Origin of the sequence: Bacillus sp. FJAT-42376 (assembly GCF_003816055.1) — a bacterium.
Classification (GTDB): Bacteria; Bacillota; Bacilli; order Bacillales; family Bacillaceae; genus Metabacillus_B.
Window position 1 is genome coordinate 2,349,794 of record NZ_CP033906.1, and the last position, 115,343, is coordinate 2,465,136.

The 115,343-nt window shown below is 44.4% G+C and carries 115 protein-coding genes (2 of these 115 running past the window's edge); 103 read left to right on the top strand and 12 right to left on the bottom strand.

The window, feature by feature from the left end; all coding sequences use genetic code 11:
- From nusA to CEF21_RS12100, 60 genes are all read left to right on the top strand, one after another.
- Window positions 1-663 carry the 3' portion of a transcription termination factor NusA gene (gene nusA, locus CEF21_RS11805; protein WP_123916582.1) on the top strand. The gene continues 450 nt to the left of window position 1, outside the view, so 663 of the gene's 1,113 nt are visible here — the last part of the coding sequence; its start codon lies beyond the left edge, outside the window; the stop codon is at window positions 661-663.
- Window positions 664-675: 12 nt separating this feature from the next.
- Window positions 676-951: an RNase P modulator RnpM gene (gene rnpM, locus CEF21_RS11810; RefSeq protein WP_123916584.1), complete on the top strand. Its 276-nt coding sequence runs from the start codon at window positions 676-678 to the stop codon at window positions 949-951.
- On the top strand, window positions 948-1,250 hold the full coding sequence (locus tag CEF21_RS11815; protein ID WP_123916586.1) for a YlxQ family RNA-binding protein: 303 nt from the start codon (window positions 948-950) through the stop codon (window positions 1,248-1,250). Before rnpM ends, CEF21_RS11815 begins: the two co-directional genes overlap by 4 nt.
- Before the next feature lie 19 nt (window positions 1,251-1,269).
- Window positions 1,270-3,498 carry a translation initiation factor IF-2 gene (gene infB / locus CEF21_RS11820; protein ID WP_123916588.1) on the top strand — a complete coding sequence of 743 codons (2,229 nt, stop codon included), beginning with the start codon at window positions 1,270-1,272 and terminating at the stop codon, window positions 3,496-3,498.
- Entirely contained in the window at window positions 3,495-3,773 is a 279-nt protein-coding gene (locus CEF21_RS11825; protein WP_123916590.1) for a DUF503 domain-containing protein, read from the top strand. The genes infB and CEF21_RS11825 overlap by 4 nt, the downstream gene beginning before the upstream one ends.
- 15 nt (window positions 3,774-3,788) lie before the next feature.
- Window positions 3,789-4,142: a 30S ribosome-binding factor RbfA gene (gene rbfA / locus CEF21_RS11830; RefSeq protein ID WP_123916592.1), complete on the top strand. Its 354-nt coding sequence runs from the start codon at window positions 3,789-3,791 to the stop codon at window positions 4,140-4,142.
- Window positions 4,143-4,275: 133 nt separating this feature from the next.
- Complete coding sequence (truB, locus tag CEF21_RS11835; RefSeq protein ID WP_123916594.1) at window positions 4,276-5,184, top strand: tRNA pseudouridine(55) synthase TruB; 909 nt, start codon at window positions 4,276-4,278, stop codon at window positions 5,182-5,184.
- Window positions 5,185-5,237: 53 nt separating this feature from the next.
- Window positions 5,238-6,182, top strand: coding sequence for a bifunctional riboflavin kinase/FAD synthetase (ribF, locus tag CEF21_RS11840; RefSeq protein ID WP_123916596.1), 945 nt, complete (start codon window positions 5,238-5,240; stop codon window positions 6,180-6,182).
- Between the two features lie 125 nt (window positions 6,183-6,307).
- Window positions 6,308-6,577, top strand: coding sequence for a 30S ribosomal protein S15 (rpsO, locus tag CEF21_RS11845; RefSeq protein ID WP_035411804.1), 270 nt, complete (start codon window positions 6,308-6,310; stop codon window positions 6,575-6,577).
- A gap of 265 nt (window positions 6,578-6,842) precedes the next feature.
- Window positions 6,843-8,954, top strand: a complete 2,112-nt coding sequence (pnp, locus tag CEF21_RS11850; protein WP_123916598.1) for a polyribonucleotide nucleotidyltransferase — start codon at window positions 6,843-6,845, stop codon at window positions 8,952-8,954.
- Between the two features lie 121 nt (window positions 8,955-9,075).
- Window positions 9,076-10,041 carry a polysaccharide deacetylase family protein gene (locus CEF21_RS11855; RefSeq protein ID WP_123916600.1) on the top strand — a complete coding sequence of 322 codons (966 nt, stop codon included), beginning with the start codon at window positions 9,076-9,078 and terminating at the stop codon, window positions 10,039-10,041.
- Window positions 10,042-10,071: 30 nt separating this feature from the next.
- Complete coding sequence (locus CEF21_RS11860) at window positions 10,072-11,313, top strand: M16 family metallopeptidase (RefSeq protein WP_123916602.1); 1,242 nt, start codon at window positions 10,072-10,074, stop codon at window positions 11,311-11,313.
- Window positions 11,314-11,389: 76 nt separating this feature from the next.
- Window positions 11,390-11,656 (top strand): YlmC/YmxH family sporulation protein, encoded by a 267-nt coding sequence (locus CEF21_RS11865; protein WP_123916604.1) that lies wholly within the window; start codon window positions 11,390-11,392, stop codon window positions 11,654-11,656.
- A 348-nt stretch (window positions 11,657-12,004) separates the two neighbouring features.
- Window positions 12,005-12,907, top strand: a complete 903-nt coding sequence (gene dpaA, locus CEF21_RS11870) for a dipicolinic acid synthetase subunit A (protein ID WP_123916606.1) — start codon at window positions 12,005-12,007, stop codon at window positions 12,905-12,907.
- Window positions 12,904-13,503, top strand: a complete 600-nt coding sequence (gene dpaB, locus CEF21_RS11875; protein WP_123916608.1) for a dipicolinate synthase subunit B — start codon at window positions 12,904-12,906, stop codon at window positions 13,501-13,503. The genes dpaA and dpaB overlap by 4 nt, the downstream gene beginning before the upstream one ends.
- Window positions 13,504-13,630: 127 nt before the next feature.
- Entirely contained in the window at window positions 13,631-14,674 is a 1,044-nt protein-coding gene (gene asd, locus CEF21_RS11880; protein WP_123916610.1) for an aspartate-semialdehyde dehydrogenase, read from the top strand.
- Between the two features lie 86 nt (window positions 14,675-14,760).
- Entirely contained in the window at window positions 14,761-15,975 is a 1,215-nt protein-coding gene (dapG, locus tag CEF21_RS11885) for an aspartate kinase (protein WP_123916612.1), read from the top strand.
- Window positions 15,976-16,001: 26 nt separating this feature from the next.
- A complete protein-coding gene (gene dapA / locus CEF21_RS11890; protein ID WP_123916614.1) occupies window positions 16,002-16,883 on the top strand; it encodes a 4-hydroxy-tetrahydrodipicolinate synthase in 882 nt (293 codons plus the stop codon).
- Between the two features lie 339 nt (window positions 16,884-17,222).
- Window positions 17,223-17,630: a DUF4279 domain-containing protein gene (locus tag CEF21_RS11895; protein ID WP_123920189.1), complete on the top strand. Its 408-nt coding sequence runs from the start codon at window positions 17,223-17,225 to the stop codon at window positions 17,628-17,630.
- A 455-nt stretch (window positions 17,631-18,085) separates the two neighbouring features.
- Entirely contained in the window at window positions 18,086-19,753 is a 1,668-nt protein-coding gene (locus tag CEF21_RS11900) for a ribonuclease J (protein WP_123916616.1), read from the top strand.
- Window positions 19,754-20,152: 399 nt separating this feature from the next.
- Window positions 20,153-20,875, top strand: coding sequence for a ClpP family protease (locus CEF21_RS11905; protein WP_123920191.1), 723 nt, complete (start codon window positions 20,153-20,155; stop codon window positions 20,873-20,875).
- A complete protein-coding gene (locus CEF21_RS11910; RefSeq protein WP_123916618.1) occupies window positions 20,872-21,096 on the top strand; it encodes a YlzJ-like family protein in 225 nt (74 codons plus the stop codon). The genes CEF21_RS11905 and CEF21_RS11910 overlap by 4 nt, the downstream gene beginning before the upstream one ends.
- A gap of 134 nt (window positions 21,097-21,230) precedes the next feature.
- Entirely contained in the window at window positions 21,231-23,561 is a 2,331-nt protein-coding gene (locus CEF21_RS11915) for a DNA translocase FtsK (RefSeq protein ID WP_123916620.1), read from the top strand.
- 207 nt (window positions 23,562-23,768) lie between these two features.
- Window positions 23,769-24,494 carry a GntR family transcriptional regulator gene (locus tag CEF21_RS11920; RefSeq protein WP_123916622.1) on the top strand — a complete coding sequence of 242 codons (726 nt, stop codon included), beginning with the start codon at window positions 23,769-23,771 and terminating at the stop codon, window positions 24,492-24,494.
- 99 nt (window positions 24,495-24,593) lie between these two features.
- The gene (locus CEF21_RS11925) at window positions 24,594-25,655 is read left to right on the top strand and encodes a BMP family lipoprotein (RefSeq protein WP_123916624.1); all 1,062 of its coding nucleotides are present in this window, start codon (window positions 24,594-24,596) and stop codon (window positions 25,653-25,655) included.
- 167 nt (window positions 25,656-25,822) lie between these two features.
- A complete protein-coding gene (locus tag CEF21_RS11930) occupies window positions 25,823-27,352 on the top strand; it encodes an ABC transporter ATP-binding protein (RefSeq protein WP_123916626.1) in 1,530 nt (509 codons plus the stop codon).
- Window positions 27,349-28,398, top strand: a complete 1,050-nt coding sequence (locus CEF21_RS11935) for an ABC transporter permease (RefSeq protein WP_123916628.1) — start codon at window positions 27,349-27,351, stop codon at window positions 28,396-28,398. Before CEF21_RS11930 ends, CEF21_RS11935 begins: the two co-directional genes overlap by 4 nt.
- Entirely contained in the window at window positions 28,399-29,358 is a 960-nt protein-coding gene (locus CEF21_RS11940; protein WP_123916630.1) for an ABC transporter permease, read from the top strand.
- A 307-nt stretch (window positions 29,359-29,665) separates the two neighbouring features.
- Window positions 29,666-30,889 (top strand): bacillibactin exporter BcbE, encoded by a 1,224-nt coding sequence (bcbE, locus tag CEF21_RS11945; protein ID WP_123916632.1) that lies wholly within the window; start codon window positions 29,666-29,668, stop codon window positions 30,887-30,889.
- 447 nt (window positions 30,890-31,336) lie between these two features.
- Window positions 31,337-31,795 carry a MarR family winged helix-turn-helix transcriptional regulator gene (locus CEF21_RS11950; RefSeq protein ID WP_123916634.1) on the top strand — a complete coding sequence of 153 codons (459 nt, stop codon included), beginning with the start codon at window positions 31,337-31,339 and terminating at the stop codon, window positions 31,793-31,795.
- On the top strand, window positions 31,795-34,917 hold the full coding sequence (locus CEF21_RS11955) for an MMPL family transporter (protein ID WP_123920193.1): 3,123 nt from the start codon (window positions 31,795-31,797) through the stop codon (window positions 34,915-34,917). The genes CEF21_RS11950 and CEF21_RS11955 overlap by 1 nt, the downstream gene beginning before the upstream one ends.
- A 480-nt stretch (window positions 34,918-35,397) precedes the next feature.
- Window positions 35,398-36,675 (top strand): EF-P 5-aminopentanol modification-associated protein YfmF, encoded by a 1,278-nt coding sequence (gene yfmF, locus CEF21_RS11960; RefSeq protein WP_123916636.1) that lies wholly within the window; start codon window positions 35,398-35,400, stop codon window positions 36,673-36,675.
- A gap of 5 nt (window positions 36,676-36,680) precedes the next feature.
- On the top strand, window positions 36,681-37,979 hold the full coding sequence (gene yfmH, locus CEF21_RS11965; protein ID WP_123916638.1) for an EF-P 5-aminopentanol modification-associated protein YfmH: 1,299 nt from the start codon (window positions 36,681-36,683) through the stop codon (window positions 37,977-37,979).
- Between the two features lie 52 nt (window positions 37,980-38,031).
- Complete coding sequence (gene ymfI / locus CEF21_RS11970; protein WP_123916640.1) at window positions 38,032-38,751, top strand: elongation factor P 5-aminopentanone reductase; 720 nt, start codon at window positions 38,032-38,034, stop codon at window positions 38,749-38,751.
- Window positions 38,752-38,828: 77 nt separating this feature from the next.
- Complete coding sequence (locus CEF21_RS11975; RefSeq protein WP_123916642.1) at window positions 38,829-39,095, top strand: DUF3243 domain-containing protein; 267 nt, start codon at window positions 38,829-38,831, stop codon at window positions 39,093-39,095.
- 200 nt (window positions 39,096-39,295) lie between these two features.
- Window positions 39,296-40,087, top strand: a complete 792-nt coding sequence (locus CEF21_RS11980) for a YmfK family protein (protein WP_123916644.1) — start codon at window positions 39,296-39,298, stop codon at window positions 40,085-40,087.
- 18 nt (window positions 40,088-40,105) lie between these two features.
- Entirely contained in the window at window positions 40,106-41,005 is a 900-nt protein-coding gene (locus tag CEF21_RS11985; protein WP_164462170.1) for a helix-turn-helix domain-containing protein, read from the top strand.
- 77 nt (window positions 41,006-41,082) lie between these two features.
- Window positions 41,083-41,661: a CDP-diacylglycerol--glycerol-3-phosphate 3-phosphatidyltransferase gene (pgsA, locus tag CEF21_RS11990; protein WP_123916648.1), complete on the top strand. Its 579-nt coding sequence runs from the start codon at window positions 41,083-41,085 to the stop codon at window positions 41,659-41,661.
- Between the two features lie 18 nt (window positions 41,662-41,679).
- Window positions 41,680-42,933: a competence/damage-inducible protein A gene (locus tag CEF21_RS11995; protein ID WP_123916650.1), complete on the top strand. Its 1,254-nt coding sequence runs from the start codon at window positions 41,680-41,682 to the stop codon at window positions 42,931-42,933.
- Window positions 42,934-43,194: 261 nt separating this feature from the next.
- On the top strand, window positions 43,195-44,235 hold the full coding sequence (gene recA, locus CEF21_RS12000) for a recombinase RecA (protein WP_123916652.1): 1,041 nt from the start codon (window positions 43,195-43,197) through the stop codon (window positions 44,233-44,235).
- Between the two features lie 358 nt (window positions 44,236-44,593).
- Window positions 44,594-46,153 (top strand): ribonuclease Y, encoded by a 1,560-nt coding sequence (gene rny, locus CEF21_RS12005; RefSeq protein ID WP_123916654.1) that lies wholly within the window; start codon window positions 44,594-44,596, stop codon window positions 46,151-46,153.
- A gap of 232 nt (window positions 46,154-46,385) precedes the next feature.
- Window positions 46,386-47,180, top strand: coding sequence for a TIGR00282 family metallophosphoesterase (locus CEF21_RS12010; protein WP_123916656.1), 795 nt, complete (start codon window positions 46,386-46,388; stop codon window positions 47,178-47,180).
- 180 nt (window positions 47,181-47,360) lie between these two features.
- Window positions 47,361-47,621 (top strand): stage V sporulation protein SpoVS, encoded by a 261-nt coding sequence (gene spoVS / locus CEF21_RS12015; protein WP_010193268.1) that lies wholly within the window; start codon window positions 47,361-47,363, stop codon window positions 47,619-47,621.
- Window positions 47,622-47,740: 119 nt separating this feature from the next.
- Window positions 47,741-48,661, top strand: a complete 921-nt coding sequence (locus CEF21_RS12020) for a dipeptidase (protein ID WP_123916658.1) — start codon at window positions 47,741-47,743, stop codon at window positions 48,659-48,661.
- Between the two features lie 98 nt (window positions 48,662-48,759).
- Window positions 48,760-50,499 (top strand): 2-oxoacid:acceptor oxidoreductase subunit alpha, encoded by a 1,740-nt coding sequence (locus CEF21_RS12025; protein WP_123916660.1) that lies wholly within the window; start codon window positions 48,760-48,762, stop codon window positions 50,497-50,499.
- Entirely contained in the window at window positions 50,499-51,365 is an 867-nt protein-coding gene (locus CEF21_RS12030) for a 2-oxoacid:ferredoxin oxidoreductase subunit beta (RefSeq protein WP_123916662.1), read from the top strand. The genes CEF21_RS12025 and CEF21_RS12030 overlap by 1 nt, the downstream gene beginning before the upstream one ends.
- A 336-nt stretch (window positions 51,366-51,701) precedes the next feature.
- On the top strand, window positions 51,702-52,742 hold the full coding sequence (gene tdh / locus CEF21_RS12035; protein ID WP_123916664.1) for an L-threonine 3-dehydrogenase: 1,041 nt from the start codon (window positions 51,702-51,704) through the stop codon (window positions 52,740-52,742).
- 19 nt (window positions 52,743-52,761) lie between these two features.
- A complete protein-coding gene (locus CEF21_RS12040) occupies window positions 52,762-53,937 on the top strand; it encodes a glycine C-acetyltransferase (RefSeq protein WP_123916666.1) in 1,176 nt (391 codons plus the stop codon).
- A gap of 166 nt (window positions 53,938-54,103) precedes the next feature.
- Window positions 54,104-55,633, top strand: coding sequence for a tRNA (N6-isopentenyl adenosine(37)-C2)-methylthiotransferase MiaB (gene miaB / locus CEF21_RS12045; RefSeq protein ID WP_123916668.1), 1,530 nt, complete (start codon window positions 54,104-54,106; stop codon window positions 55,631-55,633).
- Between the two features lie 2 nt (window positions 55,634-55,635).
- Window positions 55,636-56,064, top strand: coding sequence for a regulatory iron-sulfur-containing complex subunit RicA (gene ricA, locus CEF21_RS12050; protein WP_123916670.1), 429 nt, complete (start codon window positions 55,636-55,638; stop codon window positions 56,062-56,064).
- Between the two features lie 582 nt (window positions 56,065-56,646).
- Entirely contained in the window at window positions 56,647-57,189 is a 543-nt protein-coding gene (cotE, locus tag CEF21_RS12055; protein ID WP_123916672.1) for an outer spore coat protein CotE, read from the top strand.
- A 130-nt stretch (window positions 57,190-57,319) separates the two neighbouring features.
- Window positions 57,320-59,917: a DNA mismatch repair protein MutS gene (mutS, locus tag CEF21_RS12060; protein ID WP_123916674.1), complete on the top strand. Its 2,598-nt coding sequence runs from the start codon at window positions 57,320-57,322 to the stop codon at window positions 59,915-59,917.
- Between the two features lie 17 nt (window positions 59,918-59,934).
- The gene (mutL, locus tag CEF21_RS12065; RefSeq protein WP_123916676.1) at window positions 59,935-61,812 is read left to right on the top strand and encodes a DNA mismatch repair endonuclease MutL; all 1,878 of its coding nucleotides are present in this window, start codon (window positions 59,935-59,937) and stop codon (window positions 61,810-61,812) included.
- 66 nt (window positions 61,813-61,878) lie between these two features.
- Window positions 61,879-62,298: a YmaF family protein gene (locus tag CEF21_RS12070; RefSeq protein WP_123916678.1), complete on the top strand. Its 420-nt coding sequence runs from the start codon at window positions 61,879-61,881 to the stop codon at window positions 62,296-62,298.
- A gap of 75 nt (window positions 62,299-62,373) precedes the next feature.
- Window positions 62,374-63,324, top strand: a complete 951-nt coding sequence (gene miaA, locus CEF21_RS12075; RefSeq protein ID WP_123916680.1) for a tRNA (adenosine(37)-N6)-dimethylallyltransferase MiaA — start codon at window positions 62,374-62,376, stop codon at window positions 63,322-63,324.
- A 31-nt stretch (window positions 63,325-63,355) separates the two neighbouring features.
- Entirely contained in the window at window positions 63,356-63,580 is a 225-nt protein-coding gene (gene hfq / locus CEF21_RS12080; protein WP_123916682.1) for an RNA chaperone Hfq, read from the top strand.
- 186 nt (window positions 63,581-63,766) lie between these two features.
- Window positions 63,767-64,729, top strand: coding sequence for a stage V sporulation protein K (gene spoVK, locus CEF21_RS12085; protein WP_123916684.1), 963 nt, complete (start codon window positions 63,767-63,769; stop codon window positions 64,727-64,729).
- Between the two features lie 185 nt (window positions 64,730-64,914).
- The gene (locus CEF21_RS12090) at window positions 64,915-66,183 is read left to right on the top strand and encodes an ABC transporter substrate-binding protein (RefSeq protein WP_241156665.1); all 1,269 of its coding nucleotides are present in this window, start codon (window positions 64,915-64,917) and stop codon (window positions 66,181-66,183) included.
- Window positions 66,128-67,135: a carbohydrate ABC transporter permease gene (locus tag CEF21_RS12095; protein WP_346773352.1), complete on the top strand. Its 1,008-nt coding sequence runs from the start codon at window positions 66,128-66,130 to the stop codon at window positions 67,133-67,135. Before CEF21_RS12090 ends, CEF21_RS12095 begins: the two co-directional genes overlap by 56 nt.
- Window positions 67,132-67,950, top strand: a complete 819-nt coding sequence (locus tag CEF21_RS12100; protein WP_123916686.1) for a carbohydrate ABC transporter permease — start codon at window positions 67,132-67,134, stop codon at window positions 67,948-67,950. Before CEF21_RS12095 ends, CEF21_RS12100 begins: the two co-directional genes overlap by 4 nt.
- Window positions 67,951-68,323: 373 nt before the next feature.
- Here CEF21_RS12100 and CEF21_RS12105 read toward each other — a convergent pair whose 3' ends face one another.
- Window positions 68,324-68,947: a trimeric intracellular cation channel family protein gene (locus tag CEF21_RS12105; protein ID WP_123916688.1), complete on the bottom strand. Its 624-nt coding sequence runs from the start codon at window positions 68,945-68,947 to the stop codon at window positions 68,324-68,326.
- Between the two features lie 138 nt (window positions 68,948-69,085).
- Here CEF21_RS12105 and hflX point away from each other — a divergent pair, with 138 nt between their 5' ends.
- From hflX to cysI, 10 genes are all read left to right on the top strand, one after another.
- Window positions 69,086-70,360: a GTPase HflX gene (gene hflX, locus CEF21_RS12110; RefSeq protein WP_123916690.1), complete on the top strand. Its 1,275-nt coding sequence runs from the start codon at window positions 69,086-69,088 to the stop codon at window positions 70,358-70,360.
- Window positions 70,360-71,628, top strand: a complete 1,269-nt coding sequence (locus tag CEF21_RS12115) for a methionine gamma-lyase family protein (protein ID WP_123916692.1) — start codon at window positions 70,360-70,362, stop codon at window positions 71,626-71,628. The genes hflX and CEF21_RS12115 overlap by 1 nt, the downstream gene beginning before the upstream one ends.
- Before the next feature lie 161 nt (window positions 71,629-71,789).
- Window positions 71,790-72,191 carry a MerR family transcriptional regulator gene (locus tag CEF21_RS12120; RefSeq protein ID WP_123916694.1) on the top strand — a complete coding sequence of 134 codons (402 nt, stop codon included), beginning with the start codon at window positions 71,790-71,792 and terminating at the stop codon, window positions 72,189-72,191.
- A 59-nt stretch (window positions 72,192-72,250) separates the two neighbouring features.
- The gene (gene glnA / locus CEF21_RS12125) at window positions 72,251-73,585 is read left to right on the top strand and encodes a type I glutamate--ammonia ligase (protein WP_123916696.1); all 1,335 of its coding nucleotides are present in this window, start codon (window positions 72,251-72,253) and stop codon (window positions 73,583-73,585) included.
- A 423-nt stretch (window positions 73,586-74,008) separates the two neighbouring features.
- Window positions 74,009-75,037 carry a Gfo/Idh/MocA family protein gene (locus CEF21_RS12130; RefSeq protein WP_123916698.1) on the top strand — a complete coding sequence of 343 codons (1,029 nt, stop codon included), beginning with the start codon at window positions 74,009-74,011 and terminating at the stop codon, window positions 75,035-75,037.
- A 350-nt stretch (window positions 75,038-75,387) separates the two neighbouring features.
- Window positions 75,388-75,828: a MarR family winged helix-turn-helix transcriptional regulator gene (locus tag CEF21_RS12135; RefSeq protein WP_123916700.1), complete on the top strand. Its 441-nt coding sequence runs from the start codon at window positions 75,388-75,390 to the stop codon at window positions 75,826-75,828.
- 43 nt (window positions 75,829-75,871) lie between these two features.
- Window positions 75,872-76,501, top strand: a complete 630-nt coding sequence (locus CEF21_RS12140) for a nitroreductase family protein (RefSeq protein WP_123916702.1) — start codon at window positions 75,872-75,874, stop codon at window positions 76,499-76,501.
- A gap of 47 nt (window positions 76,502-76,548) precedes the next feature.
- Entirely contained in the window at window positions 76,549-76,845 is a 297-nt protein-coding gene (locus CEF21_RS12145; RefSeq protein ID WP_123916704.1) for a putative quinol monooxygenase, read from the top strand.
- 303 nt (window positions 76,846-77,148) lie between these two features.
- The gene (locus CEF21_RS12150) at window positions 77,149-78,957 is read left to right on the top strand and encodes an assimilatory sulfite reductase (NADPH) flavoprotein subunit (RefSeq protein ID WP_481747673.1); all 1,809 of its coding nucleotides are present in this window, start codon (window positions 77,149-77,151) and stop codon (window positions 78,955-78,957) included.
- Between the two features lie 27 nt (window positions 78,958-78,984).
- Entirely contained in the window at window positions 78,985-80,703 is a 1,719-nt protein-coding gene (cysI, locus tag CEF21_RS12155; protein ID WP_123916708.1) for an assimilatory sulfite reductase (NADPH) hemoprotein subunit, read from the top strand.
- 174 nt (window positions 80,704-80,877) lie between these two features.
- Here the strand turns inward: cysI and CEF21_RS12160 are convergent, their stop codons facing one another.
- The gene (locus CEF21_RS12160) at window positions 80,878-82,314 is read right to left on the bottom strand and encodes a magnesium transporter CorA family protein (RefSeq protein ID WP_123916710.1); all 1,437 of its coding nucleotides are present in this window, start codon (window positions 82,312-82,314) and stop codon (window positions 80,878-80,880) included.
- 122 nt (window positions 82,315-82,436) lie between these two features.
- Window positions 82,437-83,060 (bottom strand): transcriptional repressor LexA, encoded by a 624-nt coding sequence (gene lexA, locus CEF21_RS12165; RefSeq protein ID WP_123916712.1) that lies wholly within the window; start codon window positions 83,058-83,060, stop codon window positions 82,437-82,439.
- A gap of 150 nt (window positions 83,061-83,210) precedes the next feature.
- On the opposite strand from lexA, the gene yneA reads away from it, so the two are divergent.
- From yneA to CEF21_RS12200, 7 genes are all read left to right on the top strand, one after another.
- Window positions 83,211-83,531: a cell division suppressor protein YneA gene (yneA, locus tag CEF21_RS12170; protein ID WP_164462171.1), complete on the top strand. Its 321-nt coding sequence runs from the start codon at window positions 83,211-83,213 to the stop codon at window positions 83,529-83,531.
- 8 nt (window positions 83,532-83,539) lie between these two features.
- Window positions 83,540-84,202: a YneB family resolvase-like protein gene (locus tag CEF21_RS12175; protein WP_123916716.1), complete on the top strand. Its 663-nt coding sequence runs from the start codon at window positions 83,540-83,542 to the stop codon at window positions 84,200-84,202.
- 107 nt (window positions 84,203-84,309) lie between these two features.
- Window positions 84,310-84,540: a DUF896 domain-containing protein gene (locus CEF21_RS12180; RefSeq protein WP_123916718.1), complete on the top strand. Its 231-nt coding sequence runs from the start codon at window positions 84,310-84,312 to the stop codon at window positions 84,538-84,540.
- 106 nt (window positions 84,541-84,646) lie between these two features.
- Entirely contained in the window at window positions 84,647-86,656 is a 2,010-nt protein-coding gene (gene tkt, locus CEF21_RS12185; protein ID WP_123916720.1) for a transketolase, read from the top strand.
- Window positions 86,657-86,809: 153 nt separating this feature from the next.
- The gene (gene sirA / locus CEF21_RS12190) at window positions 86,810-87,256 is read left to right on the top strand and encodes a sporulation inhibitor of replication protein SirA (RefSeq protein WP_123916722.1); all 447 of its coding nucleotides are present in this window, start codon (window positions 86,810-86,812) and stop codon (window positions 87,254-87,256) included.
- A gap of 85 nt (window positions 87,257-87,341) precedes the next feature.
- Entirely contained in the window at window positions 87,342-87,563 is a 222-nt protein-coding gene (locus CEF21_RS12195; RefSeq protein ID WP_035411641.1) for a YneF family protein, read from the top strand.
- Window positions 87,564-87,899: 336 nt separating this feature from the next.
- Window positions 87,900-88,106, top strand: coding sequence for a hypothetical protein (locus CEF21_RS12200; protein ID WP_123916724.1), 207 nt, complete (start codon window positions 87,900-87,902; stop codon window positions 88,104-88,106).
- Window positions 88,107-88,206: 100 nt separating this feature from the next.
- Here the strand turns inward: CEF21_RS12200 and CEF21_RS12205 are convergent, their stop codons facing one another.
- Window positions 88,207-88,389, bottom strand: a complete 183-nt coding sequence (locus CEF21_RS12205) for an aspartyl-phosphate phosphatase Spo0E family protein (RefSeq protein ID WP_123916726.1) — start codon at window positions 88,387-88,389, stop codon at window positions 88,207-88,209.
- 224 nt (window positions 88,390-88,613) lie between these two features.
- On the opposite strand from CEF21_RS12205, the gene CEF21_RS12210 reads away from it, so the two are divergent.
- The 3 genes from CEF21_RS12210 (at window position 88,614) to CEF21_RS12220 (ending at window position 90,405) form a co-directional block, all read left to right on the top strand.
- The gene (locus CEF21_RS12210) at window positions 88,614-89,318 is read left to right on the top strand and encodes a cytochrome c biogenesis CcdA family protein (protein ID WP_123916728.1); all 705 of its coding nucleotides are present in this window, start codon (window positions 88,614-88,616) and stop codon (window positions 89,316-89,318) included.
- A 101-nt stretch (window positions 89,319-89,419) separates the two neighbouring features.
- On the top strand, window positions 89,420-89,779 hold the full coding sequence (locus tag CEF21_RS12215) for a response regulator (protein ID WP_123916730.1): 360 nt from the start codon (window positions 89,420-89,422) through the stop codon (window positions 89,777-89,779).
- A 140-nt stretch (window positions 89,780-89,919) separates the two neighbouring features.
- Entirely contained in the window at window positions 89,920-90,405 is a 486-nt protein-coding gene (locus tag CEF21_RS12220; protein ID WP_123916732.1) for a CcdC family protein, read from the top strand.
- Window positions 90,406-90,443: 38 nt separating this feature from the next.
- Here CEF21_RS12220 and CEF21_RS12225 read toward each other — a convergent pair whose 3' ends face one another.
- The 4 genes from CEF21_RS12225 to CEF21_RS12240 form a co-directional block, all read right to left on the bottom strand.
- Window positions 90,444-90,869, bottom strand: a complete 426-nt coding sequence (locus CEF21_RS12225; protein ID WP_123916734.1) for a DUF2621 domain-containing protein — start codon at window positions 90,867-90,869, stop codon at window positions 90,444-90,446.
- A gap of 209 nt (window positions 90,870-91,078) precedes the next feature.
- Window positions 91,079-91,312, bottom strand: coding sequence for a hypothetical protein (locus CEF21_RS12230; protein ID WP_123916736.1), 234 nt, complete (start codon window positions 91,310-91,312; stop codon window positions 91,079-91,081).
- A gap of 84 nt (window positions 91,313-91,396) precedes the next feature.
- Entirely contained in the window at window positions 91,397-91,792 is a 396-nt protein-coding gene (locus tag CEF21_RS12235; RefSeq protein ID WP_123916738.1) for an Hsp20/alpha crystallin family protein, read from the bottom strand.
- A 92-nt stretch (window positions 91,793-91,884) separates the two neighbouring features.
- Window positions 91,885-92,031 (bottom strand): small acid-soluble spore protein P, encoded by a 147-nt coding sequence (locus CEF21_RS12240; protein WP_066099099.1) that lies wholly within the window; start codon window positions 92,029-92,031, stop codon window positions 91,885-91,887.
- Between the two features lie 110 nt (window positions 92,032-92,141).
- Here CEF21_RS12240 and CEF21_RS12245 point away from each other — a divergent pair, with 110 nt between their 5' ends.
- From CEF21_RS12245 to CEF21_RS12280, 8 genes are all read left to right on the top strand, one after another.
- Complete coding sequence (locus CEF21_RS12245) at window positions 92,142-92,402, top strand: hypothetical protein (protein ID WP_123916740.1); 261 nt, start codon at window positions 92,142-92,144, stop codon at window positions 92,400-92,402.
- 539 nt (window positions 92,403-92,941) lie between these two features.
- Complete coding sequence (gene acnA, locus CEF21_RS12250) at window positions 92,942-95,668, top strand: aconitate hydratase AcnA (protein ID WP_123916742.1); 2,727 nt, start codon at window positions 92,942-92,944, stop codon at window positions 95,666-95,668.
- 122 nt (window positions 95,669-95,790) lie between these two features.
- Window positions 95,791-96,297, top strand: coding sequence for a TlpA family protein disulfide reductase (locus CEF21_RS12255; protein ID WP_164462172.1), 507 nt, complete (start codon window positions 95,791-95,793; stop codon window positions 96,295-96,297).
- Window positions 96,298-96,361: 64 nt separating this feature from the next.
- Entirely contained in the window at window positions 96,362-96,487 is a 126-nt protein-coding gene (locus CEF21_RS12260) for an FbpB family small basic protein (RefSeq protein WP_346773353.1), read from the top strand.
- Between the two features lie 53 nt (window positions 96,488-96,540).
- Window positions 96,541-96,684, top strand: a complete 144-nt coding sequence (locus tag CEF21_RS12265) for an acid-soluble spore protein N (protein WP_123916746.1) — start codon at window positions 96,541-96,543, stop codon at window positions 96,682-96,684.
- Window positions 96,685-96,704: 20 nt separating this feature from the next.
- Window positions 96,705-96,941, top strand: coding sequence for a small acid-soluble spore protein Tlp (gene tlp / locus CEF21_RS12270; protein ID WP_123916748.1), 237 nt, complete (start codon window positions 96,705-96,707; stop codon window positions 96,939-96,941).
- A 269-nt stretch (window positions 96,942-97,210) separates the two neighbouring features.
- The gene (locus CEF21_RS12275) at window positions 97,211-97,636 is read left to right on the top strand and encodes an acyl-CoA thioesterase (RefSeq protein WP_123916750.1); all 426 of its coding nucleotides are present in this window, start codon (window positions 97,211-97,213) and stop codon (window positions 97,634-97,636) included.
- Window positions 97,636-97,938, top strand: coding sequence for a hypothetical protein (locus CEF21_RS12280; RefSeq protein ID WP_123916752.1), 303 nt, complete (start codon window positions 97,636-97,638; stop codon window positions 97,936-97,938). Before CEF21_RS12275 ends, CEF21_RS12280 begins: the two co-directional genes overlap by 1 nt.
- A 12-nt stretch (window positions 97,939-97,950) precedes the next feature.
- Here the strand turns inward: CEF21_RS12280 and CEF21_RS12285 are convergent, their stop codons facing one another.
- Window positions 97,951-98,250 (bottom strand): HesB/YadR/YfhF family protein, encoded by a 300-nt coding sequence (locus CEF21_RS12285; RefSeq protein ID WP_123916754.1) that lies wholly within the window; start codon window positions 98,248-98,250, stop codon window positions 97,951-97,953.
- 331 nt (window positions 98,251-98,581) lie between these two features.
- On the opposite strand from CEF21_RS12285, the gene CEF21_RS12290 reads away from it, so the two are divergent.
- The 7 genes from CEF21_RS12290 to CEF21_RS12320 all read left to right on the top strand — a co-directional run bounded on the left by CEF21_RS12290 (window position 98,582) and on the right by CEF21_RS12320 (window position 103,777).
- A complete protein-coding gene (locus CEF21_RS12290) occupies window positions 98,582-99,385 on the top strand; it encodes a DUF4397 domain-containing protein (RefSeq protein ID WP_241156666.1) in 804 nt (267 codons plus the stop codon).
- Window positions 99,360-99,980 (top strand): class F sortase, encoded by a 621-nt coding sequence (locus tag CEF21_RS12295; RefSeq protein ID WP_123916756.1) that lies wholly within the window; start codon window positions 99,360-99,362, stop codon window positions 99,978-99,980. Before CEF21_RS12290 ends, CEF21_RS12295 begins: the two co-directional genes overlap by 26 nt.
- Window positions 99,981-100,283: 303 nt before the next feature.
- Window positions 100,284-100,634 (top strand): lmo0954 family membrane protein, encoded by a 351-nt coding sequence (locus tag CEF21_RS12300; protein WP_123916758.1) that lies wholly within the window; start codon window positions 100,284-100,286, stop codon window positions 100,632-100,634.
- A gap of 18 nt (window positions 100,635-100,652) precedes the next feature.
- Window positions 100,653-101,300: a PspA/IM30 family protein gene (locus tag CEF21_RS12305; protein ID WP_123916760.1), complete on the top strand. Its 648-nt coding sequence runs from the start codon at window positions 100,653-100,655 to the stop codon at window positions 101,298-101,300.
- A 31-nt stretch (window positions 101,301-101,331) separates the two neighbouring features.
- Entirely contained in the window at window positions 101,332-102,099 is a 768-nt protein-coding gene (gene liaF / locus CEF21_RS12310) for a cell wall-active antibiotics response protein LiaF (protein WP_241156667.1), read from the top strand.
- Window positions 102,096-103,148: a sensor histidine kinase gene (locus tag CEF21_RS12315; protein WP_123916762.1), complete on the top strand. Its 1,053-nt coding sequence runs from the start codon at window positions 102,096-102,098 to the stop codon at window positions 103,146-103,148. The genes liaF and CEF21_RS12315 overlap by 4 nt, the downstream gene beginning before the upstream one ends.
- Window positions 103,145-103,777: a response regulator transcription factor gene (locus CEF21_RS12320; RefSeq protein ID WP_123916764.1), complete on the top strand. Its 633-nt coding sequence runs from the start codon at window positions 103,145-103,147 to the stop codon at window positions 103,775-103,777. The genes CEF21_RS12315 and CEF21_RS12320 overlap by 4 nt, the downstream gene beginning before the upstream one ends.
- Before the next feature lie 23 nt (window positions 103,778-103,800).
- Here CEF21_RS12320 and CEF21_RS12325 read toward each other — a convergent pair whose 3' ends face one another.
- The gene (locus tag CEF21_RS12325; RefSeq protein ID WP_164462173.1) at window positions 103,801-104,916 is read right to left on the bottom strand and encodes a CapA family protein; all 1,116 of its coding nucleotides are present in this window, start codon (window positions 104,914-104,916) and stop codon (window positions 103,801-103,803) included.
- A gap of 102 nt (window positions 104,917-105,018) precedes the next feature.
- Window positions 105,019-105,612: a glycerol-3-phosphate 1-O-acyltransferase PlsY gene (gene plsY, locus CEF21_RS12330; protein ID WP_123916768.1), complete on the bottom strand. Its 594-nt coding sequence runs from the start codon at window positions 105,610-105,612 to the stop codon at window positions 105,019-105,021.
- A 152-nt stretch (window positions 105,613-105,764) separates the two neighbouring features.
- Between plsY and CEF21_RS12335 the strand changes: the two genes are divergently transcribed.
- The 4 genes from CEF21_RS12335 to CEF21_RS12350 all read left to right on the top strand — a co-directional run bounded on the left by CEF21_RS12335 (window position 105,765) and on the right by CEF21_RS12350 (window position 111,425).
- Complete coding sequence (locus CEF21_RS12335; RefSeq protein WP_123916770.1) at window positions 105,765-106,175, top strand: CoA-binding protein; 411 nt, start codon at window positions 105,765-105,767, stop codon at window positions 106,173-106,175.
- A gap of 349 nt (window positions 106,176-106,524) precedes the next feature.
- Complete coding sequence (gene parE / locus CEF21_RS12340) at window positions 106,525-108,489, top strand: DNA topoisomerase IV subunit B (RefSeq protein ID WP_123916772.1); 1,965 nt, start codon at window positions 106,525-106,527, stop codon at window positions 108,487-108,489.
- A 3-nt stretch (window positions 108,490-108,492) separates the two neighbouring features.
- A complete protein-coding gene (gene parC, locus CEF21_RS12345) occupies window positions 108,493-110,925 on the top strand; it encodes a DNA topoisomerase IV subunit A (protein WP_123916774.1) in 2,433 nt (810 codons plus the stop codon).
- A gap of 110 nt (window positions 110,926-111,035) precedes the next feature.
- Window positions 111,036-111,425, top strand: coding sequence for a DUF1499 domain-containing protein (locus CEF21_RS12350; RefSeq protein ID WP_123916776.1), 390 nt, complete (start codon window positions 111,036-111,038; stop codon window positions 111,423-111,425).
- A 149-nt stretch (window positions 111,426-111,574) separates the two neighbouring features.
- Here the strand turns inward: CEF21_RS12350 and CEF21_RS12355 are convergent, their stop codons facing one another.
- Entirely contained in the window at window positions 111,575-111,901 is a 327-nt protein-coding gene (locus CEF21_RS12355) for a hypothetical protein (protein ID WP_123916778.1), read from the bottom strand.
- Window positions 111,902-112,049: 148 nt separating this feature from the next.
- On the opposite strand from CEF21_RS12355, the gene CEF21_RS12360 reads away from it, so the two are divergent.
- From CEF21_RS12360 to trhO, 4 genes are all read left to right on the top strand, one after another.
- On the top strand, window positions 112,050-113,465 hold the full coding sequence (locus tag CEF21_RS12360) for an alanine/glycine:cation symporter family protein (protein WP_123916780.1): 1,416 nt from the start codon (window positions 112,050-112,052) through the stop codon (window positions 113,463-113,465).
- 110 nt (window positions 113,466-113,575) lie between these two features.
- Window positions 113,576-114,208 carry an ABC transporter ATP-binding protein gene (locus CEF21_RS12365; protein WP_123916782.1) on the top strand — a complete coding sequence of 211 codons (633 nt, stop codon included), beginning with the start codon at window positions 113,576-113,578 and terminating at the stop codon, window positions 114,206-114,208.
- Entirely contained in the window at window positions 114,198-114,992 is a 795-nt protein-coding gene (locus tag CEF21_RS12370) for an ABC transporter permease (RefSeq protein WP_123916784.1), read from the top strand. The genes CEF21_RS12365 and CEF21_RS12370 overlap by 11 nt, the downstream gene beginning before the upstream one ends.
- Window positions 114,993-115,119: 127 nt before the next feature.
- Window positions 115,120-115,343, top strand: partial view of an oxygen-dependent tRNA uridine(34) hydroxylase TrhO gene (gene trhO / locus CEF21_RS12375; protein WP_123916786.1) — the 5' portion only. 751 nt of this gene lie beyond the right edge of the window; the window shows 224 of its 975 coding nt (coding positions 1-224); the start codon lies at window positions 115,120-115,122; the stop codon falls past the right edge of the window.

Sequence of the window (115,343 nt, forward strand, 5' to 3'; positions counted from 1 at the left end):
TATGTCAGCCTTGGTAAAATTGAAGCATTGCTTCCTGTCAATGAGCAGATGCCTAATGAGCAGTATAAACCTCACGACCGGATTAAAGTGTTTATCACAAAAGTTGAAAAAACGACAAAAGGGCCGCAGATTTTTGTTTCCCGTACACATCCAGGTCTTTTAAAGCGCCTGTTTGAAATCGAAGTTCCCGAAATCTACGATGGAACGGTTGAAATCAAATCGGTGGCCCGTGAAGCGGGGGACCGTTCTAAAATTTCTGTCCACTCCGATAATCCGGAAGTAGATCCTGTAGGTTCCTGTGTAGGCCCGAAAGGCCAGCGCGTTCAAGCAATCGTAAATGAACTGAAAGGCGAGAAAATTGATATTGTCCGCTGGTCCAATGATCCGGTTGAATTTGTTGCCAACGCACTCAGCCCATCCAAAGTGGTAGAGGTAAAAGTGAACGAGGAAGACAAAGCAACAACGGTTATTGTGCCGGATTACCAGCTTTCACTTGCTATCGGGAAACGCGGTCAGAATGCAAGACTCGCTGCTAAACTTACAAACTGGAAAATCGACATCAAAAGCGAAACGGATGCTTCAAAGCTTGGATTGCTGAGTGAAGCCCAGGGTGAATCAGAAGAGGCTGATTACGAGTCTCCAGAAGATTTTCAAGACGAGTAAGAGGTGAACCGGATGAACTCAGGAAGAAAAATTCCTTTGCGCAAATGCGTCGCTACCGGTGAAATGAAACCGAAAAAGGATATGGTACGTGTCGTCCGTTCTTCCGAAGGGGAAGTGTCGGTAGATCCGACGGGCCGAAAGAACGGCCGCGGCGCCTATATAACGCTGGATAAGGAGTCTATTTTACTGGCCAAGAAAAAGAATATCCTATCCAATCAGCTCAAAACAAAAGTAGAGGATACCGTCTATGATGAATTGATCCAGCTTGCAGAAAGCAGACAATCATGAACCATCAAAAATGGAAGTCCCTGCTTGGACTGGCCAATCGGGCACGCAAAGTCATTTCCGGTGAAGAACTGGTCATTAAAGAGGTTCGTCAAAACCGGGCTAAATTGGTTCTGCTCTCTAAAGATGCATCCGACAATACAAAGAAAAAAGTAACGGACAAGTGCCGTTCATACAACACTCCAGTCGTGCATGTTGAAAGCCGTTATGAGCTCGGGCATGCAATCGGCAAGGATGCAAGAGTAGTCGCAGCTGTCACTGAACAGGGTTTTGCTGCGAAACTGAAAGACTTGCTCGATTAAATTTCATGGGGGTGAACAAATGTCAAAAGTGAGAGTATATGAATATGCAAAGCAGCACAATGTATCAAGCAAAGATGTCATTTCAGCGTTGAAAGACATCAATGTAGAAGTTTCCAACCACATGGCGATGATCGAAGATGCACATGTAGGGAAACTTAATCAGAAATTTGCTTCAAACAGCAAGCCAAAAACTCAAGGATCGGCACCTAAATCAGCCGGGAAGGGGAATGAAGCCATTAATTCTCAATCAAACGGCGATCAGTCTGCCTCAGCGAAAAAAACATCAACCAATAATCAAAGCCGTCCTTCTTCCGATCAACGGAAAAACACCCAGCAGCGCCCAGGGGATAAAAAGGGACCGCAGAGCGGAAGGAATAACAGCATGAACCAAAACAATAACAGAAGAAATAACAGCAGCAGCCAGAAAAAAGGCCAAAACCGAAACAATAATCAGCGTCCGCACACACCTCAGGCAGAAAAACCTAAAAAAGAGCTGCCGAGCAAAATTACATTTACAGGTTCTTTGACTGTCGGAGAGCTTGCTCAAAAGCTTCATAAGGAACCTTCTGAAATCATTAAAAAACTTCTTATGCTTGGCGTAATGGCTACCATTAACCAGGATCTGGATAAAGATACAATTGAACTTATTGCAGGGGAATACGGAGTAGAAGTGGAAGAGGAAATCCTTTTTGATGTGACGGAATTTGAAGGCTACGATCAGGCTGATAATGAAGAAGATCATCAAGTCCGCCCGCCGGTTGTAACAATTATGGGCCACGTCGACCACGGGAAAACGACATTGCTTGATTCCATCCGCAATACGAAAGTGACAGAAGGCGAAGCCGGAGGGATTACCCAACATATCGGTGCCTACCAAATTGAGTCAAACGGGAAGAAAATTACGTTCCTTGATACTCCTGGACACGCAGCGTTTACGACAATGCGTGCGCGCGGAGCTCAAGTCACAGATATTACGATCCTTGTTGTTGCAGCTGATGACGGTGTAATGCCGCAGACGGTTGAAGCAATCAACCACGCTAAAGCAGCAGATGTGCCGATCATTGTAGCTGTGAACAAAATGGATAAGCCAAGTGCAAATCCTGACCGTGTGATGCAGGAACTAACGGAGCATGCTCTTGTTCCTGAAGCATGGGGCGGCGAAACCATTTTCGTTCCTGTATCCGCTCTTAAAGGGGAAGGAATCGATGAGCTGCTTGAAATGATTCTCCTTGTCAGTGAAGTAGAAGAACTGAAAGCGAACCCTAAACTGCGCGCAACCGGAACCGTAATCGAAGCGCAGCTCGATAAAGGCCGCGGTTCAGTCGCTACTCTTCTTGTTCAAAATGGATCTTTGAAAGTTGGAGACCCTATCGTTGTGGGGAACACATATGGACGTGTCCGTGCAATGGTCAACGACGTTGGCCGCCGTGTGAAAGAAGTCGGCCCGTCCGCTCCTGTTGAAATTACCGGTTTGAACGAAGTACCGCAAGCGGGAGATCAGTTTATGGTGTTCGCCGATGAGAAAAAAGCCCGTCAGGTTGGGGAAGCGCGTTCTCAAAAGCAGCAGGTTGAACAGCGCAGCGAGAAGTCCAAACTGAGCCTTGATGATTTGTTTGAACAAATTAAGCAAGGTGATGTAAAGGATATTAACCTAATCGTAAAAGCCGATGTTCAAGGTTCTGTTGAAGCTCTTGCTTCCGCCCTTCAGAAAATAGAAGTAGAAGGCGTAAAAGTGAAAATCATCCATACCGGAGTTGGAGCGATTACCGAATATGACATTATGCTTGCTTCCGCTTCAAACGGTATCGTGATCGGTTTCAATGTCCGTCCGGATACAAATGCTAAGAGAGCGGCTGATGCGGAGAAAGTTGATATCCGTCTTCACCGCATCATCTATAAAGTTATTGAAGAAATTGAGTCAGCGATGAAAGGAATGCTTGATCCTGAATTCGAAGAAAAAATCATCGGACAGGTTGAAGTGCGCCAGACATTTAAAGTTTCCAAAATCGGCACCATTGCCGGCGGCTACGTAACAGACGGAAAAATCACCCGTGAGAGCGGCATGCGTCTGATCCGTGAAGGTATCGTCATTTTTGAAGGCGAAGTCGATGTTCTGAAACGCTTCAAGGATGATGTGAAAGAAGTGGCTCAAGGATATGAGTGCGGTATTACAATAAAAGGATACAATGATATTAAAGAAGGCGACGTTATCGAAGCCTACGTTATGCAGGAAATCGAGCGCAAGTGATCGGGTATGTCCACTGCGAATGGATCATCTATGACTCCTTCTCCCTTAAGGACAAACGATCGGTAATGAAAAGAATTTTGACCCGGGTTAAGCAGCAGTACAACGCAGCTGTTTCCGAACTGGATTATCAGGATTCATGGCAAAGAGCCAAGATTGGCATTGTGTCCATTTCTTCTGATAAAACCCATACGGAAAAAGAGCTGAACCGGGTCCTTGCGTTTATCGACTCCTTTCCGGAAATAGAAAGAACTGTAACCGTTTTTGAATGGTTATAAGGATGGAGTGATTGGATGAGCATTAGATCAACACGTGTCGGTGAGCAGATGAAAAAAGAATTAAGCGACATCATCGGCCGCAAAATTAAAGACCCAAGAATTGGGTTTGTTACCGTAACAGATGTCCGGGTTTCCGGGGATCTGCAGATTGCAACGGTTTATATTTCGGTGCTTGGAGATCAGGAACAGCGCGAAAACACGCTGAAAGGCCTTGCGAAAGCAAAAGGCTTTATCCGCTCTGAAATCGGACAGCGTATCCGTCTGAGAAAAACGCCTGAAATTCAGTTTGAATTTGATGAATCCATTGATTATGGGAATCGAATTGAAACATTAATCCACGAAATCAATTCTTCCGATAAAGAAGATTGACCGGAAAAGGATGGCCTGTGCGGAATTTTTTCTTCTCTTTACGGATAGAGGCATTTAATGTGCTTCTGTCCCCAGAAAAGGAATTCCGCTTCAAGGCTGTCCTTTTTTTATGATCATGAAAGAAGGTGCAAATATGGATGGCGTATTGCTCGTCAACAAACCGGCAGGAATGACATCGCATGACTGCGTGTTTAAAGTAAGAAAACTTTTTAAAACAAGAAAGGTTGGCCATACCGGCACCCTTGACCCGGATGTAACGGGTGTTCTGCCGATCTGCCTTGGCAGGGCAACGAAAATCGTTGAATATTTAACGGCGTCGAGCAAGACGTACGAGGCAGAAGTTACGCTTGGATTTTCCACTACGACAGAAGACGCATCAGGGGAAGTGGTCGAAAAAGCCAAGGTTATCAGCAAACCCGAAGAAAAAACTATAGATGAAATTCTTGCTTCATTCGAAGGAGTCATCGAACAGACCCCTCCTATGTATTCGGCTGTTAAAATCAACGGGAAAAAGCTTTACGAATATGCCAGAAAAGGGATTGAAATCGAACGTCCTTCTAGAGAAATTAAGATTCACTCGATGGAGAGGATTTCTGAAATTGAGATGCGGGGAGAAGAGGCTGCATTTAAGTTCAGAGTCAACTGTTCCAAAGGAACCTATGTAAGGACGCTTGCTGTGATGATCGGGGAAAAGCTTGGAATCCCTGCCCATATGTCCCATCTTGTGCGAACTTCATCGGGCAGCTTTTCACTTGAAAATTGTCTATCCTTTGAAGAGATTGAACAGAAGCTTGCGGAGGACTCCCTTCAATTGATTACGATTGCAGAGGCGCTCAATCATTTGCCGAAATGGGAGATAAATGATACATTAGCAGAGAAAGTGAAAAACGGTGCGGTTCTGCCCGTTCCGGAGGAATTCCAGGAGCTGGGCCTGGACGCAAGAGTTGCTGTTTACAATGAACAGGGTGAATGTTTGGCTATTTATCAAAAGCATCCGGCCAAACCATCGTTTAAGCCATCAAAAGTTCTTTCTATGGACTAATTCATTTGCAAGCCGGAATCTTTTCCGGCTTAGAAGAAAAGGTGAAGGATTTCGTGCAAACGTTCAAGATCTCGCATCCCCATCAATTAAACCAGACACAGTTCAATGAAATGGTTGTTGCTCTTGGCTATTTCGACGGAGTACATAAAGGGCATCAGGCAGTGATTGAAACTGCCCGCGAACAGGCACAGGAGAAAGAGCTGAAGTGGGGAGTCATGACCTTCCATCCCCATCCTTCCGTGGTTCTCAGGAAACAGCAGGTTCCCGAGGCAATTACACCTTTGGATGATAAGGTGGACATGATTTCAAGTCTTGGTGCAGATTACTTGTTTATTATAGAGTTCTCAGAAGCATTTTCTGCCCTCGAGCCGCAGGAATTTATAGATCAGTACATCATCGGACTGAACGTCAAGCATGTCGTCGCAGGCTTTGATTTCAGCTACGGCAAGCTTGGAAAGGGTACAATGGAGTCCCTGCCCTTTCATTCGAGAGGCCAGTTTGAGCAGACGACGGTTCCGAAGCTTAAGGATTTTGACAGAAAAATCAGCTCCACCCTTATCCGGGAAGTCATCAGAAATGGAAATGTGGAGTATGCTTCAAAGCTGCTTGGCCGCGCATACAGCGGAAAAGGAACGGTGATTCACGGGGAGAAACGGGGGAGAACCATTGGTTTTCCAACCGCCAACATCGAGCTCAATGAAGGGTATATCACACCGCCGACAGGTGTATATGCGGTGGCCGTAAAAATAAAGGACCGTATGTATAAAGGGGTATGCAATATCGGCTACAAACCCACTTTTCATCAGGAGAAAGCTTTAAAGCCGAGTGTTGAAGTTCATATTTTTGACTTTCATCATGAAATCTATGGTGAAAACACGGAAATATACTGGTATAAGCGAATTAGAAGCGAGCAGAAATTCAATTCTATTGATGAACTGATCTCACAAATTGCAAAAGATAAGCAGGCGGCCGAAGAATATTTCCATGAGCACTCATAATCGCTTGCTTTTTAATCAAAATAGTAGTATTCTTATGCTTGTAACTTTAAAACCATTGCTTGGCAAGTCGAGTCACCGACGCTTGCTCAGTAATTGGGGATTATAGAAATTAGGAGGTGAACAGGATGGCTATCACTCAAGAACGTAAAAACGATCTGATCAATGAGTACAGAACTCATGATACGGATACTGGATCTCCAGAGGTCCAAATCGCTATCCTTACAGAACAGATTAATACTTTGAACGACCACTTGCGCACGCACAAAAAAGACCACCACTCACGTCGCGGTCTATTGAAAATGGTAGGTAAACGCCGTAACTTGCTTACTTACCTGCGTAATAAAGATGTAACTCGCTACCGCGAGTTAATCACAAAACTGGGATTGCGTCGTTAATTCCAAAAAAGCGGGAGCATTCCCGCTTTTTTAATGCAATGAACAAAAGCGGAAGAGCTCTGATCAGGTCCTCCAGGATCTATGCGGGCATGCAGGGTCAAGCAGCTTATGACCCTCAGCCGGCAGTGCTGAACGGCCTTCCGATTCTTTTTCAATACAGCTATTTACATATAGGCATATCATTGATATGTTCATATTAATTAGTCCATAATAAATCATGTATCTTTCATACATATGAAGAGTTTAGAGAGGAGCACACGCATTTATGGGTCAAGATAAGCATGTCTTTTCCATTGACTGGGCAGGCAGAACGTTAACTGTTGAAGCCGGCCAGCTAGCAAAACAAGCAAACGGTGCAGTTCTCATCCGCTATGGCGATACCGCCGTTTTAAGTACAGCAACAGCTTCAAAAGAACCGAAAGCGGTTGATTTCTTCCCGCTGACTGTCAACTATGAAGAGCGTTTATATGCAGTAGGAAAGATTCCCGGAGGATTTATTAAACGTGAAGGCAGACCTAGTGAAAAAGCCATTTTGGCAAGCCGCCTGATTGACCGTCCAATCCGCCCGCTTTTCGCTGATGGATTCAGAAATGATGTACAAGTTATCAGCATCGTGATGAGTGTAGACCAGAACTGTTCTTCAGAGATGGCAGCAATGTTCGGCTCTTCTTTAGCCCTGACTATTTCGGATATTCCATTTGAAGGTCCGATTGCAGGTGTTACGGTCGGAAGAATCGGAAACGATTTTATTGTCAATCCAACCGTTGAACAAATGGAGAAAAGCGATATCAACCTTGTAGTAGCCGGAACAAAAGATGCAATCAACATGGTTGAAGCCGGAGCTGATGAGGTGCCGGAAGAAGTGATGCTTGAAGCCATCATGTTCGGACATGAGGAAATTAAACGTCTGATTGCATTCCAGGAAGAAATCGCTTCCCAGATTGCGAAACAAAAAATCGAAATTAAACTTTTCTCGCTTGATGAGGAAATTGAGAAAAACATCCGCGCAGCTGCAGAAGCTGATCTCATTGAAGCCATTCAGGTTCAAGAGAAGCATGCACGCGAAGATGCGATCCAGGCTGTGAAAAAGCGTGTCATTGAAAGCTATGAAGAGCAGGAAGCTGACGAGACCACGCTTAAACAGGTAAAAGAAATTCTGTCTAAAATGGTAAAAGGTGAAGTTCGCCGATTAATAACCGAAGAAAAAATCCGTCCTGATGGAAGAAAACCGGATGAGATCCGCCCTCTTTCTTCAAGTATCGGACTATTGTCCAGAACTCATGGTTCCGGCCTCTTTACACGCGGACAAACCCAGGCTCTGAGTATTTGTACATTAGGGGCGCTTGGAGATGTTCAAATTCTTGATGGATTGGGAATTGAAGAATCCAAGCGGTTTATGCACCATTATAATTTCCCGTCCTTCTCGGTAGGTGAAACAGGGCCGCTAAGAGGACCTGGACGCCGTGAAATTGGACATGGTGCTTTGGGTGAGCGTGCTCTTGAGCCAGTCATTCCAAACGAGAAAGATTTCCCATACACTGTTCGTCTTGTATCAGAAGTGCTTGAATCCAACGGATCCACGTCCCAGGCAAGCATATGTGCAAGTACGCTTGCGATGATGGATGCGGGTGTGCCGATTAAAGCTCCTGTAGCAGGAATTGCGATGGGACTTGTCAAATCCGGAGAGCATTACTCTGTTCTGACGGATATTCAAGGAATGGAAGACCACCTTGGAGATATGGACTTTAAAGTAGCCGGTACATCAAAAGGTGTAACAGCGCTTCAAATGGACATTAAGATCGAAGGACTTTCCCGCGAGATTCTTGAAGAAGCCCTTCTTCAGGCTAAAAAAGGACGTATGGAAATTCTTGATTCCATGCTTGCGACAATCAGCGAGCCTAAAAAAGAACTGTCTCCATATGCGCCTAAAATTCTCATGATGTCCATCAATCCGGATAAAATCCGCGACGTTATTGGACCAAGCGGAAAACAAATCAACAAAATCATTGAAGAGACTGGCGTAAAAATTGACATTGAACAAGATGGTACGGTCTTTATTTCATCTGTAGACGAGGCAATGAATCAAAAAGCGAAGAGCATTATTGAGGATCTTGTCCGTGAAGTTGAAGTTGGGCAAATGTACCTTGGTAAGGTAAAGCGTATTGAGAAATTCGGTGCTTTCGTTGAAATATTCAGTGGAAAAGACGGCCTGGTTCATATTTCCGAACTTGCTGAAGAGCGAATCGGCAAAGTAGAAGACGTGGTTTCCATTGGAGATGAGATTTTGGTCAAGGTCACTGAAATTGACAAGCAGGGCCGTGTCAATCTTTCACGAAAAGCTGTCCTCAAAGAGCAAAAAGAGGAACAAAATTCGTAAACCAAAGAAGCCAGGCTCCCCTGGCTTCTTTGTCTTTTTACAGATTATTAAAAGCTGAATGTGTCCGGTGTTCTACCTTGTCCCCTTTTTACATAGTTTGATACAAAAGGGGGAAAGGTAAATGCGCGGAATCAGAATGAAATTTGCTGTTACAATTTTGCTCATGATCATCACAGCCGGGGTGATGCAAAATTCTTATATATCCACATATGTCGCAGGGCTGAAAACTACTGAAATGGAAGTTTCCAAGCCGGTTGGAGTTGTGTGTGGAGAAATCCGGGAAAAGTCCATTGAACTTAACATTCCAGCAAAAGATGCAGAAGTACATACCATTTGGAAAGCGACTCCAGGCTATAACGGCCGGGTAGTGGACATTGCCGCTTCATGTAAAAAAATGAATGAAATCGGCATGTATAAAAAAGAACTTCTCGTATTTAAAGAAGTGACTCCAAGAGTCCATCTTTCTGACCTGCCCGCTGCTCCTATCTACAGAGGAAACCCGGCTAAACCGATGGTTTCTCTCCTCATCAATGTAGCATGGGGGAATGAATACATTCCGGGAATGCTGGATTCGCTTGAAAAAAACCATGTTAAAGCGACCTTTTTCCTTGAAGGAAGATGGGCGAAAGAAAATCCGAAGCTGGCAAAAATGATTGCAGAAGCCGGGCATGAAATCGGGAATCATTCTTACACCCATCCCGACATGAAACGTCTGTCTGCAGAGAGTGCAAACGTACAGATGGCACAAACAAATAAGGTCATTAAAGCGGTGACGGACCGTAATCCGGTTTGGTTTGGCCCTCCAAGCGGAAGCTTTAAAGATGAAACGGTTCAAATCGCCTCGGAATTGGGCATGAAAACCGTTTTATGGAGTGTAGATACAATTGATTGGCAAAATCCTGCACCAGAGCAGCTGATCCACAGGGTCATAACCAAAGTTCATCCCGGGGCCATGATTTTAATGCATCCGACAAAATCAACAGCCGAGAGTCTCGATCAGCTGATAGCGGAGATAAAGAAGAAGAATTTATCACTTGGAACAGTAACAGACTTAATGGATGAAAAAAGATTGGAAGAGCCGCAATGATCAGCCAGGTGCAGATAGGAGGAACTCACATTGATTAAACGATATACATGCCAGAATGGAGTACGAATCGTTCTTGAAAATATTCCAACCGTTCGTTCTGTCGCTCTAGGAGTTTGGATTGGCACGGGTTCCAGAAGCGAAACGCCTGAAATTAACGGTGTATCACACTTTTTGGAGCACATGTTTTTTAAAGGGACGGAAAGCCGTTCAGCAAGGGAAATAGCAGAGGCATTTGACAGCATCGGCGGACAGGTAAATGCTTTTACATCAAAAGAATACACCTGCTATTACGCCAAGGTCCTGGATGAACATGCCGGTATGGCACTGGACATTCTGTCAGATATGTTTTTCCATTCCGCATTTGATGAAGAAGAGCTGAAAAAAGAAAAGAATGTTGTGTATGAAGAAATTAAAATGTATGAAGATACGCCGGACGACCTTGTTCATGATCTTTTGAGCAAAGCCGCCTATGGAAGCCATCCGCTTGGCTACCCAATTCTTGGAACAGAGCAAACGCTCTCCTCCTTTAACGGAGATTCGCTGAGAGAATATATGTCCCGTTTTTACATACCCGAAAATGTTGTGATTTCGGTTGCGGGAAATATTTCGGAAACATTTATTGCGGAAATTGAAAAGAAATTCGGTTCGTATGAATCTTCTTATAAACCTGAAGTATTCGAGAAACCCGCTTTCTTAAATCAAAAGCTTTCCCGTAAGAAGGAAACGGAACAGGCTCATCTTTGCCTTGGATACGAGGGACTGGAAATCGGTCATGAAGACGTCTACAGTTTAATTGTGATGAACAATGTTCTGGGAGGGAGCATGAGCAGCCGTCTGTTCCAGGATGTACGTGAACAAAAAGGCCTTGCCTATTCTGTATTCTCCTATCATTCTTCCTATGCAGATAACGGGATGCTCACCATTTACGGAGGGACAGGAAGCAGCCAGCTCGATGTTCTGTACGATACCGTTCAGGAAACGCTAAATAAACTGAAAGCCGATGGAATAACCTCAAAAGAATTGCTGAACAGCAAGGAGCAAATCAAAGGCAACCTTATGCTGAGCCTTGAAAGCACGAACAGCCGGATGAGCCGCAATGGCAAAAACGAGCTGCTTCTTGGAAGACACCGTTCATTGGATGAAATCATTGAAAAGGTGAACGAAGTGACAGAAGAAAGCGTAAACAGGCTGACACTTGAGATCTTCAATCGTCCATATTCTCTTTCTTTAATCAGTCCTGAAGGTGAGCTGCCAGCTACTCTCCGTAAATAAAATTCCAAAATGTCTGCAAATGCTGCAGGCATTTTTTTTTATCATAGGCATTATACTTAATTAAGGAGTGATGGCTATGCGGCTGAGCGATATGAGCGGGAAAGAAATTGTGGATGTGAAAAGAGCGGAACGGCTTGGCATTCTTGGCCAGACCGATCTGGAAATTAACGAACAAACCGGACAGATTACAGCTCTCGTTATTCCGTCCCAAAAATGGTTTGGCATGCGCAAGCAGGGAGCGGAAGTAAGAGTCCCGTGGCAGCATATCAGAAAAATAGGGAATGACATGATCATCCTGGATGTACCAGATGAGATTGCCCAGTTAAATGCCCCAAGCGAATGACATAGTCTTCGCTTTTTTTTGTGCCCTTCTTTTTTTCACCGTTTCAAATAGCCGTTTTTTCTTGCAGCTCTGTTAACGCGGCTGTTGACTGCATCGTTTATCCGTAAGGCGGGCGGTGAGCCGGCTATGGGGTCTCACGCCTTCCGCTCCAATAAACAGGAGCTAAAAAACACCATCATACTTTAACACAGCTTTTCTTATAAAAGTTAGCATTCACCCGGCACCTTCTCTTCTCATATAATGTGAGCGAAAGTCCTATCAGCGAATATTTTACATTGGGCGGAACAGGATGCAAACATGCAGCAAGAAATACATTCCAGAACGAGATGAAGAAGGTGACAAAACCTTATGTTAACCGGCTTAAATATTGCTGTCATCGGCGGAGATGCAAGACAGCTTGAAGTCATAAGAAAACTGACAGAACTCGAGGCAAAAATCTGGATGGCTGGGTTTGATCAGCTTGATCATGGTTTTGCGGGTGCAGCAAAGGCAAAGATGGATGAGATTGATTTTTCGGTTATCGATGCGATCATTCTTCCTGTACCAGGAACGTCACTGAACGGTACGATTGATACCGTTTTTTCGAACGAAGAAATTGTCATCAGCAAAGAATGGCTAAGCAAGACACCTGCACATACGGTTATTTATTCAGGAATCAGCAACGCCTATTTAGACAATGTCCTTCACTCGGCCGGCAGAAAGCATGTACAGCTGCTTGATCGGGATGATGTGGCCATTTATAATTCCATTCCTACAGTAGAAGGAACGATTATGATGGTCATTCAAAATACGGATTTCACGATTCACGGATCGAATGTGGCCGTACTTGGACTGGGCAGAGTCGGTATGAGTGTTGCCCGGACCTTTGCGGGACTGGGTGCAAAAGTTAAGGTCGGGGCAAGAAAATCAGCTCATATCGCCCGTATTGAAGAAATGGGGCTTCAGTCTTTTCACCTCGATCACATTGTGAAGGAAGCGTCAGGCTCCGACATTTGCATCAACACCATTCCGCATATGATTTTAACTCCAGAAGTTCTATCTGAATTGCCTCCTCATGCACTCGTCATAGATTTAGCATCCAAACCGGGAGGAACGGATTTCAAATTTGCAGAAAAGCGCGGGATTAAAGCGATGCTTGCTCCGGGTCTGCCCGGAATCGTCGCTCCGAAAACGGCCGGGCAGATCCTTGCGAATGTCTTAACCCAGCTTCTAAGCGAACAGATCAAAGAACGAAAGGAGTCCTCAACATGAGTCTAAAAGGCAAAACGATCGGTTTCGGTTTAACCGGCTCACATTGCACATATGATGCTGTTTTTCCTGAAATCCAAAAATTAGTCAGTCTCGGAGCGAACGTCCTTCCGGTGATCACCAGTACAGTCAGGTCTACCGTGACAAGATTCGGAGACGGGGAGGAATGGGTGAAACGGATTGAGGAGGCGACTGGAAACGAAGCCATTGATTCGATTGTGAAAGCAGAACCCCTTGGCCCGAAAATCCCGCTTGACTGCATGGTCATTGCCCCGCTGACCGGCAATACAATGAGCAAGCTCGCCAATGCGATGACAGAATCTCCTGTTTTAATGGCAGCGAAAGCAACAATGAGGAACAACAAGCCGGTGCTTCTCGGAATTTCGACCAATGATGCATTGGGCTTGAATGGAGTAAATCTGATGAAGCTCATGGATGCGAAAAACGTTTTCTTTATTCCGTTCGGGCAGGATCATCCAGAGAAAAAGCCCAATTCGATGGTCGCGAGGATGACGATGCTTATTCCCTCGCTCGAAGCTGCTCTGGACCATAAACAAATTCAGCCGGTTATCGTCGAACGATTCAGAGATGATGAGTAAAAATTAACTTCAGCAGACAGATAAAAAAATCGTTCATGCGAACATCATTGTGTTAGAATATTATCTAACATCAATTGTACATGTATCGTAATTAGTTGATGAATGGATTGCGGAAGGGGTTATGGCAATGAGCTCAAATGGATATCGTGTTGCAGTTACGGGCGCAACAGGTGCCGTAGGCCAGCAGATGCTGAAAACGCTGGAGGAAAGAAATTTCCCTATATCTGAGTTAAAATTACTCTCGTCTGAACGTTCAGCGGGAAAAACCATTACGTTTAAAGGAAAAACCTATACAGTCGAAGCAGCTAAACCTGAAAGCTTTGAAAACATTCAAATCGCCCTCTTCAGTGCGGGAGGCAGCGTTTCAAAGGAATTAGCTCCAGAAGCTGTAAAAAGAGGAGCTATTGTCGTAGATAATACAAGTGCGTACCGGATGGATCCGGACGTTCCTCTAGTAGTTCCGGAAGTAAATGAAGAGAGTTTAAAAGAGCATAAAGGCATTATTGCCAATCCAAACTGCTCCACCATTCAGATGGTTGCAGCGCTTGAGCCGATCCGTAAAGCCTATGGATTAAAAAAGGTCATCGTTTCTACTTATCAAGCTGTTTCAGGTGCAGGTGCGGCGGCGATTAATGAATTGAATGACCAGACACGCGCTATTTTGGACGGAAAGGAGTTTACTCCATCCGTTCTGCCGGTTAAAGGCGATCAAAAGCACTATCAAATCGCCTACAATGCCATTCCGCAAATTGATAAATTTCAGGATAATGGCTATACATTTGAAGAAATGAAAATGATTAATGAGACCAAAAAAATTATGAATATGCCTGAGCTTTCAGTTGCAGCGACCTGTGTAAGGCTCCCGGTTGTAACCGGGCATTCAGAGTCTGTTTATATTGAAATCGGCAGCGATGATGTGACAGTGCAGGATCTTCACAGCCTTCTTCGCGAAGCGCCGGGGGTTACCCTTGAGGACAATCCGGCTGAACAGGTGTATCCAATGCCGGCAAACTGTGTGGGGAAAAACGATGTATTTGTAGGAAGAGTCCGGAAAGATCTGGATCAGAACAATGGTTTTCACTTATGGATTGTATCTGATAACCTGCTCAAAGGAGCAGCATGGAACTCCGTGCAGATTGCAGAAAGTCTGATTAAGCTGAAACTTGTTTAATGGATAAGGAAGAGAGCTGGGCAGCTGTCCCTGCTCTCTTCTCATGTTTCAGGCAGGGAATACGAACAGTTGGGGAGTAGGAAGCGATGAAAATATTGGTTCAGAAGTTCGGAGGCACCTCTGTAAAAGATCAGGAGGGCCGTGAACAGGCTTATAGACATATCAGTCATGCCCTTGAACAGGGCTATAAGGTTGTAGCAGTCGTATCGGCAATGGGAAGGAGCGGCGATCCATATGCAACGGATACACTCCTGAGTCTATTGTACGGAGAAACGGAAGACATTACAGGCAGGGAACATGATTTGCTCCTTTCATGCGGGGAAACCATTTCATCTGTTGTTTTTTCGAGCATGCTCAAAAAGAAAGGCGTAAACGCGTCTGCTCTGACAGGGGCACAGGCAGGGTTTATGACAAATCACGATCATACCAACGCGAAGATTCTGGAGATGAACTGTTCCAGACTGAAAGAATTACTTGAAGTTTCTGATGTAGCGGTTGTCGCCGGATTCCAGGGCGCTGCACCGAACGGGGACATCACGACGCTCGGAAGAGGAGGCAGCGACACCTCTGCTGCAGCTCTCGGAGCAGCATTGAATGCAGAGTATATTGATATTTTTACAGATGTAGAAGGAGTAATGACAGCTGACCCGCGAATTGTTGAAAGTGCGAGGCCATTAATGAACGTTACCTATACAGAGATCTGCAATCTTGCCTATCAGGGCGCCAAAGTCATTCATCCGCGGGCAGTGGAAATAGCGATGCAGGCAAAAGTGCCGATCCGCGTTCGTTCTACTTACTCGGATAATGAGGGAACCCTTGTAGCAGAACACAGCGCCGGCAAAATGGGCAGTGATGTAACGGAACAGCTCATAACCGGAATTGCCCACATGGCCAATGTCAGCCAAATAAAGGTTGCAGCAAAGCAAGGAGAATACCATACTCAAACAGATGTATTTAAGGCGATGGCCAAAAACAGCATCAGTGTAGACTTTTTTAATATTACGCCTAGTGAAGTGGTATACACGGTCCCTGGACCGGTCACCGCAAAAGCAGTTGAAATCCTTCAATCAATGGGGTATCATCCAACTGTAACAAAAAATTGCGCCAAAGTTTCGGTAGTAGGGGCCTCTATTATGGGAGTGCCGGGCGTAATGGCAACCATCGTATCATCCCTGTCGGAGCAGGGGATTCAAATTCTGCAGTCAGCCGACAGCCATACAACAATATGGGTACTAGTAAATGAAGAGAACATGAACAAAGCAGTCAACACGCTGCATGAAGCATTCGAGCTTTCCAAGTAATGACGTTTAAATGAAGGAGAATGGACATGGCACGTTTTGGAAGAGTATCAACGGCAATGGTCACCCCATTTGATCTTGCCGGCAATATAGATTTCAAAAAAACCGCTAAGCTGATTCAGTACTTAATTTCAAACGGTACAGAATCCATCGTAGTTGGCGGAACAACAGGGGAATCCCCAACTTTAACATCAGAAGAGAAAGCTGCTCTTTTTCAATATACAGTTAAAGAGGTTAACGGCAGAATACCTGTAATTGCAGGCACAGGAAGCAATGATACAAGAGCTTCGATTGAATTGACTAAAAAAGCTGAAGAAGCAGGCGCAGATGCAGTCATGCTTGTAACCCCGTATTATAATAAACCTTCACAGGAAGGAATCTTTCAGCATTATAAAGCCATCGCTGAAAGCACAAAGCTCCCAGTCATGATTTACAATGTTCCGGGAAGGACCGTTGTTAAAATGACAGCGGAAACCATCATTCGGTTAGCGGAAATCCCAAACATCACCGCCGTAAAAGATGCGAGTGGGGATTTAGAATTAATCTCTGAAGTAATTGAAAAAACAAGCAGTGAGTTTGATGTTTATTGCGGAGATGACAGTTTAACGCTTCCGGTTATGGCGATAGGCGGTACAGGTATTGTATCTGTTGCATCCCATGTAATCGGCAGCGAAATGCAAGAAATGATCCGCGCGTTTCTGCAGGGGGATATCAAACAGGCAGGCGACATTCACCGGAAGATCTTGCCGGTTATGAACGAAATGTTCGCAGCGCCCAGTCCTGCTCCCGTAAAAACAGCCCTGCAAATGGCGGGCATGGACGTAGGATCAGTCCGGCTGCCTCTGCTTCCTTTAACGGAATCGGAACGGAACAGTCTGCTTACCGTAATGAATTCACTTCACAGTTTATAATGAAATAAGCTGTCAAATAATTTAAAGGGTCTAATGCCAATCACAGTAAGTTTTTAGCGTGAATTCACATAGAATTCACGCTTTTATTTTGCTGATATCACTTTTTTATAAAATTCTCATTTGAATTCGCATAAAGTTTTTGTGACAAAACATGTTGAACAGCGGGAACATATGAGCGAAAATAGGTGTGAATTTGTCTGTGAAAAGTAATATTCCTCCAGCCTAAGAGAAAACCAGCGGAACGTCAACTTGGCTAGGTCTCAACGGATAAAGTTTTTAAATTGAAGGATATATTTTATTTGCGATCGAGGAGGAACCATTTTGGATAAAACCAAGGTTATGGCTTATTTTAGTGCAGACGGTGATGAATTTCCTGTGGATGAGGTTACGAATGCTCTTGGTATTGCACCTGCAAGTATTCATACAAAAGGAGAGGCTATTCCTGACAATCCCCAACTTGTATCGACCAAAATCAGACATAGAAAACAAACTGACTGGACTTTAAGCACTGGATACGAAGAATCCTACGATATAAATAATCAGCTGAATGTGATTCTAAAATCGCTTAAAGGGAAAACGGAACAATTAAACCATCTCAGTGAGAGATATAATTTAGAGTTTCTTTTTATGGTAGTCATTCAAGTAGAGAATAACGAATCCCCAGCAATGTATTTACAAAAAGACATGATTGATTTTGCCAGTTCAATTCAAGCCGAGATCCATTTTGATTTGTATATCTTTAGTTGAAATTATCACGCTTTTGATGATAGATTCAAGGCATTTTTTAAAGTGCATATATGTGTGAAATTGCTCTGAGGCTTTTGTGAAAATCTGGATGTGTTTTACCTTGTTTGCACCCTAAAACGAAACCCATTACAAATGATTATCAGCTTTTTAATGGAATAAAAAGAGGGAAGACGCCAAGTGTTTTATGGAGCGGCGCAATTTAAATGAGAGTCCTGAAACCGGAAGCGGGTGAACCTGGATGGAGCGGCAGTATATCATGCTGTGCATGGGACCTCAATCTCCCTTTCTCCGGCTTGTTGTCTTATGCTTGGCGGAGGGATGCAGGAGTCAGGTCAGTTCTGCGCTGCGGCAGGACGCCGCGCCCTGCGCTTTTCTTCTTGTAATCCCTTTCTGTATTCAGGTATAATGAGCCTAAGTGACGTGAACGGGCGAGCAAAACAGGGAGGATTTCTACGTTGAAATTGAAACAGACAGAAAATATTAAAGTGATCGCTTTAGGCGGTGTAGGGGAAATCGGCAAAAATATGTTCGTCATTGAAGTGGATGAGGACTTATTTATTGTTGATGCCGGTCTTATGCATCCTGAAGGGGAAATGCTTGGAATTGATGTTGTTATTCCAGATATTTCGTATTTGATTGAGAACCGCAGCCGCGTTAAAGCGATGTTTTTAACACATGGCCACGAAGAGAATATCGGCGGTGTTTTTTATGTCATGCAAAAATTATCCATTCCCGTATATGGAACAAAACTTACCCTGGCACTTGTTGTGGAGAAGCTTAAAGAGTATGGAATGAAGAATCAGTCGCTGCTCAAAGAAATTGATTCCGATTCTAAAATTGAATTTGACTCTGCTGCCGTCACCTTTTTCCGAACAAACCACAGCATACCAGACTCAGTCGGGGTAGCCATTCACACATCGCTTGGGTCCATTGTACATACAGGAGATTTTAAGTTTGATCAGACACCTACCAATCATCATGTATCGGACATCAGCAAAATGGCAACATTGGGAGACCAGGGTGTGCTATGTCTGCTTTCCGACAGTACAAATGCAGAGAAACCCGGGTATAGCGCATCTGAATCTGTTGTCGGCAGCGAGATTGCCAAAGCGATGTACAATGCAGAGGGCAGAGTGATCATTGCTGTATTCGCATCCAATTACAGCCGGATTCAGCATGTGATTAATGCAGCCATTGAAAATAACCGCAAGCTTGCCATTGTTGGCAAAAATATGATGAATGTCCTTCAGACAGCCATTAAGCTCGGATATATTCAAGTTCAGGACGATCTGATTATTCCATTGCAGGAGCTGGACAAACATCCAAATCAGAAAATTGCCATTCTGACAACCGGTACGAATGGGGAACCGCTTGGCGCGTTAAACCGAATGGCAAGACACTCCCATAAACAGCTGAATGTCACAGAAGGGGATACCGTGATGATTGCGGCGACTCCACTCCCTGGACATGAACTGGAGTTTTCCAAAACGATTGACCTGTTATACCGTGCAGGAGCAAATGTTGTGTTTGGCCAGAAACAGGTCCATGTCTCCGGCCATGGCAATCAGGAAGAATTAAAGCTGATGCTGAATCTGATGAAGCCTACATACTTTATTCCTGTCAACGGAGAGTATAAAATGCAGGTTGCCCACGGCAAACTTGCCCAGCAAGTCGGTATCAGTGATAAAAACGTACTTCTTATTGAAAAAGGCGATGTTGTCCATTTTAGAGAGAATCAAGTTCGCACCGGCTCTAAAGTAACATCCGGAAACATTCTGATTGACGGCCTTGGGGTCGGAGATGTAGGAAACATTGTCCTCAGGGACCGCCGTCTCCTCTCACAGGACGGTATCTTAATTGTTGTCGTGACTCTGGACAAGGCAAACAAGCGCTTAGTAGCGGGACCTGAAATCATTTCAAGAGGGTTTGTCTATGTTAGAGAATCAGAAGAACTGTTAGACAAATCTGCCCTTATAGTTAAAGAAATTGCTGATAAATGCATGAAGGATCATCTGATTGAATGGTCTTCACTGAAACTGAATATACGTGAAGCGTTAAACCAATATTTATATGAGCGGACGAAACGCCGCCCTATGATCCTGCCGATTATTATGGAAGTATGATGAAAAGAAGACCTTTATGTAAGGTCTTCTTTTTTTAATCTTAAAACTCCGTAAAACTTGACTAATGATTGCAGCTAGCCCTCGCCGCTTTGCGCCTGGGGTCTTACCTGTCCCGCTGCTCTAAGCAGGAGTCCCTCCATTCAAAAGGTTGAAAAATCAACATCAGGCTTTAACAGAGCCGATCTAAAAGTTGGTCTCAGACACTCATACATCTTTGAGAGCCATTTGCAGAATTCCGCCCATGTTCCAGCGATCCATTTTTTTGCCTGCAATCTGTTTTCAATGGATTTCTGTATGTGTCTGTATGAAATGCCCTCCGCCTTTCCATAATAAGAGCATATGGAAGAAAGGCAGGAGAATGGCATGTCATTTTCAAATGAATCTCATCCTGATACAGCTATGAACGAAAATCCCGATAAGCAGGAGGAAAAGCAAGGATCACTGGCTGAAAAAATACAGCAGCTGGGACAGACGAACATCCCGCAAATGTCTCAGGAAACCAATATCCATTGCTTAACCATCGTTGGACAAATTGAAGGACATATCCAGCTTCCTCCCCAAAATAAAACAACGAAATATGAGCATGTGATTCCGCAAATTGTAGCGATTGAACAAAATCCTAAAATTGAAGGTCTGCTCGTGATCTTAAATACAGTAGGCGGAGATGTAGAAGCTGGGCTTGCGATTGCAGAAATGCTTGGCTCATTATCCAAGCCAACTGTTTCCATTGTACTGGGGGGAGGCCATTCGATTGGAGTACCGATCGCCGTATCCTGTACCCATTCCTTTATCGCAGAAACGGCAACGATGACGATTCACCCCGTCCGTTTAACCGGACTTGTCATCGGCGTTCCCCAAACCTTTGAATACTTGGATAAAATGCAGGACCGAGTTGTGAATTTTGTAACAAAACATTCCCACATATCTGAAGAGAAATTTAAAGAACTGATGTTTTCCAAAGGCAATCTGACAAGGGATATCGGGACGAATGTAGTAGGAACTGATGCAGTAGAATACGGACTAATCGATGATGTCGGCGGTGTCGGTCTGGCGATTAAAAAATTGAACGAACTGATTGAAGAGAATAAAGGAGATCATAAAGATAAGCAGGTGCTGCAATGATTCTTTATACAACCATGCCGCAGGAGCTTATTTTTGCCCAGGACGGTCAGGATGCTCCGGCTGAACGAATGGCAGTAGTCAATGGAATTGAAATGATTGTCCGTCCATGCGCGGATTCTTCGTTTGAAGTAGTCCGATTGCTCAGCAGCAACCCGAATGATTACTTGCAAACCGAGTGGATGCCGGGACAAAAAATCAAGTCTGGATTATTGGGAATTTAGCCAGAAATCCCCCTTTCTATGGTATACTGAACGTAATCGAACTGAGCAGCCCGTGTAAGGCTGCTTTCTTCGTTTCTATTTGCAGACTGAACGGGTCTGCAAGTCCAATTCATTGAATGATGACAGGTGATTGAATGGCTAAAAAGAAAAGACGTCAAAAAAAGAAAAGTGCAGGCAGACCGGTTTTTAAATATGAGCTGGCAGGCCTCGGAATGACGGCAGCTGCCATTATTGCGATGGCGAAGCTTGGCATTGCGGGTACAGCGATTGTGCAATTTTTCCGGTTTTTTGCAGGTGAATGGTACATTCTCTTTTTAATTGGTCTCGCAGCTTCTGGTATTTATGTATTTTGGTATAAAAAAAGACCCCCATTCTCTTCAAGAAGAATGATTGGCGCTTATTTAATCCTTGCAGCCATTTTGCTGCTCACACATATTAGTTTATTTGAAGCCGTTCTTCAAAGAGGGGAAGCAGGATCGTCAAGTGTCATACGGAATACATGGGAATTGTATGCGATGGAAATAAAAGGAGAAAGCACATCTGGCGATTTAGGCGGGGGAATGATCGGCGCCCTGATGTTTGCTGCTTCTTATTTTTTATTCGCTTCTGCCGGGTCTAAACTGGTCGCAGCAGGAATGATTGTAGCAGGGGTCCTGCTTGTTACAGATAAATCGCTTCAGGAAACGCTCTTTAAATTATTCGGCCCGGTCTTTACTTTCTTTAAAAAGCAATTTGCCGCGTTCTTGAGGGACATGCGCGATCTTCCTAAATCCTTTAAGAAGAAAAAGAGAAAGCCTGATGGCCAGCCGGAAAAGAAAACAAGGCGTTCCAAAGAAGAGAATCCGGTGGAACAAGAGCTTGAAGTTTATGAACCTGTCCGGGAATACGAACCGGAGTCTGAACCGATTATATCGAGCTTCGCAGACAGAGTAGAGCCTTTACAGGAGAATCCTGAACCGGCACCTGAGTCAAAACCGGAATCAAACCCTGAAAACACTCAGCCGATTCAAATCAGTTTTTCAGAAGTGGAAAACAAATCATATAAGCTTCCTCCTGTTTCCCTTTTAAAACAGCCTCAGCATAATGGGCAGCAGACAGACAAAAAAAATATATATGAAAACGCAAGAAAACTTGAGCGCACCTTCCAAAGCTTTGGCGTGAAGGCAAAAGTGACTCAGGTTCATCTTGGTCCGGCGGTTACTAAATATGAAGTGTACCCGGATACCGGTGTGAAAGTAAGCAGAATTGTTAATTTAAGCGATGACCTTGCCCTCGCTCTTGCCGCGAAAGATATCCGTATGGAAGCACCGATTCCAGGGAAGTCCGCAATTGGAATTGAGGTTCCGAACTCGGAGGTTGCAATGGTGTCGTTAAGGGAAGTCATTGATAATAATGCAAATGACCGTCCGGATGCAAAACTATTAATCGGTCTGGGAAGAGACATTTCAGGCGAGGCAGTTCTTGCCGAAATGAATAAAATGCCTCATTTGCTGGTGGCAGGAGCGACGGGAAGCGGAAAAAGTGTATGCATCAACGGGATTATCACAAGCATACTGATGAGAGCCAAACCTCACGAAGTGAAAATGATGATGATTGACCCGAAAATGGTTGAATTGAATGTATACAACGGAATTCCCCATTTGCTCGCACCGGTCGTTACAGATCCTAAAAAGGCCTCTCAGGCGCTGAAAAAAGTGGTCAATGAAATGGAAAGAAGGTATGAGCTTTTTTCCCATACCGGAACAAGGAATATCGAAGGCTACAATGACAATATTAAACGGCTGAATGCAGAAGAAGGGGACAAGCAGCCTGAACTGCCGTATATCGTCGTCATTGTGGACGAGCTGGCGGACTTAATGATGGTCGCTTCTTCAGATGTGGAAGATTCGATAACCCGGCTCTCCCAAATGGCAAGGGCAGCGGGAATTCACTTAATCATTGCCACTCAGCGGCCATCTGTGGATGTAATCACAGGAGTGATTAAGGCCAATATCCCGTCCAGGATTGCTTTCAGTGTGTCGTCTATGACAGATTCACGGACGATCCTCGATATGGGAGGCGCGGAAAAGCTTCTTGGAAGAGGAGACATGCTGTTCCTGCCGTCTGGCGCTTCCAAGCCAGTGCGTGTCCAAGGGGCATTCTTGTCGGATAGTGAAGTAGAGGATGTCGTTGATTTTGTCATTGGCCAGCAAAAGGCCCAGTATCAGGAGAATATGATCCCGACGGAAACGGCCGAAGCGGCAGGTGAAGTAAACGATGACCTTTATGAGGAAGCGGTTCAGCTTGTCGTAGATATGCAGACAGCTTCCGTTTCAATGCTACAGAGAAGGTTCCGTGTCGGTTACACAAGGGCCGCAAGACTGATTGATGCGATGGAAGAGCGTGGCGTTGTAGGACCTTATGAGGGGAGCAAACCACGTGAAGTTTTAGTAAGCAAAACACAGCATGACGAAATGAGTTCGTAGACAGAAGGGCTAATCCCTTCTGTTTCTTTATTTCATTGTTTACATAATAATATTATTTTAAATATTAAGTTTGAGTAAATAGTATTACGAAAATTCGACAAAATTATTAAAATTTATATTTATTTATTAATAGAAACATGATATATTATTTTCGATTAGTAAAGGTTAAACATCAGATGTCTGATCTTTATAAAACGGAGGCTTGCCATGAGCATTAAATCAGACAATCGGCATCTGTACTTGCAGGTGATAGATCGAATTAAAGAAGATATTAAAAATGGTGCCTATAAAGAAAGAGAAAAGCTTCCGTCTGAATTTGACCTGGCGAAAAATTTAGGAGTCAGCAGGGCCACGTTGAGAGAAGCACTTCGTATTCTGGAAGAGGAAAACGTCATCATAAGACGCCATGGAGTTGGAACTTTTGTAAATACCATTCCGTTGTTCAGTTCTGGAATTGAGCAGCTCAACAGTGTGACAGCGATGATCAGACAAGGGGGCAAAACACCCGGAACCATCTTCCTGTCGTCCTCTGTCACAGGTGCAAGAGATGAAGAGATTCAGAGATTTGGCCTGCTGGAAGATGAAGAGATCTTTCAAATGGAACGCGTGCGGACGGCCAATGGAGAACCGGTTGTATACTGTCTGGATAAAATCCCCGGAAAGCTGTTGCCTAAAGACATGATCCACGACAGTGAATCTTTGTTTGAACTTCTCGAGAGCGAAACCGACAGCAAAATCGGCCATGCGATCACAGCCATTGAACCGATTGGCTATCATGAAAAAATTTCTCCGCTATTAAACTGCGAACCTGAAACATCATTGCTGCTCCTTAAGCAGCTTCATTATGATCAGCAGGACCGCGCTGTCCTTTATTCACTTAACTATTTTAGAGCCGATATGTTTTCCTTCCATGTTGTGAGAAAAAGAAATTAAATCCAGCGTACTTTTAGGAGGTGATGGAGGACAAGCTTTTCGTGCTTTACGTTCGAAAGTTTCGCAATATTCTATTCATAATACGGGGGGAAATACAGAATGAAAATGAAAAAATGGGGTTTAGCTCTATCAGCAGTTCTGGCTGCCGGTACAATTCTTGGTGCTTGCGGCAATAAATCAGCTGAAACAGGCGGAAAAGCAAGCGATTTCACCGTAGCAATGGTAACGGATGTAGGCGGAGTAGATGATAAATCATTTAACCAGTCTGCATGGGAAGGCATTCAAAAATTCGGTGAAGAAAACAACATGGAAAAAGGAAATAAAGGGTTTAACTATCTTCAATCCAAAAACGATGGTGACTATGTGACCAACCTGAATACATTGGTTCGCCAAAAATATGATCTCATTTACGGAATCGGCTACAAGCTGCAGCCTGCCATTCAGGAGATTGCGGATCAGCAAAAGAAAACGAATTTTGCAATCGTTGACAGTGTCGTAGAAAAAGATAACGTAGCAAGCATCGTTTTTAAAGAGAATGAAGGTTCTTTCCTTGTTGGAGTTGTAGCAGGCCTGACAACAAAAACAAATAAAATTGGTTTTGTCGGAGGAATGGAAGGCGAACTTATCGGCAAATTCGAAGCTGGATTTGTTGAAGGTGTAAAAGCAGCCAACCCTAAAGCAACAGTAGATGTGCAGTACGCAGGAGCATTTGATAAAGCGGATAAAGGAAAAGCCATTGCTTCTTCTATGTACGGATCGGGAGCAGACATCATTTATCACGCAGCCGGCGCGACTGGAAACGGTGTATTCTCAGAAGCGATCGATCTGAAGAAAAAAGATCCTTCCCGCGAGCTTTATGTAATCGGTGTGGATAAAGACCAAAGCGAAGAAGGAAAAGGGAAAGACAAAGACGGCAAAGAATTCAACATCACGTTAACCTCCATGGTTAAACGCGTTGATGTAGCAGTGAAAGACCTTGCTGAAAAAGCGAAAAACAATGAATTCCCTGGCGGAAAAGTAATCAGCTACGGATTGGATCAAGATGCCATCAGCGTAGCAAAGGGCGACAACGTCTCTGAAGATGTTATGAAAAAAGTAGAAGAATACAAAGAAAAGATCAGCAAGGGCGAAATCGAAGTTCCAACTGCTCCTGCAAAATAATCGAATGTCAACTGGAAAGGCTAGATCTTCTTCTAGCCTTTTTTAAAGCCGGATTTTACTGCAATCTGTATGACTGTCTCTGTCTGAAAGTCCGTTTGGAATCCAAATCGATTTTCAGATGGAGATGTGCATTCAAGCTGTCCATCATGATAAAGGAGTGAAGCACCATGGATTATGTAATCGAAATGCTTGGAATCCGCAAAGAGTTTCCCGGAATTGTCGCGAACAATAATATCACCCTGCAAGTGGAAAAAGGGGAGATACATGCTTTACTCGGTGAGAACGGCGCGGGCAAGTCGACGCTTATGAATGTACTTTTCGGTTTATATCAGCCGGAAAAAGGAGAAATCCGGGTTAAGGGCCAGAAAGTGGATATTACTAATCCTAATATAGCAAATGATCTCGGAATAGGTATGGTACATCAACATTTCATGCTTGTCAACAATTTTACTGTTACCGAAAACATTATATTAGGAAATGAACCATCTAAGATGGGGAAAACGAATTTAAAAGAAGCAGAACAGCAGGTCCGGGAAATTTCCGAAAAATACGGATTAGCCGTAGATCCTCAAGCGAAAATTTCGGATATTTCTGTAGGGATGCAGCAGCGTGTTGAAATTTTGAAAACCCTGTACAGAGGTGCAGAAATTCTGATTTTTGATGAACCGACTGCCGTGCTTACACCTCAGGAAATTAAAGAACTAATTTCCATCATGAAGGCTTTGATTAAAGAGGGGAAATCCATTATTTTGATTACCCACAAGCTGAAAGAAATTATGGAAGTGTGCCACAAAGTCACCGTTATCCGAAAAGGAGAGGGCATCGGAACGGTTTTAGTATCGGAAACGAACCCGAATGAACTTGCATCTCTTATGGTCGGACGGGAAGTGCTGTTTACGACGGCGAAAACACCGGCTGTGCCTAAAGATACGGTACTTGAAGTGAAAGATCTCGTAGTGAAGGACTCAAGGCAGGTAACGGCAATTGATTCACTGTCATTGAACGTAAAAGCAGGAGAAATTGTTGGAATTGCCGGGGTGGATGGCAATGGCCAAACGGAATTGATTGAAGCGATTACCGGACTTAGAAAGCATGAATCAGGCTCCATCCTTTTAAACGGAAAAGAAATTTCCCGCCTGAATCCGAGAAAAGTGGCTGAATCCGGTGTCGGGCATATACCTCAGGACCGCCACAAGCATGGTCTCGTTTTGGATTTCTCTATTGGTGAAAACATGGTGCTTCAAACGTATTATCAGAAGCCTTTCTCGAAAACGGGGATTCTGAAGTTTAAAGAAATTTTCAAAAAAGCAGAAAAGCTTATCGAAGAATTTGATGTTCGTACACCGAGCTCCACTACCCCTGCAAGGGCTCTTTCTGGAGGAAATCAGCAAAAAGCCATTATTGGGCGCGAAGTGGACCGTGATCCTGATCTGCTGATTGCTGCCCAGCCGACAAGGGGTCTGGATGTAGGAGCCATTGAATTTATTCATAGACGCCTCATTGAGCAGCGGGATAAAGGGAAAGGCATTCTGCTTGTATCGTTTGAGCTGGATGAAATTATGAATGTTAGCGACCGGATAGCCGTGCTGTATGAAGGAAAAATAGTCGCGATTGTGAAACCGGAAGAAACGACAGAGCAGGAACTTGGTTTACTCATGGCAGGAAGCAAGCTTAAGGGGAAAGGTGTGACATCATGAAAATCATCAGCCGTTATATGAATTTAGTAATACCGGTTATTGCCGTCATCCTTGGCCTGCTTATCGGAGCTGTCGTCATGCTTGTAAGCGGCTATGATCCGGTTCTTGGATATGCTGCACTTTGGAACGGAATTTTTGGGGATCCTTACAATATCGGGGATACAATCCGTCTTATGACCCCTTATATATTGACGGGACTGGCTGTAGCCTTTGCCTTTAAAACGGGTCTGTTTAATATCGGGGTCGAAGGCCAGGTTCTTGTGGGATGGCTTGCCTCCGTCTGGGTAGGATTGGCTTTTGATCTGCCAAAAATCATCCATTTGCCGCTAGCAGTTGCTGCAGCCGGTTTAGCGGGAGCTTTATGGGGATTTATCCCGGGATTTTTAAAAGCACGTTTCCGTGTTCATGAAGTCATCGTCACCATCATGATGAACTACATTGCTTTATATGCAACAAATGCAATTATTCAATCGGTCTTAACAAAAGGAAGCGATACAACGAAAGAAATTGCGGCTACTGCGAGTCTGCGCTCTGACACGTTTGAAGCGATCACGAACTATTCGAGAATGCATTACGGAATTCTTATTGCCTTGATTGCTGCATTTATTATGTGGTTTTTGCTTGAGCGCACGACTAAAGGGTATGAGCTCCGTGCCGTTGGATTCAATCAGGATGCTGCTCATTATGCAGGGATGAACGTGAACCGCAATATTATCCTTTCGATGGTCATTTCAGGAGCTTTCGCTGGAATCGCCGGTTCGATGGAAGGACTGGGAACTTTCCAATATGCATCCGTTAAAGCCGGATTCACCGGAATCGGGTTTGATGGAATCGCAGTCGCTCTTCTTGGCGGAAATACAGCAATTGGCGTTATATTTGCCGCGTTCCTCTTCGGGGGGTTAAAGGTCGGGGCGCTGAATATGCCTCTTGAAGCAAATGTTCCAAACGAGCTGGTTGAAATCGTCATTGCTCTAATCATATTCTTTGTTGCATCCAGTTACTTTATCCGCTGGTTTTTGCTTAGGTTCAAAAAGGGGGAGAAATAAATGAGCTTACTTCAGGCACTGCAGATTATTATACCTACCGCTCTATTTGTAGCGGCTCCTCTTATTCTGACCGCTTTAGGCGGGGTATTCAGTGAAAAATCAGGTGTTGTAAATATTGGTCTTGAAGGGCTGATGGTCGTTGGGGCATTTACCGGGATTGTTTTTAATCTATCCTTTGCTGAAACCTTCGGCACCCTGACTCCATGGCTTTCCCTGCTCGCTGCGATGATTGCGAGCGCCCTGTTTTCTGTGCTGCATGCCGTTGCAACGATTACGTTTCGTGCAGATCAGGTAGTCAGCGGGGTAGCCATTAACTTTCTCGCTTTAGGCTTAACCCTGTTTCTCGTAAAAAACATTTACGATAAGGGACAAACAGACCGCATTCAGGAAAGTTTCGATATTATTGACATTCCGCTTTTAAGTAAGATTCCGGTGATCGGACCGCTGTTTTTCAGCAACGGCTATATCACGTCCTACATTGCGATCCTGCTCTCTGTCCTCGTTTGGTATGTGATTTACAAAACGCCATTCGGCTTAAGGCTGAGAGCGGTCGGTGAGCATCCGATGGCAGCAGATACGATGGGAATCAATGTGACCAAAATGAGATACATCGGTGTCATATTGTCAGGTGCCCTTGCGGGGATCGGCGGATCCATCTATGCCACCATTATTTCAAGGGATTTCAGCCATGCTACCATCAGCGGACAGGGGTTTATGGCTCTGGCAGCCATGATCTTCGGAAAATGGCATCCGCTTGGCGCGATGGGGGCTGCCCTATTCTTTGGATTGGCACAGGGGATCAGTATTGTTGGCGGATCCATCCCGTTTTTGAAAGATATCCCGGAAGTGTACCTGCTTATCACACCGTACGTGCTGACGATCCTTGCATTGACAGGTTTCATCGGACGGGCAGATGCGCCGAAGGCTTTGGGAACACCTTATATTAAAGGCAAAAGATAAAAGCTGCTTCTTGCAGCTTTTTTTGTTTGGCTCCGGCACTCGGTGATTGCGAGATTCCTCCCGGCAGGCGCAAAGAGGCAGGTTCACCGCCCGCCAAAGTTTGCTGGCGCTGCACGGAAATCACCAGTTAAGTTTAATTAAATCTCTGCAGGAATAAGGTAAACAAATCCCCTGGCGATCTGGTATATAAATGGACAAGGAGTAAATTACCACACCAGCCTTTCCGTTTCTGATCGATTAATGCTGAATAAAAGATCTGCACATTCGGCACAATGTTCATATCGACTAAATGAGTTGGGTGAATGAAATGGCAGATTCAAATAAGCTGAATTTATTGGCACTGTCCTCAGTGCCGCTCGTTATGACGCTCGGTAATTCTATGCTGATCCCCGTTCTTCCAGCTATAGAAAAAGAGCTGGGAATCACCTCTTTCCAGGTTTCATTGATTATTACGGTTTATTCGATTGTCGCCATTCTTTTGATTCCGCTTGCCGGGTACTTGTCAGACCGGATTGGAAGAAAAACAGTTATGGTTCCCTGCCTGATCATTGCCGGTGCGGGAGGAGCCCTGTCGGCCTGGGCTTCCACCAATTCGGGGAATCCATTCTTGTGGATTCTTGCAGGGAGGATTCTTCAGGGGATAGGTTCTGCGGGTGCGGCACCTGTTGTCATACCTCTGATTGGTGATCTATTTGATGATGATGAAAAAATCAGCTCTGGACTTGGCTTAATTGAAACAGCCAATACAGCCGGTAAAGTGCTGAGTCCGATTATCGGGGCATTTTTAGCAAGCTTTGTCTGGTATTTGCCGTTTTGGTTTATTCCGTTTTTCAGTATCATCGGAGTTCTTCTCGTATTTTTTATGGTGAAAGTACCAAAAAAAGAAAAGGAAGCACAGTCCTTGAAAGAGTTTTTAAAATGCGTGAAGGACATTTTTAAGAAAAGCGGCAGGTGGCTGTATGCCATCTTTGCCATTGGCGGAATTATCATGCTTGTTTTATTTGGAATTCTTTTTTATTTGTCCGATACGCTAGAGAAAAAGTATGGAATCGACGGAGTGGCAAAAGGGTTTATGCTCGCAATTCCGCTGCTTGCTTTATCCGTTAGTTCCTTTATCGCAGGAAAGGTGATAGGCAGTAAGAAGCATTTAATGAAGGTGCTGATCGTGATGGGAATGGCGCTTCTTGCTGTTTCTTTTGTAGCAATCCGTTTGCAGCATTCGTTTGCGTTTCTGATTGTATTTCTCGTGCTCAGCGGAATTGGAATCGGAGTGGCGCTCCCGTCACTCGATGCACTCATTACAGAGGGGATTGAAAAGGAGCACAGGGGAACGATCACGTCATTTTACAGCTCTATGCGGTTTATCGGTGTCGCTGCCGGACCTCCTCTCTATGCGGCCATTATGCCAAGATCGGAACATTGGATTTATTACGTATCGATCGGATTCAGTTTTACCGCCATGCTGATTGGCATGTTTTTTATCAGACCCCAGGAAAAAAGCGGACAGCCATCCAAGCTGAAAGCAACGTAGAGGATGGAACATAACTAAACAAAATTGTTGTCCTTAGGCCGAATATTTTTTTTGAAAAAAGCATAAAAAACAACAAAACCGAACTATTGTGAAGCTCTAAACCAGAGTTTCAAATAATAGTTCGGTTTTTTTATTCGCTATATTAAAGCGTATTGTTGATTTTTTAAACCCAGTTGATTGAAGTGGAAGGCGCGAGCCTCCGAGCTGATAGCAGCGGGACAGGTGAGACCCCGCAGTGGCGAAGCCAGGAGGGAGGCTCACCGCCCGCCCAAGGATAAGCGAGCGCCTGCAACGAAAATCAACAGCCAAGTTTAACAGAGTTCTTTTATTAGCCTGAAACCTCTTGCCCAGCCTCTTCTTTTTTATAAGGCATATAAAGCCTTGACAGAATAGTCTGTCAACCGGTTTAATAGTTTATGTAGTGAATGGTTAATGAGGTGAACTATTATGGATGGTGATAAAGTTAAAGCTTTCATACATAGGTATGAAGAGGTTTATTTCTTTGCAGCAAAAAGAGTCACAGCGATCGTGACAGAAAAGGTGCTAGAAGACATAACAATTGAGCAGTACCAAATTCTCCGCTACATCACCATGTTTCCGAACTGTCAGGCCACGATGCTTGCAGAGATGTGCGGAGTCAATAAGAGCGCTATCTCAGCCATGATAGAGAGGCTTGTTCAGAAAGGCTTTGTAGAACGGATGCGGGATGAAAAAGACCGCCGAAATGTTTTTCTTGAAAGCACGGCCAAAGGACGCGGTGTATACGAAAAAGGAGAGCAGCAAATCCAAAAATTCGTTTCAAGTTATTTAACCGAGCTTTCTGAAGAGGAAATTGATACCTTTTTGACCGTGTTTGAAAAAATCTCAGCCAGCATGGCGATGAAAGAGCGGGGAAATGAGCGATGATGAGAGGGATAATTAAGTTAAGATGGGTATTGCTGGCATTATGGGTTGCGGCTGCAGGCGTTCTTATGGCAACAGCACCAAACATGGGAGACCTTGTGGCAGAAAAAGGGCAAATTTCAGTTCCGGATGGCTACTCTTCCTCTGTAGCAGGAGATTTGCTTGAAGAGCAGTCTTCAAATAGCGGGGCTGCTCTGGCACTTGTTTTCCATGATGATAAAAAGCTGAGCGAGACGGCAAAAAACGAAATGAAAAAAGCCGTAGAAGATCTTAAACAAAATAAGAAGGAACTCGGCATCCAGTCGATTACCACTCATTTTGATAACAAAGAGCTTGAAAAGCAGATGGTGTCATCAGACGGGAAAACCATCCTTGCAGCCGTCTCGTTGGAAGACAGCAAAAAGCCGGTTGCGGATGTTGCGGAAAGAATTAAAAAGCAAATTAGCCGCTACAAAGTGGATTCTTATATGACTGGGAGCGAGCTGATAGATAAAGATGTCGTAGACAGTTCGCAGGAAGGGCTTAAGAAGACGGAATATATTACGGTTGCGTTTATTCTTGTTGTCCTGATTCTTGTATTCCGATCCCTGGTGGCGCCGATTATTCCCCTGATAACCGTCGGAGTTGCCTATATGGTCAGTCAGGCAGCTGTGTCGTATTTTGTGGAGTATTTTAATTTTCCTCTTTCTACTTTCACGCAGATCTTTATGGTCGCGGTAATGTTCGGAATCGGGACAGATTATTGCATTCTGCTTTTGAGCCGGTTCAAAGAAGAGCTTGGACACGGGGAAGATAAAACGGAAGCCATTATCAAAACCTTTAAAACGGCAGGCAGAACCGTTATTTTCAGCGGTCTTGCTGTTTTTGCGGGATTTGCCTCTATTGCCTTTGCAGAATTTAAACTTTATCAGTCTGCGGTTGCAGTTGCGGTTGGGATTGCGTTCCTTATTATTGCCCTCATAACAATCGTTCCATTTTTTATGATGGTGCTCGGAAACAATCTATTCTGGCCGTTAAAAGGCAATATTAAACATTCTGAAAGCCGTTCATGGGAATGGGCCGGAAAATTTTCATTTAAAAGGCCAGTTATTGCTCTGCTGATTATCGCTGCCATTATAGCACCGGCACTTCTTCAATATAATGGAAGCTTATCTTTCAATTCACTCGATGAAATTGGAGATCAATACGAGTCTGTCAAGGCATTTAACATTATTTCCGATAGTTTTGGCCCAGGTGAATCCCTTCCTGCCACGATTGTGATCAAAGATGATCAGCCGCTCAACAGGAAGGAAACACTCGCGACGATTGAAAAAATAAGCGGGGACCTGGATCAGATTGACGATGTGGATAAAGTAAGAAGTGCAACCCGCCCTCTTGGAGATCAAATAAAGGATCTGGAAGTGGCCAGTCAGGCAGAAGAACTTGGCAATGGAATCGAAAAAGGAAATGACGGAATTAAAAAAATCGGGGAAGGCCTGAATCAGGCTTCCGAACAGCTTGCAGGATCAGAACCGAAGCTGAAGGAGGCAACGTCCGGGATTGACCAGCTTATAAAAGGTTCAAACGACCTTAAAAATGGGGTCGGCGAAGTAGAAAAAGCCTTGAAACAAATAGAAAAAGGGATGAATCAAGGTTCATCCGGTTCCCTGGAAATCAAAAAACAAGTAGATTCGGCTAAAAAGAATGTCGATCAGCTGATTGCTGGAAGCGGCGCAGTACTCTCGGGATATAAAGAAGCTGAAAAACAGCTTGGCGAGCTTTCGAAAGGTTTAACAGCGGTCGATAAAGGAGTAAAAGGTTCTCAGGCTGCCATAGCCGGACTAAAAGATCCGCTGAATAGACTCGCAGCCAACCCCGCCTATCCAAATATTCAAAATGATCCGGATTATCAAGTCGTTTACGGAAGCATTTTAGGACTTGAAAAGGGACTTTCTGAGCTATCCGGGGCTTCGGAAAAGCTGGCAGCGGGATTGCAAGCAGCTCTGCCGCAGATTAAAAAGGCGAATGACGGGCTGTCTGCAGTAAATAACGGGCAGAAACAGTTCCAAAATGGACTTGGCCAGCTTTCTGATGGATTAGGCCAGCTTTCTGATGGACTGGCGGCTGCCTCAAATGGTCAAAATCAAGTCATTCGCCAGCTTCCTAAACTTTCAGAGGGAGCAGGCATGCTTGCGGATGGGCAGTCAGAGTTGAAAAATGGGCTGAATCCATTCTCATCGCAGCTCGGTTCACTCACAAAAGGGCTTGATGACAGTGTCAACGGGCTGACGCAAGTCTCCGGCGGCCTGAACGAAGCTGAATCGTATCTGGAAGGTCTCAGCCGCTCCGGTGCAGACGGGTTCTACTTGCCGGATGAGGTTTTAAAGAACGATGAGTTTCAGCAAGTTTTTAATGAATACATGTCAGAAGATAAAACCCTCACAACCATGGATGTGGTTTTGAAAGTGAATCCGTATTCCAATGAAGCGCTCTCGAAAATGAATGAAGTGGAAGACACAGTAAAAAGAGCAGTCAAAGGAACGTCGCTTGAAAATGCGACAGTGGGTGTATCAGGTGTAACAAGCACTTATGCGGATTTAAAGCAGATTTCGGACGCTGATTACAACCGTACTGTGTTGTTCATGATCTCTGCGATTTTGATCATCCTCGCGATTCTGTTAAGATCGTTTGTCATGCCGATCTATCTTGTAGGGTCGCTTTTGATCACGTATTACTCTGCGAGTGCAATTTCCGAGTGGATATTTGTGGATCTCTTAGGATATGACGGAATCAACTGGGCTGTCCCTTTCTTCGGATTTGTCATTTTAATGGCATTGGGAATCGATTATTCCATATTCCTGATGGACCGGTTTAACGAGTATAAAGATCTTGACGTAAAGTCCGCCATGATTACGGCGATGAAAAACATGGGAACCGTCATTATATCCGCTGCGGTGATTCTTGCCGGAACCTTTGCTGCCATGCTTCCATCCGGCGTGCTGTCCCTCCTTCAAATTGCAACGCTCGTATTGACGGGACTCATATTATACGCGTTTGTCATTTTGCCGATCTTTGTTCCGGTTATGGTGAGAACGTTCGACAAAGCGAACTGGTGGCCATTTATGGGCAAACGGAATCAAGAGTAAATGAACGGATGGGGACTGTGAACAGTCTCATTTATATAAAACAGGGTGACGTTCTAAGACGTTTCCCTGTTTTTTTATTTGGCTATGTTAAAGCATGTTGTTGATTTTAACCCCTGTTGATTGGAGCGGAAGGAGCGGCGGGACAGGTGGGACTAACAGAGCTTTTACTAAAGGCATCCTGATTTCACAAATACGGTTACGCCCGCGCCAAATTCGATTAATCGAACCAGTTTAAATTTGGAATCGTTAGACGGTCTCCTGCTTCAGAAGGACTGAACGGGCGATTTGCATTCGGCAAAAGCCGGAATAAGAATGAGCCCTTTCTAATAGGGATGTATAATCCCCCAAAATACAGAGCACCCGATCTCCTCATTTCCTAAATGTTCCTCCAATTGGTATAATTACTGGTACGATTAGACTCATTTAAAACAAAAAAGGCTAAACTACAAAGGATAATCCTTAAGTTAGAGGAGTGAAGGCATGTCTTTTTTTAAAGAAAAGCAAACAAAACTGAACGGGATGACCGTTCATACAGTTAAAACAGATAAATACAAGACGAATACACTTGTTTTAAAGATGATGGCCCCTCTGGAAAAAGAGTTTGTGACGAAACGGGCCATTTTGCCGCACCTGCTGCAAAGGGCCACCGAGAGGTTCCCATCAACAGGGGAATTAAGAAATCATCTTGACGCACTGTATGGAGCTTCCCTTTTTGCCGATTTATCCAAAAAAGGGGAAAACCACATCATTACCTTCAGGATGGAAGTGGCCAATGAAAAATTTTTGTCGGAGAAGACTCCTTTGCTTGAAGATGCGGTTAAGCTGCTGTCGGATATTTTGCTGCGGCCGCTTCTTAGAGGGAACGGATTTGACGAGGGAATGGTAAAAGAAGAAAAACGGACGCTGAAACAAAGAATCCAGGCTGCTTATGATGATAAAATGCGGTATTCCAACTTGAGGCTTGTCCAGGAAATGTGCAAAGAAGAACCGTATGCCCTCCATGTAAACGGAGAGATGGATCAGGTGGATGACCTGACGGCTGAATCCCTATATGATTATTATCAAAAGGTCTTAAAAGAAGATAAACTTGATTTTTATCTTATTGGAGATTTTGATGAGTCCGCGGCAGAGAAGATGATTGAGTCCTATTTTGACTTCCCGGCCAACGCCCATGCTTATCCTGAAACCGAAAAAGCACTAAAACAAGAAGTAAAAGAAAAAGAAGTAATTGAGGAAGAAGACGTAAAGCAGGGGAAACTGAACATCGGCTACAGAACCAACTGTCTTTATAAAGACCCTGAATATTACGCCCTTCAAGTGTTCAACGGTATTTTCGGCGGATTTTCCCACTCAAAGCTCTTCATCAACGTCCGCGAAAAAGCAAGTCTCGCTTATTATGCCGCATCACGAGTTGAATCCCATAAAGGACTGCTGATGGTCATGTCTGGAATCGAAGTCGGCAACTATGACCAGGCTGTCACCATTATTAAAGAACAGATGGAAGCGATGAAAAAAGGAGACTTTACAGAGGATGACCTGACCCAGACAAAAGGCGTCATCCGGAATCAGCTGCTTGAAACGATTGATACGAGCTACGGCTTGAGCGAAATTCTTTATCAGAATGCTGCAGCGGACACAGAGAGAACCTTTGATGAACTATTAGATGGAATCAGTCAGGTGACGAAGGAAGAGGTTGTGGCAGCGGCTGACAAAATTGAACTCGACACGATTTATTTTCTTAAAGGAACGGGGGCTTGAGACCGATGGCGGAGCCAATTAAATTTGAACAGCTTCAAGAAGAACTTTACCATGAAAAAATGGACAATGGATTAAATGTGTATGTGCTGCCGAAAAAAGGCTTCAACAAAACCTATGCCACATTTACAACCCGCTACGGGTCAATTGATAATGAATTTGTACCGCTGGGGCAGAACGAGATGAAGAAAGTTCCCGATGGAATTGCTCACTTCCTAGAGCATAAGCTTTTTGAAAAGAAGGATGGCGATGTGTTTCAGCAGTTCAGCAAACAAGGCGCTTCATCCAATGCTTTCACTTCCTTTACGCGGACCGCTTATTTGTTTTCCAGTACATCCGATGCTGATAAAAACTTGGAAACACTGATTGATTTTGTACAGGAACCTTACTTTACTGATCAGTCAGTGGAAAAGGAAAAAGGAATTATCGGCCAGGAAATCAACATGTACGACGATAACCCGGACTGGCGGCTTTATTTCGGGCTTATCGAAAATATGTATGAGAAACACCCTGTGAAAATTGATATAGCCGGAACAGTCGAGTCGATTTCCCACATTACGAAGGATTTGCTTTACGAGTGCTATCACACCTTTTACCATCCGAGCAATATGCTGCTTTTCATTACAGGCCCTGTTGACCCTGAAAAGATTTTAAAGCAGGTGCGCGAAAATCAGCAAAAGAAAACATTTGAAGCACCGGAGACGATTCAGCGTCCGGAACTTGCCGAAAAGGCTGAAGTGTATAAAAAGAGCGAAAAGCTGCCGATGAATGTGCAGTCTTCTAAATGCCTGGTCGGGATTAAAGCAAATCAAACCGGCTTGTCCGGAGAAGATCTGCTTAAAAAAGAACTTACGGCAAATCTGATCCTGGATGTGCTGTTCGGTAAAAGCTCCGGTCATTTTCAGAGCATGTACAGCAATGGGCTGATTGATGATACGTTCAGCTATGATTATACAGAAGAAGAAAGCTTTGGCTTTGCGATGATCGGGGGAGACACGGATCAGCCTGAGGAACTTGCCAAACAGATAAAGGACATTTTATTCTCAGCCAGAGAAGAAGGCGTGGATGAAGCCCGCCTAAAAACAGCTGTCAAGAAGCGTATAGGGGCTTTTTTAAGATCTGTAAACTCTCCAGAATACATCGCCAATCAATTTACGCGCTATGCGTTTAATGACATGAATTTGTTTGATGTGGTGCCCGTGCTGGAACAGATCAGCAAAGAAGACGCAGATTCGCTCCTGCAATCCCTGGCGGATGAAAATCAGATGACTGTATTCGCGGTAGTCCCTAAAAAGCAAAGTAAATAACGTTTATGCCGGCTGTCAGCAGCCGGCATAATTGCGTCAGGAGAGGAAATGAATGAAATACGCACTGATTACCGGGGCAAGCGGAGGAATTGGATCCGCTATCGCTGCAAAGCTCGCTGAAGAGGGATGGAACCTGTATCTTCATTATCACAGTAATGAGGGAAAAGCGGCGGAGCTGAAACAAGAGCTCGAACAGAAGGGGGTTACCTGCTGCGCTGTTCAGGCGGATTTATCCGTGCCGGACGGTCCCGCTGCACTGCTTGGGCAATTGCTTGTTCCCCCCGGGCTCCTGATCTTATCAAGCGGGACAGCACCGTACGGACTGATAACCGATTTGACAGATGAGGAGGTCCGGCGGCAGATCCAGCTACATGTCACAAGTCCTTTCCTTCTTTCCAAAGGTCTGGTGCCGGCCATGGTTACTCAGAAGAAGGGCTCTATTATAGTCGTTACATCAATTTGGGGAGAAAAAGGAGCGTCATGCGAAGTCCTTTATTCAATGGTAAAGGGCGGGCAGAATACATTTGTGAAGGCACTGGCAAAAGAGCTTGCTCCAAGCGGAGTACGCGTGAATGCCGTATCACCGGGAGCGGTAATGACGAATATGCTGAACCGTTTTGAGGAGGAAGATCTGAATCAGCTTGCAGAAGAAATTCCTGCCGGGCGTCTCGGACAGCCTGAGGAAATTGCAGAAGCTGCAGCCTTTTTGGCGTCTGAAAAATCCTCTTACATAACCGGCCATATTCTTTCTGTGAATGGCGGATGGGATTAATGAAATAACGTGAATAAAAATGAGTGAATCAGCAAAACTAACTCTGTAATCAATTTTTTGGAATGGAGGAATGAACAATGTCTGTATTGAATAATTGGGATTCCTGGAAAAACTTCCTTGGAGATCGTCTTCACCACGCTGAAAACAGCGGAATGAGCCGTGAAACAGTCTCAGGTCTTGCTTATGAAATCGGCGGATACCTAGCAAACCAAGTAGACTCCAAAAATGATCAGGAAAAAGTTCTTGCTGATTTATGGAGCGTTGCAAGTGAAGAAGAGCAGCATGCCATTGCGAATATGATGGTAAAGCTTGTTTCAAACAACGGAACAGAAGGAACTCATTAAAATGAGGGAGGCTTAAGCCTCTCTTTTTTCATTCCGTTTACCCGGCTGATCCGGAACCTGTATCAGCCATTTTTTTCCGGATGGGGACCAGCATCTTCCTGCATTAAGAGGTTTAGGCAATTCTTCTTTCTTATTGGGGGAAAATGCTTTATTATAGTTTTATAGGTACAGTTCGCCTCAAGTTGAAAGGGGGATTCTTCTTGCAAAAGGAAGAATGGTACTTGGAGTACGAAATTCAGAAAAATCGGCCTGGTTTGCTTGGGGATGTTTCTTCCCTTCTGGGTATGCTGTCTATTAACATTGTGACAATCAACGGTGTGGATGACTCTCGAAGAGGACTCCTGCTTAAATGTGAACATAATGACCAGATTAAGCGTCTTGAATCAATCTTACATACAATGGACACGATTACCGTGACAAAGTTACGGAAGCCTAAGCTGCGGGACCGTCTTGCAGTCAGACACGGACGGTATATACAGCGCGACGCAGATGATAAAAAAACATTCCGCTTTGTCCGCAATGAACTCGGTTTGCTTGTTGATTTCCTCGCAGAGCTGATGAAACAGGATGGGCACAAACTAATCGGAATCCGGGGAATGCCCAGAGTGGGGAAGACAGAATCAATTGTGGCTTCAAGTGTCTGTGCCAATAAGAGATGGCTTTTTGTCTCTTCTACTCTGCTTAAGCAAACGCTTCGCAGCCAGCTCATAGCAGATGAGTACGACGCTGATAATTTATTTATTATTGATGGGATTGTTTCAACGAGAAGAGGAACAGAACGGCATCTGCAGCTGGTCCGGGAGATTATGCGCCTGTCCGCTACAAAGATTGTGGAGCATCCGGATGTGTTTGTCCAGAATACAGAGTATACGCTGGAGGACTTTGATTACATCATTGAGCTCCGGAATGACCCGGATGAAGAAATCACATATGAAGATGCTGAAGAGCCGCAAATGCTCGATCAGTCTGCTTTTTCTGGATTTGATTTTTAATTATGGAAGGTGTTATGGTTGAGCGAATTAGGAAATCGCCTTAAGCAAGCGAGGGAAGAAAAGCAGATAACATTGGATGATTTGCAGACAATGACAAAAATCCAAAAAAGGTATCTGATAGGAATCGAAGAAGGCAATTATAAAATCATGCCGGGGAAGTTTTACGTTCGGGCATTTATTAAGCAGTACGCAGAGGCCGTAGGATTGAATCCGGATCAGCTTTTTGAAGAGTATAGAAAAGACGTTCCCGACAGCGGCCAGGATGAATTGCCCGGACAGCTGTCCAGGGTGCAGACACAGCGGGAGCTTCCTGAAAGCGCGTCGAAAGCGATCGCCCTTTTGCCGACGATTATTATCATCATTCTGATTGTCATTGCAGCCGCGGTCATTTATATGGTTTCCCAAAAAGGTGCAGCAGAGGATCCCCCGCAAAAAACAGTTCCTGAAACGGAATCGATCGGTTCAGAAGTGAAGATCGATGACTCACTCAAAGACAAAGACAGCGGGCAAAAAGCAGACGAGCCTCAGCCGGAGGCCCAGCCTGAACAGGAGCCGGCAAAAGAAGAGCCTCAGGCTCCAAAGCAGGCCATTGCGGGCAAAGAAACCGGGAAGGATTCTTCCGAGTACGCTGTTACAGGTGCAGAGAAACTCGAAGTGGAAATCACAGCCAAGGGTTCTGCCTGGGTTAGTGTGAAAAACAGCAAAGGAAAATCATTTTTCTCCGGCATGCTGAACAAAGGAAAAACCCAAAAAATTGATATGAGCAGTGAAAATGAAGTGAAAATCCGTATTGGAAGTGCTCCGAATACAGAAATTAAAGTGAACGGTGAAGTCATTAAATATGTGATCGATCCTTCCAGGAATACCGTGCAGTCTCTCACCATTACGTATACAAAAGCTGAAAAGCCATCTTCATGATGGCTTTTCTTGCCATTTTCATTAAATAGAACACAGCGGGTCTAAATAGACAGACGCGAAAGAAGGAGTCGTCAAGAATGAATTTGCCAAATAAAATTACGGTATCAAGAATATTTCTCATCCCGGTATTTATGATCATCATGCTCGGACCATTTGACTGGGGGACGGTTAATCTGCTTGGTACGGAAATGCCGGCTGCCCAGTTTGCCGGTGCTCTGCTGTTTATTGTCGCATCCGTTACAGATTGGATCGACGGTTACTTTGCAAGAAAATACAATCTTGTCACGAATCTTGGGAAGTTTCTAGATCCGCTGGCGGATAAGCTGCTTGTTTCTGCAGCTCTCATTGTGCTTGTTCAAATGCAGGCGGCGCCTGCATGGATGGTTATTGTCATCATCAGCCGGGAATTTGCCGTTACCGGCCTGCGTCTGATTTTGGCGAACGAAGGCGAAGTTGTTGCGGCTAATATGCTGGGAAAAATCAAAACGTGGACGCAAATTATCGCCATTTCCGTCCTGCTGCTGAATAATTTTCCTTTTGAACCTCTTCATATCCCGTTCGCGCAAATTGCGCTGTGGATTGCTGTTTTCTTTACGGTGTACTCAGGCTGGGATTATTTCGCCAAGAATAAAGCTGCTTTCAAGAACTCTAAATAACCAGAAAAGGAGCCTGACATGAATACTAAAACTGAAATTATCGCGGTTGGGTCTGAATTGCTGCTCGGTCAGATCGTGAATTCAAATGCCCAATTCATTTCACGGGAACTCGCTGAAATGGGCTTTAACACGTTTTATCACACCGTAACGGGAGACAATGCCGGAAGACTGACAGAGGCGGTCAAGACAGCTCAGTCCCGTTCAAACATCATTATTTTTACGGGTGGACTCGGTCCTACAAAGGACGACCTTACAAAAGAAGCAATCGCCGGCCATTTAAATGTAAATCTTGTCATGGATGCTGAAGCAATGGCTTCAATTGAAGAGTATTTTGTGAAGGTAAAACGTACCATGACGGAAAATAACCGGAAGCAGGCACTTGTTCTGGAAGGGGCCCATATTTTGAAAAATGACACGGGTATGGCGCCTGGAATGGCATTGGAATCAGATGGGATTATCTATTTGCTTATGCCCGGTCCGCCTTCTGAAATGCGCCCGATGTTTTTGAATTATGCACGCCCTTATCTGCTTGAACGGCTTGGTGTTCAGGAGAAAATCATGTCCCGGGTACTCCGCTATTTTGGAATCGGAGAATCACAGCTTGAATCCGAGCTGGAGGATTTGATTGACAGCCAGACGAACCCTACGATTGCTCCATTGGCAGGCGACGGGGAAGTAACGCTCAGACTGACGGCAAAACATCGGGAAGCGACTTCGGCGACACAGCTTCTTAATGAAATGGAACAAAAAATCAATGCCCGTGTGGGGGATTACTTTTATGGCTACGACAGCACAAGTCTTCTTCAGGAAGTGACGGATGCTCTGATTGAGAGGAAGACCACGATTGCTTCTGCTGAAAGTCTGACAGGAGGACTGTTCTCTGAGCAGCTGACGACGGTCAAAGGGACATCGAGTGTGCTGATGGGCGGAATCGTCTGCTATACGAACGCTGTGAAAGAGAATCTTCTGAAGGTTAAACAGGAAACGCTCCGGAATCATGGAGCTGTCAGTGAACAGTGTGCCAGAGAAATGGCTGAAAATATCCGCCATCTCGCAGGCAGTGACATCGGCATCAGCTTTACAGGAGTAGCCGGCCCGGAGCCTATGGAAGGGCAGCCTGTAGGCACGGTCTTTATCGGTATATCGTCTAAGAATGAAACAGAGGTCCATAAACTGAATCTGGCCGGCAGCAGAGACGGAATCAGAAAAAGATCCGTTAAGTACGGATGCAGATTCCTTATGAAGCACCTGGAAAAACATACAGCAATTTAAGCTGTGTGTTTTTTTTAGGTTCAAATTGTAAACACCTGCTGATTATGGAGGTTCTCCAAGTCTTGACCGCAGCGGCCGGTTTCAAATCATTTATTTTAGGTAAATTGATAAGTGGAAAACCAATTTTTTCTTAAGGCAAAAATCAAGAATTCAGGTACAAGAACCGAAAAATAATCGAATGGATGTTCGACTTTTTTCTTGGCAAATGCCCCAACAAGCGATATACTATTAGTAGGTTAAAGATTAGAGGAGGAACAATACATGAATGATCGTCAGGCCGCCCTTGATATGGCGCTTAAGCAGATAGAAAAGCAGTTCGGCAAAGGATCCATTATGAAACTCGGGGAGCAGACAGACCGTAAAGTTTCAACGGTTCCAAGCGGATCGCTTGCACTGGATGTTGCACTGGGAATAGGCGGATATCCCCGCGGACGAATTATAGAAACATATGGACCTGAAAGCTCAGGTAAAACGACGGTTGCGCTGCATGCGATCGCTGAAGTGCAGCGTCAGGGAGGACAAGCAGCATTTATTGATGCAGAGCATGCGCTTGATCCGGTTTACGCGCAGAATCTTGGCGTAAATATCGATGAGCTTCTGCTGTCACAGCCTGATACAGGAGAGCAGGCTTTAGAAATTGCCGAGGCTCTTGTAAGAAGCGGAGCCGTAGACATTCTTGTTATTGACTCGGTTGCAGCTCTTGTTCCGAAAGCAGAGATCGAGGGAGAGATGGGAGATTCCCACGTAGGACTGCAGGCCCGTCTTATGTCACAGGCGCTGAGAAAACTTTCAGGGGCTATCAGCAAATCCAAAACAATTGCGATTTTCATTAACCAAATCCGTGAAAAAGTCGGGGTTATGTTTGGAAATCCTGAAACAACTCCCGGCGGACGCGCGCTGAAATTCTATTCATCTGTCCGCCTTGAGGTGCGCCGTGCGGAGCAGCTAAAGCAGGGCAATGATGTTATGGGGAATAAAACAAAAATTAAAGTAGTCAAAAATAAAGTGGCTCCTCCATTCAGAACGGCTGAAGTTGATATCATGTACGGGCAGGGGATTTCAAGAGAAGGGGAAATTATCGATATGGGAACCGATCTTGATATCGTCCAAAAGAGCGGATCCTGGTATTCCTATAACGAAGAACGCCTTGGCCAGGGCCGTGAGAATGCGAAGCAGTTTTTGAAAGAAAACCCTAATGTCGCATCTGTCATTCACAAGCAAATAAGAGACCATTATAACCTTGACGCGGATGTTGAGGCTCCTGCTGAAGAGGAAGAGGAACTTTTTGAGCTCGAGGATTAAACTATTCTATAGATTGTTGAAGAAAGAGGGATAAACTCCCTCTTTCTTGCTGTTTAAAGACATTATTCAGACGGAAAATAGATAATTGGCCTGAATGCCCGGAAAAAGGGCAGTATGACTGGCTTGACAAGTATTTTTTACAACTATACAATGAAATTGTGTATTTTGTTTTATTTTTAGTATTTTTTTACAAAGAACCTGATGGTTTTGGCTAAAGCAACCATTCGGCTTGTCTTTAGCTGCTAACTAAAATCATCCTAAAAGAAACATGTGCAGTATATTGAGAGCTGATTTAAACAATGTACGTGCCGACACATTATTCTAGCAAGAAATGTTCATAGCAAGAGGAGGTGAGATAATGGACGCAACACTAATCATCTCCATTTTGCTTGGCCTAATCGTAGGTGTAGTTGTTGGCTATTTTGTTCGCAAATCGATTGCCGAAGCGAAAATTGCCGGGGCAAAAAGTGCCGCCGAGCAGATTCTTGAAGATGGAAAACGCGAAGCTGAAGCAGCTAAGAAAGAAGCGATGCTTGAAGCAAAAGATGAAATTCACAAGCTTCGAACGGATGCCGAACAAGAAATTCGTGATCGTCGAAACGAGCTACAAAAACAAGAAAACCGGTTATTGCAAAAAGAGGAAAATCTGGACAGGAAAGATGATTCTCTTGATAAGAGAGAAAGCATTCTTGACCGTAAAGAAGCCTCTTTGACTGAAAGACAACAACATATTGAAGAGACGGAAAGCAAAGTGGATGAGATGGTTCGCAGGCAGCAGCTGGAGCTTGAGCGAGTCTCAGGCTTGACAAGAGATTCTGCCAGACAAATCATTCTTGACAAGGTAGAAAACGAGCTTTCCCATGATCTCGCTGTCATGATTAAGGAGAGCGAGACGCGTGCGAAGGAAGAGGCGGACAAACGGGCGAAAGAGATTCTTTCTCTAGCTCTGCAGAGATGTGCGGCTGATCACGTAGCAGAAACCACGGTATCTGTAGTGAACCTTCCAAATGATGAAATGAAAGGCCGCATCATCGGACGGGAAGGCCGGAATATCCGTACGCTTGAAACACTGACAGGAATCGATTTAATTATTGATGATACTCCTGAAGCTGTTATCCTTTCCGGCTTTGATCCGATTCGAAGAGAAACAGCCAGAATTGCTCTGGACAAGCTCGTTCAGGACGGCCGTATTCATCCTGCGAGGATCGAAGAGATGGTTGAGAAATCACGACGCGAGGTTGATGAGTATATCAGGGAAGTTGGAGAGCAGACAACCTTTGAAGTAGGGGTACATGGACTGCATCCTGACCTGATTAAAATTCTGGGCCGTCTGAAATTCAGAACAAGCTATGGTCAAAATGTGCTGAAGCACTCAATGGAAGTCGCCTATCTGTCTGGTCTTATGGCAGCTGAACTGGGAGAAGACGTCACGCTTGCAAAGCGCGCCGGACTGCTCCATGACATCGGTAAGGCGATTGACCATGAAGTGGAAGGAAGCCACGTTGAAATCGGTGTGGAGCTTGCAGGTAAATACAAGGAACACCCTGTTGTGATCAACAGTATTGCCTCCCATCATGGCGACCAGGAACCAACTTCCATTATTGCTGTGATTGTGGCGGCAGCTGATGCTCTATCCGCCGCCAGACCAGGAGCCAGAAGCGAAACCCTTGAAAACTATATCCGCAGACTTGAAAAGCTTGAAGAAATCTCCGAATCTTATGAGGGAGTGGAGAAGTCTTTCGCCATTCAGGCTGGCCGTGAAGTAAGAATCATGGTCAAACCGGATTCGATTGATGATCTGCAGGCACACAGGCTCGCGCGGGATATACGTAAAAGGATTGAAGAGGAACTGGATTATCCGGGACACATCAAAGTAACGGTTATTAGAGAAACGAGAGCGGTAGAATACGCTAAATAGTGGCCTGTTCCAAATGGGCAAAATAAAGCGGTGCATTGCGCCGCTTTATTTTTTTTCCTCCGTCTTTTCAGTTTTCCTTTTCCGTTGTCCTGCAACGTTACTTTTGTTTCTTTGATGGAAATGATAAGATAACAGACTTAAGGAAGATGATTTTATAGCTGCACTGAAAGACGAATGAAGCGAAAAAGATAAATTCGTCACAAACCCAATCAGGAAAGGAATCGAATGGAATATGAATATTTTATTTATTGGAGATATAGTAGGTTCACCGGGAAGAGAAATGCTGAAAACATACCTTCCGCGTTTGAAATCAAATTATAAGCCGGATGCTGTTATCGTGAATGGAGAAAATGCAGCACATGGAAAAGGGCTTACAGAGAAAAATTTCCATGAGCTCATTGAAGCAGGGGCACATGTTGTTACAATGGGCAACCATACGTGGGATAAACGTGAAATTACAGATTACATAGATCAGACCCCTAATTTAATCCGGCCTGCTAATTATCCGGAAGGAACTCCTGGAAATGGCATGTTTTTTCAAAAAATGGGTAATAAAGAAATAGCCGTTATTAATTTGCAGGGCCGTACCTTTCTTCCGGCGATCGACTGCCCGTTTCGAAAAGCAGACGAACTCGTCGATCAGGCAAGAAAGCGGACACCTTTCATCTTCGTTGATTTTCATGCAGAAGCCACAAGCGAAAAACAGGCTATGGGCTGGTATTTGGATGGACGGGTTTCAGCTGTTGTCGGGACCCATACACACGTCCAGACGGCTGATGAACGATTGCTTGCAAAAGGGACAGCCTATATTACGGATGTTGGAATGACAGGTCCGTATGACGGCATTCTTGGAGTCGAGCAAGAGCCGGTTATCAGAAGGTTTTTGACAAGTCTGCCGGCGAGATTCGATGTGGCAGGCGGACGCACCCAGCTGAGCGGAGTGGTCGTGAAGCTAGACAGTAAGACAGGAAAGGCCCAGTCAATTAAAAGGATTGCGATTAATGACGATCACCCTTATTTTGATTGAATTTTTTGAAAAAACGGCTTTAATGGCAGGAATACCGCTTACTGCTAGTGAATATATGTAGTAATGGAATGAATAGCCATTTTGTTCAAAGTCAAGGGGATGCGTTTTGAACAATATCCAACAACGGTTGTTCCAATGATCACTCACGATCCTTGGTAATGAATAAGGGGGAAAACAGTAATGGAGATATTAAAGGTTTCAGCTAAGTCAAATCCTAATTCTGTAGCTGGAGCGCTTGCCGGAGTTTTGCGTGAACGCGGAGGCGCAGAGATTCAAGCGATCGGAGCGGGTGCGCTGAATCAGGCGGTTAAAGCTGTAGCAATTGCCAGAGGTTTTGTAGCCCCGAGCGGAGTCGATTTAATTTGCATTCCAGCTTTCACAGATATTCTGATTGATGGCGAAGAACGGACTGCGATCAAACTAATCGTAGAACCTCGCTGATTTATAAGATAGAGGCTGACCGGCCAAGGATCCCCCAGTGTGCTCATTTAATGCGGCACGGACAGGGACATGCTTGAATACCGGCAGCCTCTTATTTTACAATCTGGGGGAAAAGCAGAATGAAAATATTTGATGCTCATTGTGATATGCTTCTCAAACTGTGGCTTAACCCATCCATAGACCCGTGGGATGGAAAAGCACTGCATACCAATTTAAAAAAAATGACTGATCACGATGCAAAAATACAGTGCCTGGCCATCTTTATTCCTCCTGAACTGCCGTCAGAGAAGCAATTTGATGCCGCCTTAGCGCAAATACATATTCTGAATGAGCGGATTTTGAAGCCATACTCCCAGTTTCAGCTCGTCACGAGTAAATGGGAGGCAGATCAGTTAAAAAGCAGCCAGATCGGTTTAATTCTGACTCTCGAAGGATGCGACTGTATCGGAAATCAGCTTGACCGGGTTCAGGTTCTGCATCAGTACGGAGTAAGAATTTTTAATCTGACCTGGAATTTTGCCAACTATTTTGCGGACGGGGCTTTAGAATCGAGAAATGCAGGCATCAGTCAAAGCGGGAAGCGCCTTATAGAGGAGATTAATAAGGTGAGCGGCTGGATCGATGTATCTCATTTAGGAGAAAGAAGCTTCTGGGAGACCATTGAAGTGGCCGACCATGTAACGGCAACCCACTCAAATGCCTACGCATTGCGTCCTCATCCAAGAAACTTGAGGAATGATCAGGTAAAAGCTTTGATTGAGAGGGATGCACCGATTGGCATCACGTTTGTTCCGGAGTTTATCAGTGCAAAAAAACCGGGTATCCAGATGCTCCTGAATCACCTTGAACATTTTTGCTCTCTTGGAGGAGAGCGGCATATTGGCCTCGGATCAGATTTTGACGGAATAGCGGAAACCGTACCAGGACTTGGGGGCTATGAGCAGTATTCCAATCTTTTAAATGAGATTTTCAAGCGGTATCCGGAAGAAATAGCCAGAGGAATTGCTTATGATCATTTTGCCGGGAGAATTCCGTTCTAAGAAATCAGAATAATTAAAATATGATGCGTGGTTTAATAGGATAATCGTTTCCTGCATCATCACATTTTTGTTCAGCCAAATAGAAGGGGTGTATATGGATGGTCAAACAGCTTTCTTGGAAAGTAGGAGGACAGCAGGGAGAGGGGATTGAATCTACTGGCGAAGTGTTTTCAATCGCATTAAACCGGCTTGGCTATTATTTATACGGCTACAGGCATTTTTCATCAAGAATAAAAGGCGGGCATACAAACAATAAGATTCGTGTCAGTACGGAACAGGTGCGCTCCATTTCTGACGATCTGGATATTTTGGTTGCATTTGACCAGGAAACGATTGATGTAAATTTCAGCGAACTGAGAAAAGGAGGAATCGTGCTGGCGGATTCCAAATTCAGCCCTGTTATTGCCGATGAAGAGAATGTAACACTGTATTCCATTCCGTTTACGGAGCTTGCGCATGAGCTTGGCACAACCCTTATGAAAAATATGGTGGCAATCGGTTCAACAAGTGCTATTTTGAATATCAGTCCGGACGATTTTTATGAAGTAGTGGAGGAAACTTACGGACGCAAGGGGAAGAAAATCGTCGAAATGAATATGAATGCCATCGAAAAAGGGTCGGCTTATTTAAAACAGGAGCTCCAATACAATCGAAGTGACCTACATTTAGAGAAAACAGAGCAGAAAAAACGGATGTTCATGATCGGAAATGATGCGATTGCACTTGGAGCATTGGCTGGAGGCGCGCGTTTTATGGCGGCTTACCCCATTACGCCTGCGTCGGAAATTATGGAATATTTAATAAAAAAACTCCCTGAGTTCGGCGGGGCAGTCATCCAGACAGAGGATGAAATTGCTGCTTGCACAATGAGCATCGGAGCGAATTATGCAGGGACCCGTACATTTACAGCCTCTGCCGGACCGGGTTTGTCGTTAATGATGGAAGCGATCGGGTTGTCAGGGATTACAGAAACTCCGCTCGTGATCGTGGATACTCAAAGAGGGGGACCTAGTACAGGATTGCCTACGAAGCAGGAACAATCCGATTTAATGGCCATGATCTATGGAACCCATGGGGAGATTCCGAAGATTGTCATGGCGCCGAGTACCGTGCAGGAAGCGTTTTATGATACTGTGGAAGCGTTTAATCTTGCCGAAGAATATCAATGTCCGGTTATCCTGCTCTCTGATTTGCAGCTGTCGCTCGGAAAGCAGTCTGTTGAACCGCTTGACTATGATCAAATTCAAATTCGCCGCGGAGCTCTCCAGGAAGAAGGCGGTCTCGTTGAGCGGGAGGGGAAAGGCTACTTTAAGCGTTATGAGGTAACTGAATCCGGAATTTCCCCAAGAGTCCTGCCGGGAATGAAGCATGCGATCCATCACGTGACCGGGGTTGAGCATGACGAAACTGGTAAACCTTCCGAAGTTGCATCAAACCGTAAAGACCAGATGGACAAACGGTTTAGAAAAATGGAAGGATTGCTGTTTCACACTCCCATTCATCAAAATATTAAACACACACATGCCGATGTTCTTCTCATTGGATTTAATTCTACCCGGGGAGTCATTGAAGAGGTAATGGGGCGGCTTGAAAAGGAAGGGGTGCGGGTTAACCATGCTCACATCCGGCTGATTCATCCGTTTCCTTCAAATGAGCTTCGAGCATTGGCTGCTGCTGCTGAAAAAGTGCTGGTCATTGAGAATAATGCAACGGGACAGCTGGCGAGTATTATCAGAATGAACGTGAACTGCGCGGAAAAAATGGAATCTATTTTAAAATATGACGGCAATCCATTTCTGCCAAATGAAGTGTATGCAAAGATTAAGGAGCTGATGTAATGGCAACCTTTAAAGAATTCCGCAATGATGTAAAGCCAAACTGGTGTCCTGGATGCGGAGATTTCTCTGTTCAGGCCGCTATCCAGAGGGCTGCAGCCAATACAGGACTGGAACCGGATCAGCTAGCCGTCATTTCAGGAATCGGCTGTTCCGGACGAATTTCAGGCTATATAAACTCATTTGGCTTTCACGGTATCCACGGCCGCTCATTGCCGATTGCCCAAGGGGTAAAAATGTCAAACCGGGACCTTACTGTCATCGCGTCAGGAGGGGACGGGGATGGTTTTGCCATTGGCATGGGACATACCATTCATGCCATACGGCGAAACATTGATATTACTTATATTGTTATGGACAATCAAATTTATGGACTGACAAAAGGCCAAACGTCCCCAAGAAGCGACACCGGATTTGTTACAAAGAGCACACCTGAAGGATCGGTCGAGTCTGCCCTTTCCGTCATTGAAATGGCGCTGACAGCCGGAGCCACCTTTGTCGCGCAGAGCTTTTCAACTGATCTAAAAGATTTAACCTCTTTGATTGAACAGGGAATTCAGCACAAAGGATTTTCGTTCATCAATGTGTTCAGTCCATGCGTGACATATAACAAAGTGAATACGTACGAGTGGTTTAAAGAGAATTTAACAAAACTGAGTAATGTGGAAAACTATGATCCTTCCAATCGAATGACCGCTATGCAGACCGTAATGGAGCATAATGGTCTTGTAACCGGGCTGATTTATCAGGATAAAAACAAGCGTTCCTATCAGGAACTGATACAGGGATACAGCCAGGAGCCTCTTTCAAAAGCAGAACTGGAAATAACCGAAGAGCAATTCAGCAAACTCACAGCCGAATTTATGTAATCAGCGCCCTTACAAGGCGTTTTTTTGTGTTCAGCCAGAGCCTCTGTACCTAAAAGGTAAAAAGGGATAACCGTGCGTTAAGACAGAAATGGTGATCCATAGAAGGGAAAATATAGATGCAGTTATGCCTATGCAAGAGGCGGACTTGATAAATTCCATTCCAGGATGCGGAACGGCCGGAAACAGGTCTAAGCCCCCTTTGAAAAAAAATTTCCGGAAATTTATCCTGAGCGTTCAACTGTCTATTCAGAGTGGACAGGCACCTTTACTTCTAATCTCCTATAATGATAGACTTTCTTTGAAGTCACAGTTTCATTGAACGGGAGAGTGTTCATCATGAATGGAAAAATGAAAGCGCTTGTGAAGCATCATGAAGGGTATGGGGCTCAGCTGCAAATGGTTGATATCCCTCAGATAAAAGAAGATGAAGTACTGATAAAGGTAATGGCCACTTCGATTTGCGGCACGGATGTCCATATCTATACGTGGGATCAATGGTCGCAAAGCCGTGTAAAGACTCCTTATGTCTTCGGGCACGAATTTTCAGGAGAAGTGGTTAAGGTTGGCAGCAAAGTTACGAGTGTTGTACCGGGAGACCATGTTTCTGCTGAAACGCATTTAGTTTGCGGTCAATGTCCGCAATGTCTGACTGGAAATGCTCATATATGCAAAGAAACGAAAATTATCGGGGTCGATACGAACGGATGCTTTGCCGAATATGTAGCTCTTCCGGCATCAAATCTATGGAAAAACCCGAAAGAGATGCCATGGGACGTGGCCTCTATCCAAGAGCCGATGGGAAATGCCGTTCACACCGTTCTTTCAGGAGATGTGGCGGGGAAATCGGTCGCGATTATTGGCTGCGGACCGATCGGCATTATGGCAGCAGGCGTTGCGAAAGCAGCTGGTGCCTCCCAGGTCATTGCTCTGGACGTTAATCAATACCGCCTCGAGCTCGCAGCAGCAATGGGAGCATCGGTCACAATTAATTCAAATGAGATCAATCCTCTGGAAAAAGTTCTGGAGCTGACAGACGGCAATGGTGCGGATGTGGTATGTGAAATGTCCGGTCATCCCGCAGCAATGGATCAGGGATTTAAAATGGTGACAAATGGCGGCCGTGTATCAATTTTAAGTCTGCCCGTGCAGCCTGTAAAAATTGATGTGACAAATGATATTGTGTTTAAAGGGATTACGGTCAAAGGAATAACGGGGCGTAAAATGTATGAAACATGGCAGCAGGTTTCGAGTTTGCTGAAATCAGGACAGGTGGATGTTGAGCCATTGATTACTCATCATCTCAAGCTTGAAGATTTTGAAGAAGGATTTGAACTGATGATCCAGGGCAAATGCGGAAAAGTAGTTTTGCATCCATAATTTTTAGGAGGGGTTCACCATGAAAGGTTTTGAATATCTGCAGGCGGAACTGAATGAAATGAAAGAGCAGGGAACATTCCGGAAGCTTGTTCCGCTGGAGTCGGAGCAGGGGTCCAAAGTTGTCATAAACGGCAAAAAAGTGATACAGCTTTCATCGAATAACTATCTCGGCCTTACATCTCATCCCCGTCTTCGGAAAGCTGCTGTGGAAGCGGCTCAAAAATACGGAGCCGGCACAGGTTCAGTAAGGACCATTGCCGGAACGTTTTCCATGCATGAAGAACTGGAGAAAAAACTGGCTGAATTCAAGCATACTGAAGCATCACTTGTTTTTCAGTCAGGGTTCACAACGAACCAGGGGGTGCTTTCCTCTATATTAACAAGTGAAGATGTTGTCATTTCAGATGCTTTAAATCATGCTTCGATCATTGACGGAATCCGTCTGACTAAAGCGGCACGTAAAGTATATAACCACGTAGATATGGCGGATCTGGAGCGTGCCTTGAAAGAATCCGCGGATTTCCGTGTCCGGCTCATCGTGACGGACGGGGTATTCTCCATGGACGGCAATATCGCTCCTCTTCCGCAAATTGTTGAGCTTGCAGAAAAATATGATGCACTTATTATGGTGGACGATGCTCACGCTTCAGGAGTTCTTGGAGAAAATGGCAGAGGAACGGTTAATCATTTTGGTCTGGATGGCCGCGTGCATATTCAGGTTGGAACGCTGAGCAAGGCAATCGGTGTACTCGGAGGCTATGTAGCCAGTTCACAAACATTGATCGATTACTTAATCCATAAAGGGCGTCCATTTTTGTTCAGTACATCCCATCCGCCTGCTGTCACTGCGGCGTGCATCGAAGCGATCCGTGTGCTTCTGGAAGAACCGGAGCTCATTGATAAGCTTTGGGATAATGCAAAATTCTTTAAGGACGGCTTAAATAAGCTGGGATTTGATACAGGGAAAAGCGAAACACCGGTTACTCCAGTCATCGTCGGCGACGAAAAGAAATGCCATCAGTTTTCTGACAAACTGCTCGAGTACGGTGTGTTTGCTCAGGGTATTGCCTTTCCAACTGTTTCAAAAGGACAGGCCCGTGTGCGGACCATCGTAACGGCTCAGCATTCAAAGGAAGAGCTTCAGGAAGCATTGAATATTTTTGAAAAAGCCGCAAAGGAATTGAATATTCTTTAAGTGTGGGAGAGGAACCGTTCCTCTCTTTTTTTTCTGATTCAAAGCGGCTTCTATTGTACGCAAGTCTCTTAGAAGTTATACTATAGTATTGAAAACTTGTTTTTTACATAAATCAGTCACAGGCTGATTGAACAGATAAAAGCGGTATTTGAAAGGAGCACTCTCCATGAACGAAAAACAGCGTGAAGAAAATAGCCAGGTTACTCCTGAAACAAAGAAAACAGAAAAAGACTACAGCAAATACTTTCAGGCTGTCTATATGCCTCCATCCTTAAAGGATGCGAAAAAACGGGGCAAAGAAGACATTCAATATAAAAATGATTTTTCCATTTCAGAGGAATTCAGAGGAATGGGGAACGGAAAGAAATTTTATATCCGCACATACGGCTGCCAAATGAATGAACATGATACAGAAGTGATGGCCGGAATTTTTACGGCACTCGGCTACGAGGCGACAAATACTACTGAGGATGCGGATGTTATTCTCCTGAATACTTGTGCCATCCGTGAAAATGCTGAAAATAAAGTGTTTGGAGAAATCGGACATCTAAAACCTTTAAAACTGAACAAACCCGGCCTGCTGGTGGGAGTTTGCGGTTGTATGTCCCAGGAAGAATCGGTCGTTAATAAAATTTTGCAGAAGCATCCCCATATCGATATGATTTTCGGAACGCACAATATCCACCGTCTTCCGCACATTCTGAAGGAAGCCTATATGTCCAAGGAAATGGTCGTTGAAGTGTGGTCAAAAGAGGGCGATGTCATTGAAAATCTTCCGAGAGTCAGAAAAGGCGAAATTAAGGGCTGGGTAAACATTATGTACGGCTGTGACAAGTTCTGCACATACTGTATCGTTCCTTATACGCGCGGGAAAGAACGGAGCCGCCGTCCTGAGGAAATCATTCAGGAAGTGCGCCAGCTTGCCGCACAGGGATACAAAGAAATCACCCTGCTTGGCCAGAACGTGAATGCTTACGGGAAGGACTTTACAGACATTTCCTACGGTCTTGGGGATTTAATGGATGAGCTGCATAAAATCGATATTCCAAGAATCCGCTTTACTACAAGCCATCCCCGTGACTTTGATGACAGGCTGATCGAGGTTCTTGCAAAAGGCGGAAATCTGCTTGATCACATTCATCTTCCGATTCAGTCCGGAAGCTCAGATGTATTGAAGCTGATGGCGCGCAAATATACTCGCGAGCACTATATAGAGTTAGTGAAAAAGATTAAAACAGCCATGCCAAATGCAACATTAACAACAGACATTATTGTCGGATTTCCGAATGAGACAGAAGAGCAGTTTGAAGAAACGATGTCCATCTATAGAGAAATCCAGTTCGATGCAGCCTACACGTATATTTATTCTCCGCGTGAAGGCACTCCGGCTGCCAAAATGCAGGATAATGTTCCGATGCGTGTCAAAAAAGACCGTCTTCAGCGCCTGAACAGCCTTGTAAATGAAATTTCTGCCAAGAAAATGCAGGAATATGAGGGGCAGGTTGTCGAAGTATTAGTTGAGGGTGAGAGCAAGAATAACCCTGATGTACTAGCCGGCTACACAGAAAAAAGCAAGCTCGTCAACTTCCGGGGACCTAGAGAAGTCATTGGCCAGATCGTAAAAGTAAAAGTTACGAAAGCGAAGACATGGTCACTGGACGGTGAGATGGCAGAAGAAGCTATAGAGGTGAACTGAAGATGACACGATATTCAAAGGATGACATTGTGGCCCGTGCAAAGGAACTTGCACAAATGATTTCCGAGACGGAGGAAGTCGACTTTTTCAAACGAGCTGAGGCCCAGCTTAATGAAAACGAAAAAGTACGCAGCATGATCGCCAGCATCAAAAGCCTGCAAAAACAGGCTGTCAACTTCCAGCATTACGGAAAAACGGAAGCCCTGAAGCAAATTGAAGACAAGATTGACAGCATCCAGGAAGAACTGGATCAGCTGCCGATCATTCAGGAATTTCAGGATTCGCAAATTGAAGTGAACGATCTGCTTCAGCTTGTGGCAAATACGATCTCCAATCAGGTAACAGATAAAATTATTGAAAGCACAGAAGGTGACCTCCTAACCGCTGAAACCGGCTCTAAGCTGAAAAACAGTCCAGGCGGAAGCTGCTAATCATCGCAATTAAAGAAAAACTGCCGTTTGACGGCAGTTTTTTTTTATTTATTTTATGTTCCATTCCAATCTAAAGAACGGTTCGGGTAAAGGTGCATAGGATACATAAAAGATTAGATCCGCTTTAAATAAGGGATGAAGTGTATGTCACTGATTTTAGCCGCGTGGCGGCTGACTGATTAAGGAGAATCGCTTTAATCCTACCTTGAAGCAGCCCTCGGCCGGGAGCTCCACCGTCTCTCAGTCCTAATCAAGCGCCCTCCGCTTTTGCAGCCTATACCTATTTAGGCTCGCTGAACTCTGTTTCGGCATCCAGCTCCAGCGGCTAGCTGTTCGGCCGCTTCACTGGCCCTGTCAAAGTCAAAGTGCGACTTTGTCAGTTCCAGCTCCACCGTCTCTCGCAGCTAAACAGCCGCTTCCGCTTTAAAAAAAAGGCACATTTTTTTGGGCTCATGCATACATATGAAATAGGAACGTCATGGACGAAGCAGAATTTGTCTGCATGTTCGTGTGAATCATTGCAAGTTCAATATAAACCCAGCATACAATGGAATGAATATGTATTGAGGAGGGTATGGCTGAATGTCTGAATACAGAGAAATTATCACAAAAGCGGTTGTTGCGAAAGGACGAAAGTTTACTCAATGCACGCACACGATCTCCCCGTCTCAAAGACCTACCAGTATTTTGGGCGGCTGGATTATCAACCATAAATACGAACCCCATAAAGTTGGTAAAACAGTCGAGGTTGAAGGTACTTACGACATAAACGTTTGGTATTCATATGACGATAATACAAAAACAGAAGTTGTCACCGAGCGGGTCAGCTATGTCGATGTAGTAAAACTGAAATACAGAGATAATCATTTTATTGATGACGAACATGAAGTTTGTGCAAAAGTTCTTCAGCAGCCGAACTGCCTGGAAGTCACCATCTCACCTAACGGAAATAAAATTATTGTTCAGGCCGAGCGTGAAGTGATGGCGGAAGTGATTGGGGAGACGAAGGTCGTTGTGGTTGTTCATCAAGGCGGTTTGGGTGAAGATGAAGAGTGGGAAGAGGATCTTGAGGATGAGTTTGAAGATTTAAACCCTGAGTTTCTGGCGGGGGAAGCAGAAGAGTAACAAGCTAGGAAGATGTTCTTCCTAGTTTTTTTTATGTCTGTTTTTACAGTTCTTGACCATATATGGAGAGTTGCTTCATATGTTATAATTTAAGAATGTTTTTGATTAGGATAGGCAATGGGGGATATACATGGCTACTTACACGCCGATGATGCAGCAATATTTGACGATTAAGGCAGATTACGAGGATGCCTTTTTATTTTTCAGATTAGGTGATTTTTATGAAATGTTCTTCGAGGATGCGATTCGTGCATCACAGGAACTTGAGATAACGCTGACAAGCAGGGACGGTGGGAGCAGTGAGCGAATTCCGATGTGCGGTGTTCCGTATCATTCTGCACCCAATTACATAGAACAATTGATTAATAAGGGCTTTAAGGTAGCGATTTGCGAGCAGACAGAAGATCCTAAGCAGGCCAAAGGTGTAGTCCGCCGGGAAGTTGTTCAGCTCATTACCCCGGGTACCGTGATGGATGGAAAAGGCGTTTCTGAAAAAGAAAACAATTTCCTGGTGAGCCTGACTGTACTCGGAGCCGGTTTCGGATTTGCTGTAACGGACTTGACAACCGGTGAGACGAGTGTGACCAAAACAAACCGGTTCGATGAAGCCCTTAACGAAATTTATTCACTTGGAGCAAAAGAAGCGGTTATCGAAAGTGCTTTTCCTGAAGAGTATGTAAAAATGATGAAGGACCGCTGCAGTGTAGCGGTATCCATCGAACATGAGGATGATGCTGGGGCTATCCCGCGTCAGCTTCTTAGGGGGCTTGAAGATCAGGATCTGCAGCGGTCATTTGCTAGGCTCTATCACTACATTACAAGGACACAGAAGAGAAATCTGGATCATCTCCAGCCGGTTCGGCACTATGAACTGAAGAATTTTCTAAAGATGGATTTATACTCTAAACGAAATCTGGAGCTGACGGAAACGATTCGGAGCAGCGGAAGAAAGGGTTCACTGCTCTGGCTGCTCGATGAGACGAAGACAGCGATGGGCGGACGTTTGCTGAAGCAGTGGATGGACAGGCCGCTCATTGACCGCCGTATGATCGAGGAAAGGCATGAAATGGTTCAAGTTCTTCTTGAACGGTTTTTTGAGCGCGAGGATATCCGCGAAGGCTTGAAAGAGGTGTACGATCTTGAACGGCTGGCAGGAAGAGTTGCTTTCGGAAATGTAAATGCGAGAGACATGATTCAGCTTAAAAAATCACTGCAGCAGGTTCCGGTTCTCTCAGAACTGATCAAGTCTTTAAATCATCCATATTCAGACAAGCTGGCAGGACGGATTGATCCTTGTGATGACCTGAAAGAACTGCTCGATCAGGCTCTGGTTGAACAGCCGCCGATTTCCGTCAAAGAAGGGAATATGATGAAGGAAGGCTTCAGTGAGCAGCTTGATCAGTATCGCGATGCAAGCAAAAACGGAAAAACATGGATTGCCGAACTTGAGGCGAGTGAAAGACAAAGAACGGGAATCCGCACTTTAAAGGTCGGTTTTAACCGGGTGTTCGGATATTACATTGAAATTACGAGAGCCAATCTGCATCTTTTGCCGGAAGGACTTTATGAGCGGAAACAGACCCTTACGAATGCAGAGCGGTTTATTACACCTGATTTAAAAGAAAAGGAAGCCTTGATCCTTGAAGCGGAAGAAAATATGGCAGAGCTAGAGTATCGGCTGTTTAATGAATTGCGCGAAAAGGTCAGGACCTTCATTCCAAGGCTTCAGTCTCTTGCTAAATGCATTAGCGAACTGGATGTTCTGCAGTGCTTTGCATCGGTCAGTGACAAACGCCGGTATGTCCGGCCGGTATTTTCCGATGACACACTTGACCTGAAAGACGGCAGGCATCCTGTTGTTGAAAAAGTTCTCCAGGCACAGGAATACGTGCCGAACGACTGCCGGATGGGGGATGGGACCGGAAGAGGGATGCTGCTGATCACTGGACCGAATATGTCCGGGAAAAGTACGTATATGAGACAGGTTGCGCTGACAGCTATTCTTGCACAAATCGGCTGTTTTGTACCGGCTGAAAAGGCAATTCTCCCCATATTCGACCAGATTTTCACCCGAATCGGAGCGGCGGATGATCTGATTTCAGGGCAGAGTACATTTATGGTTGAGATGCTCGAGGCCCGAAACGCAATTGTTCACGCCACTAAAAACAGCCTGATTTTATTTGATGAAATCGGCCGGGGTACCTCCACTTACGACGGAATGGCTCTTGCCCAGGCGATGATTGAATATATCCATGATAAAATCGGAGCGAAGACTCTTTTCTCTACCCACTATCATGAATTGACGATTCTCGATCAGAAGCTTGAATTGCTTGCCAATGTGCACGTCAGAGCGGTTGAGAGAAATGGGAAGGTTGTTTTTCTTCATAAAATATCTGAAGGGGCAGCCGACCGAAGCTATGGAATACATGTGGCAGAACTGGCCGAGCTTCCGGCTGAGCTGATTAAGCGCGCGCAGGAAATTCTTGAAAAATTGGAAAATCAGCCTAAAGCGCAAGTCATTAAAGAAAAGGACGAACCCTCCCCGGTTCATACAGAAGAAGCCCAGCTTTCTTTCTTTTCCCAAAGTGAGGCGCCGAAAAAGCAGAAGAGAGAGCGGCCTGCAGATAAGGAACTGAAAGAAGCGGTTTTAGAATTGAATTTGCTTGAAATGACTCCTCTTGACGCGATGAACAAGCTGTTTGAGCTTCAGAAGACAGCAAGAGAATAGAAAGGAGTTGATCCAACATGGGCAAGATCGTCCTTCTTGATGATCAGCTCAGCAACAAGATTGCAGCAGGAGAGGTCGTTGAGCGGCCAGCTTCTGTTGTAAAAGAATTGGTTGAAAACGCCATTGATGCGAACAGCTCGGTCATTGAAATCGAATTAGAGGAAGCGGGTCTTGGGCTGATCCGGATTATTGATAATGGAGACGGCATGGAGCCAGAGGATGGTCTGAATGCATTTCAAAGGCATGCGACCAGTAAGATCAAGGATGAAAATGATTTGTTTCGAATTCGAACACTTGGTTTTAGAGGAGAGGCTCTCCCGAGTATCGCCTCTGTTTCCCACATCGAAATGAAAACAAGCAATGGTGCGGATGAAGGAACGCATCTTAAACTGGTCGGCGGAAAAGTGGAGGAGCATAAAGCTTCTTCAAGCAGGAAAGGAACGGATATTACGGTTTCCCAACTGTTTTTCAACACGCCGGCCCGGCTGAAATATATGAAAACCGTCCATACGGAACTTGGGAATATTACCGATGCCGTAAACCGGCTCGCGATGGCAAATGCCTCCATTTCCTTCAGGCTTACGCATAACGGCAAAACCATTCTTCATACAAATGGAAACGGGGATGTTCGGCAAGTCATTGCGTCGATATACGGACTCTCGATCGCCAAGAAAATGGTGCCGGTGTCGCTTCAATCTCTTGACTTTCAAGTAAACGGGTACATCGCGCTTCCAGAAATCACAAGAGCATCAAGGAACTACATTTCGACGATTATTAATGGCCGCTTTATTAAAAATTACACCCTTGCAAAAGCCATATTGGAAGGCTATCACACCCTTTTGCCGATTGGCCGGTATCCGATTGCCTTCCTTAATATAGAAATGGATCCGCTGCTCGTGGATGTCAATGTCCATCCATCTAAAATGGAAGTAAGGCTCAGCAAGGAAGCCGAATTGTATGAGCTTGTTTCGGACGGAGTAAAGCAGGCTTTTAGAAAAAAAACGCTGATTCCCGAATCCGGAGTTCAAAAGGCAAAGCCTGCCCCCCCTAAAGATGAACAGCAGGCTCTGACATTTAATGAAAAATACAGGGCGGCGGAAACGAAAATCAATTCGGGTCCTCTTAATCAGGAAAAAGAGCTGCAGGCACGTGAAGAAGAACCTTCGCCATTGCTGGACAAGATGATTAAAGAATCTCATCCTGCAATGCTTTCATTTGAATCTGAAGAACCTCAAATTTCTTCATCGGCATTTGAGGAACGTTACCCGTCTGAACAGAATGAACAAATAGACGAACGCGCGGAAAGCGAACCAAGGGTACCCGCCATGTACCCCATCGGCCAAATGCATGGAACCTATATTCTTGCGCAGAATGAGAGCGGCCTTTATATGATTGATCAGCATGCAGCGCAGGAACGGATTAAATATGAGTTTTTCCGTGAAAAAGTCGGTTCAATGGAGAAAGAAGTGCAGGAAATGCTTGTGCCGATTACCCTTCACTACTCTCATGACGAGTCCTTGAAAATAAGTGAACATCAGGAATCTCTTGCAGAGGTAGGCGTATTTCTCGAGCCGTTCGGAGGAAGCAGCTTTATTGTGCGCTCCCATCCTCAATGGTTTCCTTCAGGAAAAGAGCAGTTCATCATTGAAGAAATGATTCAGCAGGTGCTCGAACTGAAAAAACCGGATGTCAAAAAATTGAGGGAAGAAGCCGCTATTTTGATGAGCTGCAAAGCATCCATTAAAGCGAACCGCTATTTGCGGCTTGATGAAATGACAGCTCTCCTCGAAGAATTGAGACGTGCAGAAGATCCTTTCACCTGTCCGCACGGAAGGCCGGTCATTGTTCACTTTACAACGTATGAAATGGAAAAAATGTTTAAGAGAATTATGTAAGCTTCCGTCACACACGGCGTCTTTTTTGTGTAGTCTGCATTAGACAGAATACAGGAGGCGCTGTGAATGAGAGTTATTTTTGCTCCGCCGGATTTCCCGTCCCACAGTCATGTGTTTTTAATTGAAACATCTGAGGCTGTGGGACATACGCATGTGATGGACGGCTTTACAAAGCCTGTTAACGGGAATGCATGGGATGGCCATATTCATTTTTTCAGCGGAATCAGTTCATTTGATGAAAAGCATTACCACCGCTTTTACGGAAAAACCGGCCCGGCTGTTCCTCTTCCCGATGGCACCCACTACCATCGCATGAAAGGGAGAACCTACTACAATTACAATAAACCGCCTGGTTCTGTTACAGGCGGGGTTCAATATGCTGAAGGCGGCATCGAACGCCATTTCCATCTTTTCGACGGGATGACTGGCAACCCTGTAGGAGTAGACCAGCCCGCATGGTATAGATGGATTCCTCTATGGCCATAATGGTTACGTATCTGGCAGAAATCGTGCTATACTATTTCCGGGCATATATGAACAGAAGCTGAAAGAGTGAGTGGATTGTCAGAAAAACAAAAAGTTATTGTAATTATCGGTCCTACAGGCGTAGGGAAAACAAGCTTAAGTATTGAAATTGCCTCGAAGCTAAACGGTGAAATAATCAGCGGGGATTCGATGCAGATTTATAAAGGCATGGATATAGGAACGGCAAAAATCCGACAGGAAGAAATGATGGGGATTCCCCACCATTTAATTGATATTAAAAATCCGGATGAGAGCTTTTCAGCCGCTGAATTCCAGCAGCTTGCAAGAGCCTGTATAGCAGACATCTCTTCAAGAGGGAAGATACCGATTGTAGCTGGCGGTACTGGCCTGTATATTCAGTCCCTCCTATACGACTATCAATTTTCAGAGCAGCCATCCGATCCTGATTTCAGGATTCAAATGGAAAATACGGCGAATGAAAAAGGGGCAGAGTATGTGCATGCCCTTTTGCGGGAGGCCGATCCCGGATCTGCAGAGAGAATTCATCCAAACAATGTGCGAAGAGTGATCAGGGCACTTGAAATTTATCACAGCACAGGCACGACGATGACAGAGCTTCTGGAGACACAGGCAAGGAAAGAACACTTTGAATCTGCAATTATAGGCTTGACGATAGACCGTGAAACCCTGTACTATCGAATTAACCAGAGGGTTGATAAGATGATGGAGGCTGGACTTCTGAAAGAAGTAAATCATCTGTATCAATCAGGCCTCCGGGAAGGTCAAGCTGTACAGGCAATCGGATATAAAGAAATCTATCGTTATCTGGACGGCAGTCTGTCTCTCGAAGAGGCTGTGGAACAGCTGAAGCAGAATTCAAGAAAGTATGCGAAACGCCAGCTTACCTGGTTCCGGAATAAGATGGATGTCGAATGGTTCGATATGACTCCTCCGGCCAATTCACGGCAGAAGCTTGACGAAATTTTTACATATATAGCAGGAAAGCTTCATCTTCAAAACGAATAGTAACCATATAGAGAAATGAGGAGGACAAATCATGAAACAAGCAATCAATATTCAGGACCAGTTTTTGAACCAGCTGCGCAAGGACGGAGTATTCGTAACCGTATTCCTTCTTAATGGATTTCAGCTAAGGGGACTAGTAAAAGGATTTGATAACTTTACTGTTCTGCTTGAGACAGAAGGCAAGCAGCAGTTAATTTATAAACACGCGATTTCAACATTTGCTCCGCAAAAGAACATTCAGCTTGAAACTGAATAAATAAATGTTTGAATCGAGCCGCATACGAAAGGTATGCGGTTTTTATTTTTGCTTTTTTTCAGATGGTTGTACACAAGGGTTTCATGAATACATATAGGAAGATCAATCATTTTTTCCCCAAATAGGCATTTGTCACGGCAAAGCCGATCCGCGCGTATAGTATGGTAGAAAGCTGAGGTGACTCTCATGGATCAGGCAGTTACTTATAAGAACAACGGACAGATCAACATCATTCTTAACGGTCAGACAAAAGCCGGCAGGGAACTGGAGACAAAAGCAAAAGGATATGACCTGGTTCTTCCAAAAACCGATTTAAAGCATGCCATCCTGCGGCAAATTGAAGAAGAAATGAGCACCCTTGTGGGAATGGAAGAGATGAAACGGAACATAAAAGAAATTTACGCCTGGATCTTCGTCAGCCAAAAACGGGAAGAGCAGGGGCTTAAAGCGGGGAAGCAGGCGCTTCATATGATGTTTAAAGGGAATCCGGGAACCGGCAAAACGACAGTCGCCCGGCTAATCGGGAAATTATTTTGCCAAATGAATGTTCTCTCAAAGGGGCATTTAATTGAAGCGGAGAGAGCGGATTTAGTTGGAGAATATATTGGCCATACCGCCCAAAAGACCAGGGAACTCATTAAACGGTCGCTTGGCGGGATTCTCTTTATTGATGAAGCCTACTCTTTAGCCCGCGGGGGAGAGAAGGATTTTGGAAAAGAAGCAATCGATACCCTTGTGAAACATATGGAAGACAAACAGCATGAATTTATTCTGATCCTTGCTGGATACTCCCGTGAGATGGACCAGTTTTTATCCATCAATCCTGGGCTTCATTCGCGCTTTCCGCTCGTCATCGATTTTCCGGACTATTCGGTGGACCAGCTTATGGATATATCGAAAAGAATGATCGAAGAAAGAGAATATTGCTGGAGCAGAGAAGCAGAATGGAAGCTGAAGGACCATTTAATGGCTGTGAAAAGCAATACTCAGCCATCAAAGTTCAGTAATGGAAGATATATCAGGAATGTGATTGAAAAATCAATTAGAGCCCAGGCAATGAGACTGCTCATGTCCGATAAATATAACCGTGATGAACTCGTGACCATTAAAGCCCAGGATTTAATTGTGCGTGAAGAAAAGCCGCTTTGAGCGGCTTTTTTGCATTCTGAAGCATGTAAGGCAGATTCTCTATTCGAAAAAGAGAAAAACAGCAAAAAATGCATAATTATAGGTTTTTTTGGCGGAAAAAGGGGGTATATGTCTAAAGGGTATGTATGCAAACTTCTTACGCCCAATGAAGTCAGAATCTTTAAAAAAGAATAGGAGGGAGCTCTTTGAAGAAGAGATACTGGGGCAGCGCAGCGAAAATCATCTTAATTGCACTCATGCTCTCACTTGCAGGATGCAGCCAGTCAGGCAGCGGAAAAGTAAAGCTGGACTTTATGTGGTTCTCGGATGGCGGAGAAGGCGAAGTCATGAAAGAAATCATTGAGAAATACGAAAAAGATCATCCGAAAATCGATATCAATTTGGTGGAAATCGCATTTAAAGATGTAAAAACCAAACTTAAGACAACGATTGCCGGCGGAAAGCCCCCGGCCCTGGTAAGGATAAATGATACATATGAATTTGCGGATTACGCCATTGATTTAACGGAGTATGTGGGCAGTCAGGAGAAGTTCACCAGCCAGTTTGAAGATTCCATTAAACCTTTTTATGTGATTGGCGGGAAAATTATTGCCGCTCCAATGGATATCACCGCCAACGGCATGTATTACAATAAGGATCTGTTTAAAAAAGCCGGAGTAAAAGTGCCTCAGTCACCGGATGAGATCTGGACGTGGGACGAGTTTACCGCCGCTTTAAAAAAGGTCAAAGAAAAAGGGGATGCCCGTTACCCGATGGTGTGGGATTCATCTGGCCACCGCTGGTCCACGATGCTTTATGAGTATGGAGGCAGCCTTTTTAATAAAGATTTAACGAAGGCAAACGTAAACAGCCCCCAGGCAGTCCGTGCGCTTACAGAATTTAAGAAAATGCACCAGGAAGGCCTGCTTCCGGATTCGGTCTGGCTCGGAGGCGAAAATCCGAATAATCTTTTCCGCTCCGGCACCGTTGGCGTTCATTTAGCGGGAAACTGGATGATGGGAAGCTATAAAGATATTACCCACTTTAATTGGGGGGTAACCTACTTGCCGAAAGAAGCTGCCCGATCTTCAGTTCCCGGCGGAAAATATGTAATGGGATTAAAAAATACAGGTGTTGAAAAAGAAACGGCGGACTTTATTAAATATCTGTCAACGAAAGAAGTAAATGCTGAGTATATCGAAAAGTCTTTGTTCCTGAGTGCCAGAAAAGATAACAAAAACCTGAATTATCCAATGGATGATCATATGTTTGATGTCTTTACGGACGAATTTAAACACACGTCGCCGCAGGCTGCGAAAGACTGGTCTTACCAGCAGGTCATGGCCAAAAATGCCGGCGATCTGACGACGGGGATCGCGAAGGCGCTAAAAGGGGAATCCACTCCTCAAGAGGCTCTCGATGAAGTGGCTGAAATATTCGACGGCACGATTGAACTTAACAAAAAGCAGCCGTAAAGGAGAGTGGAAGGATATGGTGGTTGAAAAATCAAAGGCGATGCCTGCAGTGTCAAATAAATTACATGTTCAGTCGATGAAAAAAGATCTTAGAAGAAGAAAGATGGCTCCTTATCTTTTTGTCCTTCCCAACCTGTTAATTTTCTTAATATTCATTATTATTCCGGCATTAATGGGCCTTGTTTACTCATTCACAAGTTTTAACGGTGTATCCAATATGACATTTGTCGGACTGGACAATTATATTAAGCTCTTAAATAACCCTGAATTCTGGAAAATCATGCTGAACACGCTGATGTACACCGTTCTCGTTGTACCGCTCGTTTTCGCCATTTCACTCGGTGTGGCCATCCTGATGATTAAGGATATCAAAGCGAGAGGCCTTTTCAGGGCCATCATTTTCTGGCCGACGATGATTTCATTTATTATTGTCGGTTTATCCTGGAAATGGATTTTTGGAGACAGCTTCGGGGTGATCACCTATCTGCTGGAAGCATGGGGATTGCCGCCTGTTAAATGGCTGTCGGATCCGGCCATTGCGAAAATCACCATTGTGATCGCTACAGTCTGGGCTCGTGTCGGGTTTTTTATGGTCATTTTTATTGCCGGCCTGCAGAGCATTCCCGCCTCTTATTATGAGGCGGCCCAAATTGACGGAGCGAACAGATGGAAGACGTTCTGGAAGATTACCCTTCCGCTGCTCAAGCCGACAAGTCTTTTAGTATTCATGCTGCTGATTGTAGAATCCGTAAAGGCTTATCCGCTTATATTCTCGCTTACAGGCGGAGGACCTGCGAAAGAAACCACACTGATTGTGCAGTATATATTTGAATTTGGATTTACCAAAAGCGAGGTCGGGTATGCAAGTGCGATGTCCGTTGTCCTGTTCTTAATGATAGGACTGTTTACGTTTATTCAGTTTAAGTGGGCGAATGGAGGGAAAATCGATTGACACAGAAAGCTGGCTTTTTCACCTATTTTGTATTGATCCTCCTTGCGCTGCTTTTTATCGCGCCGGTCTTATGGATTTTTCTTTCTTCTATAAAAGGGCCGATTGATCTTTATTCATGGCCGCCGAAATTCCTGCCGGAGTCTTTATCGTTTGAAAATTTCACAGCAGCGTTCAGCAAAGGGAATTTTGGGCTTTATTTTTTCAACAGCGCCGTTGTAGCTGTTTCAGCAACTCTTTTAACCCTGCTCATTAATACGATGGCAGGATACGCTCTTTCGAAATTCCGTTTTAAAGGCGACACGCTAATTCTGTTTTTATTCCTTTCAACCTTAATGATTCCGATTGAAGTAATTATGACCCCTATTTTTACGGTCATCAGTAAGCTTGGATTATATAACAACCTGCTCGGGCTGATTATCCCGCCTGCTGCCACTCCGATGGGAGTATTTCTCATGAGACAGTATTTGCTGACGGTGCCGGATGACTTGCTTGAGGCTGCCAGAATGGACGGGGCAAGCGAGTGGAGGATTTTCTGGACGATTATTGTCCCGATAGCCAAACCGGTCATTGCGGTTCTGACCATCTTTTCCTTTATGTGGAGATGGGATGACTTTATCTGGCCGCTGATCGTAATCAGCGACCCATCCAAATATACGATCCAGCTTGCTTTGGCAAATTTCATCGGAGAGTTCAGGGTGGACTGGGGAAGCCTGCTTGCGATGTCTGTAGTCACCATGATTCCGATTCTGATCGTTTTCCTGATTTTCCAGAAGCAGTTTATAAAAGGGATGGCAACTTCCGGAATGAAAGATTAATGGATGCCGATCGGAACAAAAAGAGAGAAAATAAGAGGCTGGGACAAAAGGTTTTCGGCTAATTAAAAAACCGAACGATTATTTGAATCTCTGGTATAGAGGTTCGTAATCGTTCGGTTTTATTGTTTTTCATGCTTCATTCAAAAGCACTGTTAAACTTGGCTGTTGATTTCCGCTACAGTCGTTCGCTTTCCGCGGGGCGGGCGGTGAGCCTCCTCCTGGCTTCGCCACTGCGGGGTCTCACCTGTCCCGCTGCTCCCGCAGGAGTCTCACGCCTTCCGCTCCAATCAACAGGTGTGAAAAATCACCAACATAGCCTTTTCAAAAGACTGTTCGGCTCTAGGACAACAATTTTAGTTATGTCCCAACCTCTTTACTGCTCCAAATATTCTCGATCTTTGTACATGCTCCTACTGGGCAGCTTCCAGTGAAAGGTGTAGGAAAAAATCCGAAGGAGCGTAATCAGTATAAAAAGGGCATACAGTTCAAACGGGGATTTTGCCCAGCCGAGCCCGATTGCAAAACCGCCGATAATGGCCCAGGCTGCATATATTTCCGCCCGCAAAACGAGCGGCTTCCTCCTGGCCAGCATATCCCGGACAATTCCTCCGCCGCTCCCGGTCAAAACCGCGGCGACAACGACCGCGCTCATCGGGTGTTCCATGTTAGATGCATACAAGGCGCCCTGAATAGCAAAAGCAGACAGGCCGATCGCATCCGTGAAGTTCCCCCACCGATTCCAGTGCTTCATAAGGAGCTGGGGAAACAGAAAAACGAGGGTGATGGAAAAGAGAGCGATTTGAAAATAAAGCCCTTGTTCCCAAAGGGCGGAAACCGGTACGCCTATCAGAAGATTGCGGATGGCACCGCCTCCGAAAGCTGTCACAATTCCTAATATATATACGCCAAGAATATCGTATTCTTCCTCCATGGCTACAATTGCGCCGCTGATGGCGAAGGCAACTGTGCCGATGATGCTTAATACTTCCCAAGTCATAGCCTATCCCCTTTAAACAAAGTACAACCGTATAGATTTTAGACGGAGTTTCCTTTAAAATCAATGATTTTTTTCCTAAAGCATGAAAAAATGGTATGATAGATTTTATCATTACTATTGAAAAGGCAGGAATGCATATTGAACGATCTTTCTCAGACACAGCCCGAACAGGCAGTCATTGTCGGATGTCAGCTTCCATTCGTCAGCGACGAACAATTTCATTATTCCATGGAAGAATTGAAATCGCTCATTAAGACAGCCAATGGAGAAACACTTACTTCCGTCACTCAAAAAAGAGACCGGCTTCATCCGGCTACGTGTATTGGCAAGGGAAAGCTGGAAGAATTAAAAAACCTGACTGAAGAATTAGAACCGGATGTGGTCATTTTCAACGGGGAGCTGTCCCCCAGTCAAATCAGAAATCTTCATAGAGAATTGGATGTTAAGGTTATTGACCGCACCCAGCTGATTCTTGATATTTTTGCGCAGCGCGCGCAGACACGGGAAGGAAAGCTTCAGGTTGAACTGGCCCAGCTGGACTATTTATTGCCCCGTCTATCCGGTCAAGGGATTCACCTGTCCAGACAGGGCGGGGGAATCGGCACAAGGGGGCCGGGTGAGACCCAGCTTGAATCAGACCGAAGGCACATCAACCGGAGAATGGTCGAGATCAAACAGCAGCTGAAAACAGTCATTAGCCACAGAGCCCGTTACCGTGACCGCCGCAAGCGGAACCAGGCTTTTCAAATTGCTCTTGTCGGCTATACGAATGCCGGAAAATCAACATTGTTCAACCGGCTGACGGAATCCGACAGCTTTGAAGAAAACCTGCTTTTTGCAACGCTTGATCCAATGACAAGAAAAACAGGACTTCCAAGCGGATACCAGGCGCTGTTAACCGATACGGTTGGATTTATTCAGGATCTGCCCACCACGCTCGTTGCGGCATTCCGTTCCACGTTGGAAGAAGCAAAAGAAGCCGATTTGATTTTGCATGTGGTGGATACGTCAAGTGAAGATAGCCGGAATCATGAAAAAACCGTATTCCGTCTTCTTGATGAATTGGAAGCGAGTTCCATTCCGAGATTAACGATATACAACAAACAAGACAAAATGCTTCCCGAATTTACACCAAACACAGCAGACCCGTATATTATTTTAAGCGCCCTGAATCCAGAAGATTTAGAAAAGCTGAAAGTGAAAATGGAGGCACAGGTTAAGAAAGAAATGGTGCCATATTCACTAGAGCTCGGGCCCGGTGAAGGAAGGCTGATCTCCCAGCTGAAACGGGATACGATTGTCGACTCGTTTATATATAACGAAGAAAAAGAAGTATATGCAATTAAAGGATACGCCCAGGAAGGCGACTCCAAACTCCCATCAAAAGAACGGACAAATGAGGATGAATGGTAATGCTTAAACAGTTAAAACATGGCCTCAAGCTCGAAAAGCTTGTAAAAGAAACAGAAAATCAGATTGCTGCGCTTCATAAGCAAATTGATGAAAGAATTGAAAGTAATCAATACAGGGTTTTGCAAAGCTATCAGTCACACAGAGTCAGCGATTCGCATTTTAACCCATCCACAGGTTACGGCTATGATGACATTGGCCGGGATACCCTTGAAAACATTTATGCGGATGTGTTCGGCGGGGAGGCAGCACTCGTGCGTCCTCAAATCATATCCGGAACCCATGCAATTTCCATTGCCCTATTTGGGGTCCTCCGGCCGGGTGATGAGCTCATTTATATGACCGGAAAACCGTATGATACGCTTGAAGAGATTGTAGGAATCAGAGGGAAAGGCACCGGCTCTCTTAAAGAATTCGGCATTCATTATCAAACGGTCGATTTGCAGGCGGATGGGAAACCGGATTTTAAAGCATTAAAAGAAGCGATCACCGGTAAAACGAAAATGATCGGAATCCAGAGATCCAAAGGGTATGCAAGCCGTCCATCGTTTACTATTGCTGAAATACGCGAGATGATTGAATTTGTAAAAGGCATCAATCCCGATCTGATTGTCTTCGTTGATAATTGCTACGGGGAGTTTATTGAAGAGCTTGAGCCCTGCCACGCCGGAGCGGATTTAATGGCGGGTTCCCTTATCAAAAACCCCGGAGGAGGCCTTGCGAAGACAGGAGGGTATATAACAGGGAAAAAACACCTTGTGGAAGCTTGTTCTTACCGAATGACTTCACCTGGAATCGGGGCAGAGGCGGGAGCTTCCCTTTATAGCCTCCAGGAAATGTACCAAGGTTTCTTCCTTGCCCCGCATGTAGCGGGACAGGCATTAAAAGGGGCGGTATTTACAGCGGCGATTCTGCAGAAAGCGGGACTGAAAACATCTCCTTCCTGGGATGCCGTCAGGACGGATTTGATACAGTCTGTCCAATTTGATGATCCTGACCGGATGATTGCATTCTGCCAGGCAATTCAATTTGCTTCTCCAATTAATTCCCATGTGACCCCTTATCCAAGTTATATGCCCGGCTATGAAGATGATGTCATTATGGCAGCAGGTACATTTATTCAGGGAGCAAGCATAGAATTATCGGCAGACGGGCCGCTTAGAGCGCCTTATACAGCATACGTTCAGGGCGGATTAACCTATTCTCATGTCAAAATAGCGATTTGTTCGGCTTTGGATTTTCTTTTAGAGAAGGAATTACTTACTTTGTAAAGAGCGGATTTCCCGCTCTTTTTTCATTTTTTTATAATAAATCCTATAAATGGAAGTTATATAGGATAAAAGAATTTTAATGTTAGATTTCCTTACATTAACTTGACACATAATATCACATTGCATATAATAACATTATGATTTGATAAGGAGGAAATGCAATGGGTGATATGATTAGACGCTCAATGCCTTTGTTTCCTATAGGGATTGTCATGCAGCTGACGGAATTGTCTGCAAGACAGATCCGTTACTATGAGGAGCATGAATTAATTTTCCCTGCCCGCACAGAAGGGAATCGCCGTCTGTTTTCGTTTAATGATGTCGATCAGCTTTTAGAGATTAAAAGTTTGATTGAACAGCGCGTAAATCTTGCGGGAATTAAACAGATTTTTTCAAGAAAAGAAGCAGCGGCTGCACCGCTTGCAGAGCCTGCCGCGAAGGCAGAAAAGCCTGACCTGACAGATGAAGAGCTGAGGAAACTCCTGAAGGCTGAGATGGCCCAGGGAGGAAACTTTCACAGACCCACTCTCCGCCAGGGGGATATGTCCAGGTTTTTTCATTAATAAGTGAGCACCATTAAATTGTTTAAATAAATCTGCTACCGAATTGGGAGGAAATGATTATGTCAAAGTATACCAAGGAAGACATCGTAAGCTTAGTAAGCGAAAACAACGTAAAGTATATCCGCCTTCAATTCACGGATATTCTGGGCACCATTAAAAACGTAGAAATTCCGGCAAGCCAGCTGGAAAAAGCGCTTGACAACAAAATGATGTTTGATGGATCTTCTATTGAAGGATTCGTGCGCATCGAAGAATCCGATATGTACCTTTACCCGGATCTTGATACATTCGTCATTTTCCCGTGGACTTCTGAAAAGGGGAAAGTTGCCCGCTTTATCTGTGATATTTATAACCCGGATGGCACTCCATTCGATGGAGATCCGCGTGCAAACCTGAAGCGGATTCTAGGGGAAATGGAAGAGCTTGGATTTACGGATTTCAACCTTGGGCCTGAGCCGGAATTTTTCCTCTTCAAACTGGATGAAAAAGGAGAACCGACCCTTGAGCTGAACGATAAAGGCGGATACTTCGACCTTGCTCCAACAGATCTTGGCGAGAACTGCCGCCGCGATATCGTGCTTGAACTTGAGGAAATGGGCTTTGAAATTGAAGCTTCCCACCACGAAGTAGCACCTGGGCAGCACGAAATCGACTTTAAATATGCAAGTGCTGTAAAAGCATGTGATGATATTCAAACGTTCAAACTGGTCGTAAAAACAATTGCCCGCAAACATGGTTTGCATGCGACCTTCATGCCTAAGCCGCTATTCGGTGTGAACGGCTCTGGAATGCACTGCAACCTTTCTCTTTTCAAAGAAGGAAAGAACGCATTCTTTGATGAGAACGGAGATTTGCAATTGAGCGAAACGGCCCGTCAATTTATCGCGGGAATCATCAAGCATGCACCGAACTTTACAGCTGTCACAAACCCGACTGTGAACTCATACAAGCGTCTTGTACCTGGTTATGAAGCGCCTTGTTACGTTGCATGGTCTGCTAGGAACCGCAGTCCGCTGATTCGTATTCCGGCATCCCGCGGCATCTCTACCCGTGTAGAAGTGCGCAGTGTCGATCCGGCTGCTAATCCGTATCTTGCGATGGCCGTTCTTTTGGCAGCAGGTCTGGACGGAATTAAAAACAGCCTGACTCCGCCAAAACCGATTGACCGCAACATCTATGTCATGAATAAAGAAGAGCGCCTTGAAAACGGCATTGTGGATCTTCCTTCCACACTGGCTGGAGCGCTTGAAAACCTTAAATCCGACGAAACCATCGTGAATGCTCTCGGAAGCCACTTGTTTGAACATTTCATCGAGGCAAAAGAAATCGAATGGGATATGTTCCGCACACAAGTTCATCCTTGGGAACGCGAACAATATATGAGCATGTATTAAAATCCAGCCCCCTATCTCTGATATGGGGGGCTTTTTTTGCTTCGTTAAAATAGATGCTGATGCGGCAAATCACCGGATCATTGAAAGGAAGAGATGAGACCAAGGCGGAATGCCACAGCCTGCCCGCCGTTCGCAGCGCAAATCTACATCCTCTTATATAGAGCTTTTATTTTAGAGAAGACAGTTCAAGTTTATCCAGGGAATGGTGGATGGTGCTCGCACATAGTAAATGGAGTTGCTGAATAGCAGAAAGGATCGCTGTTCGATTGTTTGAAATATTTAGATCTTTATAAGATAATAAGCAGGACGGCCAGCTCTATATTTTTACAAGAGAAGAGACAGGAACAAAGGGCTCTTTTGCCGTGGATCAGACAAATGAGAAAGTGAAGCAGCGTCAATACAACAAATGCGGGAGTGAAAGAAATGCTGAATGTTGCAGTGCTGAGCAGATGGCACGTACATGCTGATGATTATGTGAAAGAGGCATTGGATAACGAAAATATTTCAATTAAAATGGTGTGGGATGAATTAGAGGAAAGAGGAAACAAATGGGCGGCAGAGCTTGGTGTGCCGTATGAAGCAGATCTGTTTTCTGTTCTTAAGAACCGGGACATTGATGCCGTGATTGTTTGTACTCCGACAAATATGCATAAAGAAGTCATTCTTGCTGCAGCGGAATATGGCAAACACATTTTTTCTGAAAAAGTGTTAGCGCTTTCTCTTCGGGATTGTGAAGAAATCTGGGATGCTGCAGAAAAAGCAAATGTAAAACTGATGGTGTCGCTTCCGAGACTGTCAGCCGATTATTTCTTATATGCAGAAGAGGCAGTCAAAAAAGGCTGGCTTGGACGATTAACATCCATCCGATGCAGACTGGCCCACGACGGAGCCATCTCCATACCCGGAAAAGAAACCGGCTGGCTGCCCCCGCATTTCTTCAATGAAGAACAGTGCGGCGGAGGAGCGCTGATCGATCTTGGCGCACACCCGATTTATTTGACAAACCGTTTAGCCGGAAACGCGGTTTCGGTTTCTGCAAGGCTTCAGCATACCTTTGGCCTTGGAGTGGATGATAATGCTGTCGTGACGGTCGAGTATGAATCAGGGGCACTCGGAGTCCTTGAGACAGGGTTTATTTCGGCGGAAAGCCCTTTTCAGCTTGAACTGTATGGAACAGAAGGGGCCCTTCTCATTGAAAATAACAAGATCCGGATTAATAGTTCCTTCTTTAGAAGAGGGGAGTGGATCACACCTGAAGAGCTTCCCGAACCCCTCCCTATGCCGATGGAACAATGGGTCATGGATATCCAGGGAAAGGGTCGTCCGGAAATTACGAAAAACGATGTGTTTAACTTAACCTTGATGAACGAAGCAGCAGCCGTTTCAAACAAGGAAGCGAGAGCAGTTCTCTTACAAGAAGTAAAAGATACGGTACGCCAGGCAAATAGGTAATAGACAGGGGCGGCCCGGTCTCATTTAAAAGTACATGGCGAAAAAGCTCCGTAAAAATGGGTGAATGGAAGTGGATAGCTTGGAGGGGAAAGGTCCCTACTTAGAACAGTGGGACAGACCAGACCCTCCAGGCTTATTAGGCAAAAGGATCCTTAACCTCGCTTAAACACAAGGATGCCAGCATCCGAATTGAATGATTTGACACAGAAAGACAAATGATCTAATATAATTGATAGCTCAATAGTTGACCAATCAAATGTTTAAACTTTTCTATTCAGGTGAAAGATAGAAGGTTATACATCCTTATATAATTGATAGGTCAATTATATGCTTGGCTTAAAAGGAGGGGGATGCATTTGTCCAATTTGCGTGCCGAAGATGAAGAAATTGTTTTCCGATTATATGAAATCAACAAACGGACAAATCCGAAATTTGAAGCATGTACCGGAGTCAGCCAATCCCGTTTAGAGCTTTTGCTGAAGCTGTACGAGACAGAAGAAATTAATCAAAGCACGCTGCAGAAAAAGGTAAATATAGATCATGCTGCTGTAACGAGGCATTTGAAGCAGCTTGAAGAAAAAGGAGTCATCATCCGCCGTAAAAATCCCGAAGACAACCGTTTCACATATGTTCGTCTGACGGAGGAAGGCCGGGAAAAAATCGCTGCGTACAAAGAAGAAAAACAGCGCTTTGTTTCCGATGTCCTGCAGGGTTTTAACGCGGAGGAACGTACTCTTCTTCTAAAAATGCTTGCCCGCATTCAAGAAAATGTCGGGAATATGGCATACTAACATTTTAAAATCACCTAGATCTCGCATAAAGGAGAAATGAATCATGACGAAAATAAATGACTTTAATGAAATTATTACTGGACGCCGTTCAATCCGGAACTATGACCCGGCTGTAAAAATCAGCCGTGAAGAAATGACAGAAATTCTGAAGGAAGCGACGCTTGCCCCTTCTTCTGTTAATATGCAGCCATGGCGGTTTATGGTAGTCGATACGGAGGAAGGCAAGAAAAAACTGGCTCCTTTAGTGAAGTTTAATCAAATTCAAAATGAAACATCCGCTGCTATGATTGCCGTATTTGCCGATATGAAGAGCGATGAATATATGGAAGAAATATATAATAAAGCAGTTGAAGAAGGCTATATGCCTGCTGAGGTAAGAGACAGACAAGTGACACAGCTTAAAGGATTTTTTGAAGCAAGTTCTTATGAATCATTAAAAGAAATGAACTTGATTGACTCCGGACTTGTTTCCATGCAGCTTATGCTTGCTGCACGTGCCCACGGGTATGATACGAATCCAATCGGCGGATATGAGAAAGACCAAATTGCGGACGTATTCGGCCTGGACAAAGAGCGTTATTACCCGGTTATGCTTCTTTCCATCGGGAAAGCTGCCGATCAAGGTTATCAATCCGTTCGGCTTCCAATTGAAAAAATCACCGAGTGGAGATAAGCTTCACAGCCAAATAAAAATCCAAAAAACGAAAAGAGGACATAAAAATGATTATTACACATGCAGGATTTCAAGTAAGACAGGACAAAGAAGCAGCATTTCTTGAAGAAATTCAAACATTGATTCAAGCTTCCCAGGCAGAAGCAGGATGCATTTCCTACCGGTTGATGAAAAACCTGGACCAGGACCTTGCGTACACAATGGTTGAAGTGTGGGAAGACATGGCGGCCGTGAAGAGTCATGGCGAAAGCGAACATTTCGTCGCCTTTATCGGAAAAGCAAAAGAATATTTAGCAGCACCTCTTGATGTAAAAAGCTACGATGGAACAGCTTTAGAACGCTGAGCCTGAGCAAAAAAGCCCCGGATGCCGATGGTATCCGGGGCTTTTCCTTTATACCTCCATACCGTTTGACTATTCAGTAAGGGAATGGTAGTTTTTTTAAAAGGTCTTTATTAAAAATCTCTATCATTCCGATTAATGAAAATTATTTTACTAATGAATCAATTTTCAGTAAAATTAAAAAAGATGTTGGACTAAGTCTGTTTATTTCTTATGAGCATGCCAAGCTTCATCCAAAAACCGACTTAATTTATAGGTATAATCGAAATATCAAGATGTGAAGAGGTGGGTTCATTGCAAATTAAAGTGACAAACAGCCCTTTTAATCAAGAACAGGCAGATCTGCTGAACCAGCTTCTGCCGTCGCTCACAGATTCCCAGAAAATATGGATTTCTGGTTTTATGGCTGCTTCAGGTAATGCCAATTCCAATACATATGAAAACACAGACAGCAGTGTTTCCGCCGGAACTGTAAAAACGAACGAATCCAAAAAAGTGACCATTCTATTCGGTTCACAGACCGGAAATGCACAGGGACTTGCAAAGGAAAGCGGGAAAACCCTTGAAGAGAAAGGGTTTGAAGTGACGGTCGCTTCCATGAATGATTTTAAGCCGAACCAACTCAAAAAAATACAAAATCTCTTAATTATTGTCAGTACTCACGGCGAGGGAGATCCTCCGGATAATGCTCTTTCTTTCCATGAATTCCTGCACAGCAAACGTGCCCCGAAGCTCGAAAATTTTCATTTCTCCGTTTTGTCATTAGGAGACAGCTCGTATGAATTCTTTTGCCAGACTGGGAAAGAGTTTGACTTAAAGCTTGAAGAGCTTGGGGGAAATAGGATCTATCCGCGCGTTGACTGTGATCTTGATTATGACGAGACTGCAGCAGAGTGGCTGGAAGGGGTTCTTGGAGAACTGGGCACTTCAGAACAGGAGCAGTCAGCCGCACCTGATCGGGAAGCTGTCACTCCGGCTTCCGGAGCAGCCTATTCAAGGACCAATCCGTTTCAGGCAGAAATTCTGGAAAGGATCAATTTAAACGGGCGCGGTTCCAATAAAGAGACGACTCACCTGGAACTATCCCTTGAAGGGTCCGGTCTTTCCTATCAGCCCGGCGACAGTCTCGGAATTTATCCGGAAAACGATCCGGCCCTTGTCAGCATGGTGATTGATGAAATGAAGTGGGACCCCGAAGAACCGGTGACAGTTGGGAAACAAGGGGAATTGCGGTCTTTAAAGGATGCTCTCACCTCCTTTTTTGAAATAACCGTCCTTACAAAGCCCCTCCTTGAAAAGGCGGCAGCTTTCACGGAAAATCAAAAGCTGAAGGAACTGCTTTCGCCCGGACAAGAAGGGAACCTTAAAGAGTATGTGACAGGCCGCGACTTCCTTGATTTGCTTCAGGATTTCGGCCCGTGGGCAGGATCGGCACAAGAATTGCTTTCTATTCTTCGGAAAATTCCGGGAAGGCTGTACTCCATTTCAAGCAGTTTGGAAGCCAATCCGGAAGAAGTTCATTTAACCATTGGAGCCGTGCGCTATGAAAGTCACGGACGTTCGCGAAATGGGGTATGCTCCATTCTTGCGGCAGAACGGCTTCAGCCGGGAGACCGATTGCCTGTATATGTGCAGCCGAATGAGAACTTTAAGCTACCGGACGACCCTGACACCCCGATTATCATGGTGGGACCTGGTACGGGAATTGCTCCATTCCGTTCCTTTTTGCAGGAGCGCGAAGAAACAGGAGCTGAGGGCAAATCGTGGCTGTTTTTTGGTGATCAGCATTTCGTTACCGACTTCCTTTATCAGACAGAATGGCAAAAATGGATAAAAGACGGCGTATTAACGAGAATGGATGTCGCCTTTTCACGTGATACGGAGAAGAAAGTTTATGTTCAGCACCGGATGCGCGAAAAGAGCAAAGAGCTTTTCTCCTGGCTTCAGGAAGGTGCCGTATTCTATGTGTGCGGCGATGAGAAAAACATGGCCCAGGATGTACATGAGGCTCTTATCGAAATTATTGAACATGAAGGCGGGATGAGCCGTGAAAAAGCAGAAGAATACGCGGCTTCTATGCAGCGGGATAAAAGATATCAGCGTGATGTTTATTAATCCATACAGGAAAGGAGTCAGGTTAGCATGACCAACACAAAACTGACTGCACCCGGCGGTACCCCGAGTGATGTGGAACGCATAAAGGAAGAAAGCAATTATTTACGGGGAACACTGGCAGAATCAATGCTTGAACCGATCAGCTCCGGTATTTCCGATGATGATAACCGGCTGATGAAATTCCATGGAAGCTATCTGCAGGATGATCGTGATCTCCGGAATGAGCGTCAAAAGCAAAAACTTGAGCCAGCCTATCAATTTATGCTCCGTGTCCGCCTTCCCGGGGGCGTGGCTACTCCAGACCAGTGGCTTGTAATGGATGAGCTTGCCCGGACAAACGGGAACGGAACCTTGAAACTTACAACGAGAATGACTTTTCAGATGCATGGGGTCTTAAAATGGAACATGAAAAAAACCATCCAGGAAATCCATGCTTCCCTCATGGATACAATTGCCGCTTGCGGAGATGTAAACAGGAACGTCATGTGCAATCCGAACCCTGAACAATCGGGCATTCATGCAGAAGTATATGAATGGTCAAAAAAATTGAGTGAACACTTGCTCCCTCGCACCCGGGCCTATCATGAACTTTGGCTTGATGAAGAGAAGGTAGCGGGAACAGCGGAAGCGGAAGAGGCGGAACCGATGTACGGACCACTTTATTTGCCGCGGAAGTTTAAAATCGGAATCGCTGTGCCCCCTTCAAATGATATCGATGTCTTTTCGCAGGATCTCGGGCTGATCGCCATTGTTGAAGAGGAAAAGCTTACCGGCTTTAACGTCCTGATTGGCGGCGGAATGGGAATGTCCCATGGGGACCAGCAGACCTATCCGCAGCTCGGAAAGCCAATTGGTTTTTGTACGCCGGATAAAATTCTTGATCTTGCTGAAAAAGTCATAACCATTCAGCGTGATTACGGGAACCGCTCAGAACGTAAAAATGCCCGTTTCAAATACACCGTAGACCGTCTTGGTCTTGAAACAGTCAAGGAAGAATTAGAAAACCGCCTTGGCTGGAGCCTCGATGAAGCAAGGCCATATAGCTTTGATCATAATGGAGACCGCTACGGTTGGGTGAAAGGTTTAAAAGGGAAATGGCACTATACCCTGTTTGTCGAAGGCGGACGTGTAGCTGATTTTGAACAGGTGAAGCTTTTAACGGGACTGCGGGAAATAGCGAAAGTGCATACAGGCGACTTCAGGCTGACCGCCAATCAGAACGTGATCATTGCAAACGTGTCCCAGCAGAAGAAAAAACAGATTGACGCTTTAATCAGTGAATACGGCCTTACAGACGGAAAACACTTTTCGGCCCTGCGCAGAAGTTCAATGGCCTGTGTTGCACTCCCGACGTGCGGCCTTGCAATGGCAGAAGCTGAGCGCTATCTACCGGTTTTGATTAATAAAATTGAAGAAATCGTGGATGAGAATGGTTTGAAAAACGAAGAAATTACAATTCGCATGACAGGGTGTCCGAACGGCTGTGCCCGCCATGCATTAGGAGAAATCGGATTTATCGGCAAAGCTCCCGGAAAATACAACATGTACCTCGGAGCAGCTTTTGACGGCAGCAGGCTCAGTAAAATGTACAGAGAAAACATCGGAGAAGAGGAAATTCTCCGCGAGCTGCGGGAGCTTTTGCCCCGCTATGCGAAAGAGAGACAGGCGGGAGAGCATTTTGGTGATTTTGTCATTCGCACCGGAGTGATTGCTGCAACAACAGATGGAACGAATTTTCACCATTAAATAACAGGGTTTTAAAACCCTGGGCGGAATACGCGATAATTAGAGCAGCGGGACAGGTGAGATCCCGCAGGCTCACGAGGAAACGAACTGCTCGCCCAAGGAAAGCAAAGCGCCTTCTGACTGCATACAGCAGCAAAGTGTAACAGAAAAAAGATGACCCGCTCATATAAGGGGTCATCTTTTTTTCTTCCGTATAATAAGGTTCCGGCTCAAACTGAATATAGCCCCGGCACCAAGCCCGATGCCCATCAGGATTCCGCTGATGGCGACACAGAAGGCAATATACTCGAAAACCGAGTAACGGGCCATGATCGTCCAGTCAATTTTCCCTTTCCAGTCTTCTATCACGAGATTCATACCGTATATCCCGGAGATCACTGTATAGGTGGTTAAGATAAACAGCAGATAATTATTCCGTTTCGCTGAAATTTTTTCTTGGTTCCGGAATAAGCTGTCCAGTGTCTTCTTGACTTCATCATACAATGTGGAGATATGAAACACTTTATTCATTAATACAGCAAGTTCCTGGCCTTCCGTCCTGCTGCTGATTTCCTTAAAGTGATATTTTCCTGAAAACTCCGTTATGGTCTGAATGAGCTGTTCAATTTCTCCGGTTTTGTTTCTTCTATAAAGAAGGGAGTATTGGTAGGACAGTTTTAACAGAACCATTTTATAAAAAAAGTGAAGGAGCAAGTTGTAGTAATGCTGGCCGAACATCTCAGATTTAATCAAAGGAACATGAGTCCCCCGCTGTGTAAGGCAAGTAAAAGCATGATCGCTCACAATATACTGGGTCTGGGGAGCCCAGCGTCTGTAACTGTGCTCCTTTGCGTATTCATCAATGTATTCGGGATCGTAGGCAGAGATAAACGGCATGCCTTCGGGATCGTAGCCGTTAACCTGACCGGAGCGAAACAAATGCTGATTTGAAACATACTCTTCAGCAGACACGAGTGTACTCACAACGTACATTCTTTCATCTACAAAATAAGGGAGGCTCCCGAAGTAAGAGGTTTTATTTGCCCCTGTTTGAATATAAGGAACGATGCAGGGAGCAACCTCCTTAAATATATAATCCTGAATACTGTCATAGGTTCCGTCTTTTGAAAGAACCTGAAGCTGTTTTTTCTTTACTATTTTCGGTTCAAGGACCCGAAACTGGTTTTGGAAATGAAGAACATCCGAAAGCTTAAGATTTGTATCAGCCAAGCGGGTCCTGACCGATATCATCCCAATTTGAAACGGGCAGATAAAGAGATCGGCAGACAGAATTTCCACTTCAAATGAACGCTTCTCATCACCGAACAGAAGGCGTATTTTTGAATGGAGGCTTTTGGAAAAGCGGCTTAGGGATTCCTGTGCTGGTTCTTCCGTAAACAGAAGGTTTTCAATAAACGGCAAAAAGTACTGATCCATCTGATCATGTGACACGGTTTGCCCCGGGCCGTAAAAAGCACCTTCCAACTCCTTTGCTTCGAGCCTGAAAAATTCGTAGCCGGATGATTTTAGCGTACCCTCCATTTTCTTTATGCCTGCAGGTTTAAGGGAAAACGGAAAGATAAATTGACTGGATGATTCATCCAGTATAAGCTCCTTGGATTGGCCGGACATGGCAACCTTCCTCCTGGTGAATAAAAGTAAAGGCAAAATGACCCTATGCAATAGGATAGGGGATAAAGATTTATTTTATCATTTTTTCCCGAAAAAAAAGCCTGTCCCGAAGAACAAGCTTCTTAATGAACCGTGCGGTAAACACCAATCACTTTTCCCAAAATGGATACATTTCTTAACAAAATAGGTTCCATTGAAGAATTTTCAGGCTGAAGACGGATATAATCCTTTTCCTTAAAGAAGCGTTTTACAGTCGCTTCATCATCTTCCGTCATCGCTACGACAATATCTCCATTGTTGGCAGACTGCTGCTGTCTCACGGCAACGAGGTCACCATCCAGAATACCTGCTTCTATCATACTGTTTCCGACAATTTCAAGCATAAAGACATGCTCATCAGGAGAAGCGATCCGTTCCGGAAGAGGAAAATATTCTTCAATATTTTCTACGGCGGTAATCGGAACACCGGCTGTTACCTTCCCGATGATTGGAACGTTGATCACACCCGTTTTTGGAATGCCGGCTCCCTGGTCTTCGTTAAGAATTTCAATCGCCCTAGGCTTTGTCGGGTCTCTTCTTATTAAACCTTTGTTTTCAAGTCTTGCAAGATGCCCATGCACGGTAGAGCTTGAAGCGAGGCCTACGGCAAGGCCGATTTCCCGGACGGAAGGAGGGTAGCCTTTGCTTTTTACTTCCTGTTTAATGAATTCAAGAATGTCCTGTTGCCTTTTCGATAATTTGCTCATCGCTAGCACCTCAAAGTAAGTAATTTATAGTGATTATAGCATGATTTACCTATATATACAAACATAAGTTCGAAAAACGCTTGACCAGGAATGTTTGTTCGCCTTATAATAAAATCAGAAAAAGCGAACAAACATTCTGGAGGGGTTAATATGTCAAAGAGCACATTTGCACTCATAGCATCATTTTTTATTCTTGTAGCAGGAATTGTTTTTGCGGCAGCCGGGGCAGGTACAGACAAAGCACTGGACAAATATGCTAAAATAGAAATCCGTGAAGGAGATACTTTGTGGGATATCGCTGAGGCTCTCGAAGATAAGCATGGCCTGTCGCAGATGGAATTCGTTGAATGGGTCGACAAAGAAAATCATTTATCCTCCATTGTCATTAAACCGGGGGACCGGATTGTCATTCCGATAAAAAAAGATCAGCTATACGATCTTGATTCCCGTATTATAGCATCAGAAGAGTAGGTGTTTGTTTGAAAGCAGCAATCTATTGCAGAGTGAGTACATCTAAAGAAGAACAGGAAACATCGCTGCACAGGCAAAAAGAGGAGCTGACTGCACTTGCCGCATCGCATGGCATGGAGCTTGTCCGGACCATAACCGAACAGGCAAGCGGATACGAAATTGAGAGGGAAGGCATCCTTGATCTTCTCGACCTAATAAAAAATAAAGAAGCAGATGCGATTCTCATCCAAGATGAAACGAGACTTGGAAGAGGAAGTGCCAGAATGGCGGTTCTGCACTGTATATATAAAGAAGGGGCAAAAGTATTTTCCATTGCCCAGCAAGGAGAGCTTCAATTATCAGAAGCAGATACGATGGTGCTCGAAATCGTCAGCATCGTGGAGGAGTACCAGCGGAAAATACATAATATGAAGATCCGGCGGGGGATGAAGCGGGCTATCGAGAAAGGATACGATCCTCGGAATAATCTTACTGACATACATTCCGGTGGAAGAAAGGACAAAATAGAGGTTCCAATAGAGGAAATCGTACGCCTTAGGAGGAATAAACTGACTTTCGCTGAAATTGCCGCTACATTAAGAGGATTCGGATATTCGGTTTCAAAAGCGACCGTGCATAGAAGGTATCAGGATTATCAGGAAGAACAAGAGGCAGCCGAACAGACCAGGTAATCTGTTCGGTTGCCTTTTTAATAGCTTTTTTGTACCATTGCACTATAGTTTGATACGATATCCTGCAATTTTCACCATTGGCGCAGCGGGAATAAAGGAGAATGCACATGCTTTCAAACGATAAAATAGCTAGAATTAATTTTCTTTCCAAAAAGTCTAAATCAGAAGGATTGACTGGCGAGGAGCAGAAAGAACAGAAAAAACTCAGGGAAGAATATTTGCGGACGTTCAGAAGCTCAATGAAAAACACATTAAAAAGTGTAACAGTCGTTGATCCTGAAGGAAATGACGTAACACCCCAGAAATTAAAAGATGAAAAAAATAAAAGATTACACTAAGAATCGAGGATAGGCCTGCTTAATTTAACAGGCCTATTAGTTGTACTATTTGGGCTGTACGGATATGATAAGAAGGTAAATTGTTTACTCGAAAGGATGGTCTATCATGACATTATCTACTATTGATTCTTTGTCCATTGCTACGATACGGACATTGTCTATTGATGCAATTGAAAAAGCGAATTCCGGACACCCGGGTATGCCTATGGGCTCGGCTCCGATGGCGTACAAATTATGGACAGATTATATGAAACAAAATCCTGAAAATCCAAACTGGTTCAACCGGGACCGCTTTGTTCTATCTGCTGGACATGGCTCAATGCTTTTATACAGCATGCTGCATCTTGCGGGATACGATGTGACAATGGAAGATCTAAAGTCTTTCCGTCAATGGAACAGTAAAACTCCTGGACATCCCGAGTTTGGACATACACCTGGTGTAGATGCAACAACCGGACCGCTCGGACAGGGGATTGCAATGGCAGTCGGAATGGCTATGGCAGAACGTCATCTTGCCCATACATATAATAAAGATTCATTTAATGTCGTGGATCACCATACGTTCGCTATTTGCGGAGACGGTGATTTGATGGAAGGAATCTCATCTGAGGCATCTTCTTATGCTGGACATTTAAAGCTTGGCCGTCTAATCGTCCTTTATGATTCAAATGACATTTCACTTGATGGCGATCTGGACCGTTCATTCAGCGAAAACGTGCAGCAGCGGTTTGAAGCAATGAACTGGCAGGTTATCCGTGTAGAAGACGGGAATGATACAGAAGAAATCGGCCGTGCCATTGAAGCGGCAAAGAAAAACGAAGATCAGCCGACATTGATTGAGGTGAAGACTACAATCGGCTTCGGTTCACCAAACCGCGCCGGCACATCCGGAGTTCATGGCGCACCGCTCGGAGCAGAGGAAACGAAGCTCACTAAAGACGCTTACAAATGGACATTTGAACAGGATTTCCATGTTCCGGATGAAGTGTATGAACACTTTGAGAAGACCATTAAAGATTCGGGTAAAAAAGCAGAACAAGAGTGGAATGCATTGTTCGAGGAATATACAAAAGCGTATCCTGAGCTTGCAGCTGAACTGACAAGTGCTATCCAGGGTGAGCTTCCAGAAGGCTGGGACAAGGACGTTCCTGTTTATGAAGCCGGCAAAGGCCTTGCATCCAGAGCCTCCTCGGGAGAAGTGCTGAATGCGATTGCTAAAAATGTTCCTTACTTGTTCGGCGGATCTGCCGACCTTGCAGGTTCAAACAAAACGACCATTAAAAATGTGGAAGATTTTACAGCTGAAAATTACAGCGGCCGCAACATTTGGTTCGGGGTCAGAGAATTCGCAATGGGAGCCGCTTTAAACGGAATGGCTCTTCACGGCGGCTTAAGAGTATTCGGAGGAACGTTCTTTGTATTCTCTGATTACCTTCGTCCGGCTATCCGTCTTGCCTCACTAATGAACCTGCCAGTAACGTTTGTGTTTACACATGACAGTATTGCGGTCGGTGAAGACGGACCAACGCATGAACCGATTGAGCAGCTTGCCTCACTGCGTGCGATGCCAAACCTTGACATCATTCGCCCGGCAGATGGGAATGAAACAGCAGCAGCATGGAAGTTAGCCGTCACTTCCACATCCAATCCGACAGCGCTTGTTCTATCCAGACAAGATCTTCCGACGTTGGAACACTCAGCCAAATTGGCGGATACGGGTGTTGAAAGAGGAGCATACGTCGTATCTCCTTCCCAAAAAGAAGAAGCAGATGCGATCTTGCTTGCTACAGGTTCTGAAGTCGGCCTTGCAGTTGCTTCTCAAAAAGCGCTTCTTGACGAGGGAATTGATGCTTCCGTTGTAAGTATGCCTTCATGGAAACGGTTTGAAGAGCAAACAGAAGATTACAAGCGCTCCGTCCTTCCGAAAAATGTCAAGAAACGTCTGGCGATTGAAGTTGCTTCCCCGCTTGGTTGGGAACGCTATACAGGCGATGAAGGAGAGATTCTTGCCATTAACCGTTTCGGTGCCTCTGCACCAGGTGAAACGATTATGAAAGAGTTCGGATTCACCCCTGAAAATGTCGTGGCCCGTGTGAAGGCATTATTAAACAAATAAAATGTTTTAAAAAGGAGAGCCTGCACATTCAGGCTCTCCTTGCCTGTTTTTCGACACAATTAGTGGTTCCTCTCTCCGCATTAAGACACTCTTCCTCATGCGGTTCCCTATATAATAGGGACATATAGATGCAGCGGCAGGAGGGGTTCACGTTTGAGACATTATTATGTTTACTTAATTGAAGAGGAATTTGCCAGCCATTATTTCGGAAAAGAAGCAAAAATCTTTGACTTGATCCGCCATTATCAATGGACAAGCGTTTATGATGGTTCTTATAATGTTCTTGAACGTCAGGTCCAGTATATTTCGAGAGATATTCCTTCCAGGCAAATCCATGAGCTGCTTACAGGGTACTTATCCTTACGAAAAGGATACAGGCAGGTAGGTCACTTACACAGGATTGTATTAAGCGGTGAAATAGGACAGGCCACTTTAATGATAAAAGAACGCTATATCGAAATAGATGCGCAGGGAAGCTTTGAAGCGGAGACCATCTTTTTTGAAATTCTGCGGAAATTAGACCCGTGTTTTCTCGCAATGGACTTTCAATCCCAAAGATTTGGGTGGCTAAATCCAATTTCAGAAAGAAAATTTGTCTAAAAAAGCAGAAATTATGCAGGAGTTATTGTATAATATCGAAGGGTTTAGTAGACTGTAAACGAGAGAACTTGAAGGAGGAACTACCATGGCTTTATGGCTAGGCATAACACTGATTATAGTTGCTCTTTTGGGCGGCGTTGCGCTGGGCTTCTTTATTGCTCGCAGATATATGATGAGCTATTTGAAAAAGAACCCGCCAATCAATGAGCAAATGCTCCGTATGATGATGATGCAAATGGGAATGAAACCATCCCAGAAAAAAATCAATCAAATGATGAAAGCAATGAACAGCCAGCAGATTAAATAATCTGAACCTGCCTGGAGCATTGCTTTAACGATAGTCACACTTGAACATATCTTTCATAAATTTATGCTTCAGGGTGAATCTTTCATCTGAATCAGGCTTTATACTGTCTTATTCTTGGCTTTTCAGTAAAAACCGCTTTTCCTGTCCGATGGGCAAGGAAAGCGGTTTTTTAGTTGGCTTCTGTTATTTACTCATGCCATTTCTTTCTCGTGCATTAGCGCTATACATTTAAATGGTTCTGACTGTTAAGAGGATTTAAATTACAATATAGGAGCTGAAATCAGAAGGAATATGCTGCTCTTTGACGAATGTTACATTCGAAAGGGAGGGGATGGCATGTCAAAACTCGTGATTGAAATGGTCATAGAAGGTGAGCAGGTTTTTCAGGAGTCAGTCGATTATGAAGTGGTGCAATTAATGATGCAGGCAGATTACATAACGGTCAACATGAATACAGTAAGGGTACACGCCAAGGAAGTGACAAGCAAAGGTGTTGTGAGGTTTTACGGAGTCCATCGAAAACCTGAAGATCAACATTATTGACTTTGAAAGACGTTAAAACTCAGTACGAATGAGCAAGTTCGATGGAGCACCAAAATAAATCAGACCAAAAAAGATGACAGCGCAGCGTCATCTTCTTCATTTATTGGCAAGCATACCGCTGAGAATTTCCAGGCAGGATAATCTGCTGATATTCATAAAGCATTTTATCGAGTTCCTGGCTGGATTGGATGGTTACGGCAGAGGTCATTCCGTTTTTGTACACAATTTCGTTTAATTCCTGGCGTTTCCTCTCAATTTCTTTAAGCAGATCCTTCTTAGTCACTGAGATGTATCCTTTCTATGTAAGCTGCTGTCTATAAAGGAGAGCATAAGTAGTCCTATTGAATTTGTCTTTCCTGATTATAAGGCTTTTTTAGGTATCCTAAAATAGCATCCAATTAAGTGTAAAAAAATTGACATAAGAATGACATAAAATGAAATATTCGTTCTTATTTTTGACTGATATGATACATTTATAATAGAACATAAGAAGAGAGAAGGATGAGGATGGCAGATATCAATGCAATGCTTTCGTTCGGAGCGGGATTTCTTTCATTTGTATCTCCTTGCTGTCTTCCGGTATATCCGGCCTTTTTATCATACATAACCGGAATGTCGGTTCAGGATTTGAAATCGGAACAAGCGATGTATCAGAAGCAGAGTTTGCTGCATACATTCTTCTTCCTGCTGGGATTTTCCATCATTTTTATAGCGCTTGGTTTTGGCACATCTCTGATTGGGAACTTTTTTATTTCCTATCAGGATCTGATCAGGCAAATAGGCGCCATTCTCATCGTTTTTGTTGGATTCGTTACAATGGGAATTCTGCAGCCTGAATTTCTGATGAAAGAACGGAAAGTTCAGTTTAAGCAGCGCCCGGCCGGCTACGCAGGATCGATCTTGATCGGTCTTGGTTTCGCAGCTGGATGGTCCCCGTGTATCGGACCGATTTTGACTGCTGTTATGGGACTGGCTGGCAGCCATCCCGATTCAGGAATGCTCTATATGATCAGCTATGTGCTCGGTTTTTCTGTTCCCTTTTTTGTCCTGGCCTTTTTTATCGGAAAAATACAGCGGATTACACGCTATACCCGAAGTTTTATGAAAACTGGTGGAGTCATCATGGTGGGGATGGGCATGCTGCTGTTTTTTGACGGTTTGACCGTTATTATCCGTTATTTTACTGAATTGACAGGATTTTCGGGATTTTAGACCTATTAAAGAATAAAAAATGAGACATTTTTACTACTTTTCCCTGTTCTTTCTGTTATAATAAGGATAGATAAAGGCGAAGCACTATAGGGAGGGGTAACATGGCGAGGATTTTAATCGTTGATGATGCCAAATTTATGAGGGTCACATTGTCCAATATATTAGAAGGTGCCAACCATACGATTGCAGGAGAAGCCGAAAACGGAATAGAAGCCGTTCGATTGTATAAAGAACTGCTTCCTGATCTTGTAACTCTGGATATTACAATGCCGGAAAAAAATGGCATTGAAGCTTTAAAAGAAATTTTGGAAGAGTTTCCTGCAGCAAAAATTATGATGTGTTCTGCGATGGGCCAGCAAAAAATGGTGGTGGAAGCCATTGAAGCCGGGGCGAAAGACTTTATTGTCAAACCATTTGACTCTAGCAGAGTACTTGAAGCTGCTGAGCGCGTACTCGGATAACATAGACACGAACCATTTAGATTGTATCTGAATGGTTTTTTCATATGTGAAAAAGTCATGATTTTGCACAGCCTGTCATATGTTAACTTTATCAAATATGGTTTATAATAGAGGAATCAAGATAAGAGGGATGATGAATCATGGATTTAATAGTCATTTCTACCATAGTAGCTGTTGTGATGGGGACGATCGTTTTAGTTGTGAGAATGAGAGCCTCCAAAAAACCTGCTTCTGCAAAGAAAATTATCCTGCCGCCCATTTTTATGAGTACAGGTGCTCTCATGTTTGTTTTTCCTTTTTTCCATGTAACCGTAGCTGAATTTTGGGAAGCCATTCTTGCCGGCATGTTTTTTTCCATCTTTCTCATTAAAACAAGCAAATTTGAGATTCGTGACAATGAAATCTATTTGAAACGGTCCAAGGCGTTCGCTTTTATTTTAATTGCCCTGCTTGCGCTTCGTGTCGGCCTTAAATCTTTTTTAAGTCTATCCATCGACGTAGGTGCTCTGAGCGGCATGTTCTGGCTTCTTGCTTTCGGAATGATTGTTCCATGGAGAATTGCCATGTACGTCTCATATAAAAAGATTCAAAACCAGATCAATCCTCCGAATACACAGGCCACATAAAAAGCTGCACCCTTTGATTAAGGTGCAGCTTTTTCCTTTTAAAACATCGCTTTATACATGTTGTAATCAATCTGCTTTTCTTTCAGGCGCTTAATCAAAAATTTATGATCTCTCTTCGGAGTGGCGAGAATATATCCTCTTATGACGTGATCCTGAGTGATGGATGATGCTTGTTCATCCAGAGCAAGTTCCCCGATTTTTCCTGCGATTTTTTCCCTTGCCACATCCCTGAAAAGCTCAGGAACGGGAGAAATCAGTTCTTCAAGAAGATCCTTTTGCTGCTGATTCCAAAGATGCCTGGATTTCTGTAAATAGTGATCCTGCCAGTCTAATATTGATTTTCCATCCTCTTTAGGCAGACGCTTTAAAAACTTTCTGAACATAAAGTAACCGCCGATTGAAAGCATGGAAATAAGGAAAAAAACCCAAAATACAATAAACCATTGAAACCAGCCGTCAAGCATTCTTTTCACCCCAACTGTTTCCATTTATTCTTTTATTATACATGAAATGACAGGGGGAAAGGGCATGTTTTTTGGATACCTTAGCTATTCTTCCATCTGTTTCCTTTCAGCCTTATGTCTCCTAAACTCATTCGGTTCTGTTTGATCTCTAAAATAATTTAAAGCAGGATTCATGTATTGTACCTGTGTGAACGAATAGAACGTGTTTTTTAATTTGTACGGTTCGCTCTTTGAGTATCAACTGCGGAATTCATCATATTCTGTGTGCCCGGCATTCCACTGGACATCATCGCTCCCGGCTGTGTTGTACCGGCTTCTGATCCGCTCCCGCTGCCTTCCGCAGATTTAGAAGAGGATATGGTCCCCACATTTACAGCATTTCCAAAGTGGACTACTCCTCCACTTACTTCATTGATCACAACACTTTTAATGCATACACCCATTTGCCATCTCTCCTTTTTCCCATCATATGTACAGGCTGAAGAAATGGTATAAGCTATTGGCCATAAAGGAAAAAGCAGAGAGGGTTATCTCTGCTTTGGCTTAAGGGTTATGCGGTGATTACCGTGTAAATGTTCGAGATCTTCATTCTTGCGTATAAAAACTTCCAGAATTCCATCTGCGTAGGAAGCGGACATTTCCCTTTTGGATAAACAAAACGGCAGAAAGACCAAAGCCTCTTTTTCCATTTTTTTGCGGCAATAGGTCTGGATTGTCAGACACTGATCCCCTTTAATGACTTTAATGCATGCCGGAAATAGATCTGACAAATCTGCCTCGATAATGTACTGGCTGCTTGTTTCATATACATCAGTGCGGAACGAATGGGAACTTCCGCCTGCAAAAGGATCATCTAAAAACTGAGCGAGCCACTGATCAAGCCCTTCAAAATCGGAAGAGCCCGACTGCTTAGGATCATTCATTTGAATCAAACCCTCCAAAAGATACCTTTCCATTATTTTTATTCAGCAGCATAGTAGAAGTGAATGGAAAAGCTCTTAAAGAGGGGAGAAATTTACATATCGTGGCCGCTGTTGTGCTTTTGGCGGGAATGATTTCTGTTCTTAACTTTCTTTGATCCGCTGAGCGGTTCCGGCTGTCCGGGCTGATCTCCTTTTGGTGCGTTTTTTCGCATGTCTTTGCCTGTATTTTTGTTTGTCAAAAGAATCTCCTCCTTTGCAATAGTTTTTACCTTCCTCTCTAGAGTATACGTGAATACAATCGGAGTCTGAGGAAAAGATATGGTCATCGCATTTAAAGGAGTGAAGGGCAATGCCATACCATAAAAATAAGCAGCAGTCTTTCCAGGCTGCACAGCAGGAATATACAGAAACAAAAAGCCATTTTGAGAACATGGATCCTTCAGGAGCTGATTACGGTTCACACCTGAAGCATTTACAAGAAGAGATCAATGAAACCCAATCACAAATTCAAAATGCCTTGGAAAATGCAACGGGTCGCCAGCGGAGCCAGCTGGAGCAATTTCAAAAAGATATAAGCGGAATTGTTGAGAAGATAAATCCGGAACAATAAGGGGCTGTTTAAAAAGTCTCTTGAACAGGGAAACGCATTCTGAGCGTTTCCCTGTTTTCGTTTGAAGTTTAAGTCATGCTGATACTGCTGCGGGGCAGGTCAGATCCCGCAGGCGGTTAAGCGAGAGAAGGCTCGCCTCCCGCCCCTGGATTAACTGGAAATCAGCCTAAATAAATCTTAAATACTTTGCACATAAGACATCTAAGAATCGTTCTGGACACCCTCTTTGCGGAACGTTTAAATTAAGGCCCGTGGATATCAATTAGAAAATGGGCATCCGTTAATCCATTCCTCCAATTTTGTCTCATATCTCCCTAATAGAGAAGGATCATTCCATCGGAAATAACCGAAAAGATTTTTTTATATTAAAAAAATAAAGAATAATGACATCTATAAGAAAACCTTATAATCTTCAATAACATCATTGATATTTACTTATGTATAAAGTTGTATTAAGATTGAATTGTGAAGTTTGCGGCGGTTCAGCGTAACCGTTTTCGACACGTTTAGTCGATACCAGCTTTAAGGGGGAGTAACACATGACGGAACAGCAGCAGTTGAATAATCAAGACGTTTTTCAAGCACGCAAAACCTTTGACTTAAAAGGAAAAACCTATCATTACTACTCTTTGAAAGCGCTTGAAGACGCAGGGATCGGGCAAGTTACAAAATTGCCATATTCCATTAAAGTTCTTCTTGAATCTGTCTTAAGACAAGTAGACGGACATGTGATTAAAAAAGAGCATGTTGAAAACCTTGCTAAATGGGGAACAAGCGAACAAAAGGATATTGATGTACCATTTAAGCCTTCCCGTGTCATTCTTCAGGATTTCACCGGAGTGCCTGCGGTGGTGGATTTGGCTTCTCTGCGCAAAGCGATGGCTGATATGGGCGGAGATCCGGATAAGATCAACCCTGAAATTACCGTTGATCTGGTCATTGACCATTCTGTTCAAGTGGATAAAGCAGGAACAGACGATTCTCTTCAATTCAATATGGAGCTTGAATTCCAGCGGAATGCAGAGCGCTACAAATTCTTGAGCTGGGCTAAAAAAGCATTTGATAATTACCGCGCTGTACCGCCGGCAACAGGTATCGTCCATCAGGTAAACCTTGAGTATCTGGCAAACGTTGTCCACGCGGCAGAAAAAGATTCGGAAACCGTCGCTTATCCGGATTCCTTAGTTGGTACGGATTCCCATACAACGATGATTAACGGAATCGGTGTCCTTGGATGGGGTGTAGGCGGAATTGAGGCAGAAGCAGGGATGCTTGGCCAGCCATCTTATTTCCCAGTGCCTGAAGTAATTGGTGTCAAATTAACCGGCAAATTGCCTTCAGGAACAACGGCAACGGATTTGGCCCTTAAAGTGACACAAGTTCTTCGCCAAAAAGGTGTGGTAGGGAAATTCGTAGAATTCTACGGACCGGGTGTACCGGAACTTCCGCTTGCTGACCGTGCGACGATTGCAAATATGGCACCGGAATACGGCGCAACTTGCGGATTCTTCCCGGTTGACGGAGAAACGCTTAACTATCTTCGCTTGACAGGCCGCGACGAAGATCAAATTGACTTGGTTGAAACGTATTCCAAAGAAAATGATCTTTTCTATACACCTGATAAAGCAGATCCGATTTTCACGGATGTAGTGGAAATTGATCTTGGGGGAATTGAAGCGAATCTTTCCGGTCCGAAACGTCCGCAGGATTTGATTCCTCTATCTGAAATGAAAGACACGTTCCATTCCCAGCTGTCTGCTCCTTTCGGCAACCAGGGCTTCGGACTGGATGCAAAAGACTTGGATAAAGAAGTAACAGTCCAGCTTGCAACAGGGGAAGAAACTCTAATGAAAACAGGCGCAATTGCGATTGCCGCTATTACAAGCTGTACAAATACGTCCAATCCGTATGTATTAATTGGAGCGGGTCTCGTTGCGAAAAAAGCTGTCGAAAAAGGACTGCAGGTGCCGGCGTATGTAAAAACTTCTCTAGCACCGGGATCAAAGGTTGTTACAGGATACCTGAACAATTCCGGTCTGATGCCTTATCTGGAGCAGCTTGGATTTAACACGGTCGGCTACGGCTGCACAACCTGCATCGGAAATTCAGGACCGCTTGCCGAAGAAATTGAAAAAGCAGTCGCTGATTCTGATCTTCTGATTACATCTGTTCTTTCCGGTAACCGTAACTTTGAAGGGCGGATCCATCCGCTAGTGAAAGGAAACTATTTGGCGTCACCGCCGCTCGTAGTGGCCTATGCACTCGCAGGTACGGTTAACGTTGACCTGAAAAACGATTCTTTAGGAAAAGACAAAGATGGAAACGATGTGTTCTTCCAGGATATTTGGCCTTCTTCTGAAGAAATCAAAGAAGTGGTATCAAGAACCGTGACGCCGGAGCTATTCCGTAAAGAATATGACCGCGTATTTGATGATAATGCACGCTGGAATGAAATCGAAACAACGGATGAATCACAGTATGTATGGGATGAAAATTCAACCTACATTCAGGCTCCGACGTTCTTCGAAGGAATGTCTAAAGAACCAGGAACGGTTAAGCCTCTAACTGCACTTAGAGTAGTGGGCAAGTTCGGAGACTCTGTTACAACCGACCACATTTCACCTGCAGGTTCCATCGGCAAAGATACTCCGGCTGGACGCTACCTACAGGAAAAAGGCGTTTCTCCAAGAGACTTCAATTCCTACGGTTCCCGCCGCGGAAACCATGAAGTGATGATGCGCGGAACGTTTGCGAATATCCGGATCCGCAACCAGATTGCTCCGGGTACAGAAGGCGGCTATACAACTTACTGGCCGACAGGCGAAGTCACATCCATTTATGATGCATGTATGAAATACAAGCAGGATGGAACCGGACTGATGGTAATCGGAGGCAAGGATTACGGAATGGGAAGCTCCCGTGACTGGGCAGCGAAAGGAACAACTCTTCTTGGTATTAAAACAGTCATCGCAGAAAGCTATGAGCGTATCCACAGAAGCAACCTTGTCCTAATGGGTGTTCTTCCTCTCCAATTTAAAGATGGAGACAGCGCTGAATCTCTTGGATTGTCAGGCAAGGAAGTATTTGAAGTATCCATCGGAGAATCAGTAAAACCTCGTGACCATGTAAAAGTTCGCGCGACTGATGAAAACGGCAGCTCCATTGAATTTGAAGCATTGGTTCGTTTTGACAGTGAAGTGGAAATCGACTATTACCGTCACGGCGGAATTCTGCCAATGGTCCTTCGGGATAAACTAAAAGCTTAATCTTAAAAAAGGCAGCCCATGGCTGTCTTTTTTGCTGTTCATCTTGTCCTTTTTCTGGTTTTTAAAGTAAAATGTACGCATACATATTAATGAGAAACCGGATAAAGAGGAGAATAGCCATTATGAAACGGAATGCAGCGCTAATCATCCTGGCAGCATTGGCTGCGGTCATGATCTGGCAAATTTTATGGCCGAAAGTGCCGCCAGTGGGGATTGAAGAAGGAAAAACAGCACCTGATTTCACCCTGCCTTTGATTGATGGCGGAACGGCAAAGCTGTCAGATTTGAAAGGGAAAAAGGTAATTATAAATTTCTGGGCGACATGGTGTCCGCCATGCAAAAAAGAAATTCCGGATTTGAAGACAGTGGCAGCGGCCAATCAAAAAGATTTGGTGATTCTGGCTGTTAACTATACCGTCTCTGAAGCAAACGAACGGACTGTGAAAAAATTTGTTCAAGACCAAAACATGAAATTTCCCGTTCTGATGGATCCGGAAGCAGACGTCTTGAGCCAATATAAAGTGTTCAGCTACCCAACCACTTTTTTTCTGGACGAAAAGGGCGTTATTCAAAAAGTGAAAAGAAGCATGGTAAGCCGGGCCGAACTTGAAAAATTTGCAGATTCTTGACCCTTTAGTATGAGCTCCGTATTTATTGGCTATACTGTCGCTAATACATATGGAGGTGTGGCTTTTGAGGAAAATCAAAAAGCTGTCATTCGAAGAACTGGTGATGGAAAACAAAAAAGAATTGCTAAAAGACACCGCTTTTCTGGATAAAATTGAAGATAAGATTGAACAGCGCTTTACAGAAAAATAAATTCATGAAAATGCCTTCTGCCGGAAAAGATAAGTCCGGAAGGAGGCTTTTTTATGACCAATTCCAATGATAAACAAAGTCATTTCACCCCGAACCATATTGGCACGAAATCCAGAGGATTCGGCGGAAACAAGGGCAAAAAGATGCAGGATAAATCCCATCAGCATGCCCAGGTAATTCAAACCAAAGGTGAATAACAATACGGAGGGTGAAAACAATGGGATACAAATCCAATCCGGATGACCGTTCAGATAATGTAGAAAAGCTGCAGGATATGGTACAGAACACCATTGAAAATATCGAGAAAGCACATGATTCCCTGGCGATGGCAAATGAAAAAGACCGCCGCGATATCGAAGAAAAGAACAGGCGCAGAGAAGATTCGATTGCCGCGATGAGAGCGGAAATTCAGGACGAAGCGCATGCTCGCGAAAATGGGTATGAAACAAACTGAATGAAAGGGACCTTCTGAAAGGTCTCATTTAGTCAAAACAGGGAGACGCGTTCTGAGCGTTTCCCTATTTTTGTTGACCGATTCCGCTTGGCAGAGACAGGTGTAATCCGACCCGACAGACGAACATCCAAAGGAAATAATACGGTCAAAGCATTTTTTTACTAAATAAACAATGTTCTAAATGCACATCGATTGCCTTTTTTTGTTCAAGAGTAACAGCCATGATAAAATAATAAGGCAATCAGTCAGCAGCAGTGAGGAGAGAAAACATGTTTACATCAAAAACCGAAGTAGAAGTACGATATGCAGAAACGGATCAAATGGGAATCGTTTATCATGCCAATTATTTAGTCTGGATGGAGATCGGCCGCACAAAGCTTATCGAGGATTTAGGATTTTCCTATGCATCGATGGAAGAAGAAGGGGTTCTTTCTCCGGTTATCGATTTAACCATTGAATATAAGAAGCCTTTGAAGTACGGACAAAAGGCAGTGATACATACATCGGTTTTGGAATACAGCGGAGTAAAAGTGGTTTACGGATACGAAATGTACACACCGGATGGAGAACTTGCTGTAAAAGCCGCTTCATCGCATGTATGCGTGAAAAAAGATTCGTTCAGACCCATCCATATTAGAAAATTCTTTCCGGAATGGGATAAAGCCTACAAAGAGGCTCTTAAAAGTGAGAGCTAATGGCATTTGGAATCAATAAAAAGGAACTGAAGAGCTGGAAGGAAGCTGTATCAAGAAAAGAGATCGCTTTTTTGACTCATTTTTGGTATGATGACCGGTTTCCGAACTCCCATTCAGTGACGAAGGCCGGGTGCGGGGATTTAGAAAAGCTTGCGGAATGGGGAAAACAATTTGGGCTGCAAGAAGAGTGGATTGACCGCAGAAGCGGCTATCCTCATTTTGATTTAATGGGGAGCGTTCAAATAAAGGTATTAAAACATTACGGAATGAACGATACCATCAAAAAATTTAAATTGGAATGAAAAAGCCGCAGATCAGTCTGCGGCTTTTTCATAGTCAAAAACAGGTTCGTTATGTTCAGTATCAAAATCAACAATCAAATCATTTCCGTCGAAATACCACAAATCCCGTTCGCTGACGAAAAAGTCAATTCCTCTAAGCTCTGCGGATGCACCTGCATCTTCTTTTTCTTCTTTAGTTACTCCAAGACTAAAGCCTTTCTGGATGGTGCTTGAACCGCCGTAGCGGACAAAGAACCGGACGGAGTCTCCAGCCTGTAAACGCAGTTCATCCTGGTACCATTTAGCTGCTTCTTCATTCACTTTGATTTTCATGCCAGCACTCCTTTTTATAAGATTTCTTTATTATAAGCTAATTTTGAGCAGCGTGCCTACTCCTACCTGTTTCTTTCATCAATCTGCTAAACCAAATCCTGTTTAAATGGACCATTTTGCTGATTCATTCAGTAAAATCTATCTAAAAAAACCATGTTCTAAATAATCAACGCACAAAAAATAAATTGGAATTAATCGGAATGTGCTGTCAAAGCATGTTGGCTTTTGACTAAATGTATAAGTATCGTATAAGATTTGTTTATAAAATATAGAAGGGAGGGCCGTTCAGACGTATAGTTCCGAATTACAACAAAAAAAGGAGAGATTCCAGTTGAAGAAATTAGCGATGATGTTTATTGTCATGGTATTCGCACTAATGGGAACATCTGTATTGGCAGCAGAATCAGAAAATGCAATGGTTCGGATTGTACATGCTTCTCCTGATGCACCGGCAGTTGATGTTACAGTGGATGGAAACACAGTGGTGGAAGGTGCAAAATTTAAGGATGCGACGAACTTTATGCCTGTACCTGCTGGAGAACACAAAGTAGAAATTTATGCAGCAGGCACTGTAAAAGAAGGCAAACCTGTTATCTCAGCTAATCTGTCTGTAGAAGCGGGTAAAATGTACACAGCTGCCGCTATCAATACACTTGATAATTTAGAATTAAAAGTTTTGAATGATGACACAATGGTGGCGGAAGGCAAATCGAAGATCCGTGTTGGCCATTTCTCACCTGATGCACCTGCAGTAGATGTTGCTGTGAAAGGCGGAGATGTTCTTTTCCCTGGAGCAGAATTTAAAGGCGTAACAGATTATAAGGAAGTGGATCCCGGAAGCTATGATCTTGAGGTTAGACCAGCAGGAACGATGGATTCCGTTCTTGACCTTTCAGGAACAGAACTAAAAGAAAACATGACGTACACGGTTCTTGCAGTCGGATTTGCTAAAAATGACCCGGCGCTTGACGCAATTGTTCTTGCAGATCCAATGATGCCAGCCGGAATGCCGAAGACCGGAATGGGCGGAACTTCTGAAACATCTGAAAACGCTGCACCATGGGCCGTTCTTGCCGCCGCCGCCGCAGGTTTAGGAGCTCTTGCTGTTTATGGCAGGAAAAAACGCGCTCAGTAGCATCATGGTTCTTCTCTTCCTGGCTGGATGCAGCGGAGCACAGGAAAAAGAAGATATGGTGGCTCAGCCGGTCAAAAGCATACCGGCTGAAACTGAATCTTTGAAGGCTTCCTCAAGCTCTCAAGCACCTGCTCGAAAGCCTGAGGAAGGCTTAACACCAGAAACCTTAATCATTCCTGCACTGGGAATTGAAACAAAGGTCGAAAAAGCAGGTCTTCTAAATGATGGAACCATGGATGTTCCAAAGAATGATCAGCATACAGCATGGTACAAGCAGGGGGCACGCCCTGGAGAACAAGGCAATGCAGTGATCGCAGGGCACGTGGATAATAAAACGGGGCCTGCCGTATTTTTCAATTTAAAAAAACTGAAAACCGGTGATGAAGTAATCATCTTGGATGAAAAAGGGGAGAAGCGGACCTTTTTAGTGGAAAAGGCTGAATCATATCCTTATGAGCGTGCACCGATTCCAGCCATTTTCGGAGGCGCAAATGAACCAAGGCTTAATCTGATTACATGCACCGGAACGTTTGACAGAAGCAAAAAAACCCATCTTGAACGGCTTGTAGTCTACACAAAACTTAAAAACAGCTAAAGAAAAACCTTCTTCCTGCCGGAAGAAGGTTTTTCTAATTGCGCCGGTTTTTTCAGCAGAAGGACAGGAATCAGCTCTTTTAGCCATATAACAAGAGCCAGAAATAATAGAGTTGACACCTATAAATTGCTAAATAAACTATGTTCTAAATAATCATAATAATAAAAAAAAGAGCGTGATAAAAGCGGTTTAATCAACCCTATATCTCTATAAGCCTCAAGTCTTACAGCAAAATATGGCCCTAGCTCATTATGAAACATTTTCTGAAAAGGTAAGCTAGAAACATGAAAGGAGGAAGATCATATGAAAAAAGCGGGATTAATTTCAGCGGCTATTTTAGCCGGGGTGGTGCTTCTCATCAATACAGGCCACATCATTGGCCTTGCGATCAGTGCAGCCATTATGTACTATGCTTTTAAAAGAATCAAGAAAACCGAATCAACCGGAAAAAAAGTACTGTGGGCCGTAGTCGGATTGATTGCTCTGAGTGCATCAGCATCGAACTTGCCGGCGATCCTCGGTCTTGCTGCTCTCTATGTACTCATTAAAATCTGGAAACATCTGAAAAGTACAAAAAACGAACAGGACACCCGTTCTAACGATCCTTTCGTACATTTTGAAAATCAATGGGCTGAAATGAATAAATCCAAATAAGAAAGGCTGGAAACGGATATGACGAATTTATTGACAAGAATGGCAGATAGCTTGAAAGCTGACTTACATGAGATTCTTAATCAAAAGGAAGAAAAAAATCCAATCGCGATGCTTAATCATTATTTGAGAGAGTGCGAAAAAGAAACGGAAAAGGTCAGAGGGCTCGTCGAAAGACAAATGAAATTAAAAGATGAGTTCCGCCGCGAAATGCAGCTTGCCGGCCAAATGGCTGCGAAGAGAAAGCATCAGGCTCAAGTTGCCGAACAGGCTGGAGAACGTGAGCTGATGGAGTTTGCAAAACGTGAGCAGGCGCAATATTCAGAGCGGGAGCAGCATCTGTCACGCTCTTATGAGGAGACAGCGAAACAGCTGGAGCAGCTGGAACAAAAATATGAAGAAATGAACCATAAATTAAAGGACATGCATGTAAGAAGAATGGAACTGATGGGGAGAGAGAACATCGCGCGGGCTCATGCAAAAATGAACAAGATCCTGCGTCCCTCTGAAGATTCCTTCCACTCGTCCAGCCGCTTTGAAGAAATGGAACAGTATATAGACCGCCTTGAATATCAAGTTCAAACCGATTACTACAGAAGCACGATCGATGCCAAAACAGAAGCTTTGGAAAAAGGATTAAACTTACAAAAAACAAATTCTCCATCCTAAATAAACGTGGTATCCTAAAAAGGCGCAGTACTTGCGTCTTTTTGACAATAAGGAGGCGATCGCCATTTTCAATCAACTAAAAACGGAAACCATCAACCTAGTCCTTCTTATTGGGATCGCCCTTTTAATTCTGGAATTCACGTTTCATGATGGAGGATCTGTTTTTTTTCTGCTGCTGACAATCGGCTGCATTTATTACGGCCGAAAAAAAATGCCAAGTTCAAAAGGGAAGTTTTTATTCTGGGCCGGTATTTTATCGTTCACCTTTACCCTTTTAAATACGTTCGCTTTTAAGTTTCTGATTTTTGCTATGCTTGGCTACGTCATCTACCAGTATTTGAGGAGCCAGAAGAAACCGAGGGTAATTGAACCGGAATTTCCAGCCGGAATGGAGAAGAACTCCGATGAGCCTGTTATAAAGGAAAGGCCGCGATTTCAAAATGTTCTTTTCGGAAATCAGGAGACACCGGATGGAATTTACGAGTGGCAGGATATTGCGATCCAAACAGGAGTCGGAGATACGATTATTGATTTAACCAATACGGTCCTTCCGAAAGGGGAAGCGGTGATCTTTATTCGGGGCTTCATCGGAAATGTTCAAATCCTGCTTCCGTACGATCTGGAAGTTTCTCTGAGGCATTCAGTGGGTGCAGGCGCTGTTGCGTTTCTGGACGAACACGAGTCGAGAAAGGTGAATAAAACGGTTTTCCTTGAAACGGGCGGATTTCAACTTGCAAAGGAAAAAGTGAAGATTTGCACCTCCTTCCTTGTTGGAGACCTTGAGGTGAAACGGAAATGAGGACTCTCGTTCGCTCCATTTTATCAGGCGCAGTCCTTTCTCTTGTTCTTTTTCTGGCTTTATTCAGTGTATGGTTTATGACGTTTCCCCCTGACAACTGGTCCAATTTATGGGAGAGAGAAGTAGGCGATTTGCCGTTTATCTTATTTGCCATGCTGCTTTGCCTATGTATAGGTGCATGCTACGGTCTTTTTTCCGCACTTGGTTTAAAAAGGCAGCTGAAAACATTAAATGGATTCCTTCAGCAGCTTGAAAGCGGAAAACATGCGCATGCTTCCTTCGATAAACAGACGGCTCCCGAATTCCAGGAAATCCGCGAGCGCCTAAGCAGGCTGAATAAGCAGCAAACCGAACAAATTAAAATCTTTCAAAAATCCGCAAGCGAGAAAGCAGAGGATCATGAAAAGCAGGTTCAGGCAATGGTGTCCCTTGAAAGGCAGCGGCTAGCCCGAGAGCTTCATGATTCGGTGAGCCAGCAGCTTTTTGCTGCCTCCATGCTGATGTCGGCCATTAATGAAGGGGAAAGCAGTCCGGAAGTGACAAAAAAACAGCTGAAGCTTACTGAACAAATGATTCAGCAGTCGCAGCTTGAAATGAGAGCCTTGCTATTGCACCTTCGCCCCGCTGCGCTTAAGGGAAAAACACTAAAAGAGGGAATCGAAGAACTTCTCTCCGAGCTCGTACATAAAGTGCCGCTTTCCGTGAACTGGAAGCTGGAAACGTTCATTCTTCCTAAAGGAATTGAAGATCATCTATTTAGAATCCTACAGGAGTCCGTGTCAAACACACTCAGGCATGCCAAAGCCGAACAGCTTGATGTTCTGCTGATCAAGAGGGAGCAGCTGGCCATTTTAAGAATCACCGATGATGGTGTGGGATTTAATGTCGAACAGATGAAAGCAGGATCATATGGTTTGCAGAATATTAAAGAGCGGGCAGCAGAGCTTGGCGGGATGGTCAAAATTATCAGTCTTCCGAATAAAGGCACTAAGCTTGAGGTGAGGATTCCGCTGCTCGATCAGGAAACAGGAGAGGGGGAAGCAACATGATCAGGGTCTTATTTGCAGATGATCACGAGATGGTCCGGATTGGTGTGTCATCCTATTTAAATGCCCAGCCTGACATTGAAATTGCCGGTGAGGCAGAGGATGGACAGGAAGCATATGAGCTGGCTTTAAAGATCAGGCCGGACATCATTCTAATGGACCTTGTGATGAAAGAAATGGATGGAATAGAAGCCACACGGAAAATCATCGGGGAATGGCCGGAGGCGAAAATTATCATTGTGACCAGTTTCCTTGATGATGAAAAAGTATATCCCGCACTCCAGGCAGGCGCAGCAAGCTATATGCTAAAAACGTCAAAAGCCAGTGAAATCGCGAGAGCCATTCGCGAAACCCACAAAGGCCAGTCTATTTTGGAGCCTGAAGTCACCGGGAAAATGATGCAGCGGATGAGGCATCCTAATCCATCAGCACTCCATGATGAGCTGACCGGGCGGGAAATGGAAATTCTTCTTCTGATGGCCCAGGGAAAGTCCAATCAGGAAATGGCAGATGAACTATTCATCGCTCTAAAAACAGTTAAAGTACATGTCAGCAGCATATTAAGCAAACTCGAAGTTCATGACCGGACCCAGGCTGTTATTTACGCCTTTAAAAATGGTCTTGTTACATAAAAAATGAGCCCCTTTTATGAGGCTCATTTTTTGCTTTTTAATGAAGACAAGACGTGGCGGCTAGTCGTACGGGCAAGGCTCTCGTTCACGTTTTTCAATAAATGTACCCGGTAATGCTTCTTCCCTGTATGGGTCACGATGGTGGGGGTGAAGGATGGCGTTCCGACGCGAACTGAAACCGATGTTCCTGTAGCTGTTTTCGTAAATGGAATCTGCACAATTCCCCCAATGTCTTTATAGTTTCCCTCCTGTCCTGAAAGGAAGTTCCCCAGCGAGTACAGGACCAGTGTTTCCCTTCCGTTCTCCCCGCGGATCCGCTCCATCGGCTGCAGAACATGCGGATGATGTCCGATGACTACATCGGCTCCTGCATCTGCAAGAAAATGGGCAAGCTGTTTCTGCTCCTCGTTCGGATAGCGCTGATACTCCGTTCCCCAATGGACACTGACAATGGCAAAGTCCGCTATTTTTTTGATTTCCTTAATTTCTTCTTCCATCTTTCGATAGTCAATCAAATTAACAAGAAAGCGCTTACTTTTCGGGACTGGAATTCCATTCGTTCCATATGTATAGCCGAGAAAACCGAATCGGATGCCGTTTCGATTTATCACTCGCGGAGTCAGAGAATCCCTGTTGCTTTTATAGGCTCCTACATAGACGATGCCTTTTTTCTCATAAAATTGAATCGCGTTTACAATTCCTTTTTCTCCGCGGTCAAGAGCATGGTTATTCGCCATATTTACGATATCAATTCCAGCATGGATGAGAGCTTCTCCTGCTTCATAAGGGGAATTGAAGGAAGGATAAGAAGAAACCCTAAGAGAAGAGCCTCCAAGGATTGATTCCTGATTGATATAAGAAAGATCGGCTTTTTCGAAAAGGGGCCGGACTTCCTCAAGCATCGGGTCAAAATTATATGTGGAAGGACCGGTGGCAGCATCCTCATAAAGCTGACTGTGAATCAGATAATCTCCCGCTGAAGAGAGAAGGGCCGTTCCTTCAAATGATTTATAGGAAAGGGAGAACTCGCGGAGTGGCTGGTCTTCTGTATGACCCGCATTTTTCTCTTCTCGATTCGTACAGGAGATCAGGCAGACAGCCATAAGAGTCATCAAACTGATTGGCAGCATTTTTTTCATCGCTTCATCCCCCGTTAAATAAATTGGTGATTCATCCTGTATCATAGCGGAACTTTGCCAAAAAAGAAAACAGCTGCCCCGGAAAGGACAGCCTCGTTTTCATTAAACGGCTTTTTTCCCAAACCGCACCTTCGGCTCCGTTCCATTCCGGATACGGCCGATGTTCGCGCGGTGCCTGTAAATGACGAAGATCGTCATTAAACTCGTAACAGCAATCAGCCAGCCATTTCCGAGAAAAAGGGAAAACACGACAGCATATACACCTGACAGCATAGAAGAAAGGGACACATATTTCGTCACGAGCAGCAGGATGAAAAAGAACGCAAGCATCGTAATAAATAAAAGAGGGGCATAAAATAAAAGAACTCCGCCCGAGGTTGCAACTGCTTTTCCGCCTTTAAACCTCGCAAACACAGGATACATGTGGCCGACAACTGCAAATATTCCGGCAAGCAGCGGGTGGAAGTCACTTCCAAACCACAGCGGGACGGAGGCTGCCGCTGTCCCTTTTAAAATATCTGATAATGTAACGATGATTCCCGCTTTTACCCCAAGCGTTCTAAATGAATTGGTCCCTCCGAGATTTCCGCTTCCGTGTTCCCGGATATCAATTCCGTAACCAGCCTTTCCAACAATTAAACCTGATGGAATGGATCCAAGCAAATAAGCAATAATGATAATAGCCGCAATAATCATGAACGTCCTTACTCCTTTATATCCAGCAATCTTATTTATAGTTTATCATGACAGGACCCATTCAACTAGCATCCTGATAAAATCTTCTTCAGCTCCGAAATTTGCTTAATCGCCTTAATTTTCTATACAATAAAGAAAAGGAGTGATCTGCTATGATCGAAAATCCCTCGAGAGACGAAATCAGAGACATTTTAAAACAGAGCAAACGGATAGCGGTTGTAGGGCTTTCATCTGATCCGAACCGGACGTCCTATATGGTCAGCCAGGCGATGCAGCAGGCGGGCTATGAGATTATCCCTGTTAATCCTACGATTGATGAGGCTCTTGGAGTAAAGGCGGTTCCGGATTTGAAAAGCATTGAGGGACCTATTGATATTGTCAACGTATTCAGAAGATCCGAATTCCTCCCGGAAGTTGCGGAGGATTTCCTACAAACGGATGCAGCCGTATTCTGGTCCCAGCTGGGGGTAGCACATGAAGAGACCTTTCATATGCTGAAAGATAAAGGCTATACGGTCATTATGGACCGGTGCATAAAAGTAGAACACGCGATGACAAAATAGAGCGGCAGTCCAGCCCTCCTGTATCAGGAGCGGCCTTCTTTGCATCCCTTTCCCCGCATGTATACCATGTAATCCCTCTCACAAAGGCCCCTTTTTGTCTGCTTTTTAAAGAAAAATCAGCACTTCTTACAAATTTAGGTTTGCGAAATACAGCGGAAAAGATAAAATAGTGCTTGGACACATTCCTTTCATGAAAATTTTTCTAATTTAAGAAAGGGATGAATTGAGCGTTCGTTTACAGCTGATCAGACGATATCTTGTCTTATTGAGCGGTTATACGATACAATATAGAAACACACGTTCTCATAAAGTGATTTGGATAGTGGATGGTTGAAAGGAGTACAAGTCTTTGGTTAAGCAGCAATTTGATTACAATGATGATTCGATACAAGTGCTGGAGGGGCTCGAAGCAGTCCGAAAACGGCCGGGAATGTATATTGGAAGCACGGATACGAGAGGGCTTCATCATCTTGTTTATGAAATCGTAGATAATTCAGTAGATGAAGCACTGGCGGGATACGGGGATGAAATCGTTGTCACGATTCACAAAGACAACAGCATTTCCGTTAAGGATAAAGGGCGCGGAATGCCCACCGGGATGCACAAAATGGGAAAACCGACCCCGGAAATCATTCTGACTGTTCTGCATGCCGGAGGAAAATTCGGGCAGGGAGGATATAAGACGAGCGGAGGACTTCATGGGGTAGGAGCGTCGGTCGTAAACGCTTTATCCGAATGGCTGACCGTAACCATCTGCAGGGACGGGTTTATGTATGAACAGCGATTTGAAAATGGAGGCAAGCCGGTTACGACCCTTGAGAAAAAAGGCAAGACGAACAAAACGGGAACGACGATTCACTTCAAGCCGGACCCTCTCATTTTCAGCGCAACCGTCTATAATTTTGAAACACTGAGCGAGCGGTTAAGGGAATCCGCCTTTTTGCTGAAGGGATTCAAAATTCAGCTCAAAGATGACCGCGATCAGCTGGAGGAAACGTATTTTTATGAAACCGGGATTGAAGCCTTCGTAGAATACCTGAACGAAGAGAAGGACTCCCTCAACCCTGTCGTTTCCTTTGAAGGAACGCAAAACGGGATTGAAGCGGAATTTGCGTTCCAATTCAATGACGGGTATTCCGAGAATATTCTTTCCTTTGTCAACAATGTCAGAACGAAAGACGGCGGCACACATGAGGCGGGAGCGAAAACCGCCATGACGAGAGCGTTTAATGAGTACGCGAGAAAAGCAGGTCTGTTAAAAGAGAAGGATAAAAACCTGGAAGGTTCCGATATCCGGGAAGGTCTTGCTGCCATCGTTTCCGTCCGCATTCCTGAAGAGCTCCTGCAGTTTGAAGGACAGACGAAAGGCAAGCTTGGAACGAGTGAAGCAAGGTCGGCTGTGGACGCTATCGTTTCCGAACATCTTGCTTATTTCCTTGAAGAAAATCCAGAAACAAGCACACTGCTCGTCCGCAAATCCATTAAAGCGTATCAGGCTAGAGAAGCAGCCCGCAAAGCACGCGAGGAGGCAAGAAGCGGCAAAAAAAGAAAGCGCTCTGAAACGTCTCTCAGCGGAAAGCTGACACCTGCGCAATCGAGAAATCCGCAGCGCAATGAGCTGTATCTCGTAGAGGGAGACTCTGCTGGAGGATCTGCCAAGCAGGGGAGAGACCGAAAGTTTCAGGCTGTACTCCCGCTTCGCGGAAAAGTAATCAATACAGAAAAAGCGAAACTTCAGGACATATTTAAAAATGAAGAAATCAATACGATCATTCATGCCATTGGAGGGGGCGTCGGCGCTGAATTCATGGTTGAGGACATCAATTACGATAAAGTGGTCATCATGACGGATGCAGACACGGACGGCGCACATATCCAAGTGCTTCTCCTTACCTTCTTTTACCGCTATATGAAGCCGCTTATTGAAGCAGGAAAAGTGTTTATTGCGCTTCCTCCGCTCTATAAGGTGAGCAAGGGGACAGGAAAGAAGGAAATAGCCGAATACGCATGGTCCGATGAGGAATTAAAAGAGGTCCAGAAGAAAGTCGGCCGCGGAACGATTATTCAGCGCTATAAAGGACTTGGTGAAATGAATGCTGATCAGCTGTGGGAAACGACGATGAATCCTGACACGAGAACCCTGATCCGCGTAAGAATCGACGATGCTGCCAGAGCGGAACGGCGCGTAACCACGCTCATGGGTGACAAAGTGGAACCACGCAGAAAGTGGATTGAACGAAACGTCGCGTTTGGGCTAGATGACGAAAGCAACATTTTGGAAAATGAAAATTTGTCGGTCGCAGAGGAGGAATAATCTATGGCGCAAACAGAAAAATTTCATGACCTGCCATTAGAAGAAGTAATAGGCGACCGTTTCGGACGGTACAGCAAGTACATCATTCAGGACCGGGCCCTTCCCGATGCGAGGGACGGATTGAAACCGGTGCAAAGAAGAATCCTTTATGCGATGTATGCGGAAGGCAACACGCAGGATAAAGGATTCAGGAAATCAGCCAAAACAGTGGGGAATGTAATTGGGAATTATCATCCCCATGGCGATTCCTCTGTTTACGAAGCTATGGTGCGGATGAGTCAGGACTGGAAGGTGCGCAATCTCCTGGTAGAAATGCACGGAAACAACGGCAGTGTGGATGGAGATCCTCCGGCAGCCATGCGTTATACGGAAGCCCGTTTATCCGCTATCGCCTCCGAGCTGCTGCGGGATATCGATAAAGAAACGGTTGAATTCATTCCGAACTTTGATGATACAAGTGCCGAGCCTGTCGTTCTGCCGGCGAAATATCCGAATCTGCTCGTCAATGGCTCCACCGGGATTTCGGCGGGATACGCCACCGAGATCCCTCCGCACCATTTAGGAGAAGTGATTGATGCTGTCATAAAACGGATTGATCATCCAGATTGCACCGTAGATGACCTGATGGAAGTAATAAAAGGTCCGGATTTCCCGACCGGCGGAATTATCCAGGGAATTGACGGGATAAAAAAAGCCTATGAAACCGGCAAAGGGAAAATCATTATCCGCAGCAAAGCGGAAATTGAGAATCTAAAAGGCGGACGCCAGCAAATCGTCATAACGGAAATTCCTTATGAGGTCAATAAAGCAAACCTCGTTAAGAAAATGGATGAATTCCGGATTGAACGAAAAGTCGAGGGAATCTCTGAAGTTCGTGATGAAACAGACCGCACTGGCCTGAGAGTCGTGGTGGAATTGAAGAAGGATGCCAATGCTGAAGGGGTCCTGCATTACCTTTACAAAAACAGCGATCTTCAAATTCCGTATAATTTCAATATGGTCGCCATCTCCGCACGCAGGCCAACGCTCATGACGCTGACTTCCATACTCGATGCCTATATTGCCCATCAGCGCGAAGTCATCACAAACCGGTCGGTATACGAGCTCAGGAAAGCAAAGGAGCGCCATCATATTGTGGAAGGCCTCATTAAGGCGCTGTCCATATTGGATGAAGTGATTTCCGTCATCCGGGGCTCTTCGGATAAACGGAATGCAAAAGAAAACTTAATATCCTCATTCGGTTTTACCGAGCCGCAGGCAGAAGCCATTGTTACGTTGCAGCTTTACCGGTTAACCAATACGGATATAACCGCACTCAGAAATGAAGCGGAAGAGCTCGACCGCAAAATCCTGGAGCTTGAAGCGATCTTGAATAATGAGAAAACTTTATTCAATGTCATTAAAGCAGACTTGAAAAAGCTGAAAAAAACATACCAGGATGAACGCCGGTCTGTCATTGAAGCAGAAATCGAAGAAATCAAAATCAATCTTGAGGTCATGGTGGCTTCTGAAGATGTGATTGTAACCGTAACGAAAGACGGCTACATAAAGAGAACGAGCCAGCGATCCTTCTCTGCATCGAGCGGCCAGGAATTCGGAATGAAAGAAAAAGACAGGCTGATCGCCCAGCTGGAAATGAATACAAAAGATGTTCTCCTCTTGTTCACGAACAAAGGAAGCTATTTGTACTGTCCGGTGCATACCCTGCCGGATATCCGCTGGAAAGATCTTGGCCAGCATATTGCCAATATCATTCCGATTGACCGGGATGAGTCCATCCTGAAGGCGGTTCCGGTGAAAGAATTTACTGAGCATCAATATCTCCTCTTTATCACGAAAAATGGGATGGTCAAGCGAACAGAGCTTACTGCCTACAAGGCGCAGCGTTATTCAAAACCGCTCGTTGCCCTAAATTTAAAAGCAGATGACGAATTGATTGACCTGCATATAACGGACGGCCAGTCTGAGCTGTTCCTTGCTACTCACCTGGGCTATGGACTTTGGTTCGGTGAAGAGGAGGTAAGCCTTGTCGGTGCAAGAGCTGCCGGAGTTAAAGGAATAAGCCTGAAGCCGGGGGATTATGTAATCAGCGGGGATGTTTTCGAAAAAAATACCGCTCCATCGGTATTGATCGTCACCCAGCGGGGAGCCGTAAAACGCATGGACCTTACAGCTGAATTCGACCGCTCATCCAGAGCGAAGCGCGGATTGATCATGCTTAGAGAACTGAAAAAGAATCCGCATCGACTTATTGGTGCAAGTGTAGCACTCAAAGATGTCATGATTTACATCAAAACAGCTAAAGGACAGATTGAATCAGTCCGCTCTAGCTCTTACCGAAACAATGACCGATACAGCAACGGTTCTTTTGCGGTAGATGAGCAGGAAGCAGGCACCGTTACAGAAATATGGACAAATGGCTGGATTACAGAATAATATTGCGAAAGCTTGGGATCTATCCCAGGCTTTTTTATTTTACTGATGGTAAGCGTTTCCGATTCGAAGCGTGAGGGAATAAATAAAACAAATAAAGAGGAGGGAAGAAGATGAACAGAATTCATGCCTGTGAAAAAAACACAAAAAATTGCGTCTCAACATTTAACATCGATCAGCCTCATCAAATAAAGCCTGCAGATTATACTGCATCCGAAACCGAAGCGGTCGGTCTTATGAAAAACCTGATACAATCGATGGAGCGTGCGACCATTGAAGAAGAGGACCATGTGTATCTCCGATGCATATTCCGGACAAAATGGATGAAATTTAAAGATGATGTGGAGATTTGGTTTGATTCAGAAAACAAAAAAGTCCATATTAAATCATCATCAAGAATGGGCTATTCCGACTTCGGGGTAAACAGGAAAAGAGCGGAGCACATTTTGAAAGAATTTAAACAAAAAGAAAAGCAGCACGCTAAAAGTGCCGCTCTCCGTTAAAATTATTTGCTCGAAAATAAATCCATAAACGCATGAACGATTTCATTTCCCTGATAAAACAGCAGTGTCGCAGCTGTCAGAGAAAAACCGGAAACCATAATGGCTCTTAACCAGAACATTCGGAATGCCCCCTTTACATAGATTTTTGCCTATGCTTGATTGCGTCCGAATGTTCGAAAATAGGAGGACTGGTAAAAGACCGCTGTAAGAAAATAATGAAGAAGACTTTTTCTCTTAATCGTGATCATCAGCAAAAAACTGAGGAGCACGATTTGAGTGGCCGTCTGGGAGTCCAGGTTTTCTGCGAATGGCATAAACTTGAACAGCTCTCCATTAAAGGACTCCGCATCATTGATGTGGACGGATGCCTCTTCAATCATTTTGAAAGAAGCAGGATCATGGTGATGAATATGAACGTTTGTCACAAGGAGTGCGGATAGGGTAAACACAAATAAAATGATAAATGAACGAAACACGGCGTCCCATCACCTCCTGATAAACGTATTCTAGCACGATGATGACGGATTGGGAAGAAAAAAACATCTATACAAATCAGATTATTTTGCTATAATAAATGAGTTGTGTCAGGTTTCCTGACATGAAAATACATATTGGAGGATTCACATGAATGTAATTGACGGATTATTTTATGGGTACCTGGATTTGCTGTGGGGCAAATTATTAATCTATATGCTCATCATTATAGGAATATTTTTTACCGTGCGGACAAAGTTCGTTCAGTTTCGCCATTTTGGAGAAATGATCAAACTGCTTGGGGATAAAAACATGACCTCAGGCGAAGGCGGGAAAGGGGTCTCCTCCCTGCAGGCATTCTTTATCAGTGCCGCTTCCAGGGTAGGTACCGGGAACATCGCCGGGGTTGCGATCGCTATCGCACTAGGCGGCCCGGGTGCAGTCTTTTGGATGTGGCTGATTGCTTTGATCGGGATGGCCACTGCTTTTGTTGAGAGTACGCTTGCACAGGTATACAAAGTAAAAGATGGAGACCAATACCGGGGCGGTCCGGCTTATTACATGGAGAGGGCGTTAGGCCAGAGATGGATGGGAATCCTTTTTGCAATTCTGATCACCCTTTGTTTCGGGCTAATCTTTAATGCGGTTCAGGCCAATACCATTTCACTGGCTTTTGAATCAGCCTTTAACGTAAATAAAACCGTTATGGCCATTATTCTCGTAATCATTACTGCTTTTATCATTTTTGGAGGACTTAAACGGATTGTTGCGGCTACACAGCTGATCGTACCAGTAATGGCCGGTCTGTATATTCTAGTCGCTCTGTTCGTTGTCATCGTCAATATAGGGGAAATTCCTGCCGTTATCGGACACATTTTCTCTTCTGCATTCGGTTTTGATTCTGCAGCTGGCGGTGCGATTGGCGCTGCCATGATGCAGGGAATTAAACGGGGACTGTTCTCCAACGAAGCAGGGATGGGGAGCGCGCCGAACGCGGCAGCTACTGCACATGTATCCCACCCCGCTAAACAAGGATTCATCCAGTCACTCGGAGTGTTTTTTGATACGATCATGGTCTGCAGTGCAACAGCATTCATGATTCTTCTTTATGATCTGACTCCAAACGCTGAACTGGAAGGCATCCAGCTGACTCAGGCGGCATTAAGCCATCATATCGGCGGATGGGCTCAAATCTTCGTTGCTGTGAGCATTTTCTTGTTCGCATACAGTTCCATTATCGGAAATTATTATTACGGTGAGACTAATATTGAATTTCTTAACACGAACCGAACTTGGCTTTTTGTATACAGGATAGCGGTTCTCCTGATGGTGATTTTCGGATCCGTTTCAGGCTTCCAGCTCGTGTGGGATCTTGCAGATGCCTTTATGGGGACGATGGCAATTGTCAACCTCGTGGCCATTGTTCTTCTTTCAGGCATTGCCGTGAAAGTGTTGAATCACTATTTAAAGCAGCGCAGAGAGGGAATAGACCCTGTGTTTACAGAAAACTCTGTACCAGGGCTTAAAAACATTGAAGCATGGAATGAAAATAGACTGGATAAGTAAAGACTGGAGAGCGCTGTTAAGATAAAACAGCGCTCTTTTAGTTTACCTTTTGCCCAAGAGTGGAAAAATGGGTAACAAACAGAAAGAGCGGGAAGAAAGAAGGGCACGGTATGTTTATGATTTCAGATCTGATTTACAAAGATATATTATCTATCAAAAAGATGGAGTTTGAAGAAGGCAAAGTAACCAGCATAATTGGTGAGAGCGGCGCAGGAAAGTCAACACTCCTCAAGATGCTGAATATCCTTCTATCGCCTGACAGCGGGACCATCCAATTTAAAGAGCGGGATTTGAAAGATCTAAACTCGATCACCCACAGAAGAGACGTAGTCATGCTCGCACAGCAGCCAGTCATCTTTGAAGGAACCGTTCAAGACAATCTGCAAATAGGCAGAATGCTTTCCGAAAAACAGCCAGTTCCGGAGAGTGAATTAAAAAGCGCGCTTGCATTTGTTAAGCTGGATAAAAAACTCGATCAATCAGCAGAAGATCTGTCAGGAGGAGAGAAACAGCGACTTGCTTTGGCGCGTGTATATTTAATGGAGCCTGAATGCTTTTTGCTGGATGAACCAACCTCTGCACTTGATGAAGGCACGGAAGATGAAATCATCAGAAAATTCCTGGAAGCTGTTAAAGGAAAAACCGTCATCATGGTAACTCATTCAAATGAAATAGCAGAGAAATACAGTGATCGGATCATCACATTAAAAAAGCATATAAAGGACCAAAACCATGAAAGATAATATGATTAATATCGATTTATGGAGACTGATTGCCGCATATGGGTTCATAGTTTTGCTTCTTGCGATTGTAAAACGGAGGGGAATCCGGCGTGAGTGGAAAATTATTATTGCTACCGCCCGGATGTCCGTACAGCTGATTCTCGTAGGATATATTCTCACTTACATATTTGAAAAACCGAATCCCTTTATTTCCATTCTCATTGTCTTCATCATGGAGACGTTTGCTATTATCAATATTTACCGCCAGATCGATGAATATCTATCTAAAAAAATGAAGTCAGTGATCGCCATATCGATGTTCTCCGGCTCGATTGCAAGCCTGCTGTTCTTTAATTTCATCGTGGTTCACTTTGAACCTTGGTATGAGCCCCGCTATTTTATCCCTATAGCGGGTATGATCATCGGTAACTCAATGACCGGCCTTACATTAGGCGTAAAAAATATGACCGAAGGCATGAGGAAGCAAAAGAGCTTTGTTGAAGGGGCACTTATGCTCGGGGCCAAACCGGAGGAAGCAGCCAAATCCATTGTCAATTCTGCTTTTGATTCGGCCATTCTTCCGACATTGAACAACATGCTCGGAATGGGAATCGTGTTTCTGCCGGGTATGATGACCGGACAGATCCTCGCCGGGGCGAGTCCGCTTGTTGCGATTGAATACCAGATTGTTGTTTTGTTAAGCATCACAGGGAGTACGGCTTTATGCGTCATTCTTTTTATCCATCTCGGAACAAAGCTTTTCTTTAACAAAAGAGCCCAGCTCATCTACAAGGAAGAAGAATAGACCTCTAGACTTGCGAAAAGAAAAACACTTGAAATATAGGCAGAAATCCTCTAAAATATATGGTTGCTAAGATAAATTGACCTCGATCATTTATATCTTGTAAATATAAATAGTTAGGTGAGAATACATGTCAAAGAAACCATACAGAGTGCTGCTTTACTACAATTATGTAACAATAGAGGATCCCGAAGCATTTGCGGCTTCCCACTTAGCCTTCTGCAAGGAGCTGGAGCTGAAAGGCCGGATTCTTGTAGCGAACGAAGGAATCAACGGGACGGTTTCCGGTACTGTTGAGCAAACAGAAGCATATATGACTGCCATGAAGGACGATCCCCGTTTTGCCGATATGGT

Excerpts from the sequence above, each read along its gene's own strand:
- rnpM (WP_123916584.1), top strand. The coding sequence starts at position 676 with ATGAACTCAGGAAGAAAAATTCCTTTGCGCAAATGCGTCGCTACCGGT.
- CEF21_RS11815 (WP_123916586.1), top strand. The coding sequence starts at position 948 with ATGAACCATCAAAAATGGAAGTCCCTGCTTGGACTGGCCAATCGGGCA.
- infB (WP_123916588.1), top strand. The coding sequence starts at position 1,270 with ATGTCAAAAGTGAGAGTATATGAATATGCAAAGCAGCACAATGTATCA.
- rbfA (WP_123916592.1), top strand. The coding sequence starts at position 3,789 with ATGAGCATTAGATCAACACGTGTCGGTGAGCAGATGAAAAAAGAATTA.
- truB (WP_123916594.1), top strand. The coding sequence starts at position 4,276 with ATGGATGGCGTATTGCTCGTCAACAAACCGGCAGGAATGACATCGCAT.
- rpsO (WP_035411804.1), top strand. The coding sequence starts at position 6,308 with ATGGCTATCACTCAAGAACGTAAAAACGATCTGATCAATGAGTACAGA.
- pnp (WP_123916598.1), top strand. The coding sequence starts at position 6,843 with ATGGGTCAAGATAAGCATGTCTTTTCCATTGACTGGGCAGGCAGAACG.
- CEF21_RS11855 (WP_123916600.1), top strand. The coding sequence starts at position 9,076 with ATGCGCGGAATCAGAATGAAATTTGCTGTTACAATTTTGCTCATGATC.
- CEF21_RS11865 (WP_123916604.1), top strand. The coding sequence starts at position 11,390 with ATGCGGCTGAGCGATATGAGCGGGAAAGAAATTGTGGATGTGAAAAGA.
- dpaA (WP_123916606.1), top strand. The coding sequence starts at position 12,005 with ATGTTAACCGGCTTAAATATTGCTGTCATCGGCGGAGATGCAAGACAG.
- dpaB (WP_123916608.1), top strand. The coding sequence starts at position 12,904 with ATGAGTCTAAAAGGCAAAACGATCGGTTTCGGTTTAACCGGCTCACAT.
- asd (WP_123916610.1), top strand. The coding sequence starts at position 13,631 with ATGAGCTCAAATGGATATCGTGTTGCAGTTACGGGCGCAACAGGTGCC.
- dapG (WP_123916612.1), top strand. The coding sequence starts at position 14,761 with ATGAAAATATTGGTTCAGAAGTTCGGAGGCACCTCTGTAAAAGATCAG.
- dapA (WP_123916614.1), top strand. The coding sequence starts at position 16,002 with ATGGCACGTTTTGGAAGAGTATCAACGGCAATGGTCACCCCATTTGAT.
- CEF21_RS11895 (WP_123920189.1), top strand. The coding sequence starts at position 17,223 with ATGGCTTATTTTAGTGCAGACGGTGATGAATTTCCTGTGGATGAGGTT.
- CEF21_RS11905 (WP_123920191.1), top strand. The coding sequence starts at position 20,153 with ATGAACGAAAATCCCGATAAGCAGGAGGAAAAGCAAGGATCACTGGCT.
- CEF21_RS11910 (WP_123916618.1), top strand. The coding sequence starts at position 20,872 with ATGATTCTTTATACAACCATGCCGCAGGAGCTTATTTTTGCCCAGGAC.
- CEF21_RS11915 (WP_123916620.1), top strand. The coding sequence starts at position 21,231 with ATGGCTAAAAAGAAAAGACGTCAAAAAAAGAAAAGTGCAGGCAGACCG.
- CEF21_RS11920 (WP_123916622.1), top strand. The coding sequence starts at position 23,769 with ATGAGCATTAAATCAGACAATCGGCATCTGTACTTGCAGGTGATAGAT.
- CEF21_RS11925 (WP_123916624.1), top strand. The coding sequence starts at position 24,594 with ATGAAAATGAAAAAATGGGGTTTAGCTCTATCAGCAGTTCTGGCTGCC.
- CEF21_RS11930 (WP_123916626.1), top strand. The coding sequence starts at position 25,823 with ATGGATTATGTAATCGAAATGCTTGGAATCCGCAAAGAGTTTCCCGGA.
- CEF21_RS11935 (WP_123916628.1), top strand. The coding sequence starts at position 27,349 with ATGAAAATCATCAGCCGTTATATGAATTTAGTAATACCGGTTATTGCC.
- CEF21_RS11940 (WP_123916630.1), top strand. The coding sequence starts at position 28,399 with ATGAGCTTACTTCAGGCACTGCAGATTATTATACCTACCGCTCTATTT.
- bcbE (WP_123916632.1), top strand. The coding sequence starts at position 29,666 with ATGGCAGATTCAAATAAGCTGAATTTATTGGCACTGTCCTCAGTGCCG.
- CEF21_RS11950 (WP_123916634.1), top strand. The coding sequence starts at position 31,337 with ATGGATGGTGATAAAGTTAAAGCTTTCATACATAGGTATGAAGAGGTT.
- CEF21_RS11955 (WP_123920193.1), top strand. The coding sequence starts at position 31,795 with ATGAGAGGGATAATTAAGTTAAGATGGGTATTGCTGGCATTATGGGTT.
- yfmF (WP_123916636.1), top strand. The coding sequence starts at position 35,398 with ATGTCTTTTTTTAAAGAAAAGCAAACAAAACTGAACGGGATGACCGTT.
- yfmH (WP_123916638.1), top strand. The coding sequence starts at position 36,681 with ATGGCGGAGCCAATTAAATTTGAACAGCTTCAAGAAGAACTTTACCAT.
- ymfI (WP_123916640.1), top strand. The coding sequence starts at position 38,032 with ATGAAATACGCACTGATTACCGGGGCAAGCGGAGGAATTGGATCCGCT.
- CEF21_RS11975 (WP_123916642.1), top strand. The coding sequence starts at position 38,829 with ATGTCTGTATTGAATAATTGGGATTCCTGGAAAAACTTCCTTGGAGAT.
- pgsA (WP_123916648.1), top strand. The coding sequence starts at position 41,083 with ATGAATTTGCCAAATAAAATTACGGTATCAAGAATATTTCTCATCCCG.
- CEF21_RS11995 (WP_123916650.1), top strand. The coding sequence starts at position 41,680 with ATGAATACTAAAACTGAAATTATCGCGGTTGGGTCTGAATTGCTGCTC.
- recA (WP_123916652.1), top strand. The coding sequence starts at position 43,195 with ATGAATGATCGTCAGGCCGCCCTTGATATGGCGCTTAAGCAGATAGAA.
- rny (WP_123916654.1), top strand. The coding sequence starts at position 44,594 with ATGGACGCAACACTAATCATCTCCATTTTGCTTGGCCTAATCGTAGGT.
- CEF21_RS12010 (WP_123916656.1), top strand. The coding sequence starts at position 46,386 with ATGAATATTTTATTTATTGGAGATATAGTAGGTTCACCGGGAAGAGAA.
- spoVS (WP_010193268.1), top strand. The coding sequence starts at position 47,361 with ATGGAGATATTAAAGGTTTCAGCTAAGTCAAATCCTAATTCTGTAGCT.
- CEF21_RS12020 (WP_123916658.1), top strand. The coding sequence starts at position 47,741 with ATGAAAATATTTGATGCTCATTGTGATATGCTTCTCAAACTGTGGCTT.
- CEF21_RS12025 (WP_123916660.1), top strand. The coding sequence starts at position 48,760 with ATGGTCAAACAGCTTTCTTGGAAAGTAGGAGGACAGCAGGGAGAGGGG.
- CEF21_RS12030 (WP_123916662.1), top strand. The coding sequence starts at position 50,499 with ATGGCAACCTTTAAAGAATTCCGCAATGATGTAAAGCCAAACTGGTGT.
- tdh (WP_123916664.1), top strand. The coding sequence starts at position 51,702 with ATGAATGGAAAAATGAAAGCGCTTGTGAAGCATCATGAAGGGTATGGG.
- CEF21_RS12040 (WP_123916666.1), top strand. The coding sequence starts at position 52,762 with ATGAAAGGTTTTGAATATCTGCAGGCGGAACTGAATGAAATGAAAGAG.
- miaB (WP_123916668.1), top strand. The coding sequence starts at position 54,104 with ATGAACGAAAAACAGCGTGAAGAAAATAGCCAGGTTACTCCTGAAACA.
- ricA (WP_123916670.1), top strand. The coding sequence starts at position 55,636 with ATGACACGATATTCAAAGGATGACATTGTGGCCCGTGCAAAGGAACTT.
- cotE (WP_123916672.1), top strand. The coding sequence starts at position 56,647 with ATGTCTGAATACAGAGAAATTATCACAAAAGCGGTTGTTGCGAAAGGA.
- mutS (WP_123916674.1), top strand. The coding sequence starts at position 57,320 with ATGGCTACTTACACGCCGATGATGCAGCAATATTTGACGATTAAGGCA.
- mutL (WP_123916676.1), top strand. The coding sequence starts at position 59,935 with ATGGGCAAGATCGTCCTTCTTGATGATCAGCTCAGCAACAAGATTGCA.
- CEF21_RS12070 (WP_123916678.1), top strand. The coding sequence starts at position 61,879 with ATGAGAGTTATTTTTGCTCCGCCGGATTTCCCGTCCCACAGTCATGTG.
- hfq (WP_123916682.1), top strand. The coding sequence starts at position 63,356 with ATGAAACAAGCAATCAATATTCAGGACCAGTTTTTGAACCAGCTGCGC.
- spoVK (WP_123916684.1), top strand. The coding sequence starts at position 63,767 with ATGGATCAGGCAGTTACTTATAAGAACAACGGACAGATCAACATCATT.
- CEF21_RS12095 (WP_346773352.1), top strand. The coding sequence starts at position 66,128 with ATGAAGTGGCTGAAATATTCGACGGCACGATTGAACTTAACAAAAAGC.
- CEF21_RS12105 (WP_123916688.1), bottom strand. The coding sequence starts at position 68,947 with ATGACTTGGGAAGTATTAAGCATCATCGGCACAGTTGCCTTCGCCATC.
- CEF21_RS12115 (WP_123916692.1), top strand. The coding sequence starts at position 70,360 with ATGCTTAAACAGTTAAAACATGGCCTCAAGCTCGAAAAGCTTGTAAAA.
- CEF21_RS12120 (WP_123916694.1), top strand. The coding sequence starts at position 71,790 with ATGGGTGATATGATTAGACGCTCAATGCCTTTGTTTCCTATAGGGATT.
- glnA (WP_123916696.1), top strand. The coding sequence starts at position 72,251 with ATGTCAAAGTATACCAAGGAAGACATCGTAAGCTTAGTAAGCGAAAAC.
- CEF21_RS12130 (WP_123916698.1), top strand. The coding sequence starts at position 74,009 with ATGCTGAATGTTGCAGTGCTGAGCAGATGGCACGTACATGCTGATGAT.
- CEF21_RS12135 (WP_123916700.1), top strand. The coding sequence starts at position 75,388 with ATGCATTTGTCCAATTTGCGTGCCGAAGATGAAGAAATTGTTTTCCGA.
- CEF21_RS12140 (WP_123916702.1), top strand. The coding sequence starts at position 75,872 with ATGACGAAAATAAATGACTTTAATGAAATTATTACTGGACGCCGTTCA.
- CEF21_RS12145 (WP_123916704.1), top strand. The coding sequence starts at position 76,549 with ATGATTATTACACATGCAGGATTTCAAGTAAGACAGGACAAAGAAGCA.
- cysI (WP_123916708.1), top strand. The coding sequence starts at position 78,985 with ATGACCAACACAAAACTGACTGCACCCGGCGGTACCCCGAGTGATGTG.
- CEF21_RS12160 (WP_123916710.1), bottom strand. The coding sequence starts at position 82,314 with ATGTCCGGCCAATCCAAGGAGCTTATACTGGATGAATCATCCAGTCAA.
- lexA (WP_123916712.1), bottom strand. The coding sequence starts at position 83,060 with ATGAGCAAATTATCGAAAAGGCAACAGGACATTCTTGAATTCATTAAA.
- yneA (WP_164462171.1), top strand. The coding sequence starts at position 83,211 with ATGTCAAAGAGCACATTTGCACTCATAGCATCATTTTTTATTCTTGTA.
- CEF21_RS12180 (WP_123916718.1), top strand. The coding sequence starts at position 84,310 with ATGCTTTCAAACGATAAAATAGCTAGAATTAATTTTCTTTCCAAAAAG.
- tkt (WP_123916720.1), top strand. The coding sequence starts at position 84,647 with ATGACATTATCTACTATTGATTCTTTGTCCATTGCTACGATACGGACA.
- CEF21_RS12195 (WP_035411641.1), top strand. The coding sequence starts at position 87,342 with ATGGCTTTATGGCTAGGCATAACACTGATTATAGTTGCTCTTTTGGGC.
- CEF21_RS12200 (WP_123916724.1), top strand. The coding sequence starts at position 87,900 with ATGTCAAAACTCGTGATTGAAATGGTCATAGAAGGTGAGCAGGTTTTT.
- CEF21_RS12210 (WP_123916728.1), top strand. The coding sequence starts at position 88,614 with ATGGCAGATATCAATGCAATGCTTTCGTTCGGAGCGGGATTTCTTTCA.
- CEF21_RS12215 (WP_123916730.1), top strand. The coding sequence starts at position 89,420 with ATGGCGAGGATTTTAATCGTTGATGATGCCAAATTTATGAGGGTCACA.
- CEF21_RS12220 (WP_123916732.1), top strand. The coding sequence starts at position 89,920 with ATGGATTTAATAGTCATTTCTACCATAGTAGCTGTTGTGATGGGGACG.
- CEF21_RS12225 (WP_123916734.1), bottom strand. The coding sequence starts at position 90,869 with ATGCTTGACGGCTGGTTTCAATGGTTTATTGTATTTTGGGTTTTTTTC.
- CEF21_RS12230 (WP_123916736.1), bottom strand. The coding sequence starts at position 91,312 with ATGGGTGTATGCATTAAAAGTGTTGTGATCAATGAAGTAAGTGGAGGA.
- CEF21_RS12235 (WP_123916738.1), bottom strand. The coding sequence starts at position 91,792 with ATGAATGATCCTAAGCAGTCGGGCTCTTCCGATTTTGAAGGGCTTGAT.
- CEF21_RS12245 (WP_123916740.1), top strand. The coding sequence starts at position 92,142 with ATGCCATACCATAAAAATAAGCAGCAGTCTTTCCAGGCTGCACAGCAG.
- acnA (WP_123916742.1), top strand. The coding sequence starts at position 92,942 with ATGACGGAACAGCAGCAGTTGAATAATCAAGACGTTTTTCAAGCACGC.
- CEF21_RS12255 (WP_164462172.1), top strand. The coding sequence starts at position 95,791 with ATGAAACGGAATGCAGCGCTAATCATCCTGGCAGCATTGGCTGCGGTC.
- CEF21_RS12265 (WP_123916746.1), top strand. The coding sequence starts at position 96,541 with ATGACCAATTCCAATGATAAACAAAGTCATTTCACCCCGAACCATATT.
- tlp (WP_123916748.1), top strand. The coding sequence starts at position 96,705 with ATGGGATACAAATCCAATCCGGATGACCGTTCAGATAATGTAGAAAAG.
- CEF21_RS12275 (WP_123916750.1), top strand. The coding sequence starts at position 97,211 with ATGTTTACATCAAAAACCGAAGTAGAAGTACGATATGCAGAAACGGAT.
- CEF21_RS12280 (WP_123916752.1), top strand. The coding sequence starts at position 97,636 with ATGGCATTTGGAATCAATAAAAAGGAACTGAAGAGCTGGAAGGAAGCT.
- CEF21_RS12285 (WP_123916754.1), bottom strand. The coding sequence starts at position 98,250 with ATGAAAATCAAAGTGAATGAAGAAGCAGCTAAATGGTACCAGGATGAA.
- CEF21_RS12295 (WP_123916756.1), top strand. The coding sequence starts at position 99,360 with ATGGCAGGAAAAAACGCGCTCAGTAGCATCATGGTTCTTCTCTTCCTG.
- CEF21_RS12300 (WP_123916758.1), top strand. The coding sequence starts at position 100,284 with ATGAAAAAAGCGGGATTAATTTCAGCGGCTATTTTAGCCGGGGTGGTG.
- CEF21_RS12305 (WP_123916760.1), top strand. The coding sequence starts at position 100,653 with ATGACGAATTTATTGACAAGAATGGCAGATAGCTTGAAAGCTGACTTA.
- CEF21_RS12315 (WP_123916762.1), top strand. The coding sequence starts at position 102,096 with ATGAGGACTCTCGTTCGCTCCATTTTATCAGGCGCAGTCCTTTCTCTT.
- CEF21_RS12320 (WP_123916764.1), top strand. The coding sequence starts at position 103,145 with ATGATCAGGGTCTTATTTGCAGATGATCACGAGATGGTCCGGATTGGT.
- CEF21_RS12325 (WP_164462173.1), bottom strand. The coding sequence starts at position 104,916 with ATGAAAAAAATGCTGCCAATCAGTTTGATGACTCTTATGGCTGTCTGC.
- plsY (WP_123916768.1), bottom strand. The coding sequence starts at position 105,612 with ATGATTATTGCGGCTATTATCATTATTGCTTATTTGCTTGGATCCATT.
- CEF21_RS12335 (WP_123916770.1), top strand. The coding sequence starts at position 105,765 with ATGATCGAAAATCCCTCGAGAGACGAAATCAGAGACATTTTAAAACAG.
- parC (WP_123916774.1), top strand. The coding sequence starts at position 108,493 with ATGGCGCAAACAGAAAAATTTCATGACCTGCCATTAGAAGAAGTAATA.
- CEF21_RS12350 (WP_123916776.1), top strand. The coding sequence starts at position 111,036 with ATGAACAGAATTCATGCCTGTGAAAAAAACACAAAAAATTGCGTCTCA.
- CEF21_RS12360 (WP_123916780.1), top strand. The coding sequence starts at position 112,050 with ATGAATGTAATTGACGGATTATTTTATGGGTACCTGGATTTGCTGTGG.
- CEF21_RS12365 (WP_123916782.1), top strand. The coding sequence starts at position 113,576 with ATGTTTATGATTTCAGATCTGATTTACAAAGATATATTATCTATCAAA.
- CEF21_RS12370 (WP_123916784.1), top strand. The coding sequence starts at position 114,198 with ATGAAAGATAATATGATTAATATCGATTTATGGAGACTGATTGCCGCA.